This window comes from Fibrella aquatilis (assembly GCF_017353255.1).
Lineage (GTDB): Bacteria > Bacteroidota > Bacteroidia > Cytophagales > Spirosomataceae > Fibrella > Fibrella aquatilis.
On record NZ_JAFMYU010000016.1, the window covers coordinates 1 to 115343 of the forward strand.

The 115343-nt window shown below is 56.2% G+C and carries 82 protein-coding genes and 1 CRISPR repeat array (1 of these 83 running past the window's edge); of the genes, 46 read left to right on the top strand and 36 right to left on the bottom strand.

What is annotated here, in order from left to right:
- Positions 1–64: 64 nt before the first annotated feature.
- From J2I48_RS18270 to J2I48_RS18295, 6 genes are all read right to left on the bottom strand, one after another.
- Positions 65–661 carry a LutC/YkgG family protein gene (locus tag J2I48_RS18270; protein ID WP_207336927.1) on the bottom strand — a complete coding sequence of 199 codons (597 nt, stop codon included), beginning with the start codon at positions 659–661 and terminating at the stop codon, positions 65–67.
- Complete coding sequence (locus J2I48_RS18275; RefSeq protein WP_207336928.1) at positions 654–2057, bottom strand: lactate utilization protein B; 1404 nt, start codon at positions 2055–2057, stop codon at positions 654–656. Before J2I48_RS18275 ends, J2I48_RS18270 begins: the two co-directional genes overlap by 8 nt.
- Positions 2054–2812 carry a (Fe-S)-binding protein gene (locus J2I48_RS18280; RefSeq protein ID WP_207336929.1) on the bottom strand — a complete coding sequence of 253 codons (759 nt, stop codon included), beginning with the start codon at positions 2810–2812 and terminating at the stop codon, positions 2054–2056. The genes J2I48_RS18275 and J2I48_RS18280 overlap by 4 nt, the downstream gene beginning before the upstream one ends.
- Entirely contained in the window at positions 2809–4197 is a 1389-nt protein-coding gene (locus J2I48_RS18285; RefSeq protein ID WP_207336930.1) for an FGGY-family carbohydrate kinase, read from the bottom strand. The genes J2I48_RS18280 and J2I48_RS18285 overlap by 4 nt, the downstream gene beginning before the upstream one ends.
- A gap of 105 nt (positions 4198–4302) precedes the next feature.
- Positions 4303–5580: a sugar isomerase gene (locus tag J2I48_RS18290; RefSeq protein ID WP_207336931.1), complete on the bottom strand. Its 1278-nt coding sequence runs from the start codon at positions 5578–5580 to the stop codon at positions 4303–4305.
- Between the two features lie 116 nt (positions 5581–5696).
- Positions 5697–7880, bottom strand: coding sequence for a bifunctional aldolase/short-chain dehydrogenase (locus J2I48_RS18295; RefSeq protein ID WP_207336932.1), 2184 nt, complete (start codon positions 7878–7880; stop codon positions 5697–5699).
- Between the two features lie 95 nt (positions 7881–7975).
- Between J2I48_RS18295 and J2I48_RS18300 the strand changes: the two genes are divergently transcribed.
- A complete protein-coding gene (locus tag J2I48_RS18300) occupies positions 7976–8992 on the top strand; it encodes a GntR family transcriptional regulator (protein WP_207336933.1) in 1017 nt (338 codons plus the stop codon).
- Between the two features lie 102 nt (positions 8993–9094).
- A complete protein-coding gene (locus J2I48_RS18305) occupies positions 9095–10618 on the top strand; it encodes a glycoside hydrolase family 32 protein (protein ID WP_207336934.1) in 1524 nt (507 codons plus the stop codon).
- A gap of 143 nt (positions 10619–10761) precedes the next feature.
- On the opposite strand, the gene J2I48_RS18310 is transcribed toward J2I48_RS18305, so the two are convergent.
- The 6 genes from J2I48_RS18310 to J2I48_RS18335 form a co-directional block, all read right to left on the bottom strand.
- On the bottom strand, positions 10762–12855 hold the full coding sequence (locus J2I48_RS18310) for a carboxy terminal-processing peptidase (RefSeq protein ID WP_207336935.1): 2094 nt from the start codon (positions 12853–12855) through the stop codon (positions 10762–10764).
- A gap of 102 nt (positions 12856–12957) precedes the next feature.
- On the bottom strand, positions 12958–13734 hold the full coding sequence (bamJ, locus tag J2I48_RS18315) for a BamJ family beta-barrel-assembly machinery protein (protein WP_207336936.1): 777 nt from the start codon (positions 13732–13734) through the stop codon (positions 12958–12960).
- Positions 13735–13949: 215 nt separating this feature from the next.
- Entirely contained in the window at positions 13950–14180 is a 231-nt protein-coding gene (locus tag J2I48_RS18320) for a DUF4834 domain-containing protein (RefSeq protein WP_207336937.1), read from the bottom strand.
- A 76-nt stretch (positions 14181–14256) separates the two neighbouring features.
- Positions 14257–15810, bottom strand: a complete 1554-nt coding sequence (locus J2I48_RS18325) for a M28 family peptidase (RefSeq protein ID WP_207336938.1) — start codon at positions 15808–15810, stop codon at positions 14257–14259.
- A gap of 32 nt (positions 15811–15842) precedes the next feature.
- Positions 15843–16106, bottom strand: coding sequence for a hypothetical protein (locus J2I48_RS18330; protein ID WP_207336939.1), 264 nt, complete (start codon positions 16104–16106; stop codon positions 15843–15845).
- Positions 16081–16680: an RNA polymerase sigma factor gene (locus J2I48_RS18335; RefSeq protein WP_207336940.1), complete on the bottom strand. Its 600-nt coding sequence runs from the start codon at positions 16678–16680 to the stop codon at positions 16081–16083. Before J2I48_RS18335 ends, J2I48_RS18330 begins: the two co-directional genes overlap by 26 nt.
- 311 nt (positions 16681–16991) lie before the next feature.
- Between J2I48_RS18335 and J2I48_RS18340 the strand changes: the two genes are divergently transcribed.
- From J2I48_RS18340 to J2I48_RS18350, 3 genes are all read left to right on the top strand, one after another.
- The gene (locus tag J2I48_RS18340) at positions 16992–17297 is read left to right on the top strand and encodes a (2Fe-2S) ferredoxin domain-containing protein (protein ID WP_207336941.1); all 306 of its coding nucleotides are present in this window, start codon (positions 16992–16994) and stop codon (positions 17295–17297) included.
- A gap of 107 nt (positions 17298–17404) precedes the next feature.
- Positions 17405–18094, top strand: coding sequence for a YjjG family noncanonical pyrimidine nucleotidase (locus J2I48_RS18345; RefSeq protein ID WP_207336942.1), 690 nt, complete (start codon positions 17405–17407; stop codon positions 18092–18094).
- Between the two features lie 14 nt (positions 18095–18108).
- A complete protein-coding gene (locus tag J2I48_RS18350) occupies positions 18109–20163 on the top strand; it encodes an FAD-dependent oxidoreductase (protein ID WP_207336943.1) in 2055 nt (684 codons plus the stop codon).
- 2 nt (positions 20164–20165) lie between these two features.
- Here J2I48_RS18350 and J2I48_RS18355 read toward each other — a convergent pair whose 3' ends face one another.
- Genes J2I48_RS18355 through J2I48_RS18365 form a run of 3 tightly spaced genes read right to left on the bottom strand, consistent with a single transcriptional unit; the run spans position 20166 to position 25091 of the window.
- On the bottom strand, positions 20166–23210 hold the full coding sequence (locus J2I48_RS18355; RefSeq protein WP_207336944.1) for a lantibiotic dehydratase: 3045 nt from the start codon (positions 23208–23210) through the stop codon (positions 20166–20168).
- Positions 23211–23257: 47 nt separating this feature from the next.
- Positions 23258–23989, bottom strand: a complete 732-nt coding sequence (locus tag J2I48_RS18360; protein ID WP_207336945.1) for a LytR/AlgR family response regulator transcription factor — start codon at positions 23987–23989, stop codon at positions 23258–23260.
- Positions 23990–24020: 31 nt separating this feature from the next.
- Positions 24021–25091, bottom strand: a complete 1071-nt coding sequence (locus J2I48_RS18365) for a sensor histidine kinase (RefSeq protein ID WP_207336946.1) — start codon at positions 25089–25091, stop codon at positions 24021–24023.
- A gap of 155 nt (positions 25092–25246) precedes the next feature.
- Here J2I48_RS18365 and J2I48_RS28490 point away from each other — a divergent pair, with 155 nt between their 5' ends.
- From J2I48_RS28490 to J2I48_RS18435, 15 genes are all read left to right on the top strand, one after another.
- Positions 25247–25372, top strand: coding sequence for a hypothetical protein (locus tag J2I48_RS28490; protein WP_262899099.1), 126 nt, complete (start codon positions 25247–25249; stop codon positions 25370–25372).
- A gap of 118 nt (positions 25373–25490) precedes the next feature.
- On the top strand, positions 25491–26588 hold the full coding sequence (locus J2I48_RS18370) for a hypothetical protein (RefSeq protein WP_207336947.1): 1098 nt from the start codon (positions 25491–25493) through the stop codon (positions 26586–26588).
- Positions 26589–26615: 27 nt separating this feature from the next.
- Entirely contained in the window at positions 26616–27107 is a 492-nt protein-coding gene (locus J2I48_RS18375) for a 3-hydroxyacyl-ACP dehydratase FabZ family protein (protein WP_207336948.1), read from the top strand.
- Between the two features lie 12 nt (positions 27108–27119).
- Positions 27120–28382 carry a beta-ketoacyl-[acyl-carrier-protein] synthase family protein gene (locus J2I48_RS18380; RefSeq protein WP_207336949.1) on the top strand — a complete coding sequence of 421 codons (1263 nt, stop codon included), beginning with the start codon at positions 27120–27122 and terminating at the stop codon, positions 28380–28382.
- A gap of 12 nt (positions 28383–28394) precedes the next feature.
- Positions 28395–28658: an acyl carrier protein gene (locus J2I48_RS18385; protein WP_207336950.1), complete on the top strand. Its 264-nt coding sequence runs from the start codon at positions 28395–28397 to the stop codon at positions 28656–28658.
- Entirely contained in the window at positions 28645–29322 is a 678-nt protein-coding gene (locus J2I48_RS18390; RefSeq protein WP_207336951.1) for a 4'-phosphopantetheinyl transferase family protein, read from the top strand. Before J2I48_RS18385 ends, J2I48_RS18390 begins: the two co-directional genes overlap by 14 nt.
- Positions 29273–30634 (top strand): TCR/Tet family MFS transporter, encoded by a 1362-nt coding sequence (locus tag J2I48_RS18395; RefSeq protein WP_207336952.1) that lies wholly within the window; start codon positions 29273–29275, stop codon positions 30632–30634. The genes J2I48_RS18390 and J2I48_RS18395 overlap by 50 nt, the downstream gene beginning before the upstream one ends.
- 41 nt (positions 30635–30675) lie before the next feature.
- Positions 30676–32031 carry a TolC family protein gene (locus J2I48_RS18400; RefSeq protein WP_207336953.1) on the top strand — a complete coding sequence of 452 codons (1356 nt, stop codon included), beginning with the start codon at positions 30676–30678 and terminating at the stop codon, positions 32029–32031.
- A 143-nt stretch (positions 32032–32174) separates the two neighbouring features.
- The gene (locus J2I48_RS18405; protein ID WP_207336954.1) at positions 32175–33212 is read left to right on the top strand and encodes an efflux RND transporter periplasmic adaptor subunit; all 1038 of its coding nucleotides are present in this window, start codon (positions 32175–32177) and stop codon (positions 33210–33212) included.
- Positions 33213–33224: 12 nt separating this feature from the next.
- The gene (locus tag J2I48_RS18410; protein WP_207336955.1) at positions 33225–36341 is read left to right on the top strand and encodes an efflux RND transporter permease subunit; all 3117 of its coding nucleotides are present in this window, start codon (positions 33225–33227) and stop codon (positions 36339–36341) included.
- 30 nt (positions 36342–36371) lie between these two features.
- Positions 36372–45521 (top strand): non-ribosomal peptide synthetase, encoded by a 9150-nt coding sequence (locus J2I48_RS18415; RefSeq protein WP_207336956.1) that lies wholly within the window; start codon positions 36372–36374, stop codon positions 45519–45521.
- Between the two features lie 12 nt (positions 45522–45533).
- Positions 45534–51080, top strand: coding sequence for a non-ribosomal peptide synthetase (locus tag J2I48_RS18420; protein WP_207336957.1), 5547 nt, complete (start codon positions 45534–45536; stop codon positions 51078–51080).
- A gap of 12 nt (positions 51081–51092) precedes the next feature.
- Positions 51093–51818 (top strand): thioesterase II family protein, encoded by a 726-nt coding sequence (locus tag J2I48_RS18425; protein WP_207336958.1) that lies wholly within the window; start codon positions 51093–51095, stop codon positions 51816–51818.
- The gene (locus tag J2I48_RS18430; protein ID WP_207336959.1) at positions 51815–54169 is read left to right on the top strand and encodes a TonB-dependent receptor; all 2355 of its coding nucleotides are present in this window, start codon (positions 51815–51817) and stop codon (positions 54167–54169) included. Before J2I48_RS18425 ends, J2I48_RS18430 begins: the two co-directional genes overlap by 4 nt.
- 24 nt (positions 54170–54193) lie before the next feature.
- The gene (locus J2I48_RS18435; protein ID WP_207336960.1) at positions 54194–54610 is read left to right on the top strand and encodes a DUF2147 domain-containing protein; all 417 of its coding nucleotides are present in this window, start codon (positions 54194–54196) and stop codon (positions 54608–54610) included.
- Between the two features lie 8 nt (positions 54611–54618).
- Here the strand turns inward: J2I48_RS18435 and J2I48_RS18440 are convergent, their stop codons facing one another.
- A complete protein-coding gene (locus J2I48_RS18440; RefSeq protein ID WP_207336961.1) occupies positions 54619–56742 on the bottom strand; it encodes a S46 family peptidase in 2124 nt (707 codons plus the stop codon).
- 204 nt (positions 56743–56946) lie between these two features.
- Between J2I48_RS18440 and J2I48_RS18445 the strand changes: the two genes are divergently transcribed.
- The gene (locus tag J2I48_RS18445; RefSeq protein ID WP_207336962.1) at positions 56947–57462 is read left to right on the top strand and encodes a hypothetical protein; all 516 of its coding nucleotides are present in this window, start codon (positions 56947–56949) and stop codon (positions 57460–57462) included.
- Positions 57463–57531: 69 nt separating this feature from the next.
- Here the strand turns inward: J2I48_RS18445 and J2I48_RS18450 are convergent, their stop codons facing one another.
- Together J2I48_RS18450 and J2I48_RS18455 are read right to left on the bottom strand one after the other, a co-directional pair.
- Positions 57532–58887 carry an NAD(P)/FAD-dependent oxidoreductase gene (locus J2I48_RS18450; protein ID WP_207336963.1) on the bottom strand — a complete coding sequence of 452 codons (1356 nt, stop codon included), beginning with the start codon at positions 58885–58887 and terminating at the stop codon, positions 57532–57534.
- 173 nt (positions 58888–59060) lie between these two features.
- On the bottom strand, positions 59061–60761 hold the full coding sequence (locus tag J2I48_RS18455; protein ID WP_207336964.1) for a S41 family peptidase: 1701 nt from the start codon (positions 60759–60761) through the stop codon (positions 59061–59063).
- A gap of 263 nt (positions 60762–61024) precedes the next feature.
- On the opposite strand from J2I48_RS18455, the gene J2I48_RS18460 reads away from it, so the two are divergent.
- Positions 61025–61930 (top strand): NAD-dependent epimerase/dehydratase family protein, encoded by a 906-nt coding sequence (locus J2I48_RS18460; RefSeq protein WP_207336965.1) that lies wholly within the window; start codon positions 61025–61027, stop codon positions 61928–61930.
- Positions 61931–62035: 105 nt separating this feature from the next.
- On the opposite strand, the gene J2I48_RS18465 is transcribed toward J2I48_RS18460, so the two are convergent.
- From J2I48_RS18465 to J2I48_RS18505, 9 genes are all read right to left on the bottom strand, one after another.
- Positions 62036–66247 (bottom strand): cellulose binding domain-containing protein, encoded by a 4212-nt coding sequence (locus J2I48_RS18465; RefSeq protein ID WP_207336966.1) that lies wholly within the window; start codon positions 66245–66247, stop codon positions 62036–62038.
- 209 nt (positions 66248–66456) lie between these two features.
- Positions 66457–72919: direct repeats of the CRISPR family, unit length 29 nt; unit sequence CTTTCAATACCCGCAGGTCCGATTGAGGC.
- 218 nt (positions 72920–73137) lie between these two features.
- Complete coding sequence (gene cas2 / locus J2I48_RS18470; protein ID WP_207336967.1) at positions 73138–73401, bottom strand: CRISPR-associated endonuclease Cas2; 264 nt, start codon at positions 73399–73401, stop codon at positions 73138–73140.
- 28 nt (positions 73402–73429) lie between these two features.
- Complete coding sequence (cas1b, locus tag J2I48_RS18475) at positions 73430–74530, bottom strand: type I-B CRISPR-associated endonuclease Cas1b (protein ID WP_207336968.1); 1101 nt, start codon at positions 74528–74530, stop codon at positions 73430–73432.
- Between the two features lie 2 nt (positions 74531–74532).
- Complete coding sequence (locus tag J2I48_RS18480; RefSeq protein ID WP_207336969.1) at positions 74533–75078, bottom strand: CRISPR-associated protein Cas4; 546 nt, start codon at positions 75076–75078, stop codon at positions 74533–74535.
- The gene (locus J2I48_RS18485; RefSeq protein ID WP_207336970.1) at positions 75075–76148 is read right to left on the bottom strand and encodes a DevR family CRISPR-associated autoregulator; all 1074 of its coding nucleotides are present in this window, start codon (positions 76146–76148) and stop codon (positions 75075–75077) included. Before J2I48_RS18485 ends, J2I48_RS18480 begins: the two co-directional genes overlap by 4 nt.
- A gap of 18 nt (positions 76149–76166) precedes the next feature.
- Complete coding sequence (locus J2I48_RS18490; protein WP_207336971.1) at positions 76167–77900, bottom strand: hypothetical protein; 1734 nt, start codon at positions 77898–77900, stop codon at positions 76167–76169.
- Positions 77897–78535, bottom strand: coding sequence for a hypothetical protein (locus tag J2I48_RS18495; protein WP_207336972.1), 639 nt, complete (start codon positions 78533–78535; stop codon positions 77897–77899). The genes J2I48_RS18490 and J2I48_RS18495 overlap by 4 nt, the downstream gene beginning before the upstream one ends.
- Positions 78532–80784, bottom strand: coding sequence for a CRISPR-associated helicase Cas3' (cas3, locus tag J2I48_RS18500; protein ID WP_207336973.1), 2253 nt, complete (start codon positions 80782–80784; stop codon positions 78532–78534). Before cas3 ends, J2I48_RS18495 begins: the two co-directional genes overlap by 4 nt.
- Positions 80785–80804: 20 nt before the next feature.
- Positions 80805–81476, bottom strand: coding sequence for a CRISPR-associated endoribonuclease Cas6 (locus tag J2I48_RS18505; protein ID WP_207336974.1), 672 nt, complete (start codon positions 81474–81476; stop codon positions 80805–80807).
- A gap of 667 nt (positions 81477–82143) precedes the next feature.
- Here J2I48_RS18505 and J2I48_RS18510 point away from each other — a divergent pair.
- The gene (locus J2I48_RS18510) at positions 82144–82314 is read left to right on the top strand and encodes a hypothetical protein (RefSeq protein ID WP_207336975.1); all 171 of its coding nucleotides are present in this window, start codon (positions 82144–82146) and stop codon (positions 82312–82314) included.
- 25 nt (positions 82315–82339) lie between these two features.
- Here J2I48_RS18510 and J2I48_RS18515 read toward each other — a convergent pair whose 3' ends face one another.
- Positions 82340–83257: a helix-turn-helix transcriptional regulator gene (locus J2I48_RS18515; protein WP_207336976.1), complete on the bottom strand. Its 918-nt coding sequence runs from the start codon at positions 83255–83257 to the stop codon at positions 82340–82342.
- A 467-nt stretch (positions 83258–83724) separates the two neighbouring features.
- On the opposite strand from J2I48_RS18515, the gene J2I48_RS18520 reads away from it, so the two are divergent.
- The gene (locus J2I48_RS18520) at positions 83725–84252 is read left to right on the top strand and encodes an RbsD/FucU domain-containing protein (protein WP_207336977.1); all 528 of its coding nucleotides are present in this window, start codon (positions 83725–83727) and stop codon (positions 84250–84252) included.
- Positions 84253–84283: 31 nt separating this feature from the next.
- Complete coding sequence (locus J2I48_RS18525) at positions 84284–86902, top strand: GH116 family glycosyl-hydrolase (protein ID WP_207336978.1); 2619 nt, start codon at positions 84284–84286, stop codon at positions 86900–86902.
- 31 nt (positions 86903–86933) lie between these two features.
- On the opposite strand, the gene J2I48_RS18530 is transcribed toward J2I48_RS18525, so the two are convergent.
- Complete coding sequence (locus J2I48_RS18530; RefSeq protein ID WP_207336979.1) at positions 86934–87107, bottom strand: hypothetical protein; 174 nt, start codon at positions 87105–87107, stop codon at positions 86934–86936.
- 198 nt (positions 87108–87305) lie between these two features.
- On the opposite strand from J2I48_RS18530, the gene J2I48_RS18535 reads away from it, so the two are divergent.
- The 15 genes from J2I48_RS18535 to J2I48_RS18605 all read left to right on the top strand — a co-directional run bounded on the left by J2I48_RS18535 (position 87306) and on the right by J2I48_RS18605 (position 101150).
- Complete coding sequence (locus J2I48_RS18535; protein WP_207336980.1) at positions 87306–87536, top strand: hypothetical protein; 231 nt, start codon at positions 87306–87308, stop codon at positions 87534–87536.
- A 66-nt stretch (positions 87537–87602) separates the two neighbouring features.
- The gene (locus tag J2I48_RS18540) at positions 87603–88166 is read left to right on the top strand and encodes a hypothetical protein (RefSeq protein WP_207336981.1); all 564 of its coding nucleotides are present in this window, start codon (positions 87603–87605) and stop codon (positions 88164–88166) included.
- Positions 88167–88173: 7 nt separating this feature from the next.
- Entirely contained in the window at positions 88174–89106 is a 933-nt protein-coding gene (locus J2I48_RS18545; RefSeq protein WP_207336982.1) for an alpha/beta hydrolase, read from the top strand.
- A gap of 32 nt (positions 89107–89138) precedes the next feature.
- A complete protein-coding gene (locus J2I48_RS18550) occupies positions 89139–89909 on the top strand; it encodes a hypothetical protein (protein WP_207336983.1) in 771 nt (256 codons plus the stop codon).
- A 63-nt stretch (positions 89910–89972) separates the two neighbouring features.
- Positions 89973–91013 carry an alpha/beta fold hydrolase gene (locus tag J2I48_RS18555; RefSeq protein ID WP_207336984.1) on the top strand — a complete coding sequence of 347 codons (1041 nt, stop codon included), beginning with the start codon at positions 89973–89975 and terminating at the stop codon, positions 91011–91013.
- 107 nt (positions 91014–91120) lie between these two features.
- Complete coding sequence (locus J2I48_RS18560) at positions 91121–94060, top strand: ATP-binding protein (RefSeq protein WP_207336985.1); 2940 nt, start codon at positions 91121–91123, stop codon at positions 94058–94060.
- 84 nt (positions 94061–94144) lie between these two features.
- Positions 94145–94687 carry a nuclear transport factor 2 family protein gene (locus tag J2I48_RS18565; protein ID WP_207336986.1) on the top strand — a complete coding sequence of 181 codons (543 nt, stop codon included), beginning with the start codon at positions 94145–94147 and terminating at the stop codon, positions 94685–94687.
- A gap of 106 nt (positions 94688–94793) precedes the next feature.
- Positions 94794–95621: a helix-turn-helix domain-containing protein gene (locus tag J2I48_RS18570; protein WP_374758165.1), complete on the top strand. Its 828-nt coding sequence runs from the start codon at positions 94794–94796 to the stop codon at positions 95619–95621.
- A 162-nt stretch (positions 95622–95783) separates the two neighbouring features.
- Positions 95784–97343 carry a DUF8189 domain-containing protein gene (locus J2I48_RS18575; RefSeq protein WP_207336988.1) on the top strand — a complete coding sequence of 520 codons (1560 nt, stop codon included), beginning with the start codon at positions 95784–95786 and terminating at the stop codon, positions 97341–97343.
- A gap of 61 nt (positions 97344–97404) precedes the next feature.
- Positions 97405–98169 (top strand): hypothetical protein, encoded by a 765-nt coding sequence (locus J2I48_RS18580; RefSeq protein WP_207336989.1) that lies wholly within the window; start codon positions 97405–97407, stop codon positions 98167–98169.
- Between the two features lie 34 nt (positions 98170–98203).
- Positions 98204–98359, top strand: coding sequence for a hypothetical protein (locus tag J2I48_RS18585; protein ID WP_207336990.1), 156 nt, complete (start codon positions 98204–98206; stop codon positions 98357–98359).
- Between the two features lie 118 nt (positions 98360–98477).
- Complete coding sequence (locus J2I48_RS18590; RefSeq protein WP_207336991.1) at positions 98478–99476, top strand: hypothetical protein; 999 nt, start codon at positions 98478–98480, stop codon at positions 99474–99476.
- Between the two features lie 319 nt (positions 99477–99795).
- Positions 99796–100065 (top strand): hypothetical protein, encoded by a 270-nt coding sequence (locus tag J2I48_RS18595; protein ID WP_207336992.1) that lies wholly within the window; start codon positions 99796–99798, stop codon positions 100063–100065.
- Positions 100066–100193: 128 nt separating this feature from the next.
- Complete coding sequence (locus J2I48_RS18600; protein ID WP_207336993.1) at positions 100194–100700, top strand: cytochrome-c peroxidase; 507 nt, start codon at positions 100194–100196, stop codon at positions 100698–100700.
- A gap of 3 nt (positions 100701–100703) precedes the next feature.
- Positions 100704–101150, top strand: a complete 447-nt coding sequence (locus J2I48_RS18605; RefSeq protein ID WP_207336994.1) for a cytochrome-c peroxidase — start codon at positions 100704–100706, stop codon at positions 101148–101150.
- A gap of 22 nt (positions 101151–101172) precedes the next feature.
- Here the strand turns inward: J2I48_RS18605 and J2I48_RS18610 are convergent, their stop codons facing one another.
- From J2I48_RS18610 to J2I48_RS18620, 3 genes are all read right to left on the bottom strand, one after another.
- Entirely contained in the window at positions 101173–103152 is a 1980-nt protein-coding gene (locus J2I48_RS18610) for an acetoacetate--CoA ligase (protein WP_207336995.1), read from the bottom strand.
- Positions 103153–103231: 79 nt separating this feature from the next.
- A complete protein-coding gene (locus J2I48_RS18615; protein ID WP_207336996.1) occupies positions 103232–103837 on the bottom strand; it encodes a YcxB family protein in 606 nt (201 codons plus the stop codon).
- A 42-nt stretch (positions 103838–103879) separates the two neighbouring features.
- Positions 103880–104320: a DUF4783 domain-containing protein gene (locus J2I48_RS18620; protein WP_229376479.1), complete on the bottom strand. Its 441-nt coding sequence runs from the start codon at positions 104318–104320 to the stop codon at positions 103880–103882.
- Positions 104321–104448: 128 nt separating this feature from the next.
- Between J2I48_RS18620 and J2I48_RS18625 the strand changes: the two genes are divergently transcribed.
- Positions 104449–104949, top strand: coding sequence for a phosphoribosyltransferase family protein (locus J2I48_RS18625; RefSeq protein ID WP_207336997.1), 501 nt, complete (start codon positions 104449–104451; stop codon positions 104947–104949).
- A gap of 110 nt (positions 104950–105059) precedes the next feature.
- On the opposite strand, the gene J2I48_RS18630 is transcribed toward J2I48_RS18625, so the two are convergent.
- Positions 105060–105362 carry a DUF4286 family protein gene (locus J2I48_RS18630; RefSeq protein ID WP_207336998.1) on the bottom strand — a complete coding sequence of 101 codons (303 nt, stop codon included), beginning with the start codon at positions 105360–105362 and terminating at the stop codon, positions 105060–105062.
- 60 nt (positions 105363–105422) lie between these two features.
- Here J2I48_RS18630 and J2I48_RS18635 point away from each other — a divergent pair, with 60 nt between their 5' ends.
- The 4 genes from J2I48_RS18635 (at position 105423) to J2I48_RS18650 (ending at position 109816) form a co-directional block, all read left to right on the top strand.
- Positions 105423–105854 (top strand): cytochrome B, encoded by a 432-nt coding sequence (locus tag J2I48_RS18635; RefSeq protein ID WP_207336999.1) that lies wholly within the window; start codon positions 105423–105425, stop codon positions 105852–105854.
- A gap of 120 nt (positions 105855–105974) precedes the next feature.
- Entirely contained in the window at positions 105975–106583 is a 609-nt protein-coding gene (locus J2I48_RS18640; protein ID WP_207337000.1) for a hypothetical protein, read from the top strand.
- A gap of 175 nt (positions 106584–106758) precedes the next feature.
- A complete protein-coding gene (locus J2I48_RS18645) occupies positions 106759–108327 on the top strand; it encodes an immunoglobulin domain-containing protein (RefSeq protein WP_207337001.1) in 1569 nt (522 codons plus the stop codon).
- Positions 108328–108556: 229 nt separating this feature from the next.
- Positions 108557–109816, top strand: coding sequence for a lytic transglycosylase domain-containing protein (locus J2I48_RS18650; protein ID WP_207337002.1), 1260 nt, complete (start codon positions 108557–108559; stop codon positions 109814–109816).
- A 100-nt stretch (positions 109817–109916) separates the two neighbouring features.
- On the opposite strand, the gene J2I48_RS18655 is transcribed toward J2I48_RS18650, so the two are convergent.
- Positions 109917–110960 (bottom strand): hypothetical protein, encoded by a 1044-nt coding sequence (locus J2I48_RS18655; RefSeq protein WP_207337003.1) that lies wholly within the window; start codon positions 110958–110960, stop codon positions 109917–109919.
- Positions 110961–111196: 236 nt separating this feature from the next.
- Here J2I48_RS18655 and J2I48_RS18660 point away from each other — a divergent pair, with 236 nt between their 5' ends.
- Positions 111197–112381 (top strand): lytic transglycosylase domain-containing protein, encoded by a 1185-nt coding sequence (locus J2I48_RS18660; protein ID WP_229376481.1) that lies wholly within the window; start codon positions 111197–111199, stop codon positions 112379–112381.
- Between the two features lie 104 nt (positions 112382–112485).
- Here the strand turns inward: J2I48_RS18660 and J2I48_RS18665 are convergent, their stop codons facing one another.
- Both J2I48_RS18665 and J2I48_RS18670 read right to left on the bottom strand, forming a co-directional pair.
- Entirely contained in the window at positions 112486–113922 is a 1437-nt protein-coding gene (locus J2I48_RS18665; protein WP_207337004.1) for a SusD/RagB family nutrient-binding outer membrane lipoprotein, read from the bottom strand.
- Between the two features lie 59 nt (positions 113923–113981).
- Positions 113982–115343, bottom strand: the final stretch of a protein-coding gene (locus J2I48_RS18670) for a SusC/RagA family TonB-linked outer membrane protein (RefSeq protein ID WP_207337005.1). Its footprint extends 1776 nt past the window's final position; the window shows 1362 of its 3138 coding nt (coding positions 1777–3138); its start codon lies beyond the right edge, outside the window — the gene reads right to left on this strand; it ends in the stop codon at positions 113982–113984.

Genomic DNA, 115343 nt, shown 5'->3' on the forward strand with positions numbered 1-115343 from the left:
GAAGGTCCATTTCCTTACGGAAATGGGCCTTTTTGTTTATTGTGATATAGGTTTGGGGCCGTTATCAGTATTTGTCGGGAATGATATATACAGCCAGACTTCTGGCACCGTGTGCACCAATGACCAGGCTTTGCTCAATATCGGCCGTCTTCGATGGACCAGCTATGAACGTGCCAAAGCCGGTTTCATTAACACGGATGCGTTTATAGGCATCGTGCATATTAGCCACAATGCTTGACTGCTGAATTACAATAGCCAGAAACTGAGTAATCATCGGCAACGCCCGGTGTGGCAACTGACGCTCATCGACCCAGATAGACCCGTTTTCGGCTACTGCCCATTGTCCTTCAATGATCGCGAGGTTCACGCTGGCCAACTCGTGTGGCTCTAATACATGCACCAGTGACACATCGGCAATATGGGCCAGCTCCGGAATTGTTGTCACTACATCGAGTATATCGGGAAAATGCCCCTGTAGGTGCGTTTCAATGGCAGCATAGTTGGGTATTTCAATGGCTACTCCTCCAATAGAAGTCAGCACAGCCGCAAATTGAGCTACATTGTCGGGATACTCAGTATGAAAGATGTAGTCTGTTGGCGAGGGGAGCAACGCAGGCTGATTGGCCTGAATAGCTGCCAGCATACGGTCGCGGCTACTCATGTTTCGGCTGTTTAACATACCAGTCTCGGAATGATTCGGCGGGAGCGGTGGGCATTTCGCGCTGTGTGTACCAAGGATTTAAACCATTTTCGATCAGAGCGGGGGTGAATCGTAATACGCCGCGCCCTACGCTGCCTGCCATGCGATAAAGCCGGGGTGATTCGAGGACGGTGGCCATCGTTTTCATCGCTACTGTTTTAGTGGCTGGGCCATGTCCATCCCGCATAAGTACCTGTCGCCACTTATAGAGCTGTTCGTGAATATCGATTTTGACGGGGCAAACATTGGTGCAGGAACCGCAAAGCGTGGAAGCAAATGGCAGGTCGGCGTTCTGTCGCATATCCAGATTTGGAGCCAGAATAGAGCCAATAGGACCGGCAATAGCACTGTGATAGCTGTGTCCGCCGCTGCGCCGATAAACGGGGCAGGTGTTTAAGCAAGCCGCACAACGAATGCACTTGAGCGAATTTCGGAAGTCAGCCCGACCCAATTGACGGCTACGGCCATTGTCGACAATGACGAGGTGGATCTGCTGATCGGGTCGGCCACTCCGGCTTTTGCGGGGTTTATGAAAATGGCTCGAAAACGTGGTGATGGGCTGACCGGTGGCACTTCGGGCCAGCAACCGCAGGAAAACGCCCAGATGTTCAGCCTTAGGAATAATCTTTTCAAAGCCCATACTGGCGATGTGTACGTCGGCCAGGTGTACGCCCATGTCGGCGTTGCCTTCGTTGGTGCAGACCACAAATCCGCCTGTTTCGGCAATGGCAAAGTTGACGCCGGTGAGCGCTACTGTTCGGGTCAGAAACGTTTCGCGAAGGTGCTGCCGGGCGGCTTCGGTTAGGTACTGCGGGTCGGTAGCGCCCGCCGTGGTGCCCAGATGTTTGTGGAACGTATCACCAACGTCCGACTTTTTGAGGTGAATGGCAGGCAACACAATATGCGACGGTTTCTCGCCCCGCATCTGCACAATCCGTTCGCCCAAATCACTGTCAATCACCTCAATACCATGCTCGACTAGGTATTCGTTCAGGCCACATTCTTCCGTCAGCATCGACTTCGACTTGACCATCTGCTTGGTCTTGGCTGCTTGCAAAATGCTGAGTATGATTTTGTTATGTTCGGCAGCATCGGCTGCCCAATGCACTGTAATGCCGTTCTGAATGGCCTTTGTTTCAAACTCCGTCAGCAGATCGTGCATGTTGGAGAGCACATGGTTTTTGATCTGCGAAGCGGCTTCGCGCAGGCTCTCCCACTCCGGAATTTGGGCGGCGGCACGGTCGCGCTTGGACCGAACGAACCAGAGCGTTTCATCGTGCCAGTCTACGCGGGCTTCGTCTTTGTTAAACACCGCCGCCGCTTCGGGGTGGTCGAGTCGATTTTGTGGATGGCTCATAACGTATTGGTCAATAGTTCGGCGATGTGTTTCACTTTAACGGATGAACCGGTTCTTTTCAGAATCCCTTCCATATGCATCAGGCACGACACATCGACGCCGGTGATGCAGTCAACGCCCTGCCGGAGGTGGTCGGCTACGCGGTCTTTACCCATTTTGGCCGACACTGCTTCTTCCGTAACGCAAAATGTGCCACCAAAGCCACAACACTCGTCGGGGCGGTCTAGTGTCACCAGGTCGATGCCCTCGATTTGTTTTAGCAACTGAACGGGTTTCGAGAAGGGCGGGGCCATCAGTTCTGACATTTGCGATAGGTGTAATCCCCGCTGTCCGTGGCAGCTTTGGTGCAGTCCTACCCGGATCGGGGCTGTTCGTTTTGGCATCAGCGTACCCAGGTCGGTTACTTTCACCACATCGGTCAGGAACTCGGTCAGTTCATACACCCGCGATCTGATGGCCGTTGCTGCGGTTTCGTGCGTAGCGTTTTCGCCGTGTAAATGCTGCTTGATATGCAACGTACAACTACCCGACGGTGAGACAATGTACTCGTAATCAGCAAAGTTGCGTATGAAATTTTCGTCGCAGCCACCCGTCAGGTGTGCATAACCCGAGTTGGCCATGGGTTGTCCGCAACAGGTTTGGTTTAACGGATAACGCACGGTGCAACCTACCGCTTCGAGCACCCGGAGCGTGGCGATGGCTACGTGTGGATAGAACTGATCAACGTAACAGGGGATAAAGAGACCTACGTTCATTGTGTTGAGTACAGTTTCAGATCAATGCTGTTGGTTGGCATTGGCTGCTTGTTCCAGTGGTCATGAATGGCCAACGCCGCCCCCAGGGCCGATGCCTGCGCCACCGAAGCGGCATAGACTTCGATGTCGGGGAAAGCTCTGGCCAGCAGGTGCATATAGATCGGGTTTTTGCCGAAACCACCATCGACAAAGAGGCGCTTTACAGGCGAACTTGTTATGACTAAGTTAGTGGAGATCAACTGTTGCGCCATGATATCGAGCATCAACTGGTGATAGGCTAACTCATAAGTGGCGAAGGTGCTCAGGTCGCGGCTGTTGAAGATAGAGCCAGTCATGGAAATCATCGGCTCTTTCCGGCCAAACTCAACGGACTTACTTTCAGAAACACGCTGCTGTAAGGTTTCGATAAGTGCCGGGTTGTAGGCCACGGTAGTATATGTATCTACGGCTGCCTGAAAATGTCTGGCGAGGCGCTTTATCTGCTGCTCATGTTCATAACCTGCAAACAGGCGCGATGCCTTCACGGGCTGCCCGCCGTAATGCAGGTAATTCAGGCAGTCGTATTGCAGTTCTTCGGCGGTGAGTGGTTGCCGGTTGAAGGGGTTCATACTCACGCACCACGTACCTGTAGAGAGCAGCACAAACGGTTCTTTGAAGGCACTGAGGTAGGGAATCAACGCCGCCGATGAGTCGTGCAGGCCCACGCCAACCTGCACCGAACGACCATTGACTGGTACTTCCACAGCATGGTTAGACGGCGTAATGGGGCCAAGTATGTCAGTAAGCGCCTCTTTTTCAACCCAATCGGCGTAGTCCTGTTTCTTGAAATCCCAGAGCATGGTGTGGCAACCAAGGCTGGTGCAATCGGTGACGGGCTGGCCGGTGAACAAAAAACTAATGAACTGCGGCAGGTGCAGGGCATACAGAATCTGCTCGAACAGGGCCGGTTTGTCGTGCTTGATTCGATAGAGCATCAAGCCCGAATTGAGGCTATCCAGGCAGGGTGACGCCGTTTGCAAGGATAGCGTGGCAGGATCGCCATAGGTGTTATAAAACCGTTCTCGCAGATCGGACGGAAAAGGCTTGAGGTAATTGTAAAGCTGGCCAACCGATTGATAATCAGCATCTACATAGGCAAAACTGGCTCCGTAGGTAGAGAAATTAAGCGCTTTCACCTCAAATTCCGGCAATTGCTGCGCCTTCGCCAACCCCTTTTGTACCCAGTTGCTCAGCCGGGCTACGTCTTCGCAGGGATCACCGTCTTCATCGGCGATATCTGTAAACGACTCGGCCTGTTCCCACACAATGCGGTACTGCTCGTCGAAGAGGAACAGCTTCTTGTTGGTCTTGCCAATATCGAAAACAGCGATGACGGGAAGGGGCATGGGTGAAAGAATGAAAGGGCAAAAGAGTGAAAGAGCGAAAGAATGAAAGAGTGTCTACGGCTGGAGCCAAGCGACAATGGCACTCTTTCACCATTCACTCTTTCACTATAATCCCGTAGCTACGGTTTTTAGGCCGCGTTCGCTGATGAGCTGCTGGCGGACGTTTTGTTGGCGGAAGAGCGCAAGTGGGTTGAGGGCACCCCCGGCGCGGCGGTTGGCTTCGGCTACGAGCGGGCGAACGTCGGTGCGGAAGGCGTCCTGCAAAATCTCCTGCGCCCGGACCACATCGTTAGTTTCGCGGGCTTCTTCCAGCGCCGTACGGTCGACGAGCAGAGCCTGCGCATAGGCCATCTGAATGGCATCGACCGATTGCAGCAGGTCTTCGAGCGGGTCTTTTACGTTATGGCTTGCGTCGATCATCCAGCCCAAGCCGGTGGCGTGGTTCATATTGCGGGCATCCATGCCATCGACTAACTCATTGAATATCAGAAACAATTGGTATGGTTTGATGCTGCCCGCCGTGAGGTCGTCGTCGCCGTATTTCGAGTCGTTGAAATGGAAACCACCGAGCTTGCCTTCGTGCAACAGGATGGCCACGATCTGCTCGATGTTGGCGTTGGGCAGGTGGTGGCCGAGGTCAACAAGGGTGTAGGCTTTGGGGCCGAGCTTGGTGGCGTAGAGCAGGCTGCTGCCCCAGTCGCCGACGGTCATGGAATAGAAGTTGGGTTCGAAGGCTTTGTATTCCACGAACATTTTCCAGGCATCGGGCAGGGCGGCATAGATCTGTTGCAGGCTGTCGAGGGTACGGTCGAAAGCTTTACGGAAATTAAGCTGCCCCGGAAAGCACGAACCGTCTGATAACCAGACCGTCAGCGAGTCGGAACCCAGCGCCACGCCGTGCCGGATGACCTCGATATTGTGTTCGATGGCCTGCCGCCGCACGGCTGCGTCGGTATGTTGCAGCGACCCGAATTTGTAGCTGTGTTCCTGCCCGGTGGGCTGATCCTGGAAGGTGTTGGAGTTGACCGCATCGAAGCGCAGGCCGTACTGCGCCGCCAGTTGTTTGGTGGCCTCCGGGTCGGTGGGGATGTCCCACGGAATATGGAGCGAAATGGCCCCACTACTGCGGTTCAGGGCATGAAGCAGCCCCACGTCAGCGATTTTCTCGTCGAGGTTACGCGGTTCGCCCCCGCCGCCAAACCGCCCAAACCTGGTGCCGCCCGTACCCAACGCCCAGGACGGAATGGCAATCTGGAAGGCAATCAGCTTCTCGATAATTGTTTCGGCAGCACCTACTTCGTCGGTCCAGTACGCCAGTTTGCGGCGATGATTGTCAAGGTGTTGCCCGTTAAAATCGGCGATGGTGTCGGGGGAGAGGGTCATGGGAAGGATTTTTTAATGTACAATGCACAATGAATAATGTACAATGAGCTTCGCGCCACAGCAACCTAGAGCGCGAAGCTCATTGTACATTATTCATTGTGCATTGTACATTCATTTTAACGAACAAACGCCATAGCTACACCACCATCTACGTTCAGGACGTTGCCGGTTGATTTGGCCAGGAGGCCACCTACGAAGGCAAAGCAGGCATTGGCGATGTCGTCGGGGAGGATTACTTCGTTCAACAGGGTGCGTTTGGCGTAGTAGGCGGGCAGTTCGGCTACGGTGACGCCGTAGGCTTTGGCGCGCCCTTCGGCCCAGGCACCGGCCCAGATTTTCGAGTCGGAGATAACGGCGTCGGGGTTAACCACGTTCACGCGAATATGGTCTTTGCCCAGCTCGGCAGCGTTGAGGCGGCTCAGGTGCAGTTGCGCAGCTTTCGCCGAGCCGTAGCCCGCATTATTGGGGCCCGATACCAGCGCGTTTTTCGAGACTATATTCAGTACGTCGCCGCCCAGATTTTGCTTGCGCATGGTGTTGACCCCCGCCTGCGTGACCATAAACTGGCCTTTCACCAGAATGTCGTAGAGGGCGTCCCAGTCGGCTTCGGTATGGTCTTCCAGTGGTTTCGAGATGCTGATGCCCGCGCAGTTCACCACAATATCGACCCCGCCAAAGGCCACCGCCGCCACGTCGAATGCGGCTTCGATGCTGTCTTTTTTGGTCACGTCGAGGTTGGCAATGGCGTGGGTATCGCGGCCATAGGTGGCTTTGAAGGCTTCGTCGGCACCGGCGAGGCGGTCGGTGTCGAAATCGTTGATAATGACGCAGGCCCCTTCGTCGGCGAATTTCCGGGCAATGGCTTTGCCGATGCCACCCGCGCTGCCCGTTACGAGCGCAATTTTGCCCGAAAGCGCCTTCGGTTTGGGCATCCGTTGCAGTTTGGCTTCTTCCAGTAACCAGTATTCAATGTCGAACGCTTCCTGCCGGGGTAGCGAGGTGTATTCCGAAATAGCCTCCGCGCCCTTCATTACGTTGATGGCGTTGGTGTAAAATTCCGCCGCCACCCGCGCCGTTTGCTTGTCTTTGGCAAAAGTGAACATACCAATCTGTGGCCAGAGAATAACCACGGGGTTGGCATCCCGCATGGCTGGGCTATTGGGGTGTTTGTGGGCCTCATAGTACGACTGGTAATCAGCACGGTATTTATCAAACTGTGGGGCTAACGATTCTACGATCTCCCGGTTTTCGGCATGTTCAACATCAAAATCTGATGGGATATTTCGGAGCACCAACGGGCTGATTTTGGTCCGCAGAAAATGGTCTGGGCAGGACGTACCCATTGGGGCCAGCCGGTCAAGGTCCTTCGAGTTAATAAATTCCAGTACTCGCTCATCGTCAGTGAAATGGCCAATCATGGGGCCGCTTCGGTGCACCGATTCGCTGCTACATAGACCGCGTAAGATGGGCATAATCGCTGCGGCTTGGCGCAAGCGTATGTCAGGCAGTTCAACATTGCGCCAGACACCGCCAAAAACAGGGCGGTTTTTGCCCATGTGGTTTTGGATGTACTCCGCGCAGGTTTCGACTACTTCCAGCGTGTTGACATAGCTTTCGTAGGCGGTGTTGCCCCAGGTAAACAGCCCGTGCGAACCGAGCATAATGCCTCGGATACCCGGATTATCGGCCAGACACTGCGCCAGTTCCAGACCCAATTCGAAACCCGGCCGCCGCCAGTCTACCCAGCCAATCTGCCCGTTGAACAGCTCCTGCGTGATGCGTTTGCCATCTTTGGCTGCGGCAATGGCAATGGCCGCGTCGGGGTGGAGGTGGTCGATGTGGGCAAAGGGCAGAAACCCGTGCAGCGGGGTGTCGATAGACGGCGCTTTCGAGGCCAGGTCGTAGATAGAATGGTTGAAGAGTTCCACCATTTCGTCTTCATGTTCCAACCCACGATAGACGTTTTTCAAGCTCAGTAGCCGGTCTACGTAAAGCGCGGCCAAACCACTGCGTTTCAGCGTGCCAATGTCGCCGCCTGAGCCTTTGATCCACATCACTTCCGTTGGCCTACCGGTGAGGGGGTCGGGGGCCATGGCTTTGCAGGAGGTATTGCCGCCGCCGTAGTTGGTGAGGCGCAGATCGGCCCCCAGCAGGTTGGAGCGATAGAGGAGCAGGGCCACCTCGCGGTCGTAGTCAGTAGATGCGGGGAGTGCCGCCGCCACGGCGTCGTCCCAGAGGTAGCTGACGTGCTTGAATGACCGGGGGTCTACAGCAGGATTGGAGGCATTTACAGATTGCATAAGGTTGATTGGCCGGTCAGTTTCGGGCCTTATATACGTTGATGCAAAAGTATGGAAAGGCCCGGTTGGGCTTTCCCATACTGTCCTATTGACCTATGCTCTATCATATTAAAATCAACGATTACTCGAACACGCCCAAATACCAGCAGATCTACAATTCCATTGTGGAGGGCATCGAGAATCACGACATTTTGCCCGGCGACAAACTCCCGTCGATCCACGAGGTATGCGCTGAATTCGACGTGGCCAAAGGCACGGTTGAACGGGCCTATGAACTGCTGAAAGAGAAAGAAATTGTAGGGGCCGTGAAGGGAAAAGGCTTCTATATCAATTACACGAAGACGGGTAAAAACCTAAAAATCTTTCTGTTATTCAATAAGTTAAGTGCCCACAAGAAGCTGATCTACGATGCGTTTGTAGAAGCGCTTGGGCCGGGCATCAGCATCGACTTTTTCATTTACAACAACGACTTCCGCCTCTTCCGCGACCTGATTCAGACCCACGCTCGCAACCATACGCACTTCGTCATCATCGCCCATTTTTTCGAAGGGGGCGACAAGGCCTACGAGTTGATCAACAGCCTGCCGAAACACAAACTGGTGCTGATGGACAAGATCTTGGAAGGGGTGACGGGGCAGTACGCCGCCGTATTCCAGAACTTCGAGAAAGACCTTTACCAGTCCCTCACCGATGCCCTGCCGCTACTACGCAAATACACCACGCTAAACCTGTTGTTTCCAGCCTATACCTACCACCCACGGGGTATTTTGAACGGCTTTTACAAGTTCTGCTCCGAGCATCAGTTTACGGCCAACCTTGTCCGCGACATTCAGCAGGAGGTGATTCAACCCAAACATGCCTACATCAATTTGATGGAAGAAGACCTGGTTGAGCTGATCAAACAGATCAAGGCTACGCCCTACGTGCTGGGTGAGGAGGTGGGTATTTTGTCGTATAATGATACGCCCCTGAAGGAGTTTTTGCTAGAGGGGATCACCGTCCTCTCCACCGATTTTGCCCAAATGGGCCGCACCGCCGCCCAACTGGTCCTGACCGACAGCCGCGAACACATCGAAAACCCGTTCCGGCTCATTGTGCGGAAATCGCTTTGAGTTGGGGGGAAATATGTGATGAAGGTTGTTTTTGTATAGGCGAGTCTTACCTCGCTTATACAAAAACGACCTTCATCATACAATACCAAAGAACTACCTTCTATGAAACCCATAACCCTAAAAACCGTCCTGCTACTCACCACGGCCCATTTCTCACTCGCCCAACCTACCCTGAAGCCGGAAGAATACCGGCCCCGGTACCACTTTACGCCGCCCAAAAACTGGATCAACGACCCCAATGGCACGATCTATTTTAACGGGGAGTATCACCTGTTCTATCAGCATAATCCTTTTGGCAACGAATGGGGGCATATGAGCTGGGGTCATGCTACCAGTAAAGACTTGCTCCGCTGGCAGCACCTGCCGCTGGCTATTCCTGAGTTCACCAGCGCCGATGGCAAATCGCAGACGGCCATTTTTTCGGGCAGTACGGTGATCGATAAAACTAACCAGAGTGGTCTTTGTCCGGCGGGAACGAAAGACTGTATGGTGGCCATCTACACGGGCAACGTGACGGCAGGCGATAAACAAACGGCGCAGTACCAAAATCTGGCCTACAGTGCCGACAAGGGCCGTACCTGGACCCAATACGCTAAAAATCCGGTGCTGGATTTGGGCACAAAAGAATTTCGCGATCCCAACGTGTTCTGGTACGCTCCCGGCAAAAAATGGCTGATGGCGGTGATCAAACCCACTGATCACCAAGCGGTGTTTTATGAATCCCAAAACCTGAAAGACTGGAAACTGCTAAGCCTGTTTGGCCCCATGGGCGACACGACTCGCGTCTGGGAATGTCCGGCTCTGTTTGCCGTACCGGTGGAAGGGTCGTCGGCGAAAAAATGGGTGCTGACCGTGTCGAGTGGGCACCGGCAGAAGAACTACCTGGCCATGCAGTATTTCGTGGGCGATTTTGATGGCAAGACGTTTACGGCCCAGAAGCAGGATGAGGTCCTATATGTCGACGAGGGCAAGGACTTTTACGCCGGCATTCCGTTCAACGACCGCCCTGCCAACCAGGTGAAGCCGATTATGATTGGCTGGCTCAATGACTGGGAATATGCCAATAAAATCCCCACTATGCCCTTCAAAGGGGCCATGTCGGTGCCGCGCGAACTGAGTTTGCGGAATACCCCGCAGGGTTACCGACTGGTGCAGACGCCCGTTTCGCTCCAGGCTATCCGCAGGAAAGTGACAACCATGACCAATGTATCGGTTAGCAAAGCGACGCCAGTTAGCTACGCCGGAGAATCCTACGAACTGGAAGCCGACATCACGCTGGGATCGGCCCAAAAAGTGGGCATCCGGCTGTTGAAAAGCGGGGCTGAAGAAAGCGTTCTAACCTATGACATACCCACCCAAACGCTGGCCTTCGACCGGACCCATTCAGGCAATGTGTCTTTCAGCGACCGCTTTTCGAGTATCGAATCGGTGAAGGTTGCCCCCCAGAACGGCTATCTGAGACTTCACCTGCTGGTTGATAAATCCATCGTCGAAATCTTCGCCAACGGCGGTCAGCAGGTCATGACGGATTTGGTTTTTCCCACCAAACACGACGGTAAAATCGAACTGTTTTCCGAAGGTGGCGCAACCGTTTTCAGCGCATTGACGGTGTGGGAAGTGAAGTAAGTGGCAGTGGGCAGTAGGCAGGGCCTAAGGCGCGAAGCTACTCCCGCGAAGCCCTGCCTACTCCCGCTGCACTTACTTCACCCCCTAAACCAAAAAGAGCGCCGCATTGTGCGGCGCTCTTTTTGGTTGTAATAAACTGATTATCAGTTATTCATGGCGGTTTTAACCTTGCCCTGCATACCAATCATGTCAGACAGGATACGACCTGTTTCAATCAGGTAGGTATCTTTTTTCTTTTTGGCTTTGGCCGTGCTAGGCGTTTCAGGCGTCTCTGAGTCGGTTGCGCCTGATTTATCAAGGGCCGCCAATTTCTTGTCGGCATCGTCCTTCTCTTTCTTGCGCTTGCTTTCCAGCAACGAGACCGTCGTGTTCTCTTTTGCCTTCTTAAAGTCAACCACAGCCTGGGCTTCACGCTTCAGATCGACGTCGGTTTTCAGACGTTGCTCGTATTTCTCACGGAGCCGGGTGGTCAACTTTTCGTTAATAAAGCTCGTCACGTCGAAGCGCGTCGAGGCGATCTGGTCCCAGGGTAGGGCGCTGGCCTGTGCACTTTCACCGTACTCTTCGGCCGAGAAGCGAGAGGGCAACAGGATATCAGGCGTTACGCCTTTGTGCTGGGTGCTGCTGCCGTTGATCCGGTAAAACTTCTGCACCGTCATCTTCACCTGACCCACTTTGTCCTGCTCTTTAGGTAGCATGTTGTTCAGGTCTACCAGCGTTTGCACGGTGCCTTTGCCGAAGGTCTGTCCACCCACAATAATACCGCGCTTGTAGTCCTGAATAGCTGCTGCGAAAATTTCAGAAGCAGACGCGCTAAATCGGTCTACCAGAATAGCCAGGGGACCATCATAGGTAACGGATGGGTCGTTGTCAGCCATCACTTCGGTGTCACCGCCAGAGTCACGCACCTGCACCACGGGGCCTTTCTGGATAAACAGACCCGTCAGGTTGATGGCTTCTATCAGTGAGCCGCCACCATTGCCACGTAGATCGAGCACTACGCCATCTACCTTCTGTAATTTCAACGAATCGATCAGGCGCTTCACGTCCGTAGTCGTGCTGGCCACGTCACTTTCGCGGCGGCGGGCGGCATCAAAATCGCGGTAGAACAGGGGTACCGTCACTACGCCCAGCTTATAGGTGCGGCCATCTTCGTTGATGTCAATGACCTCTTTATGCGCACGTTGCTCCTCCAGTTTAATCTTTTCGCGCACAATACGAATCTCCTTGGGTACGTCGGCAGCCAGGGCCGTAGCGGGCCGAATCTGTAAGCGCACCACTGTGCCTTTGGGGCCTTTTATGAGTTTCACGGCGTCGTCTACTTGGAAACCGACGATGCTCACCATGGGGCCATTGTCACCCTGCGCTACGCCAATGATCCGGTCGCCTTTGGTAAACTGCTTACTGCGGAAAGCGGGTCCGCCCGGCACCAGGTCCGAGATTTTGGTATACTCGCCATCTTCCTGCAACAACGCACCGATGCCTTCCAGCGACTGGCTCATTTCCTGATTGAACAGGTCGGCGGTGCGGGGTGCAAAGTAGTTGGTGTGCGGATCGAGGGCTTCACCAAAGGCGTTCATGTACATCTGGAACACGTCTTCGCTCTTGATCCGGTTTTGCCGACGCTCCAAGCTTTTGTAGCGAGTGCTCATCAGGCTCATCACGGCAGTGTCGGCCTTGCCAGTCAGCTTCAGCTCCAGGGCCTGGTTCTTTAGCATCTTGCGCCAGAGGTCGTTTTGCTCTTCCAGGTTTTTAGGCCACGCAGATTTCTCCCGATCTGTATTGTACGACTCGTCGGCCGAAAAGCTAAACGGTTTGCTCAGCGTCTGCTTCACAAACTCCGACCGTTCGGCTAGCCGCTTGCGAAACACGTTGAACATGTCGAACGCCGCCGTCAGATCGCCGTTCACCAGTGCATCGTCGATCTGGAGTTTATATTTCTCAAACGACGCCACGTCCGATGCCAGTAGGTATACTTTGCTGGCATCCATTTCTTTCAGGTAGTTGTCCCAAACCACCGCCGAGAGCGAATCGCTCAACCGCACTTTGCGGTAGTGGTGGCGGGTCAGCAACTGCGTAACAACCTGCTCCACATGCTCCTGCGTCATCGTCGGCTTCAGATCGTCGGCGGCGGGAGCCTTGGCAGTAACGGGCGGCACAGGTGCCGACGAAGAGCGTGAGTCGGGCTGAAGACTCAGCATCAGCACAGGAATCAGCGTGATCAGGTATTTTCTCATAAACAATGAGCGAATCAATGTGAGAGCGAAAGAATGAAAGCTGCCTTTGATTGAATACATCCATACGAGCAACGTTCACTCTTTCGCTCTTTCACTCATTCACTAATTAGATTTTACAATGTCTAACAACTCAATGTCAAAAACCAGCGTAGCGCCGGGGCCGATGTCGTGACCCTGACCCTGATCGCCGTAAGCAATATCTGATGGGATAAACACTTTCCACTTCGAGCCAACGGGCATCAGTTGTAACACTTCTGTCCAGCCCTTAATCACTTGCGTCACACCAAACACGGCTGGCTGGCCCCGCCGCACTGAACTATCAAATTCTTTGCCATCCAGCAGCGTACCTACATAATGCACCTTAACCTGATCGGAGAGGGTTGGTTTGGCGCCTGTTCCCTCCTTCTCAATGATATACTGCAAACCACTGGCTGTGGTTTGAACCCCAGGCTTAGTTTTATTTTCTGCCAGAAAAGCTGCCCCTGCTTTCTTGTTAGGTTCAGCCAATTTGTTTTGTTCTGCCATGCGCGCCATCTGCTGCTTTTGCATATAGCCCATCATGATCTGTTGCATCTGGGGTTCGGCGAGGGCCAGCTTTTGCCCTTTCAGTGCGTCATTGAGGGCCTGTCCAATCACCGTCGTATTCACGTTGGTCAGCCCCTGCTGCTTCATGCTCTGGGCAATGCTGTAGCCAATACTGTAGCTCAGCGAATCGTTGCTATTGGCCAGCATTGATTTGGCTGTCGACATGCCAGCGGCGTTTGCCGAGGGACGAGCCTGAGCGGGCCGGGCGGGACCTTTCTTTACTTGTGATACGGCCTGATGTGCAGTGAAAAGCGCCGACAAGGTGCCGACAAGTGCAAGGGAAGAAAACTTCATGTGATGGATTTTGTGCAGGCCGTCCGGCCATCTACTGATTAAAGAGAAAACGTGAAAATCAGCCTAATTAGTTTGGTTTACGCGCTGGCTGCCCCCATAAATTAACAACTGCGCGTTCTATTGTCCAAATTAGTTGCGCCTTTACTAGTAAACGCAGTAGCCCACAAAAAAAGCCCGCACTGGCTGGCACGGGCTTCGTTAATAAAGCTTAAAAGCTACTTCACTTCTTCGTAATCAACGTATTCGCCCCCCTTAAACGTAGTACCTCCCTTGCCGGTGGGTTTGGTCACGCGGGTTTCGCCCTCACGCGGTGATGCGGTGCGCTCATGCTGACGGCGCTGTTCCTTCACCAGTTGCCGCCCTACCAGCAGGTAAAACACAAACCGACGCACCGGCGGCACAAACGTAATAAGCAGTACGACTATGAATAAGACCTTCAGAATCATGAGAGGAATGAGTTCAAGGTGAGGGGGTGAAGTTTAAACCGTCTCCCTACTAAACGCCCTGCCACCAGGTTTAGTTTTACTGTCCATACAAGGCTTTTCCGGCGGCTTCATACTTGTCGCCGGCCGTCCAGAATGGGCGTGTAGCCCGGTTGGCAATGAGCCGGGCGGCGCGGGCGTAGGCCTGGCAGAACCGCAGCAGGTAATCGTAATCAATCGTATCGGGGTTATCGGTCACGCTGTGGTAGTTCTTCATCAGCTCCTCGTCAAACGTTTTGAACCCCTCCGACAGGGTAGGAGCGGGTACACCCTTGGCCGCCAGACTCACATTATCCGACCGGTCGAACAAGCCCTGTTCGGGGGCGGGTTCGGCAAAAACACCGAGGCCGAAATCGCGCGCGGCCTGCTCAATTTCGGCTTTGGCACCGGTGCGCTCCAGGCCAATAACCGAGATGATGGACGTGTCGTTGTAGCCCGCGCCGTCGATGTTGAAATCGAAAATAGTATGTTTCAGGGGCACCAGGGGGTGTTCGGCGTAGTAGCGGCTACCCAACAGGCCCACTTCCTCGCCTGTGAGTGCCACCACAATCACCGACCGCTTGGCGGGTTGCTGCGCCAGTGCCTTTGCCGCCGCCAGCAGGCCCACCGTACCCATGCCGTTGTCACGGGCACCGTTGAAAATAGAGTCTGCCGCCGTGTAGGGCGCGCCACCCTGTTTGCCCACGCCAATATGGTCGAAGTGGGCGGTGAGCAGGACATATTCGTTTTTCAGGACCGGGTCGGTACCCTCAACAACACCGGCCACGTTTACCGCCTGTATGGGGTTTACAGACCGTCCGCTCATCTGAATCGTGACGGCTTTGCTGTCTTTGAGCGAAGCGCCCTGCCCTTTGCCATTGTCTACCCAAACGTGCAGCAACTGGGGTTTGCCCATCTCGCCAGCGGGCGTCAGGGCCAGTTGTTCGCTGTTGAAAAACCGGTTTACCATACCCCAGGGGGCGGTTTGTACGGCAAACAGTTCAATAATGCCTAACGCGCCCCGTTCTGAAGCCAGCGCCCGCTTGGTGGTCATGGCCCCAATCAGTTCGCGCGGGGTCTTGGCCTCCGCCGACCCTACCTGCGTTACCACCCATTTGCTTTTCACGTCTTTGCCCGCGTAATCGTCGGCGGTGAGGCCGTAGCCTACGTAGACCGACTCGGCGGTTTGGCTCGTGGCGGGACCGGCCATCACCACAAACTGCTTGCCCACGGTCAGGGTATCGTTGCCTACACGGATGGTGCCAGTCGTAACGGGCTTGCTCAGTTGCAGTTCCACGCGCTGGTAGTAGCTGTTACCGTCAGCAGCGGGTTTTAAACCAATCATTCTGAATTGCTCGGCCAGATAGCGGGCGGCCACCATGTTGCCCGTTGACCCCGTGCGGCGGCCCTGCAACTCGTCGGAGGCGATGAAGCGGAGGTGACTTTCCAGTTCAGCCTTCGTGAGTTGCGCCTCTGGCGAAGGTGCGGTGGTGGGTGCCGAAACGGCCATAGGAGCACGTTTGGGGGCTTTTTGGGCTACTACTGGCGTATGCAAGGCCAATAAAGCCAGAGCGGCTGCCCCATAATGAGGCAGCCGATTTGGTAAGGTCGACATGTGTAGGATGTTGTGAAAACAAAAAAGCTCAGCTACACCATGCCCCGGTGCGTGCGGGGGCGGCGTAGCTGAGCCGTAAAATGATTGGCCGAATACGACAGGATCGATTCGACGGTTGAAGGGCGGGGCTGACGTTCGATCTTGTTCAGCAGCGACCGTAGCTCGAGGGTATCCAGGAAGAAAGCCATCAATGGCTGTTCGGCCATGAGCGCTTCTTCAATTAGCAGATTCTCCTCTTCAGAAGTTTCTTCGTAGACGTACCGGATTACGTCATCTTGGGTAAACGTTTTTGTCATAGCTAACTGGGCGTTTGCTTAACTGCTTGCGCAGGTTTATGAGTGCATAACGCATACGTCCCAAAGCTGTGTTAATACTGACGCCGGTCGCATCGGCAATCTCCTGGAAACTCATTTCCTCGTAGTGCCGCATGATCAATACCTGGCGCTGTTGTTCCGGCAATCGCTGAATCAACTCACGCAGGTGCTCATGTGTTTCACGCCGAATTTGCACCGTCTCGACTGAGTCTTCGGCAAATTCTAACGTGTTAAACACGCTGCTTCCGTCTTCAAACACCACATTGGGGTAGCGTTTATCTCGCCGGAAATAGTCGATGGCCAGATTGTGAGCGATGCGGACGATCCAGGGCAGAAATTTGCCTTCTTCGTTATAGCGGCCCGATTTAATGGTGTCGACAGCCTTGATGAAGGTGTCCTGCATTAAATCTTCTGCGATATACTGGTCTTTAACGATCAGGTAGATCGTTGTGAAGACCTTGTTCTTATGCCGCTGAACTAACTTTTCAAAGGCTTTCTCACTACCACGGATATACAACGAAATTAGCTCACTGTCGTTAACCTGGGCTTTTTCCATTTCAGAAAGACAATTAGGTAACGTAGAGCTTTTATTCGATAGTGTGTGTTCCGTGTTAAGATTTGAGTGAGCGGAGAAGAATTGTTATCAAAATAACAAACTCTACCTAAAAGATACAAGGGTTGTACCCAAAAATTTATAAAACCTGGTCATTCCAAGGTGTTTCTAGCCATAATCATACCAACATACGAAGAAGAAGCTGAGCCAGATGCAATAACGAGCCGGGAGTTAGACAGCACGTTGGCTTGTCCGTTTAATTGGCGGGTGGGGGCTACCTTTGCCCAACAGGAATAGTTTAGATCAATACACGCATGAAGTTTACCAAACACGTTTTCGTTTGTACTAATCAGAAAGAAGCACCCAAAAAAAGCTGTGGTGCTGAACACGGTGCCGCCCTACTCGACGCCTTTAAACAGGAACTAACCCAACGCGGGCTACAGAAAGAAATCCGGGCGCAGCGAGCTGGTTGCCTGGATGCCTGCGCCTTTGGCCCCGCGCTGGTGGTGTATCCAGAGGGTACCTACTATGGCAACGTACAGGTAGCCGACGTGGCCGAGATCGTAGAAAAACACTTAGTCAATAATGAGGTGGTAGAGCGACTGAAACTGGACTTTTAAAGTAGTTCAATGTTTAAGGTCTAACGTCTAACGTTGCTTCGCGTGCTCATAGCCGTACGCGAAGCAACGTTAGACGTTAGACCTTAAACATTGAACCTTGTTCCCCCATGTACAAACATCTTTTCTTCGATCTGGATCATACGCTTTGGGATTTCGACCGGAACTCGGCGGAGTCGATTGCGGAGATCTATGCCACGCACCGGCTGGCCGACCGGGGTATACCGTCGGCGGCGGCATTTTCGGAGGCGTTTATCCGGATCAACCGGAAGCTCTGGGCCGATTATGACCGGAACCTGGTGGCGCATGACTACATCCGCGAACACCGGTTCCCGCTGGTGCTCAATGCATTAGGCTTGACCGATACGGCGGGTTGTGCCGAGCTGAACACCGACTACCTGCGCCTCTTGCCCAGCAAAGCCCACCTGACCGAGTCGGCCCGCGAGATACTGGATCATCTGCACGGCCGCTACCGGATGCACATCATCACCAATGGTTTTGCCGAAATTCAGGCTGTGAAAATGGCCTCGGCCGACATAGCCCACTATTTCGAGCATGTAGTAACAACCCAGTCAGCTGATGCCAAAAAGCCCGATCCCCGTATTTTCGAGTATGCATTAGAGGCCAGTGGTGCCGCCGTGCCGGAGAGCCTGATGCTGGGCGATAATTACGAAGCCGATATTTTGGGTGCTCAGGCCGTTGGTCTCGATACTGTTTTCTATAACCCCAGCAACGAACAGGTTGCCCAGCCAGCAACGTATACGATACAGCATTGGCGCGAGCTTAAGGCAATTTTGTAGTACCCCTCAACCCCATGAAAACGTACTTTTTCCTTCTCTCCCTCCTCCTTTCTTCTTTTTCTCCTTCCTCCTTTCCTCCCTCTTTCCCCGCTCCCGTGGTTGATGTCTGCGTGTATGGCGGCACGTCGGCGGGGGTGATGGCGGCAGTGGCGGCCAAACGGGCGGGCAAATCGGTAGTGCTCATTGAACCCGGAAAGCACCTCGGCGGGCTGACGGCTGGCGGGCTGGGTGCCACCGACATTGGTAATAAAGTGGCCGTAACGGGCCTGTCGAGGGATTTTTATCGCCGTATTGGTCAGCACTACGGGCACCTGGAACAGTGGACGTTTGAGCCGCACGTGGCCGAAAACCTGTTTGCTGCTTACCTGCGCGAAGCTGGCATTACACCGGTTATGAATCGTCGGTTACGGTCGGTGCAAAAATCGGGCAACCAGCTAGTAGCCCTTGTACTGGAGCCGTCGTTGACCGTGCCCGTTGTACAACGTCGGGGACCGGGCCAAACGCAGACCATTGCGGCGAAGCAATTTATCGACTGTTCCTACGAAGGCGATCTGATGGCTATGGCGGGCGTGGCCTTCACCGTAGGGCGCGAAGCTAATAGCCAATACGGCGAAACATGGAACGGGGTGCAACTACTCGATAAACACCAGTTTCCGGAGGGTGTTGATCCTTATCGCATTCCTGGAAAACCCGAAAGTGGGTTGCTATACGGTGTCAGCATGGCCAAACTGCTTCCCAACGGCAGCGGCGACCAGACTATTCAGGCTTACAATTACCGCATGTGCCTCACCGACGACCCCACCAACCGCCTGCCCATTACAAAGCCCGCCGGGTACGATTCGACAAAGTACGAATTGCTGCTGCGGCAGATTCAGAAAAAGGTACCCAACGAACTGACCTGGAACTTGATGCACTTTGTGATGATGCCCAACCACAAGACCGACATCAACAACTGCGGCGGACTATCAACAGATATGATTGGTGCGAATCATGATTACCCCAACGCCAGCTATGCCCGCCGCGCCGAGATCATCCGCGACCACGAACTGTATACAAAAGGCTTTTTCTATTTCATCGGTCACGACCCGCGTATGCCTAAACACCTGCGCGACGAGATGTTGCAATGGGGCTATCCGAAAGATGAATATGCTGATAATGAGCACTTTTCGCACCAGCTCTACATCCGCGAAGCACGCCGAATGGTGGGCGACTACATAATGACGCAGGCTAATTGCGAGGGCAAAGCCACCGTGACCGACGGCATCGGCATGGCCGCCTACACTATGGATTCGCACAATTGCCAGCGGCTGGTAGTGGAAAAGGCCGGCGTGGCGATGGTGCGTAACGAAGGCGACGTGCAGGTGGGTGGCTTTGGGCCGTACCCGATCAGCTACCGTGCCCTGCTGCCAAAACCCGCCGACTGTACGAATTTGATTGTGCCCGTTTGCCTCTCGGCCAGCCACATTGCCTATGGGTCGATCAGGATGGAGCCGGTGTTTATGGTGCTGGGCCAAACCGCCGGGGTAGCCGCCGTGCAGGCTATTGACCAAGGCAGGACCGTGCAACAAATCGATGTGGCCCGCCTGCAACGCACCCTCCGCGACAACCCGCTATTGGACGGCAGTAGCCCCGAACTGCTCATCGACAACGACGATTCGGCGCGGGTGGTACGGCGGGGCAACTGGCAGCGCATTACGAAAGGCAGTAAATACGGCACCTCGGCGCTGGTTAGTGCCGACGGCCAACCGGCAACGGTGCGCTTCTCGGCCAGGGACCTAAAGCCGGGGCGGTACCGAATCTATATGTACAACCCCACGCGGGCAGGCGGCGGTGGCAACCCCGATCAGGTGGCCTTGCAGTCAGACAAGGCTGACCGGGTTCAGATACGAATTTTCAATGGAAAGGTAGATAAAGCGTTGATAGTCAACCAACAACGGCAGAATAACGACTGGATTACTCTCGGCGAACACATGGTGGTAGCTGGTCAGGTACCTTACGTAGAACTAGCCACGGCTGGCTCAGCCCAACCCACGGTGGCCGATGCGGTGCTGTTTTTGCCCGTGAAGTAAGGCTACACTCCGGGTTGCGGTGGTTTTGAGAAGTGCCACTGTTTCAACAGCTTATGCAGAAAATAGTACACCACCAGCTCATGCCGACGCTGATCGTCGGGGAAGAGGCGGTTGATGAGCATGTGAGTCAGGTGGGGGAGGAGGGCCTCGGTAACGGAAGGGTCGGTCAGGGTCTGGTGCTGCGCCCGGAACGCCGCTGCCTGCCGGGTATAGTGGTCCAGTATCTGGACTAAATCAATTTCGTGGATGGAGTCTGGAAGCGTCAATTGGGGCTTTTGCTGCCTGAACAGGTCGTTCAGGCTGTCGCGGAGGGGTTTGTCGGCGTTGAATTCGTGCAGAAACAACTCCCGCCATTCTTCCACCAGTGCAATTTGTTCGGGTAGTGTTTTTTGCCAGGCCGTGAGCAGGGCATACACCGCCAGGCAACCCATGCGCAGGCGCTCCCACTCCGACTGGCTTTGGTTGGCCAGGGTCATCAGCCGCAGCACCCCCGCCGAATCATGCCCGAACCAGGCCTCACAAGCAGCCATGGTCACGGTGCCATAGCGTTCCAGTTCGCGTTCGTAGGTGTCGAACTGCACCCGATAAATGCGCTGGTCAACTTCGGTTTGCCGGGCTGCCCATTGATTAATGAGCTTGACAGCCGCCCCAATCTTGGCCGGAAAACAACGAAACCGCAGCCGTAGGTGGGTTTCGGGGTCGGCATAGCGTACAAAAAACCACCCGTCGATGAGCTGTTTTCGCTGGAGTGTGTCCACCAGCGTAGTCACGTTTCCGTCTAGCAGGAGGGTATCCAGCACTGCCGCCCCGGCATATAGTTTCAGGTAGACCCATTCGCTGCCGGGCAAAAAACGACGGGCTACCACTGCCGGTGTCGTGCTGATGGCAGGGTTTGGTACTGGGGTAACACGGGTGGCCTGAATGGGAATCAGCAGTTCTCGGCTCCACTGAGGCGCGTGGGTAAACTGGGTGGCATCGAGCCACTCTACCAGCGTCAAGTGCCCCGCCTGCTTCATGCTATGCCTGAGTTGCGCCAGCCCAAGCGGAGACAAGGTGTTGATGGCCAGTTCGTTATCATCCTCACCCAGCATCACAAAATGCGGCAGGCGGTAGGTCTGCCGCCATTGTTCCCAGTGGGCATCGGTATCTATGTCGCCCGGTTTTAGCTGCCACCTCGCCCGGCACAGGACTAACTGGCCGCACTGGATTCGGGGTAAAAAGGGTAGTTCGGCCAGCGGCCCCCACTGCCAGATGACCCGGATGTTTTCGGTCTGGTGTTGCAGATCGTGCAGGAACCGGTAGTGTACCAGGCTGCCAGCGTGTACGTTATGGGCCGTTGACAACCGGGGCAGCACAGGCAGGTGTAGAGGCCGGGCGTGTAGGGTAATATGCTGCCCATGCGTTACCGAAATGGATAAGTCGCTGAGGGCAAACTGGTTAGCCAGGGGTAGGGTAGAGGTAGTCAGGACCGGAATCTCGTAGGGGCGCAACTGGGGCCGCCGCAGCAGATTGCCGGTTTTACTTTCGGGCAGGTGAACGAGTTCGGCTAGTACGGCATCGGGGTAGGCCTGTTGTTCGCGCTGAGCCAGGTCAACCAAACCAGCCGTTAGCTGGGGGTCGAGGTGGGCAAAACGCCCGATCAGGTTTGCCGCCGAGGGACCCGCCATGGCTTTCAGCAACACCAGCGGATCGGCCCCGTTGGCCTGCTCTACCAGCGACACCATCAGGTAGGCATGGTAGGGTAGGGCGGCTGGTGGGGCGGGCAGCAGGGCTTCGAGCTGCGCCCGGCTCAAGCTGACCACCTGTTCCTGCCGGTGCATGGCCGTGGCATAGAGCCGATACAGTTCCTGGGTGGGCAGCGTTGGTGGCGGCATGGCCGGGGCTTCCGCGCTGGGCCAGGGTGGTTGGGTAAGCCAGGGGGCAGGAATAGCCTGCTCGTGACCGTAACCAATGCCGCTGTCGGGGTCGAGGGCCAGCAACAAGGGTACCTGCTGGTCGCCAAACCGCTCATAAAATCGGGTCCGAAACGCCTGGAGCAAGGGTATCTCTTTGGGTAGCGCCAGTCTGGTCAGTAGTGGTAAGAGCTTGTTTATCTGATGGTTAAGTGCCAGTGGGAGTGCCTGCTGCGGACCCTGAAACAGCAGGTCGCACTGCACCACCACCGGGCTGGTGAGGCCCAGCGGTTGCAGCAGGGTATCAATCTGGGTATACGTGTCGGGCTGGTGGCTGGCCAGGATTTGCTGCACCGCCTGCAATTTCGCCACAATCTCCTGGCACCCATTCAGGGCGGTCAGGTCGGCCATGAGGGTGTCGAGCGGGTCGTTGCCGGTGAGGGGCACCCCCAGCGTAGGTACCAGCAGGTAGTTGTCGATCAGCGCGGTTACGTAGTCCTCGGCTTCGGGCTGGGTGCTGCCCAGTTGGGTAACCACCCCGGCCAGTTGTGCTATGGAAGCCCCCGGCCGGGCTATCTCCAGCAGCTGGGTCAGCACCGGGTGGGTGGGCGTTTCCTGTTGGTAATACGTCAGTTGGCCGTCGTCTTCGGTATAACCCACGTAGCGGTAGGCCCCGCCGCTTTGCCAGAGCGTGGCGTTGGGGCGGTAGACTAACTGCGCCCTGATGTGGGGCAGTTGCGTGAGGGTGGCTACCAGGTGGCAGAGGTAGTCGGTAGAGAGGCGCGCTACCGGGCGGAGGTGAGTGGCCGTACTGTCGTTGGCGGGCGGGTTGGCCAGCCACTGCCCGTGCATGACGCCTGCAAACAGGCCAAACGGCGTGGCACGGGTGGCCATTCGCACAAAATACCGGTAGAGTGTAAGCAGAAAATCGGGCGATACGCTCAGCTTATTACTCATCCAGCCCTCCAATTGCTGGTGCAGCGCGGGCGAGGCATAGTAAATGGCGTGGCGGCAGTGGGGGGCGCTGTAGACCGTCCGAAGGATACTGTCGAGGGGATGGCCCGCCTGGAGCTGGTCCTGAACGCTGATATAGTCATTGATCGACAGCAGCGGCCGACGCAGCAAAAAGAAGTCGGCGGGAAGGGCTTCGTACATAAACCGAACGTGGGGTGGCGGGGCACTGAGCAGGCACCTGCTTCGGTTTATTTGTTCTGTAAAATTGATTTCTGGAGCACCGCCATCAGGTCGTCTTTGTACTTGCCGGAGGTAGGTATACGGGGGGCATTTTTCATGAACAACTCATTGCCGTCGATGGCGTTGATCATGCGCAGGGCCACGATGTAGGACCGGTGTACGCGGGCGAAAAGGTGCGTGGGCAACCGTTCTTCAATTTCGGCCATGCCGCTGTAGGTCACAATGGGTTCTTTCTCGGTATGAATAGAGACGTAATTTTTCAGCCCTTCGATGTAGATAATCTCGTCGAACGAAATTTTGCGGAGCTTGCCTTTATGCTCTGTTTTTACCAGAATATAGTCATTTTCAGGCAGTTGCACCGTGCCGCTGATGGCCGGAATCTGGCGGTTGAAGAAGTCGAAGGCTTTTTCCGAGGCCTTCAAAAACCGGTCGAACGGAATAGGTTTGAGCAGGTAGTCGAGGGCGTTATGCTCGAAGCCATCAATGGCGTAATTGCTGTAGGCGGTGGTAAAAATGATCTGTAGTTTATCCTTATAGAGGCTGGCAAACTGAAGTCCGGTGAGCAGCGGCATCTGGATATCCAGAAACAGCAGTTCGGCCGGATGTTGCTGAAGCAGGTGAATGGCCTCTTTCACCGACGTAGTGCTGCCCACCAGGTTGAGATAGGGCGTATTGCCAATATACTGCGTCAAGACATCGATGGCGGCCTGCTCATCATCCAGAATAAAGCAATTGATCATGGTTGAGTGTAATGAGGAATAAAGGGCGAAACTAATGGGGCACCCGGATGCACAGATCAACGCGAAACACATCGTCGACGTTGGAACTTGTCAGCGTGGTTTGGCCCGGAAAGGCCAGCTTTAACTGCTTGTCGACATTACTTAACCCCAGTCCTGTTTGGGTGTAGGCGGGCGTATCCCGTTTCACATTGACTGAAGTAAAAGAAAGCTGGCTGGCAGAAATACCTACGTAAATATGGGCAGGTACGGTTTCATTGAAGATGTCTCCATACTTAAAAATATTTTCAACCAGTGATATGAGAATGAGGGGGGGTATCAGGAAGTGTGTGCCCAGGTCTTCGCCCTCCACGACAAAGGCTACCTGTAGCCGGTTGCTGAATCGGTACTCCTGTATTTTCAGGTAATGCCGGATGTAGGCTATCTCCTGCGCCACAGGCACCAGTTCATTCTGGCCTACTTCGGTAATGCTGCGCAGCATCTGCGAGAGGTTCATGATGGCGTCGGCCAGGCGGGGCGAGGTCTTGAGGGCATCGGCAAAAAAGAAGTTAAGGGTATTGAATAGAAAGTGGGGGTTGAGTTGGGTGCGCAGAAAGGCCAGTTCGGCGCGCTTGGTTTCCAGTTGCAGGTCCAGGATGCGGCGTTCGTCGTAGCGTTTCTGGCGTTGAAGGTCAATATTGGTCACCGCAAAATAGTAGCCATAGCTCACCAGCAAATACTGTACCGCCAGCCAGAGCGAGTCTGGCACAAAGCCTGCGTTTACTGTTTGATTGTTGCCATTGTACATGCTGGGCAGATCAAGCATGGGCAGTATGTTATAGAGCAGTGCATAGCGAAGATAAGTATACAGGGCCAGCAGCACCATGGTCGATACCACCAATTGGACGTAGGTGCCTCGTCGTATGTTAGGGGCTATTACTACGTAGATGTTTGTGTAGAATAGGATAGCCAGTAGGGCCAGTGTAAATGGTAGTTGCCCGGCCACCAGATAGCGCATATTGGTGAAATAAAGCAGGGCGCTATTGACCAGGTAATAGCCCACCCAAACCAGCAGGTGAACCAGAAACCGCTTGTTGCGAAAAAGACGCTGGAGAAGGGTACTCATTGAGGGGTGTAAGGTGGGTTTGGTATAGGGAAAAGTGGCATCAGTTGGGTTGGTATGGAGCAAAAGGCTCTTCGTATAAGATGTTATGCAGCCCGTTTTCAGGCCCCCACCTTTGACCTGTTCAAAAAGCAAAAAACACTAAACCATTCACGACAATGAAAACGATCGCCGCACGCCCACAGTCACTTGTTCTCTCGGTTCGCAAAGTAGCTAAACTCAACGGACAAGGCCACGGTACAACAAAAAATGGAGGCCGTTCCATGACCACTATCTGGTTCTAAGCCAGTTGTCGCCCTGTCAGCCGATTACTTCGTACTGACAAAAGGGCTATTGGTATAATCTTTTTTGATCGGCACGCCGCCATTCAGTGCTTCGCAGACACATTACCCACTCGTTCAGATGATCACCATGCACGACTTCGACACAGATACATCACCTGCCACCGTCCGGCAACTGGACGAGATGCTGGCGGTGCTGCTGACAACAAGCACCGACGGGCCACTACTGAGCGACGCTGATACCTGGCTGCACTCGGTACTGCTGAACGAACCCGCTTGGGCGGTGGCCTGGCGAGCCATGCCTACGCCTGCCAACGGCCCCTCGCCCGCTTTGCTGATTGGGTTGCTGCTGGTGAAACGAAATGCGCTGGCCAGCGCCGACAGCCAGCCGATGGTACACCAGGCCGACGACTACCTCTACGACTGGCTGATGCACTGGCTTACCAGCACACCCGCCGCTATGCCGTCGGGTTGTGCTCTGGCGGTGCATTACCTTATCATCTCGCTCTGTCAGCTGCCGGTTGCCGACGGCCGGATGGCCAAACTGCTGCGGTTGCTGCAACACCAGCACCCCGCCGGTAGCTGGAACCCCGGCCTGGACCTGACTACCGAAATTGGGGCCACGGGCTGGCTGCTAACGCTGTTGAAAGCCCGTAGCTACTGCCTGACAGCTGACCAGCGTATAGCCAGGGACGTTAGTGATCTTGATCCGTATCTGGAGGCCTATGTGCGGTTTCTCTACACCCACCAGATACCCGCCACGGGTGGCTTCGAGTTCTCGTCGCTGTTTCCGGTGTCGGTGCGGCACGAAGAGTGGAACCAGGCCGACGAGCAGTCGTGGAGTCAGGGCGACCTGGGGCATCTGTTATTGCTACACGAAGTGGCTGGCCTGCAACACCAGGATCAACTCACCGAGTGGGCCAACCGCATTGGGGGCTACCTGATGCACCAGCGCCAGCAGGGCAGACTGACCCAAAAACAACCCGGCCTGCTCAACGGTATGGCTGGACTAAGCTTGCTCTACCGGCGGCTGCATGGCCTGACCCAGCAGCAAGCTTACCTGGCCGAAGCGCACTACTGGCTCGGCGAAGTGATGCAGGCGTTGCAACAGGGAGCGCTGCCCGCCGACGGGTCGTTCCGGTCGGGGCGGCTGGGTATTATCTGCGCCCTGAAACACTGGCTAGGCCAGGAAGCAGGCCTCGATTTGCTGCATCTATAAGCTTAACTTCTTAATCACCAACTACTTATGAACACTAGCTATCTGGCTCCGGCTGCTTCTGGTCCCGTTCGGGCGGCTATCCTGACGAGCATTCCGCAGCAGCAACCGTTTCGGTTTGTCGATGCCATCACCTACCTCGACGATACGCGGGCCGAAGGGAATTACCTGCTCGACAGCGATGCGTTCTATTTCAAGGGTCATTTTCCCGGCTACCCGGTGGTGCCGGGGGTGATCCTGACGGAAATCATGGCCCAGATTGGCCTCATTCCGTTGGGCATTTACCTGCTCCAGGGACCCGATTCGGGGTTGGTGCCACTCAATGCCCTGCCCGTGCTGACGGCCTCGGCCATGCAGTTCTATAAGCAGGTGACGGGCGGGCAGCGGGTGTACGTAACGTCGGAAAAGATTTTGTTCCGGCATGGCAAGCTGCGCTGCAAAGTGCGTATGCACGACCAGCACCACACCCTCCTCTGCGAAGGTGAACTGGCCGGAATGGTGACGAATATTCCACATAATTAAGCGCTTAAAGCCATGAGACGTGTTGTTGTTACCGGCCTGGGGGTGGTTGCCCCCAATGGCGCCGACGTGCCCTCGTTTACCCAATCAATCCGGCAGGGGCAGTCGGGCATACGGGTTATTCCGCAGCTAATGGATTGGAATTTAGGCTGTTGGGTGGCCGGTTGGCCCCAACTGGAAGAGGGTGTGCTGTCGGCGTATTTCACCGAAAACACCCTGAAAGCCCTCAAAAGCACCAACGTAATCTACGGCTGCGTAGCGGCCACCCAGGCCTGGCTCGACGCGGGCCTGACCATAGACCCCGACACCGTAGACTGGGACACGGGCTGCGTGTTTGGCACTACCTCCTGCGACACCACCGTGATGCGCGAGGCTGTCAACACGATTGACCGGATGGAGTCGCGGCGGCTGGGTACGCGGTTTATCGAGCAAACCATGTTCAGCGGGGTGTGTGCCTACGTGGGCGGGTTGCTGGGCCTGGGCAACCAGGTGTCGGCCAATGCGTCGGCCTGCGCCACGGGTACCGAATCTATTTTGCTGGCCTATGACCGCATTCGGCATGGCTACGCCAACCGAATGGTGGCGGGTAGCGCCGAGTCGGCCAGTCCGCACATCTGGGCGGCCTCCGACGCCATGCGGATTATCACCCGGCGGTCGAACCCGACGCCCGAAACGGCTTCGCGGCCTATGAGTGCTACGGCGGCGGGTTTTGTGCCCAGTTCGGGTGCCGGGGCGCTCATTCTGGAAGAACGCGACATGGCCATTGCCCGTGGGGCACGTATTTATGCCGAAATAAAGGGGGGCTACACCAACAGTGGCGGCCAACGCGACGGCGGCACCATGACCGCCCCCAGCCCGGCGGGTGTGCGGCGCTGCATTGAGCGGGCCATGGAACTGAGCGATATCAAAGCCGCCGACGTGGACCTCATCTGCGGGCACCTTACCTCCACCTTCGCCGACAAAGTAGAGGTGCGCAGTTGGGCCACGGTGCTCGACCGGTGGGGGGCAGATTTTCCCTACATCAATTCGCTGAAGTCCATGATTGGGCATTGTCTGGGCGCGGCGGGGTCTATTGAGTCAGTGGCGGCCATCCTGCAACTCCATCACGGGTTTGTTCACCCCAGCATCAACTGCGAGGACCCTCACCCCGAGATCGAAGCGCTCATCAGCCCCAGCCGTATTCCGGCCCAGCTGATCGAGCAAGAGATCAACACGGTTATCAAAGCCAACTTCGGCTTTGGCGACGTCAATTCTTGCATCGTTTTCACCAAACCATAATCAATTACCACTATGTCACCTGACGTTCTACGCGAAAAATTCGTCGCCATCCTCACGCCCTATATCGCCGACAAAGCACTGCTGACGGGCCTCAACAACGATACCCACCTCACCAAAGACCTGCACATCAACTCGGCCCACGTGGTGGATGTGGTGATTGACACGGAGCTGGAATTCGACATCGAAATCGACAACGACTCGATTGACCAGATGACCACCGTGGGTAGCTGCGTGGACCTGATCCTGGAAAAAATGCTGGTCGATGTGGCTCGGTAACGACCTCGTCTGCCTCACGGCCCTCCGGCGGCACGATCCCGATCATGCCGCCCGGTTTCGGCAAAAGGTGCTCACCCCCCACGAACAGCAGTTGGTGGTGGGGGCACCCCAGCCCGACCGGTTGCTGTGGCTGCTCTGGTCGCTGAAAGAGGCGGCCTACAAATACTGCCAGCAACAGCAGCCCTCGCTCACGTTTGTTGCCACGCGCTTCGGGTTGCTCAGCAGCCCTACTGTACCTGCCCCGCTGCCCGCCACCCACTGGCGCGACCACGGATTTGACCACCTCCCGGCCACCACCACCTGCCTGCAAACGCCCCTGGGCATTGCTTATGGCCGCACAGTGGGCACCCCAACCTGCCTCATGAGCGTGGTGGCGGGGTCGCTGGCAGCCCTCGAAACCGTACACTGGGAAATACGGCGGGCTGGTTCGGCCCCCGCTCAGCAGTCGGCGCAGGTGCGGCAGGCCGCCGCCAACCGTTTCCGGGCCGAGTGGGGTTTGCTGCCCGGCGTTCGGCTCACGTTTGAAAAAAATAAGCACAGCGCCTGGGGATCAGGCGGGCCGGTGCTGCACCTGAACAACCAGCCGCAGCCCTGCGCCATCTCGTTTTCGCACGATGCTCAGTACGTCGCCTACGCCTTCGCCAACCACTACGTCATTCACTAAGCTCACCGCCATGCCTTCGCCCAAACACTACCGACTCCTGATTCTTTTTGCCGTTGTGGTTATCGACGTCATGGGCGCTGGCCTCATCATTCCTGTGCTGCCCGATCTGGTGCAGCACCACCTGGGGACCACCACCGCCAACGCGTCGGTCTACGGTGCGGCCCTGCTCATTGCCTATTCGGTGATGCAGTTTGTGTTTTCGCCTATTATTGGCCGCCTCAGTGACCGGTATGGCCGCCGCCCCGTGATCCTGGCGTCGCTGGCGGGTTTCAGCCTCGACTATGTGGTTATGGCTTTTGCGCCGTCTTATGCCTGGCTGTTTGTGGGCCGGTGCGTGGCGGGCATTACCGGGGCCAGCATGACCACCGCCTTTGCCTACGTGGCCGACATCAGCACCTCCGCCCACCGTGCCCGCAACTTCGGCGTCATTGGCGCGGCCATTGGGCTGGGCTTCATTCTGGGGCCGGTGCTGGGTGGTTTTCTGGGTCAAATCGATCTCCAATACCCGTTTCTGGCGGCGTCGGGGCTAGCCCTGGTCAACGCCGTAGCGGCCTATTTCTTCTTGCCCGAATCGCTGGTAACGCCCCTGCGCCAACCCAGTCGGCTGGCGCTCACCAACCCCCTGGGACCCCTGCTGCGCCCCGCGCTCATGGGCCTGGCGGCGGCGCTCTTCTGTATCCAAATGGCCGAACAAACCCTGCCCAGCACCTGGGTCTACTACACCAAGCTGGCGTTTGGGTGGGGACAGCAGCAGGTGGGCTGGTCGATGGGGTTTGCCGGGCTGCTGATTGTGGGCGTGCAGGGCGTGCTGGTGCGGGTGGTGGTGCCGCGCTGGGGCGAGTTGGCAGCCATTACCTGGGGCTGTCTGGCCTGGGCGGTGGCGGCGTTTGTGTTTCCGTTTGTGGTGCAGGTGGGCTGGGTATACGCCCTCATGCTGCCCTATGCTTTTGGGGGCATTGTCACGCCTTCGTTGCAGGCCCTGCTTTCGCAACGCACCGATGCCGCCCAGCAGGGCACGTTGCAGGGCAGTTTGTCGGCGCTCACCAGCCTCACGGCGGTGGTGGGTCCGCTGCTGGCCACGGGCCTGTTCAGCTACTTCGCCGCCCGGTCGGCCTATCACTTTCCGGGGGCACCGTTTGTGTCGGCGGGGGGGCTGGTGCTGGCGGGTGGTTTGCTGGCCTGGCATAGCCTGCGCCGCCATCAACCCTCGCCAATGGCCGCGCCGGTGGCTACCGCAACGGCCAACGCAACAGACACCACCAATCTGGCTACTGCCCCGCCCGCCGAGGCTGAACTTGACCTGGTGGCTTAACCGATTTTTCTCCCGTGCTGCTTCTTAAACCGTTGATAATCATGCGATACCTACTATTTATTCTTTTTCTTAGCTCACTGGGGCTGCTACCCGCCCGCCCGGCTCTGGCCCAGCAGACGGTGCTGTCGGGTTATGTGCAGCTGGGTCTTCAGGCCGATCTGAACTTGAAACAGCAGCAGTTTCAGTTGCAAAAAGCCCTGCTCATGCTCGACGAAACCAGGACCGCCTTTCGGCCCACGGTGCAGTTCAATACCACCTATTCCACGGCCGTGGGTGGTCGTCAGATTGCTTTTCCGGTGGGGTCGTTGCTGAACCCGGTCTACACCACGCTCAACAAACTGACCGAGACCAAGCAGTTTCCTCAGGTGGCCGACTACAAAGAAAATTTTTACCCCAAAGACTTCTACGACACCCGGTTTCATACCATGATGCCCCTCATCAACGCCGAGCTTCGGCTTCAGCGCAGCCTCCAGGGCGAACAGATCAACGCCCTCAAAGCCGAGCAGGACGTGTATCGGCGCGAGCTGACGAAGACCATCAAAATGGCCTATTTCCAGTACCTCAAAGCCGCCGAAGTGGTGGTGATCTGCGAAACGGGCCTGCGCCTGCTCACCGACACTGAGCGCTTCAATAAGTCGCTGGTGCAAAACGGCAAAGCCAACCCCACCGTGCTGGTCAGGATGCAGGGCGAACTGGGCAGCGCCCGCCTCCGCCTGGAAGAAGCCCGCAGCGATCAGCAGCAGGCCGCGCTCTACCTGAACCACCTGCTCAACCGCGCCCCCGCCGAACCGGTCCTGTTTGATTCGACCTACCGCGCCACCCGCCCGCAAGCCCCCCTGACCGACGGCAACCGCGAAGAACTGGCAGGCCTGAGATCGCTGATGTCGGCGCAACAGCTTCAGCTTCAGGTAAATAAGGTGAGCAACAAACCTAAGCTGGGCCTCTCGCTCGACGTGGGGTCGCAGGGGAACGTGGCCACGCTGGCGGGTGGTGATCAGAACTTTCTAACCCCCAACGGCTTCATCCTGGCCGGTATCTCGTTCGACCTGCCGATTTACACGGCGGGGCGGCGGCAGCTGAAAATGGCCCAGAACCGCGCCGACATTGCCGCTACTGAACTGCGCCTGACCCAGACCCTCAACGACCTGAACGCCCAGATGCAACAGGCCGAGCTGGCTTTCCAGGCTGCCCTCACCCGCTACGACCAGCAGAAAGAACAGCAGCCCTGGGCCGACCGCTACTACCGTGACCTGATGAAGCTCTACCGCGAAGGCATGGTGGGCTACGTAGAGCTGCTTGACGCCCAAAATCAGGTGATGAAACAACAGATTGAACAGACACTACGCCTCTACGACGCCTGGATTCGCCTGGCGCAGCTGGAGCGGGTGAAAGGGTAAATGGTGAAAGAGCGAATGGCGAAAGAGCGATCTACGCACCCAACGCTGTTCACTTATCCATCCTCACCATTTGCCATCACCCTCGCCATTCGTTCTCTCGCTATTCACTCTTTCGCTATTTCACTCTCTCGCTCTTTCACTATATGAAACCGATTTTCATACTCGCCCTGCTGGCCACCATCTGGAGCTGCCAGTCGCCTGCCCCCACTCAGAATAAGGCCAACACTGGCCCTGATGCCATCTCCGTGCGCCTGCAATCGGTAGAGCAGGTGAGTGCTGCCGAACCCGTGGTGGCCACCGGGCTGCTGTCGCCCCGGCAAGAGGTGCGGCTGTCGTTTAAGGTGGGCGGCGTGATCAGCAAGCTCTACGTTCGCGAAGGGCAGACGGTGCAGAAAGGCCAACTGCTGGCCACGCTCAACACCACCGAACTCGACGCCCAGGTGGCCCAGGCCGGGCAGCTGTTCAGCAAAGCCGAGCGCGACTGGCAACGGACCCAGCGGCTCTATCAGGATTCGGTAGCCACGCTGGAACAGGCTCAAAATCAGACTACTGCGCTCGAAACATCGCGCCAGACACTGGCTATGGCGCGGGCCAATCAGGGGTTGTCGAGGTTGTATGCTACGCTCTCCGGCGTGGTGCAGGCCCGGCCCGTCAACGAAGGCGAACTGGTGTCGCCGGGGGTGCCGGTGGTGCTGGTCACGGGCACGGGCGTGTCTGACTGGGTGCTGCGTGTGGGGGTGGCCGACAAAGCCTGGACACGCCTGCGGGCTGGTGATCGGGCCGACGTTCGGCTCGACGCATTTGGCGGTGAACTGCTCCCCGCGCAGGTGGTGGCCCTCTCGCAGGGGGCCGACCCCGCTTCGGGGCTATACCAGGCCGATTTGCTCATCCGGGCCAGCCGCAACCGGCTGGTGTCGGGGCTGTTTGGCAAAGCCACGATCTACCCCGCCGGGCGGCAGTCGCTGGTGGCCATCCCCGCCGACGCCATCGTGGAAGGCGACAACGAGCAGGCCTTCACGTTTGTGAACGAAGGCAACATAGCCCGCAAACGGCAACTGCGCGTGCTCTATGTACGGGGCAACAAGGCCTTTGTGAACCTCACCGGAAACACCATTGCCGCTGTCATCACCGACGGCTCGGCCTACCTCGAAGACGGCAGCCCCATCCGGGTGGTGCAATAACCCTACGCTACTATGAACATCATCAAGTTTTCGGTCAAAAATTACCAGTTCACGCTGATCGTGTTTCTGGCGGTGCTGAGCATTGGGTTATATGCGCTCTTCACCATGCCCCGGGGCGAAGACCCGGAGTTCGAGTCGCCCCAGTATCTGGTTACGGTGATCTATCCCGGTGCCACGCCTGAGGATATCGAAGAGTTGATTATCAATCCATTAGAGCAACGGATCAACGGCCTCAGCGCCCTGAAACGGACGGCATCGGCCAGTGTGGAAGGGGCGGGGGTGTGTCAGGTCGAGTTTTCGTATAGCGAAGATCCTGACGCCAAATACCAGGAGGTGATGCGCGAAGTGAACGCCCTTGCCACGGTCTGGCCCAGCGATATTATGGACGTGCGGGTGCAGAAGATCAGGCCCCACGACGTGAACATCTACCAGTTTGCGCTGGTGAGCAACAGCCTTTCCTACGCCAAGCTCCAGGCCCACGCCGAAGCCCTCCGCAACCAACTCCGTAAGGTAGGCTCCCTGGCCGACGTCTCGATCTGGGGCCTGCCCACGCGGCAGGTGTCGGTGCGGTTGAACACGGGCAAAATGGCCCAGGAACGGGTGTCGGTAAACCAGGTGCTGGGTGCGTTGCAGGCCGAAAACATCAACCTCCCCGGCGGCAGCGTCGATTTGCTCACCAAGCGGTTTTCGGTGAAAACCACCGGCGGCTACAAACACCCCGACGAGATCAAAAATACCATCGTCTACTCAGACGGGCGGCGCGTGGTGCACCTCAAAGACATCGCCGACGTGCGCATCGACTACGCCCCGCGCACCCACCAGACGGCCCTCAATGGCCACCGCTGCGTGTTTGTAACGGCCTGCCAGAAACCGGGGCAAAACATTACGGCGGTGGGCCACCAGGTTACGCCGCTGTTTGCGGCCTTTAAAGCCAAACTGCCCCCTACCGTCGATGCCGTCAACGTGTTCGATCAGGCCCGGTCGGTAGATAAACGGCTGGGACGGTTCGCCACCGACTTTGGGCTGGCCATTTTGCTGGTGCTCATCACGCTCATTCCGCTGGGGTTCCGGGCCAGCCTGGTCGTGATGGTGTCTATCCCGCTGTCGCTGGCCATTGGGCTGGCTATCCTCTACGCGGCTGGCTTCACCATCAACCAGTTAAGCATCGTAGGCATGATCGTGGCGCTGGGTATCCTGGTCGACGACAGCATTGTGGTGGTCGAAAATATTCAGCGGCAGCTGCGCGGCGGACAGTCGCGGCAGCAGGCGGCCATTGATGCCACTCGCCAGATTGCCCCCGCCGTGGTGGGCTGTACGGTGCTGTTGTGCCTGGCGTTTTTGCCCATTGCCAACCTGCCCGAAGCCGCCGGGGCGTTCATCCGCAACCTGCCCGTGGCCGTGATGGCCACCGTGGGTGCCTCCATGCTCGTGTCGCTCACCATTGTGCCGTTCCTGGCATCGGTGGTGCTGGCCAAAACACACCATGCCGAAGGAAATATGGTGCTGCGGGCCCTGAATCGGCTTATTCACGCTACCTACGGCCGGTCGGTCGACTGGTGTTTGACCCACGCCAAGCTGACCCTGGTGATGGCCATGCTGGTGTTTGGGTCGGTGCTTTGGGTAGCCATAGATGCCCTGCCGATGAGCTTATTCCCGTCGTCGGAGAAGCCCATGTTTCTGGTGAACGTGAAAACGCCCACCGGCTCGAACCTGGCCGTAACCGAGCGGATCGTGAAGCAGGTAGAACAGGTGGTGCTGCGCCATCCCGACATCCAGAACGTGGCTACCAATATTGGCCGCGACAACCCACGGGTGTATTACAACCTGTTGCAGGGGGCCGAAGCCGCCAATACCGGTCAGCTGCTGGTGATGCTCAACGACATGGACACGAAGCACAAAAAAGCCATGATCGACCAACTGCGGGCGCAACTGGGGCAGGTGGCCAACGCCCGTGTGGAGGTGAAAGATTTTGAGCAGGGGCCACCGCTGTCGGCCCCCATCAACTACAACCTCTTCGGCGATAACCTCGACACGCTACGCCGCGCCGCCCAACTGGTAGAGCAGACCCTGAAGCGCAACCCCGCCACGATCTACGTCGAAAATCCGCTCAATTTCCAGCCTACCGACCTGAAAGTGAGTGTAAACAAAGAAAAAGCCGGGCTGCTCAACATCAGCATTGCCGACATCAACCGGGCCATTCGGCTGGGGGTGGCCGGGCTGACCATCGGTAGTTTCAAGGGCGAAGACAGCCAGCATCCGTACCCCATCAACGTGTCGGCTGGCACCAACGCCCCCACTGATTTCGACTTCTTTGACCAGCTCTACGTGAACAATGCGCTGGGCACGGCCATTCCGCTACGGCAAGTGGCCGACCTGCACCTGAGTCCGTCGCAGACCCAGATTTACCACAACAACCGCGACCGCTTCGCTACGGTGTCGTCGTTTGTGCGGTCGGGCTATACGGCCTCGGTGGTGAACCGCGAGCTGGTGCAGGCGCTGAAATCCCTGCGGTTGCCCGAAGGAGTGACGCTGAAAGTGGCGGGCGAAGCCGAGAGTGTCGACAGTTCATTTGGGGGCATCGGGGTCATTGTGCTCGTCACACTCTTTGGCATGATTGCCGTGCTGGTGCTGGAATTTGGCAGCCTGAAATCGACCCTGATTGTGCTGTCGGTGGTGCCGTTGGGCATGGTAGGGGCCATTGCCGCCCTCATGCTGGCCCACGAAACGCTATCGTTTACGGCGGTGGTGGGTTTTCTGGCACTCATTGGCATTGAAGTGAAAAATTCACTGCTGCTCGTAGACCACACCAACCGGCTACGCGAGGCGGGCTGGGAACTGACGGCGGCCATTCGGCGGGCGGGCGAGGTACGGTTTGTGCCCATCCTGCTTACCTCACTCACGGCCATTGGCGGGCTGCTGCCACTCATCATCGAATACTCGGACCTGTATTCGCCGCTGGCGCTGGTGCTGGTGGGGGGCATCATCAGCTCTACGCTGCTGGCCCGGCTCGTTACGCCGGTGCTCTACCAGCTCATGCCCCCGGCCATTGCCCTGCCCGCCCAAAACGCCCCGGCCGACCCCGCCGCCAGTTTCATCCACGAAGACGAAGAATGGGCCGTACCGGCCTGATTACCACTATTCTAAACGCCCTGTAAAGCCATGAGCAATCCCGTTGCTACCCAAATCCGTTGCGAGTGGTTACCACTCCACCCTGCCCAGCAGGACGTCTATTACGACCAGCTCGTTAACCCCGCCAGTCCACATTACAACACGGGGGGCTACGTGGTCATCCGGGGTGAGCTAGACAAGGCCCTGTTGCAACAGGTGGTGGCTCAGGCACCGGCCACCTTCGACGCGCTCCGCCTGTCGTTCGACTACAGCCAGCCCACGCCCGCCTGCCGGTTTGCGCAGGAGTTTGAGCCACTGCCCCTGCCTTCCATCGATTTCCGGGGGTTCGACGACCCAGCCAGCGAAGCCCGCCACTGGATGCAGGCGCGCTTTGACCAACCCTTTGACCTACAGACCAATGTGCTCATGGAGCAGGCCCTGCTGGTGGTGGCCGATACCGAACACTGGTGGTTCAACCGCTACCATCACCTCATCACTGACGCGTCGGGCTTTGCCATCGGAGCTAACTTTGTGGCCCGGTCCTACACGGCCCTGAAACTGGGTACGCCCCTGCCCGCTGCCGACGACTACCCGCCCTACGAAGCCGAAATTGCCGCCAGTGCCAACTACCAGCAGTCGCCCGCCTACCCCCGTGACCGGGCCTACTGGAACACCAAATTCGCCGACGCCCCACCCGCCCTGCTCACCCGCAAACCCACGCCGACCAACGGGACCAACGAGGGCAGCGACAGCCTGGTGCTGGAAATTTCGGACGACCTGCGCCGCACCTTCGACCAGATTGCCGCCGAAACCGGTACCAGCCTGCAACAGCTGACCATTGGGGCGCTGATGCTCTATTTTGGCCGGCTAAACCCCCATACCGACCTGGTGCTGGGTATTCCGACCTATAACCGTCGCAAGCACCAGTGGAACGTGATGGGCATGTTTGCCGGGCTGATTCCCTTTCGCGGCCACTACCAGCCCAACCAGACCGTAGGCGAGCTGCTCCGCGACGTGCGCAACCAGCAGCTGACTGACTACCGCCACCAGAACTACCCCATCAGCCACCTCAACCGCGACCTGCACCTGCTGCAACAGGGCCGCAGCCAGCTCTTCGACGTGGTGGTGAACTACCTGCTGCTCAACTTCGACCTACAGTTTGGCCATGTGGCCGCCCGCACCCACGATTTGCTGAGCCACCAGGTAGAAAACCCACTCCAGTTTTGGTGGCGCGACTACGGTGCCCGCCAGCCGCTGGAACTGCGCGTTGACTTTCAATATGCCTATTTCACCAAAGAAGAAGCCCGCCAACTGGCCGACCGGCTGCTGTTTGTGATGGCCCAGTTTGCCAACCAGATCGACGTGCCCGTGGCAAAACTGGCCCTATTAGATTCGGGCGAAATAGCTCAATTACAGTCGTTTAACCCGCTGCCAACGCCGCGCCCGGTGGGGCAGACGTTGCTGAGTGAACTGAACCGGCAGGCCCTGAAAACGCCCACCCTGCCCGCTATTGAACTGGCCGGCAACACGCTCACCTACGCCCAGTTGCACCAGCAGGCCAACCAATTGGCCCACCGGCTGCGGCAGGCCGGAGCCGGGCCGGGCACCACCGTGGCCATTGGTCTGGAACGCACCCTGAACCTGTTTGTGGGCCTGCTGGCCGTGCTGAAAACGGGGGCTACCTACGTGGCCATTCCCCCCGATTACCCCACCGACCGCCAGCGGTTTATGCTCACCGACAGCGGGGCCACCCTCTGGCTTACCGAACTGACCGACGAACTGACCGACGCCCCAACCTGCCCGCGTATACACCCTGCCAGTAAGGACGAGGTCGGAAAGGATCAGGCGAATGTTAAACCTGATGTTAATCTCCTGGCTACCGACCCGGCCTACCTGATCTACACCTCCGGCTCGACGGGCCAACCCAAGGGTGTGGTGATTTCGCAGGGGGCGGTGCTGGATTATTGCCTCACCTTCGGGGCCTATTTTGAGCTGACTCAGGCCGACCGCGTGATTCAGCAGGCCTCCATTGCCTTCGATACCATGGTGGAAGAAATCTTCCCCGCCTGGCTATGCGGGGCGTGCGTGGTGCTGCTGAAAGAAGGTGGCCGCGACGTAGAAACATTGGCTAACGAACTAACCAACAATGGTATAACGATACTCAGTACTACCCCCTCGGTGATTCAGTGGCTCAACCGGCACGTGACCGACCTGGGCCAGCTCCGCTACCTCATCAGCGGTGGCGAAGTGCTGCACCCCGCCCACATCGACCGGCTGCTGGACAAAGTAGCCGTAGTGAATACCTACGGTCCCAGCGAGTCGACGGTGTGCGTGACCTATAACCGGATTGCCGATTTGGCCGAGGCCGCCCTTCTGGGTCAGCCCATTGCCAACCGCGACGTGGTGATCCTCAACGAAGCGGGCGACCTGCTGCCCCTGGGGGCCGTGGGCGAACTGTGCATTGGTGGCGCTGGCCTGATGACCGCCTATCACAACCAATCCGACGGCACCGCTGCCCGGCTGGTGGCCAACCCGTTCAACCCCGCCGCCAACCTCTACCGCTCTGGCGACTTGGCCCGGTGGCTGCCCAACGGCACGCTTGAGTACGTGGGTCGGCGCGATGACCAGGTGAAAATCAGGGGCTACCGGATCGAACTGGGCGAGGTAGAGGCCGCTTTGCAGGCCGTGGCAGGCGTTTGTCAGGCCGCTGTGGCCGTACACACAGGCACGGGGTCGCCCCGGCTGATGGGCTATGCCGTGGTGCTGGACGGCACGTCGGCGGTGGCTATCCTGGCTGAGCTGCGGCACGTCCTGCCCGACTACATGCTGCCTGCACAGGTGGTGTTGCTGACCGCGCTGCCCCTGCTGGCCAACGGTAAAGTAGACAGGAAAAACCTGCCTGCACCCCCTGCCGCCGACCTCGACGCGCCCGTGACAGCGGCTACCAATGACGTTGAATATCAGCTGGTTACAATCTGGCAAACCCTTTTCGACCGGATGCCCATTGGTATTCACGACAACTTTTTCGAACTGGGCGGCGATTCTATTCTGACCATTCAGGTGGTGAGCCGGATGCGGCAGGCGGGTTACTCCCTGCAACCCCGCCACCTGTTCGACTTTCCGACCATTGCCCAACTGGCCCCCCACGTGGGCCGCGATGAGTCTGTGACCGCCGAGACGGGCCTGCTGGTAGGGGAGGTGCCCCTGCTGCCTATTCAGCACCAGTTTTTGGCCGAAAGTCCCGCCGCCGAATCACACTACAACCAGACGGTGCTGCTGGCTGTGGACAAGACCGTGCCGATGGCGTGGCTGGAAAGGGCTTTTGCCCTGTTGCTGGCACAGCACGATGCCCTGCGGCTGGTGTTCGACCAGTCTGACGAGGGCATCTGGACGCAGCGCTACGCCGACAACGCCCCCAACCCCGTGGCCCAGGCAGACCTGCGCCACACCACCGACTGGACCGCCGCGCTGGCCGACGAAAGTGACCGGGCGCAGGCGTCGCTCAACATCCGCACGGGTCAGTTGCTGCGGTGCCTGTTGTTGCAAACCCCTGATCACGAACCCCAAAACCGGCTCCTGCTGGTGGTGCATCACCTGGCCGTAGACGGCGTGTCGTGGCGCATTCTGCTCGACGAACTGCTGCTACTCGTCAGGGCGCAGGCGGCCGGGCAACTCCTGGCGCTGGGGCGCAAAAGTGCCTCCTACCGCCAGTGGGCTGCGTACCTGACCGACATGGCCCAGCAGGAAAAAACGATGGCTACGCTGCCGTACTGGCAAAACCTGGTGGCCGACCAGCTGGCCTTACCCACTGATTATCCGGTGGTTACGGCCACCATGAGCCAGGTGAACACCCTGCGGCAGCAACTGCCCGCAGCCCTCACTACGGCCCTGCTCACTACCGCCCACCGCCCTTACCAAACCCAGATTGATGATCTGCTGCTGACGGCCCTGAGCCAGACCCTGACCCACTGGACAGGCTACGACCGGGTGGTGATTGGTCGTGAGGGTCACGGCCGCGACGATGCCGCCGATGCCCCTGACAGCAGCCAGACCGTGGGCTGGTTTACCCTGTACTACCCACTGGCGCTGGGTCACGACCGCGCCGCCTCTGACCGGCAGTGGATTCAGACCGTGAAAGAGCAGATTCGCACGGCCCCCCGCAATGGCCTTGGCTACGGTGCCCTGCGCTATCTCCACCCTGATGCCGACGTCCGCAACAGCCTGCACCACGCCACTGAGGTTACCTTCAGCTACCTCGGTCAGTTTGACCGGCACCCCGAACAAACCGACTGGTTTGCTGCGCCAGGCCAGCCCGCTGCCAGTAGCTCAGCAGCCGACAATCGGTTTGGGGCCAAGTTTGCCATCGCCTGTAGCGTTCAGGACGGGCAGTTGCTGGTTGACTGGCAGTATGCCACCACGCAGTATCAGGAGGCCACCGTGGCAACCCTGGTGAACACATTCATAGCCAACCTAACCCGGCTGACGTTGCATGGCAGTGCGCTTACGCAAACGCTGCCAACGCCCTCCGATTACCAGCTGGCCGGGTTGGCTTCGCAGGCGGAACTAGATGGTTTCTGGACAGAAAATAACCTTCCTGATACCGTAGAGGCTATTTATCGGCTTAGTCCACTTCAGGAAGGTATGCTATTTCACAGCCTCTACGACGCCACGTCAACGGATTATATCGACCAGATTCGGTGTACCGTCGAGGCCTTTCCAGACCCGGAACGCTTCCGGCAAAGCTGGGAGCAACTGGTGCGTGAACACACCATTCTCCGCACGGCTTTTCCGCACAGCGCTTTTGAAACACCCCTTCAGGCTGTTTACAGCCACGCCGACCTGCCTTTCCGGTTTATCGACTTGTCGGCGCTGTCAGCTACAGCCCTCACGGCCCGCGTGAATGAGCTAGCCGAAGCCGATTTGCAGGCTGGTTTTGATCTGGAAAAACCCCCGCTGCTCCGCGTAACGGTGCTGAAACGCACACCAACCACCTGCGAACTGATCTGGACCAACCACCACCTGCTCATCGACGGCTGGTCGCTGCCGGTGATGATGAAAAAACTCATTGACCGGTATGTAGCGCTCCTCCAGGGAGAGCAGCCCGTCAGCAAACCCGCTGACCGATATGAAGACTTCATTCGTTTGCTGGAAAACCGTCCGCAACAGGCCGAAGACTTGTTCTGGCGTCAGTACGTGGCCAATGTCGACCAGCCCACGCTGTTACCATTTGCGGCCAATCGGCAGGCGCGCAACAAGGGCAAAAGCGCTACCAGAAACGTAACCTGGACAGCCGATGCCGCCCTGACCGGGCAAATCAAGGCGTTTTTGCTCACCCAGCACCTTACCATCAACACGCTTTGTCAGGGCGTATGGGCTATGTTGCTGGGGCATTATACCCAGCGGCCCAACGTCACCTTTGGCGTTACTGTGTCGGGACGTATGGCAGAACTGGCCCAGGCCGAAGAGCGCATTGGCCTCTATATCAACACGTTGCCGCTCTGTGTTAGACTCAATAACGACACGCCGGTGACGCAGTGGCTGGCCGACCTGCAACAGCAGCAGGCTACCATGCGCGAATTCCAGCACAAATCCCTGCGGAGTATTCAGCAGTTGACCCAACTGTCCGGCGACTGGTTCGACAGTCTGATGGTGGTTGAAAACTACCCCATGGCCAGCCTGACCAACTACCACGCCGCGTTTCCAATTACCGAGGTGCGGCTCAAGGGCGAAACCAATTTCATGCTTACGCTGGTGGTGTATCCAGAACCTATGCTGGCCATTCAGTTTGGGTACCAGACCAGCTTGCTCGACGAGGAGGCTATGGAGCAGATCATCTCCCAGTTCGACCATACCCTGCGTCAGTTGGTGAGCCAGCCACAACAGCCCGTTGGGGCCGTAGCGGTGATCACGCCGGTTGAATGTGAATTTTTGAAAACAGTTGGTAGTCAGTTGGTTAATTACAAAAACGGCAGCTACACGGTGGTTGATCAGGTGGTCTGGCAGGCGCAACAAAAGCCGCAGCAAACGGCCCTGGTGTTTGGCCATGAGCAACTGACCTACCGCGCCCTGAACCGGCAGGCAAACCAACTGGCGCACTACCTCACCAGTCTGGGCGCTGGTCCCGGGCAGTTGATCGGGCTGTGCGTAGAGCGGTCGCCGTACCTGCTCGTCGGGCTGCTGGCTATCCTGAAAACCGGGGCCGCCTACATACCCATCGACCCGGCCACCCCTGCCGAACGGGTGCAACACATGCTCGACGATGCGGCGGCTACCCTGGTGCTCTGTCAGCAACAGACGCTGGCTAAGCTGGAAAACGAAGCGGGGCGGCGCTGCCTTTGTCTGGACCTGCCCGGTGGCTGGCTGAATCAACCCGATAGCAACCCGGTAACGCTACCCACGACGGACGATCTGGCCTACTGCCTCTACACGTCTGGCTCGACGGGTCGCCCCAAGGGGGTACGCATCAGCCATCGGAGCCTGACCAACTACCTGCTCACGTCGCAGGCCCACTACCTCGACGGGGCATTGCCCAACCAGACCGCCACGCTGATTCACCTCAACATTGCCTTCGATGCCTCGGTGACGGCGCTGCTGGCACCGCTCATGGCGGGCAAAGCCAGCCTGATTGCGCAGGGTGATGCCCTCAGCGTATTCAACGATCCTGCCCTCTGGCAGTATGCACCCTACGATTTCATCAAGCTTACGCCCGCCCAGCTGCCCCTGCTGGCCATGGCGCTGGAACTGAACCCCGACTGCCCGCCCCTGACCCGGCGGCTGGTGGTTGGTGGCGAAGCCCTGCTGCCGGTACAGTACCAGTTCTGGACAGAAAACCCCAGTCAGCCCGTTACGATCATCAACGAATATGGCCCCACCGAGGCCACCGTGGGCTGCTGCTGGTACGCCTTTCAACCGGGTAAGGGTGAGGTAGTTACGGCGGGCGGTGTGCTCATTGGTCGACCTATGCCCAACGTGCAGCTGTATGTGCTCGACCAGCAAGGACAGATGGTATCTCCGGGCGTAACCGGCGAACTCTATATTGGCGGTACGCAGGTGGCCGACGGCTACCAGAACCGGCCCGACCTCACGCAAGAACGTTTTGTGATGCACCCGCTGGGACGGCTCTACCGCACCGGCGACCTGGCCTACTGGACCGCCGACGGCGAACTGGCCTACTGTGGCCGGGCCGACGACCAGATAAAGCTCCGGGGCCATCGCATTGAAATTGGCGAAATAGACGTGGTCTTGCAGGCCGCGCCGGGGGTACTGGCGGTGACCGTGGTAGCCCAACGCGACGGGCAGACCGTGACCGGACTGGCGGGGTACGTGGTCCTGGCAGAAGACGGTTCGCTGGAGGCCGTACAGGCCTATGCCGCCGCCCACCTACCCGCCTACATGCTTCCTAAGTGGTTGGTGGTGGTTGACAAACTACCACTTACGGCCAACGGCAAAATAGACAAACGCGCACTGCCCCCGGTTAGCAGCGTGGCGCTGCCCAACACTCCCACTGGCCCAACGCGCCCCGCCACCGCCACCGAAGCCACGCTGACCGTGATCTGGCAACAGGTGCTTGGCTTGCCCACGGTGGGGCTGTTCGACAATTTCTTTGAATTGGGCGGCGACTCGATCCAGTCGATTCAGGTGGTTAGCCGCGCCCGGAAAGAGGGACTAACCTTATACCCGAAAGACCTGTTCGACCATCCCACCATTGCCCAGTTGGCGCTGGTGGTTGGCCAGAAAACGGTGCTGATGGCCGAACAGGGTATGTTGTCGGGTAGTGCCGACCTGATGCCCATGCAGCAGGCGTTTCTGCAAAACGACGGCCTGGTGCGGGATCACTTCAACCAGGCAATGCTGCTCAACGTGCCCAAACGCGTTAGTCCCGGCCAACTGGCCGAAGCCCTGCTGGCCCTGATGCACCACCACGATGCCCTGCGGTTTCGGTATGAACAGCACCAGGAGCAGTGGCAGCAACACTACACCCACGACCCCACCACGCTGCTGCTGGAAGACCTGACAACCACCCCCCTGGCCCACCTGTCTACTGCGCTTACCGCCGCCTGCCAGCGCCATCAGGAGTCGCTGAATATCGTGACGGGTCCGCTGCTGCGCTTTGTGTGGTTCAACACCCCCGACGCCCACAATCGGTTGCTGCTGGTCATGCATCACCTGGTTGTCGATAGCCACTCGTGGGCCATTTTTCTCCGTGATCTGGCCACTTGCCTAACGGCAGCAACGGCGCAAACAGCCCCCGACCTGGGCCAGAAAACAATGTCTTACCGGCAATGGCAGGCGGCGCTGGCTACCTACGCCACCACCGGGACCACCCACCAGCAGCTACCCTACTGGCAGGCCATCAGTGCCGAAGCCAAACCACTGCCCACCGATTTTCCGCTGGCCTACAGTGATGTCGATCAGGTAGTTACGCACGAATTCAGTCTCGATGCCCCTACTACCGCAGCGCTGCTCCACGAGGCTCACCAGGCCTACCATACCGACGTGCAGACGCTGTTGCTGGTGGCACTGGGGCAGACCGTAGCCAACTGGACCGGCCGCCAACAGCTTACGCTGGGGCTGCAAGGACATGGCCGCGACGCCATTGCCGACCAGATCGACGTGAGCCGAACCGTGGGCTGGTTTACAAACCAATACCCGGTGGCGCTTGCCATTGGTACCGACGATTCGCTGCCGTACCTGATCCGGTCGGTAAAGGAGCAACTCAAGCGCGTGCCGGATGCCGGTATTGGCTACGGTGCCCTGCGCTACCTACACCCCGATGCCGCCGTGCGGGAGTCGCTGAACAACGGGCACACTTTTACCCTGCGGATGAATTACGTGGCCCCGGATGAGCCAGTCGGCCCACCCACAACCGCCTGCTTTAGCACCGCCCATGAGTCGGTGGGGAGGTTGATAGCGGGCGACAGTGCCTTCGATAATCAGTTTGACCTTCATTTTTTCGTGGACGAAGGTCGCTTGCATGGCCACTGGCGGTATGCTACCAACCAGTACATGTCCCAGACGGTGAGCCGGTTGGCCACGCAGCTTTGCCACCACCTGACCACCGTTGTGCAGCATTGCCTTGGCCAGCACCAAACCCGCCTGTCGCCGTCAGACTATGGCCTTGGTGATACGCTTAACGTGCAGGAGCTGGACGCACTCCTTACGGCAATCGATTCGACCACCAGCGACGTACTCGTTTTCTAACTGCACTACCCCATGAAAACCAACGAATTTATTCAGTTACTCCAGGCTCAGCAACTGACTCTACTGGCCGATTCGGACCGGCTGCTGTTGAAAAGTGAACGCGGGCAGCTGAACCCGGCCACCATTGTCAACTATGCTGAACTGGTGGCGTATATCAAAACCCGGAAGGCCGATTTGCTGGCCCACCTGGCGCAGTCGCCCATGGTGGTCAATGCCCCGGTGTCTCCCGCCGTTAGTGCCGTTTATCCGCTTAGTCCTCTACAGGCAGGCCTGTTGTTTCATGCCCTCTACGACCAGCAGACGTCAGACTATATCGAGCAGTTTAGCTGCACCCTTACCGGCGCTATCGACGTCGACGTGTTTAGCCAGGCATGGGGCTGCGTGATGGCCCGGCATACTAGTTTCCGAACTAGTATGCACACCCAAAATCTGGCTACGCCCGTGCAATGTGTACACCGGGCGGTGGCCGTGCCCTTCCGGTTTGTCAACTACACAACCCTGCCGTTGGCTGAACAGGCCGATCGGTTAACCCGGTTCATGACTGAGGACTACCAGACCGGGTTCGACCTGGAGCGGCCACCGCTGATGCGCATCACCCTCATTAACCTGGGGGCCGGTTGCCACCGCCTGGTCTGGACCGTCCACCACCTCATCATCGACGGCTGGTCGGTGCCGGTTGTGTTGCAGGAACTGACGGCCACCTACCAATTACTGTTGCGAGGCCAGGCGCTGCCCACACTGGACGAAGACCGCTACGAAAGTTTCATTGCCCACATTCGTGCCCAGCCCGCCGCCAATGCAGAGTCGTTTTGGCGCACCTACCTGGCCAACGTAGAAACCCCCACTTACCTGCCGGGCTTACCACCCGCTACGGCTACGGCGGCAGACAGCCGGTGTAACGACCGGCGTTACCTGTCGCTGCCAGCCGCACAAACCGCTCGGCTCCAGGCCTATGTCCAGGCTAACCGGTTGACTGTCAATACGCTGCTACAGGGTGCCTGGGCCTTTACGCTGGCAGCGCACACCGGCCAGACAACCGTTACGTTTGGCGCAACGGTATCGGGGCGCCCTGCCGAGCTTGAGCACGTGGAGCAAAAAGTGGGACTGTTCATCAATACCATCCCGCTGTGCACCACGCTCCGCAGCGACCAGCTGCTTCAGGATTGGCTGGGCGCTATTCAGCAGGGCCATTCGGCCGCCCGCGAGTACCAGCACACCGCCCTTTCACAAATTCAGCACCTGGCGGGTATCCGGGAAAGTCTCTTCAATTCCATTCTGGTGATGGAAAATTTCCCCCTGCATGCCCTGGCAGCACAGGCGGACGGCCTCACGATCAGCGACGCACAGCTGCGCCAGCAAACCAACTTTCCGCTCACGCTCATTGCCGAAATGAACGAGACGCTGACCATTGAATTTAACTACAAGCCAGCCCTGTTCGACGGCCCCCTGATAGACCGGGTAATTGGGCACGTGCAGTGTTTGCTGGGCCAGTTCGCGGCGGCAGATCAGCACCTGACCATCCGTGACCTGAACCTCCTGACCGTCGAGGAGGAACAACAGGTGCGGCAGCTGGGCGAGCCACGGCCAACGCTGTATTCGCCCGGTACCCTGCTCGATGTGGTGGCGGAAGCTGGTCGGCTTTATGCCGCCAGACCGGCCGTGATCTGGCAGGACCAACGGGTTTCGTTTGCTGAACTGAACCAGCAGGTTGACCAGTTGGCGGCCTACTTGCTGGCCAAAGGCGTTGGCTCCGGTCAGGTGGTAGGCATTTGCCTGGAGCGGACACCACGGCTGCTGGTGGGTATGCTGGCCCTGCTAAAAACGGGTGCTGCCTACACCCCCATCGACCCCGAATATCCCGATGAGCGCATCGACTACATCCTCAACGATGCCAGCGTGAGCCTGTTTTTGTGTGAATCAGCCACGTACCGGCCGTCGTTTAACAGCCTGACTGCCCGTTGTTTATTGCTCGACACCCGCCTCGAACCCGTTGAGGCCGGTGGCCGGTTTCCCGTTATCGAGCCAGCCAGCCTGGCCTACATTCTGTACACGTCGGGGTCTACGGGGCGGCCCAAAGGGGTACGTATCAGCCATGGCGCACTAAACAACTATGTACGTACCACCCAGGTCTACGTCACCGACGAACGCCCCAACCAGGCGGGTACCTATTTCAACATGTCGGTCAGCTTCGACATGTCGATCACGATCCTGTTTACGCCGCTGCTGGTGGGCAAACCCATTGTAATGGGTACCGGTGACACGGTTTCGCTCTTCGAGGACCCCACTTTTCTGGCCCATGCTCCCTACGATTTTCTGACCATGACACCCACGCAGTTTACCGTGCTGGACGAATTTTTGGCCCAGCGTAACGACCCCTGGGTGGCTGATCGCTACGTGCTGGGTGGTGAGCCGCTGCTGCCGTCGCACTACCAGCGCATACGGGAAAAAGGCATCAGCGTGGCCATGACCAACCTCTACGGGCCTACCGAAACGACGGTGGCGTCCAACACGTATCATTTTAACACACAAGACGTTATTGAGCAAACGGCGGGGTGCGTCGTTATTGGCCGACCCTTGCCCAACGTAAACCTGTACGTGCTCGACGCGCACGGCAAACTGGCCTTACCCGGTGTGCCTGGCGAACTGTACATTGGCGGCATTCAGGTAGGGGCTGGCTACCAGAATAAACCCGCCATAACCCGGCAACGCTTTATTGACCATGCCCTGGGACGGCTCTACCGCACCGGCGACTTGGTGGCTTGGCAACCCAGCGGCAACCTTGGCTTTCTGGGTCGCAACGACGATCAGGTGAAACTGCGGGGCTACCGCATTGAACTGGGTGAGATAGAAGCCGTCTTGCGGCAGGCCCCCGGTGTGAAAAACGGGGTGGTTGGTACTCGGCTGCAAAACCAGACCGTAACCGGGCTAATTGGGTATGTAGAGCCAACCGAGACCTACAACCAGCGGGAGGTGATCGCTTTTTTGCGCAGCCGACTGGCGGTTTACATGGTACCGGCCACGCTGGTCGAGGTAGCTAAGATTCCGCAGACGGCCAGCGGCAAAGCCGATAAAAAAGCCCTGGCCTTGCTTGGCCAGACGACCAAAACCACACAACCAGTGGATATGGATGCCCTCACGCCCGTTGAACACCAACTGCTGCTTATCTGGCAGCAACTGTTACGGACCGACGCAATCACGGTTGACAGTGACTTTTTTGAACTGGGCGGCGACTCTATCGGGGTGCTTCAACTCGTCAACAGGGCCAGAACGGGTGGTCTCTACATAAAACCGCAGACCCTGCTGGCCCATCCTACCATTCGGGAATTGGCCCGGTGCATTGGTACGCCCGTAGCGGCTAGCGGTGAACAGGGGGTGCTCACGGGGCCGGTAGATCTAATGCCCATTCAGCAGTATTTTCTGGAAGAAGGCATGTCGGCGCACTACAACCAGGCCGGTCTGCTCAAACTAGATAAGCGAATCGACCAGCGTATGATGGCGGTGGTGGTGCAGCAGCTGGTGGCTCAGCATGATGCGCTACGGCTTGCCTATCGTGTGCTGCCAGGGGGTTACGAACAAGTATATACCGATGCGGCGGGGCAACTCACGGTCGAGGACCGGAGCGAGGTGGAACCACAGGAACTGAAGGCCGCAGTCACGGCTATCTGTGCGCATTACCAGCGGTCACTCGCACTCACCGATGGGCCTATATATCGCTTTGTCTGGATCAAGATGCCTGCGTCTGAATCGCACAACCGGTTGTTTATGGTGGTGCATCACCTGGCTATCGACGGGGTATCGTGGCGTGTGCTGCTCGACGACATGGACCAGTGCCTGACCGCCACAATGAGCGCTAAAGACGTTGTATTCGGTCCCAAAACACACGCCTACCGGCAGTGGGGCGTTGCCATGCGCCAGTTTGCCCTACAACCAGCGGTCGTGCAACAACGTGACTTCTGGCAGTCGGTGGTGGCTGATGCACAGCCATTGCCCGTTGATTATCAGCCCACGGAAACGGTCACGCACCAGTCTACCACAACCCTGTCGGCCAGTTTGCACAGTGCCCAGACGCAACAACTCCTGCAAACCACACTTCAGGCCTACGGGGTAGACATCAACGAGTTGCTGCTGACCGTTTTGTGGCAGTCGTTTACGGCCTGGAGCCAGCAACCTACCCTGGTGCTGGGACTGGAAGGACACGGCCGGGAACCCATCGATGCCGACACCGACGTAGCACAAACGGTAGGGTGGTTCACCAACCTCTACCCGGTACGGCTGTCGCTGGGCGATGCCGCTACCGCACCCGCTGCCCTGTTGGCCGCCGCCCGGCAGCAGCTGAGGCTTATTCCGGATAAAGGCATGGCCTACGGAGCGCTTCGTTACCTGCACACAGACCCAGCGGTACGCGCTTCGATGAAACAGCATACCGCCTGGAACGAACTGATTTTCAACTACCTGGGGCAGATGGATAACGTTATCCAGGAAAGCAAGTGGATGCAGCCTACCACTGAATCGGATGAGCCTATTGGTGATTCCATTGACCCTGCCCGGCCGCTTACTACTAAAATGACTATCGCCGCCTTTGTGCAAAACGGGCAGTTTACCATTTCGATAACGTATTCGGACAGGCAATACGCCGCCAACACCATCGGCGCATTAGCAACGTCGTTTATCGGGCATCTCCAGCAGTTTATTAGCCGGCAACCTACCTGGTCCCGTAGCCTGGAGCAGGCCGACGACATCACAAACCTACATGTGGTGTGCCTGCAACCAGATGGCACCGACCTGCCCGTGTTTATGGTGCCGGGTGGCTACGGACAGGCTGATTTCTATGCCGATTTAGCCAACGCCTTTGGCCCCAGTCAGCCCTTCTACGGCCTGCAAACGCTGGGTACGTTGCCCGGCGAAACGCCACAGGAGTCGGTAGAGGCCATTGCCCAACAAAACGTGGCCTGGTTACGGGCCACGCAACCGCAGGGTCCATACCGGCTGATGGGCCATTCGTTTGGTACGCGGGTGGCTTTTGAAATGGCCCTCCAGTTGGAGTCGGAGGGGGAAACGGTTGATTTTCTGGCCGTGATTGATGAGCCTGTAGCGAAGCCAGTGCTAGACCGAAGCCAGAAATACGAAAAGCTGATTGGCTACCTCGATAGCTACGTCACCCAAAATGCCCTGCCACTACCCACCGGCTGGCAGCAGGCACTCTACACCCAATTGCCGCTCAACACACTGCACGAAACCTGGGCTGCCTTCATAGCGCAGCTGGCCCACTTTGGCATCGACCAGACCTTTATTGCCCCGTTCGAACAAATGCTGAAAGTGGCCATTGCCGGCCTGAACGTCAGCTACATGCCCACTCGAAAGATCAACGCGCCGATTTGCCTACTCAAAGCCGACGATTCCAACTGGGACGGCCACAGCCCCGACCTGGGCTGGGCCACCTGCACCGATCACCTTCAGGTGGTATCGACCCCCGGCAACCACCTCACCCTGCTGATCGACGAACGCGCCGCTCAAACGGCCGCCGTGCTGCTACAACAGATGAACGCCGTACTGGCCTAACCCCCCCTTGCCATGTGTAGCTCAACCGACCCGCTGCTGATTCTGGCCCTGCCCTATGCCGGGGGGAGCCGCCACGCTTACCGCGCCATCGAACGGCTGTCGCCCAACGGGCTGACCTGGCGCACTCTGGAACTGCCCGGACGCGGCAACCGGCAGTGTGAGCCGTGCCTCCAGACCATTCCGACCATGGTAAACGATTTGCTCGCTCAGGCCAGCCGCTACATCGATACGCAGCCTTATCTGTTGTTTGGGCATAGTTTGGGGGCCCTGCTGGTGTATGAGTTGGCCCGGCAAATCAGTCGCGAAGCCCGGCTGCCCATGCCCCTTGGCCTGGTCATCACGGGCCGGGCGGCCCCCACGGTGGGGTATAAGCGAGGGTTGGGACAGCTAAGCAGCCCGGCTTTCTGGGCCACGCTGGACGGCTACGGGGGCCTGCCCGCCGAACTGGCCACCTGCCCTGACTTGCAGGCCTTCTACGAACCCACCATGCGGGCCGACATTCAGGCCCTGGAAAGCTACCAGCACCAGCCCACCGCCCCGCTCACCATTCCCCTGCTGGTGCGGGCGGGCGACACCGAGGGCATCAGCCGCACCGACCTGGTGGCTTGGCAAACCGAAACCACCTGTCCGCTCGACGCGGGCTTTATGCCGGGCAATCACTTCTTTATTCTCAACCACCCCGCCGAACTGCTGCACCAATGCCGTCGGCTGGCCATGTCAACCTATGCTGTCGCATGAAAACGCTGCTACGCTTGCTGTGTTGGGCTACTATAGCCCTGTTGCCCCTGCTGGCTTCGGCGCAGACCGTCACCCAGACGTTGCGGGGGCGGGCGCTGGACCGTGCTGCCAAAACGCCGTTGGTGGGAGTCAACGTGGTGGTGCAGGCGCAACCCATGTTGGTGGGTGTGAGTGATGCCGACGGCTATTTCCGGATCGAGCGTATTCCGGTGGGGCGCTACGAGGTGCTGTGTTCGCTGGTAGGGTACGAACCGCAGCAGCTGCCCAACGTGCTCCTTACGTCGGGTAAAGAGGCGGAGCTGACCGTCGACCTGGCCGAACAACTCAACACCCTCCAGGCGGTGGTGGTGCGGGCTTCGGGGGCGCGCTCTGTGGTCGAAAAGGGCTTCAGCAACGTCAGCGGACAGGTTTTCGACGTGGAACAGACGCGCCGTTTTGCCGGTAGCCGCAATGACCCCGCCCGTATGGTGGCCTCGCTGGCGGGGGTGCAAGGCAACAACGACACCCGCAACGACATCATTGTGCGGGGCAATTCGCCTACGGGCGTACTGTGGCGACTGGAAGGGGTCGATATTTTCAACCCCAGCCACTTCGGCGAACTGGGGGCCACGGGCGGCCCAGTGAGCATGATCAACAACAGTTTGCTGGCCAAATCGTCGTTTCTGACGGGTGCCTTTCCGGCCCTATACGGCAACGCCACGGCCGGGGTGTTCGACCTGCAACTACGGGCGGGCAATTCGGCCAAACACGAATACATGGCGCAGGTGGGCATCAATGGCCTCGAGCTGGGGCTGGAAGGCCCTTTTTCGCCGCAAAGCCGGGCCTCATACGTGGTCAACTACCGCTACTCGGCCCTGGCGCTGGCCAGTAAACTGGGTGTGTCTTTTGGTACGGGGTCGGGCATACCGGCCTACCAGGACCTATCCGGTAAAATCACGCTGCCAACTCGTGGCGCGGGCACGTTCTCGCTGTTCTGGCTGGGGGGCAGCAGCGCCATTCAGTTCCGTAACGACCAAACCGGCAATGCCTACAACGGGGCCGACCAGAACCTCGACTACGCCACCAGCATGGGGGTGGTGGGCCTCTCGAACACCCACACGTTCGGCCCGGCTACCACGGGTCGGCTCACGCTGGCGGTGTCGGAAGCCACGGCCCGCATGGAAGCCGACAACGTGCGCCGCACCGCCGACGGGCTGGTGCAGGTGCTGCCCAACTACCGCGACAATTCACGCCAGAGCCGGGCCACGATGTCGTATACGCTGAACCACAAGCGCAGTGCCCGGACGGCGTTGGTGGCGGGTGTTACCCTCAACCAACTGGGCGTTCGGTATCAGGACAGCCTGGCCACCAACGGGCAGTTTCGGCCCGTGCGGTCGGTCGTGGGGGAGGCCTCGCTGCTACAAGGCTACGGCCACTGGCACCACCGCCCCACCAACCGCCTCACGCTGAACGCAGGCCTGTTTGGGCAGTATTTTTTCCTGAACAATACCGCCGCTCTGGAACCCCGTGTGGGCCTGAGCTACCAACTGGCTGGTCACCAGACCCTCAGCCTGGGGGCGGGTCGCCACAGCCAGTTGCAAAGCCTGCCGGTGTATTTCAGCGCCCCGCAACCCACCGATCAGCAGGCCAACCGGAGCCTCGATTTTACCCGCTCTGAGCAGTTGGTGCTGGGCTACGGGCGGCAGCTGGGCGGGCAAACAACCCTACGTATCGAGGCCTATTACCAATACCTCCACGGGGTACCGGTAGGCTACGTAAGCTCTTCGTACTCAGCCATTAACCTGGGGGCGGCTTATGAAGTGAGCACCCAAACCAACCTCGTCAATGCCGGTACGGCGACCAACCGGGGCGTAGAACTAACCCTGGAACGGACCTACGCCAACCGGTTTTATTACCTCCTCACGGCCTCGCTCTACGACAGCCGCTACCGGGGTAGCGACCAGCAGGAACGCCCCACGGCCTTTGCCGGTCGGTATGCGGCTACGTGGCTGGCGGGCCGCGAATTTCCGCTGGGGGCCAGCTATGTGCTGGCCGTCGACGGGCGCGTGGCCCTGGCGGGTGGCCGCCGCTACACACCCATCGACGGGGTGGCTTCGGCCAGTGCGGGCAAAGAGGTGCTGGTAGAAGCCGACGCCTATTCGCGCCAGAACCCCGACTACCTGCGGATTGATACAAAAGTGTCGCTGCGCCGAAACGGCAAGCGTTTCATGCACGAGTTGACCCTCGACGTGCAGAACATTACCGACCACCAGAACCTGTTTCGGCAGTCGTATGACCCCGGCACCAAACAGGTCAACGCCATTTACCAGCTGGGGCGCTACCCACTGCTGAACTACCGACTTCAATTTTAACGCAAACCAAACCACCAGATTACCATGAAAAAGCTCCTGTTTTGCCTCCTCCTGTTTTGTCTCGTACCTGAGACGTATGCCCAAAAAGCCGATGCCATTGTGGGCGAATGGATCTCTGAACATAAAGACGGCCGCATCCAGGTGTACCGCAAAGGCGACGAGTATTTCGGTAAGCTGATCTGGATACAGGACCAGACCGTGCTCGATGCGTATAACCCCGACCCCGCCCTCCGTAGCCGCCCGCTGATGGGTAGCGTGATCCTGTCGAATATTAAATTCGTTAAAAACAGCTGGGAAGATGGCCGTATTTATGACCCGCAGAGTGGCAAATCTTACTCGTGTAATATGCAGCTGGCTAATGATAAAACGTTGAAAATCAGAGGATATATCGGTATTTCACTACTGGGTCGCACCTCTGTCTGGAGCAAAGCTACGTTGTAAGTGGTTAGTCATTTCCCCAGCAATTCCGTCAACAGGCGGTCGGCTTTGTAGATGTAGCGCAGGGCGGCGGCAATGCCCCCGGCATGGACCGAAATGGCCCGGTTGGCGTCGGGCACGAAGATGAATGCACCGGGCAGGCTCTCCATGTTGCCGTCGAAGACCAGGCCCACCGCCTCGCGGTTTTTGTTAATCATCGGGCTGCCCGAATTCCCGCCGATGATGTCGTTGGTGGAGATAAAGCACATGGGCTGTTTCAGCAACTCGGCGGGTGGGTTGGCCCAGCGGGCGGGCAGGTTCCAGGGTGCTTTGCCGCCGAATGAATAGCTGCGGTCATACAAGCCCGCGAAGGTAGTGATAACCGGTGCCACGGTGCCATTATAGGGGTAGCCTTTCACCACGCCGTCGTTGATACGCAACGAAAACGTGGCGTCGGGCGGAATGGCGGTACCGTAGGTAGCAAACAGCAACCGCCCCAGTTGGCTCCGCAATACCTCCTGCCGGGCGGTGCTTTGGCGCACCTGCTCGTTGGCAATCAGAAACCGGCGGCCGCCAATCCGGCCTAGTACCAGCAGCGGGTCGGTGGATGCCGTGAGCGCGTCTACGCCTTTGGCAATGAGTCCTTCCTGCACCATCCGGCTCCCGATTTTCGAGTTGGCCAGCAGATAAGCAGCGGCTTCGCGGGGGGTGCGTACTTGCCCATTGGGGCCAGTGAGGGCTGTTTTTACGTACGGGTCATCGTTGCCCAAAGCCGCCTGCGCCTCGGTCAGGTGCGCTGCCAGGTAGGCCTCTTCCAGCGCCCGGCTTTTGGGTTTGGGGATGTCGCCCAGCATGGCCGAAGCCTGTTGCAGCACACGGGCGTTTTGCGTGGCTGCTTCGGTGAGGAGGCCCAGCGTAAGGGCGGCGGTCATGGTCTCGCCCGTGGCCAGGGGGTTGGGTGTGAAGTAGGTATAGTCGTTGAAGGTGGCCTGTTGCTGACTCACGGTAGTGGCGATGTCGGTCCAGAGCGTCGCGTTGCCGCCTTTCTTCTGCACGTCGGCCTTAAACTGTTTTTCAAAAGCGGCTTTGCGGGCCAGCAGATACGGGTCGCGGAGGCCGTCGAGTTGGCCTTTGTAGGCTTTGATGCTATTTTCCAAACCGAAGATTTCGTTCAGCACCGAGTCGTTTTTGGCGGTAGCGTTGTAGGCCTGCAAGGCATTGGACCGGCTGCGCAACAGACTCAGCAGTTGGGGCATCCGGAGGTCGCGGTCAAACTCCAGTTCGGCTACAGTTTTCAGGCGCTCGGTGCTGCCGGGGTTGCCCGTTACAAAGGTGGGTTCGCCCTCGCGGATGCCGTTGGGATTGAACTTGAAAAAGTGACTGGTGGTCAGCGGTTTGCCTTTGTCGTAGACCCGAAAAAATGAGCAGTCGAGCGCGTAGCGGGGGTAGGTGAAGTTGTCCCAATCGCCGCCGAAAAAGCCGAGTTGCAGTTCGGGCATAAACACCAGCCGCACGTCGGTATAGCGTTTGAAGCCGTAGAGGGCATATTTGCCGCCGTTGTAGAACGTGATCGTTTGTAGTTCCAGCCCCTGCCAGCCGGGCTTGTTGGCATAGTCGATCTTGATGGTGCCGAAGATTTTTTCGCGGGCTTCCACCTGCGCGGCATCGTCGGCCCCGGCGGCGGTCACGGCGGCCTGCACCTGGGTAGTGATGTCTTCCAGCTTCACGAGTTGATCCACAAACAGCCCGGCCACGGGGCGCTCTTCGGCGGGGGTTTTGGCAAAGAAACCGGTGGCGTTGAGGTCTTCCCCCTTCCTCGCCACGCCCGTCCCCGACTCGCGGGCGCAGTGGTGGTTGGTCATCACCAGCCCATTGGCCGACACAAACGACGCCGAGCAATAGTCGGCAAAGCGCAGCGATGCCAGCCGGGCTTCCTCAAACCACTTGGCGTCGGGGGCAAAGCCGTAGGTTTTCTTGAAATAGTCCGTCGGCGGGTTGTCGAAGGTCCACATCTTGCCCATGTCATACGGCCCTGCCTGCACGGTATCGGCAGGTGTAGGGCGGGGGGCAGGTTGCGCCTGAATGGCCAGGTGGGTAACGAGGCTAAGCAACAGCCAACTGGTGGCGCGGGCAAGCAAACGGGGTAGGGCAGGCATGGATCAGGTGAGCTAGATTGAGCTGGTAAAGTACTTTATTTTATGATGCGACTGGCAGGGCATCATAGGCAATCGGGTTGCTTTCGCCTGGGAACAACTGTGTTATCCACCCGTGTTTTCCAAAATTCAGTATCTTGTCTATGGAATAATTGCTGTTTCATTATCCAGCATAAAACGGCGTTTTTCATTCAGACAGATACCGCTATGAAAACCCTTACCAATCAGGAACTTGACCACCTGCGCAGCCGACTTTATCGGTCGGGCGCTACCCCGTCGCAGGCCACGGCGCTGCTGCCTCTGATGGCCCAGGAGGTGGAACACTACATGTGGATTGGCCTTCCGTTTGCGTCGGCGGTAGACAAAGTAGAGCTAGAGGCCAACGATAGCCCCGTTCGCTACCTTCGCGAAAAACACTACAATACGCTGGTGATGGACAATGAAGATCCCTCGCAACAGACTGATTTGGATGATATTGTTTTTGCCCACCGCAACCGTGACTACGGTGCCTACGACCTCCGCAAAACCTACAATTCGGCGCTTATCAACGCCATCATCATGACCGTTGGTCTGGTGCTGCTGCTGTTGGCTGCCTTAGACGCTTTTCAGCGCGGTGAATGGGTATACCTAAGCTGGGCTGGTTTGGCTTGGGTGGTTGGTATTCACCTAGTCGGCTTCGCCAGCTTCCGGTTCTATATAGCACAGGTAGACAGTATGCAGTGAAGAACAGTATGCAGTATTGCTTACGCTAGCGTATAGTGCTCTGGCGTAAGCAACACTGCATACTGTTCTTCACTGCATACTGTCTACCTCGCCCGTATTGCTCAGGGCAAAGTCCTGGCCGGGTTTGTCGTCTTTGCGGACGTAGGGGCGGATGATGAGGCGGGTGCCGCGGTCATAGGTGAAGAGGCGGTAGATCCAGTTGCTCATCACAACCAGCTTGCTGCGGAAGCCCACTAGGTACCAGATGTGCACGAAGAGCCAGGCCATCCAGGCGATGAACCCGCTGAGGTGCAGATTTTTGGGCAGGTCGGCCACAGCGCGGGCACGGCCTACAATGGCCAGCGAACCTTTGTCGAAATACGAGAACGGGCGTAGTTCGCCGCCCCGGTGCAGGAGCGTGAGGTTGGTGGCCAGGTGTTCGCCCTGCTGAATGGCCGGTTGCGCCACGCCGGGATGCCCCTTCGGCCATTCTTCCGATGCCATAAAGGCAATGTCGCCGATGGCATAGATTTCGTCGGTGCCTTTTACGCGGTTAAACAGATCGACAATGTAACGGCCCCGGTCAACTGATTCGGCAGGCATCCCGTCGATAGTGGCGCCAGTGACGCCAGCCGCCCAGATGAGGGTTTGGGTTTTGATCTGTTCGCCTGACTTAAGCGTAACTACCTCACCATCATACGAGTCGACCAGCGTTTTTACCTTCGTAATCACGCCTAGTTTATCAAGATACCCCTGCGTTGAGGCGGCCGATTCGGGCGACATGGGAGGTAGCACCCGGTCCATGCCTTCCACGAGGTAGATGTTCATTTTGCTAAAATCCAGGCCGGGGTAATCATTGGGCAGCACGTGTTTGCGCATCTCGGCCAGCGAACCGGCCAGTTCTACGCCCGTAGGTCCGCCGCCTACAATCACGAAGTTGAGCAGGCTCTGCCGCACCTCCGGGTCTTTGATGATGCTGGCCTGTTCAAACGACTGCAACAGTTGGCTGCGCAGGTTGAGGGCATCGGGAATGCCCTTCAGCGGAAACGAGTTGTTCTTGATCTGGTCGTTGCCAAAATAATTCGACTTCGACCCCGTAGCAATGACGAGGTGGTCGTAGGTGATTTCGCCGATGAGCGTTTTCACCACCTTCCGGGTTGGGTCGACGCCGGTGACGCGCACAAGCCGGAAATGAAAGTCGTCGTACTCGTCGAATAGTTTGCGGAGCGGTTCGGCAATAGCGTCGGGTTCGAGGCCCGCCGTGGCCACCTGGTATAGGAGCGGCCAAAAGCCGTGGTAGTTCTGTTTGTCGAACATAACGACCTGAAACCCTTTGCCTTTCAGGCCTTTAACCAGGTTGACCCCCCCAAACCCCCCGCCAATAACCACCACACGGGGCTTGTCGGTATCGGGTATATTCAGCGATAATTTATCGAATTGCAGCATGTCCGGTTCGCGTTGAGTGCGTACTACGGTATCTACTGAATGTGAGGGGGTAATGTTTAAAGTGATTTACGATGTACGATGTACGAATTACGATTTTTGCTGACGCGTCTGAGCCAAAGCAAGCGTACTCCTGCGTCAGCAAAAATCGTAAATCGTAATTCGTACATCGTAAATCACTTTTTCATTCCCACTTCCTTCGGGCCGAACTCCAGCTGCCGGGCTTTGTCGAAGAGGGCCAGGGCTTTGGTGTAGGTGGCGTCGGAGGTGTTGGCGATTTTGTAGAACTCGTTGTTCTGCCCGGCCTTGTTGCTCTTCTGGAAAATGTAGCGGGCAATGAGCGCCTTGGTCTGCGTGCGGATATACTCTTTCGAGCGGCCAAACTCGGCGGCGTTGAACGTAACGCCCTCAGCTGTAGCCTGTTTAGTCATGGTGCTCAGTTGATCGTCAGTCAGGTTCACGGACTTGTCGAACTCGGCGAAGGGCAGTTTTTCCAGGCGCTTGCGGTTGTCGTTGGCGTATTCCAGGGCGTACTCGCGGATGATATTTTTCGAGTACAGCTTGCCCAGATACGCCGTCTGCCAGCTCGAATCGCGGGGTACGAAATAGTCGGGCGTGATGCCGCCACCGCCGTAGACCGTGCGGCCCTTGTCGGTTTTAAACACCTTCTTGGGGTCGTTTTTAATGCTGTCGGCAATGTAGTATTCACCCCGTTTCGAGCGCAGATCCAGCTCTTTTTCATAGTCGCCTTCCTGCCCCGGCACGTAGGGTTTCTGGATGCTGCGACCAGCGGGCGTGTAGTAGCGAGAGATCGTCAACCGCAGTTCCGAGCCGTCGGAAAGCTGCACGGGCATCTGTACCAGGCCTTTACCAAACGAACGCCGCCCCACAATATAGCCCCGGTCGTGGTCCTGCAACGCCCCCGCCAGAATCTCTGACGCCGACGCGCTGCCCTCGTCGATGAGCACGATGAGGGCACCGTCTTCAAACTGCCCCGCCGTTTTGGCGAAGTACTTGCGGTCGTAGCGGTCGTCTTTGCCGTCGGTGTAGACCAGCAGTTTGTTGCCGTCGATGAACTCGTCGGCCATGTTGGTAGCCCGGTCGAGGTAGCCGCCGGGGTTGTTGCGCAAGTCGAGCACGAGTTGCTTCATGCCCTGCTGTTTCAGCGATGCCAGCGCCGTGCGAAACTCTTCAAAAGCTGAGTCGGAGAAGCGGTTTACCTTCAGGTAACCCGTCTGATCGTCAGCCATATAGGCCGCGTCTACGGCGTAGGTCGGAATGCGGTCGCGGGTGAGGGTGATCTGCCGGGGTTGCTGTTGGCCTTTCGACAAAATCGTGAGCCGCACGTCGGTGCCGCGCTTGCCGCGCATGGCTTTATAAACCGCCGTGTTGTCGATGCTCTTGCCCGTCAGCGGTGTTTCGTCGACTTTCAGAATCTTGTCGCCACTCTGAATACCAGCTGTTTCGGAGGGGCCACCGGCCAGGGGCGTCACCACATAGACGGTGTCTTTGTAGATGTTGAATTCCACCCCGATGCCGTCGAAGCCACCCTCCAGTTGTGACCGCGCCGCCACAGCATCGGTGGGGTTGAGGTAGGCCGTGTGCGGGTCGAGTTTCTCCAGCATTTTAGTGATTGAAAAGTCAACCAGCTCGTCGGTGTCGACCGAGTCAACGTAGTTATTTTCAATCAGTTGCAAGATTTCCTTGTACTTCGAGTAGCCCCTGCCAATGGTGTTGAGGCCTTTGGTGCCGCCAAAAAACGACGCGCCCAGCAGCACCCCGCCCGCCAGGGTCAGGCCCAGCAGCATCGGTAGCCGAATGGTGGTCCGGTCGTTGTGAATGTGTTCTTTTTCCGGTTGTATCTGCTTGTTTTCCATACGTATTACCTGGTAAGCTGCTGTCTTGTAGGCGTAACACAATTTCTGTAGAATATTGTTTGGAAAGGTCCTGAGAGGGCATGCTTTTTTGTAGGTTGTCCATACCCATGCCGCTACGGCGTAATGTCAGCCAACAAAACACAAAGGGCGCTTGTACTCTTATACCCCAAACGAGTGGTTAGCGGTCGGTGTTGCCTGTTCGCTAGCCAGATAGCAGCAGCAGTATACCATGGCCAATCAACTTATATCAATCAGCAGAACGCATGACTAAACAGCGAATATGTTTTACAGGGGGGTCGGGGAAAGCGGGCAGGCACGTGGTGCCTTACCTGCTCGATCAGGGGCATCGGGTGCTGAATGTAGATCTGACACCGCTGGACCACCCGGGCGTAGACAACCTGGTGGCCGACATCACAGATTCGGGACAGGTGTTTAATGCCATGAGTTCGTACGCCGGGCTGGACGAACTGGAACCCGGCCACGGCGCCCCCAAATTCGATGCCGTAGTTCATTTTGCCGCCGTGCCCCGGATCTTGCTTAAACCCGATAACGAAACGTTTCGGGTCAACGCCATCGGTACGTACAACGTGATCGAAGCGGCCGTTAAACTGGGCATCCGCAAGATCATTATTGCCTCGTCGGAGACCACCTACGGTATCTGCTTTTCAGATGGCCAAACCGACCCGCACGTGTTGCCGCTGGAAGAGGATTACGACGTCGACCCGATGGATAGCTACGGCTTATCGAAGGTGGTGAATGAAAAAACGGCCCGCAGCTTTCAGCGGCGGTCGGGGGCTGATATTTATGCCCTGCGCATCGGCAATGTGATTGAACCGCACGAATACGCAGAACTGTTTCCCCATTATTTCGCCCACCCCGAGGTGAGACGCCGGAATGCATTCTGCTACATCGATGCGCGTGACCTGGGTCAGATCGTGGATCTGTGCCTGCAAAAAGATGGACTTGGTTTCCAGATTTTCAATGCGGGCAATGACCAGAACGGGGCCGTTATTCCCACCAAAGAACTGGCCACCAGGTTCTTCCCCAATGTGCCCATCACCCGCGAGTTAGGGGAGCATGAGGCCCTGTTTTCCAACCGAAAAATCCGGGAGGTGCTGGGTTTCAAAGAGCAACATAACTGGCAGAAATACGTGACCTGGCCTTCGTGAGGTAAGCGTGGATATTTGGTCCTTTACACAAAAAGCCGCCCTCAGCTTAACTGGGGCGGCTTTTCGATGAACAGACAGGCTGAACAGGTTTGATCAACCTGTTTCCTACTCCGCTTTCAGTACGCGCAGCGTGCGGGTTTGGGTGGGGGTGCTCACTTGCAGGAGCACGATACCCGGCCCCTGACCTGCCAGCGAGAGCGTATGCTGTTCTACGGCTTGCGGCGTGGCTATCTGCTGTTGGGTAATGACTTTGCCTTGGGCACTGACCAACTGCAACCGCAGGGGTTGACCGCCAGCACCTTTGATCTGCACCGACACAGCATCGCCCCGTACCGGGTTGCCCAGCACCGTTACGTCTAACTCACTGCCCGGCTCAGCCGAAGCGCGGCGGCCCGAAGCACCCGGCTCCTGACCCCATACCCGCTCATTGCCTACATAGACCACCACCCGGTTGTTGGGGCTGAACTCGGCAGGCTGTTCCTGATAGGAGTAGTCGTTGGTCTGGTCGAAGCGGGCACCCTGCGGGCTGTAAATGCTGTACCACAGCGTACCCAGTTGGCTCGACGGCATCAGCTGACCCGTGAACGTAGGCCGGATCTCCAGGTACGTGTCGGCGTTGGCCAGGGGTGGGTTGAGGCTCACCAACTGGCCTTGCAGGGCACCTTCATACATAAAGTTTGAATAGAACGTCAGCCCCTGCTGGTTGTCGGCGGTGAAGTAGTAGCGGATGCGCAGATCGGCGTAGTTCACGGGCAGGTTGCCCTCGTTGCGGAGGATCAGGTTGGTGGTGATGGCCGTGGCCGAGGGGCCGTTCTTGCTTTCGGTGAGTACCCGTAGCTGACGCAGCGGCGTAACCAGGGCTGGCTCCTGCCCCCATACCAGTATGCCGTTGTAATAGGCCGTGATGCGGGGGTTGGCCAGCAACTGATCGCGCACGGGGTTGTACGAATAGTCATCCGGCTCATACAGTCCGCTGTAGTCGCTCTTGGCAAAGTAGCTCTGGATTGGTCCCGAATCGGCGTTGGCGGCCAGTTGACCTGCTTCCGGCGTAAAGCTGTACTCCACGTAGCCGAAGGCACCCTGGCGGGGAGCATCCAGCGGCACGTAGCGTAGTTTCACGTTTGAGGCACCTATTTGGGCGTAGAAGGTGAATAGGTTGCTGAGCGGCACGAAATTCTCCACCGTCAGGTAATAGCGCAGGGTCAGGGCCGACAGGGTCAGGGCCTCGCTGCCCTGATTTTGCAGGATCAATACCGGCTGCACCGAGTTGTTGTCGGCGTAGTTGTCTACGTCGCGGTGCAGCACATGTAGTTGAATGGCCGTCACCGTCACGCTCACCGTAGTCGAAATCGTCTGGCTGCGGGGCGTGGTGGCGTCACCGGCAATGATCGTGAACGTCTGCACACCCGCCGGAATGCCCGACACCGTGGCCGTGTTGCCGTTGGGCGTAATCGTGCCAGGGCCAACAAACGTATAGCTATAGGGCCCCGTGCCACCTGATACCGTAGCTGACAGCGTGGTGGTACCCGTGGTCAGCAGTTGCGCGGGGGTAGCGTAGGCTGTGAGCGAGAGCGAAGTGGCCAGCGTGAACCGGGCCACGCTTGGGTCGTGGTCACTGTCGGGGTTGGTGAATTCAGCGTTGATATGCACCACGTCATACTGGTCCAGCTTGCTCCGCAGGGCGTTGCTCACCAGAATGTGGTCAATCGTCTGTGAGTTGCCTTCGAAGACATACGTGTAGCGCTCGTTGGCAGGCAGCGTTTCGATCAGCGCATTCAGCGGCGCACCTTTCAGGATGTTGACCGGGGCCGAAAACTCGAAGTCGTTCAGGTCGCCCAATACCACCACATTGGCGTTGGGGTCGATAGCCAGAACGCTCTGCACAAAGTTGCGGACCACCGTAGCCTGATCGCGGCGTTGGGCTTCGCTGAAGAGCGTGGCGGGCTGGTTGACGCCAAACAGAATGTCGTCCGGGATTTTCGAGCTGAAGTGATTTCCGACAATAAACACCTTTTGGCCGTTGAACAGAAACTCACCCGCCAGTGGTTTGCGGCTGTTGCTGGCCGGGCCCGAGCCGTCGTTGTTGGCAAAAGCCGGGTTGGTGGGGTCAACGCGACCGGGGTTGAACGACAGCTGTGGCGTACCGTTCACGTTGTTGACGGTCGTAGCAGCCGTTGAGGTGCCACCGGGGCGGTCAACAAACGAAACGCGGGCTGGGTTGAACAAAAAGCCCACCCGGATATTACCCCCCGGCTGCCCACCATCCTGGTCATCGACGGGGTTAATCTGGCGGTACTGGTAGGTTGGGCCACCCGCGCTGGTGATGGCGTTGATGAGCAGACCGAACGTCACGTTGGCATCCACTACGGCATCATTGGTGGCACCGTTGTTGTCCTGAATTTCTTCCAGCAACAGAATGTCGGGCGCTTTCAGGTTCGTAACAATCCGGTTAGCCAGGTTCGTAAACTTGCTGCTGGGGTCGCTGGGGGCCAGGTTTTCTACGTTGAAAGTCGACACCGTCAGCTGACTGGCCGTGGCTCCTAGGGCAGTTACTTCTTTGGTCAGGCCGTTGGAGATCACCGTTGGCACCGACGTAAGCAGCACCTCGTAGTTACCGGCTGTCCAGTTCACAATGCCCGTAGCCGTGCTCAGTTGGGCACCCACGTTAACGGATGGGGTCAGGAAACCGCCGCTGGGTGGGTTCAGCACGGTATCGTCGAGCTGAATACGCTCAGGGTTGAAATCATTGGCACTGACAATGACACCACCCCGCGCCGACTTGATCGTGGCGTTGGCCCCGTTGTCGGCCACCACCCACAACTCACCGGCGGCGGCTCCCGACTGGGTGGTTGGGCTAACCGCCAGCGGGTTGTTGATCTGCACCAGCATGGCTTCCAGGCTTTCGTAAAAATCGATGCCATCGGTAGCCGGATCGAACGTCAGACCACCGGTTTCTACGTTACCGGTCTGGTCTTCAATGATCGTGTTAGGAATCGTACGACCACCGTTGCCCAGCAGTGTAGCCGGAGGCAATGCATTACCCGTTGACAGCGTAGCTACCGTGGGGGTCTGAATCTGGGTAACCGTCAGGTTGTTGGTGCCCGCGCTACCCCCCGACCGAAACTCGGCCACGGTGCCACTCACCAGCACCGACGTACCGACCGCCACCGTGGGGGCCGTGCTGGTGAAGACGAAAATTCCTTCCGACGTGCGGTCGTCGGTATCGGGCGTGGGGTCCTGCATGTAGAAGCCGTTGGTGCGCAGCCCCGTCACGACGCCGGGGACGTTGTTGACCGTTTGGCCCAGCAGGGGCGATATGTGCGCCGCGCCCTGAATGTCGTGAATACGCTGACCAGGCGTTACTTCATTGTCCGTAATCGTACCCGTTGCCGTTGCCGAACCAATGGTGTAGGCGGCGTTGGCGGTAATGGTCAGGATAATGGTTTCGTTGGCATCAACCACCGCGTCATCTACCGGCGCGAGCGTCAGCGTAACCGACGACTGGCCAACGGGGATGGTGGCCACGCCGCTCAGCGCAGGCGTGTAGTCGGTGCCGTTGGTAGCCGTGCCGCCAACCGTGTAGTTGACGGTGAGCGCCGCCGTTGTCCCGCCCGACCGTGACACTGTAAACACGATGGGGTCGGACCCCGTTTCGGCCCCGTTGGCGTCGGTAGCCACAATAGACACGGAGGGCAGCGTGGGCGTGCCGCCACAGTTGGTGCTGTGTGTACCCAGCCCGTCGAAGGTGTCGATAGCGAAACCGTCCCATTCAACACTCGGGACGAATGCATCGCTGGCGTTTACGTCGCCGGTGCAGGATGACGCTTTCCGGCGCAGGGTGTTATCGGCGGTGGAGGCCAGCCCTGTGCCCCATTCGGTGCCGGGGTCGAATCCCACCTGGCCAATGGCATCCACAATGGTGCCCGCCGCCCCGCCTTTGCGTAGTACGATGGCGTCGTTTCCGTTATAAAATGCCGAGCCGCTTGTCTGGTTGGCTTTGGTCAGAATTGTGGCATTGGCGGATGTGGGAGCTACTACGTAGGTGCCTCCTGGAGCAATGGTGCCGGTAAGATTAATAGTAGTGCTGGCCGTAATACCGCCGTTGAAGTACATCTGGATAATGTACTGCCCGGTAGCCAGATTGATGGCCGAACCGGTGCCGTTGTAAAGCTCGAGGGCTTTGTTGTTGCTGCTGCCCTCAATGTATTCCGAGAAGAACAGATCGGTCGGTGCTTGTGCCCGTACCCGTGTTGGCATCATGCAGAGCATGAATAGCCCAAGCCAAGCATAGAAAGCTCGCTGTAGAGATGAAGTCATGAAAAGATGGTATAAGTTTTTCAACCACAAAGCTACAGTATCTATTAGCCATATAGTGTTAGCAGATTGTTAAGTATGCCGTCGCCGCAAAGCCTGAGGGGGTCTTTATGGCAGGATGTAAGGGGGGCGTGGTCAGAAACGGTGCCAGAACAGGCTCAGCCCAATCATCAGCACCAGCCCTATCTGTTTATCAACAAAATATCAAATCACTTTCAATACCCGCAGGTCCGATTGAAGCCCGAGGGGTCGTGGCCAAAGACAGAGGTGTCTTCCCAATTTCAATACCCGCAGGTCCGATTGAAGCTGTGTTGGCGTTGCTTCCGTTGGGTTGTCCGTTCGCCTTTCAATACCCGCAGGTCCGATTGAAGCCAGGCGTTTGTTTCAGCTTGGCAATTTCCCGGTTGATCTTCCTTTCAATACCCGCAGGTCCGATTGAGGCTGGCCCAGGGGGGTATCGACGCCAACGTGGCCCGCTAATTTCAATACCCGCAGGTCCGATTGAAGCCAGGGCCGAAAACCCCACTTCATTCTTGCCCCAGATTTCAATACCCGCAGTTCCGATTGAAGCCGACATCCAGCGCGTTCGGGCTGAACACATCATTGAATTTCAATACCCGCAGGTCCGATTGAAGCAGTTCGGCATCCGTAGCCCCCAGCAGACACAGTTTAATTTCAATACCCGCAGGTCCGATTGAGGCTCGGGATCAGTCACCTCGCCCAGGCCCGAGAGCATCATTTCAATACCCGCAGGTCCGATTGAGGCGATGCTGCCGTAGTTGGCCCCTTTGATGGTGGCATCCAATTTCAATACCCGCAGGTCCGATTGAGGCGTATGCTACGTTTTGCCTGCTGGCTGCGTTCATTCAATTTCAATACCCGCAGGTCCGATTGAGGCCATGGAAGGGGATCTGGGGATGTATCTGCCACTCTAATTTCAATACCCGCAGGTCCGATTGAGGCGGATGGTAAACTGCGTCACGTCGAACAGGCTCCCTGATTTCAATACCCGCAGGTCCGATTGAGGCCTGTTGCTATGTTGTTACAGTACAGGGTGCAATCTGCATTTCAATACCCGCAGGTCCGATTGAGGCGAGGCGGTTTCCTCTTCGTGGTGGGCTACTCGCTATTTCAATACCCGCAGGTCCGATTGAGGCTCGCGCCCGAAGATGCCCTCGAACTGGTGTCGTCCCAATTTCAATACCCGCAGGTCCGATTGAGGCACCACTACGAACGACCGCGTACCCCTCCGCATTGCTACTTTCAATACCCGCAGGTCCGATTGAGGCCGGGGTTGTTCACGCGGGCGGGCGTCGACTGCCAATCTTTCAATACCCGCAGGTCCGATTGAGGCTTCTCATCTGTCATTTTACGCGAAATATAATTCAGCTTTCAATACCCGCAGGTCCGATTGAGGCACACGCCAACAGCGCCAATCGGAATTACGATTAAGCCCTTTCAATACCCGCAGGTCCGATTGAGGCGCCGTATGGCAATGATATTGCAGATTCAAACCAGACCCTTTCAATACCCGCAGGTCCGATTGAGGCTCCCAGGTGGCCCTGGTGGCCAACCCACTTCGCGAGCTTTCAATACCCGCAGGTCCGATTGAGGCGCCTACCACCGCCGTCAGGTTCTGGGGGTTGATGAGCCTTTCAATACCCGCAGGTCCGATTGAGGCTGAGGGAAATAGCCGTGCTTGTCGTAGAAGACCTTCCTTTCAATACCCGCAGGTCCGATTGAGGCCGACGATCAGCATTCCTTCTACCTCAAGAATCCTGACTTTCAATACCCGCAGGTCCGATTGAGGCGGAAAGCCCAGATCCTTTCCAAACGCAACCAGGGCGCTTTCAATACCCGCAGGTCCGATTGAGGCGCCAGGCTTCGAGCTGGTTGTAGGCCGTGACCTGGTCTTTCAATACCCGCAGGTCCGATTGAGGCCCACCGAATCCCGTCGGTACGCTCTTGGCTGCGCTTTCTTTCAATACCCGCAGGTCCGATTGAGGCCATTGGTTGCCACAAGGGAGGCAGACACGGTTACGTCTTTCAATACCCGCAGGTCCGATTGAGGCGTGATCGCCGTTCTGGGGGCGATCTACCTCAGCAAGCTTTCAATACCCGCAGGTCCGATTGAGGCGGTTGGTGCGCCTGTCGAAAGTCCAGTACACCTCGCCTTTCAATACCCGCAGGTCCGATTGAGGCGCTCGATACGTGCGGGTTGCTGCGGGCCGAGACCATCCTTTCAATACCCGCAGGTCCGATTGAGGCGCCATTGAGCACCGACTGGTCGCCCCCCGCCGCGCTTACTTTCAATACCCGCAGGTCCGATTGAGGCTCCTCTTTGATATGCGCACCATCACGGGTAGCCTCCTTTCAATACCCGCAGGTCCGATTGAGGCCCCGCCACCATTGCCTCGTACTGCCCCATCGCCAGCTTTCAATACCCGCAGGTCCGATTGAGGCCTGGTGATCGAGACGCCAATGCCGTGGACCAGACCCTCTTTCAATACCCGCAGGTCCGATTGAGGCACGGCCGGTGGCGTGGCGAGTGTAACGACGACCACTCCTTTCAATACCCGCAGGTCCGATTGAGGCTTGGTGAGGTCGACCATCGAACCGAGCCGGATGGCCTGCCTTTCAATACCCGCAGGTCCGATTGAGGCCAGAACGCCGAGGCTGACAACCTGCGGCGGCAGCAGCGTCTTTCAATACCCGCAGGTCCGATTGAGGCGCCGTCTTCTTCGAGGTACTGGTACTGTACCCCCTCTTTCAATACCCGCAGGTCCGATTGAGGCAGGGCATACCCGTCGCCAACACCGACGTCGCCTCGGCTTTCAATACCCGCAGGTCCGATTGAGGCTGGCGGCGATGTTGGGTACGTTGACCGGCACGCTCACTTTCAATACCCGCAGGTCCGATTGAGGCTCGAAGGTTGGAAGTACTATATCCCCCACCTTGGCCCCCTTTCAATACCCGCAGGTCCGATTGAGGCCGCCGGTAGCCAACGCGGCCAAGGTAGATCGCCTGCAACTTTCAATACCCGCAGGTCCGATTGAGGCGCTCTCACCCGTCCCAATGCAGCCCAGCACGTCATCTTTCAATACCCGCAGGTCCGATTGAGGCCTCAAAGTCGTCAAGCCGCAGCAGGTTGCCGGCCTCGCTTTCAATACCCGCAGGTCCGATTGAGGCTCAGCCCTTTGATCGCCACGTCGGTGACGATGACACCCTTTCAATACCCGCAGGTCCGATTGAGGCGTCCATCGCGGCGACTCAGCACCTGACCTTCGTACTTCTTTCAATACCCGCAGGTCCGATTGAGGCCCAGAGTGTGCCCGCCTGCCCCGGCTGGGCCTGAATCACTTTCAATACCCGCAGGTCCGATTGAGGCCACTGAACACGATTTGGCCAGATTGTACCAGCTTCGCTTTCAATACCCGCAGGTCCGATTGAGGCCCCCTTAGCGATGGGTCAATACGAACATATGTTGGCTTTCAATACCCGCAGGTCCGATTGAGGCTTTCTGGTAATGCAAAGAGCCGAAGGATATTATCCTTCTTTCAATACCCGCAGGTCCGATTGAGGCAACGCAGAATACAGACGGTCCGACATAGGAATTACACTTTCAATACCCGCAGGTCCGATTGAGGCCGTGCAGGCCGATGTCTTCCACAAAGAGAACGCCGACTTTCAATACCCGCAGGTCCGATTGAGGCTCTTTTGTCTTGCTCTCGCCTGGGCCTAAACAACCTTCTTTCAATACCCGCAGGTCCGATTGAGGCGCGTCAGCCCACCCGCCGCCACTGCCGACTGCGGCACTTTCAATACCCGCAGGTCCGATTGAGGCCGGGCCAAATGGAGCAATCATTCTTACCTATTACGACTTTCAATACCCGCAGGTCCGATTGAGGCTATGAACGTGAGCCGGGGCAACCTATCCAAAACGCCTTTCAATACCCGCAGGTCCGATTGAGGCCGATCCTGCGGCTGCTGGCACCCATGACGACGCAGAAACCTTTCAATACCCGCAGGTCCGATTGAGGCCGGCCTGGGCGCACTTGGTTTGTAGCTCCTGAAGACCTTTCAATACCCGCAGGTCCGATTGAGGCCGACCACTCTGCCTTAATGCACCTCTACCGCCTCATCTTTCAATACCCGCAGGTCCGATTGAGGCTTGCCCCGTTAATGGCCGTCGCCTGCGCCGTCGAAACTTTCAATACCCGCAGGTCCGATTGAGGCACTTTAGCCGCCCTGGCTGCTGCCGCCCGCGCCCTGGCTTTCAATACCCGCAGGTCCGATTGAGGCCTCACGGTCGAACAAATGTTCCAGTACGGCCAGGCCCTTTCAATACCCGCAGGTCCGATTGAGGCAGTTTGTGGCCCAACAGGTAGTCGACACCACCACCGAACTTTCAATACCCGCAGGTCCGATTGAGGCAGAGCGCACGGTCATCCTTGTTGCCCTTTCGTTTTCCTTTCAATACCCGCAGGTCCGATTGAGGCGGAGAGGGGCTTGATCTTACCCCCGTCGAACTGCCCGTCTTTCAATACCCGCAGGTCCGATTGAGGCAAGCAGGAAAAGGCATACCGTTCTGTATTAAAGCGAACTTTCAATACCCGCAGGTCCGATTGAGGCTGCACCCCACGCACGGGAACAGCTTGCCGGAGCTTGCCTTTCAATACCCGCAGGTCCGATTGAGGCGTTGATCACCCCTTCGTTGCCCTCTAACTCAACCGTCCTTTCAATACCCGCAGGTCCGATTGAGGCTATAGGGTGGTGGTTCGCGCGGTCGCTGCCCGGTTTCTTTCAATACCCGCAGGTCCGATTGAGGCTCTTTTGCGCCCTTGTTGGTGTAGTAACCAATGATCTTTCAATACCCGCAGGTCCGATTGAGGCCCAGTTGCCGGGTGTCGAAAACCAGCGTTGCAACGCCTTTCAATACCCGCAGGTCCGATTGAGGCCAGCCCCTTAGATGATTGACACATTACACCCCACCGAACTTTCAATACCCGCAGGTCCGATTGAGGCAGGTAGCGGGCAAAGTCCACCACTGGCCCCGTAATGCCCTTTCAATACCCGCAGGTCCGATTGAGGCTTAACGCCCGTGCTGGTTGTGCCCACAATGAGCCGCCCTTTCAATACCCGCAGGTCCGATTGAGGCGCCGCCGCCCATTTTGCTCCTGCATGAGCCAGACAATCTTTCAATACCCGCAGGTCCGATTGAGGCTCCGCTACATCAGCGACTATGGCGAGCAGCGTACCTACTTTCAATACCCGCAGGTCCGATTGAGGCTACGTCATCGAACAGGCCTACATGGCTCAACTCACATCCTTTCAATACCCGCAGGTCCGATTGAGGCGTTGGAAATTTGGTGGTGAGCTGGTCGAGTAGTTTGTCTTTCAATACCCGCAGGTCCGATTGAGGCCGCCTGACGGATTTCGGTCTGTAGGTCCGTAATGCGACTTTCAATACCCGCAGGTCCGATTGAGGCCCTATCTACAATGAGTACGCCCATCGCACCCGCCTGACTTTCAATACCCGCAGGTCCGATTGAGGCTGCACACGATCTGGCTACCCGACAGCCTCAAACAACTTTCAATACCCGCAGGTCCGATTGAGGCACTGTACCGCTACATTGGTCAGGACGTTGAAATCAACTTTCAATACCCGCAGGTCCGATTGAGGCCACGGGTACCCCCGCCGACCCCTACCGGGTGCGCATCACTTTCAATACCCGCAGGTCCGATTGAGGCGAGCGCCACTTGCCGGGCATGGTGGCGGGGGATTCGCCTTTCAATACCCGCAGGTCCGATTGAGGCGGTATTGGTTGGCAGTGATGATGCTGACAAGTAATACTTTCAATACCCGCAGGTCCGATTGAGGCGCAGTTCGGGGCTACCTACACGCTCAACAAACTGCCCACTTTCAATACCCGCAGGTCCGATTGAGGCTCATGGGGTACGGTGACAGCGTGGGGTGGGACTACTCTTTCAATACCCGCAGGTCCGATTGAGGCGGACATGGAAATGGAGATGGAACGGGTAGCAAGGCTACTTTCAATACCCGCAGGTCCGATTGAGGCGTGGCCCAGCCCGTTTCCGACGGGGCGGGGGGCTACACCTTTCAATACCCGCAGGTCCGATTGAGGCTCCGCGCCGCCGACCTAACCGATTACCTCGACCAAATCTTTCAATACCCGCAGGTCCGATTGAGGCTCCGCGCCGCCGACCTAACCGATTACCTCGACCAAATCTTTCAATACCCGCAGGTCCGATTGAGGCTGGCCGGCAATACCGTCTGGAAAAAGCTCAAGGAAATGCTTTCAATACCCGCAGGTCCGATTGAGGCCCACCACGGCCAATAATCTGACCCTAACGCAGGTGGCCCTTTCAATACCCGCAGGTCCGATTGAGGCAGTACGGGCAGGCCAGCTTCCGTACCTACCTCGCCACCTTTCAATACCCGCAGGTCCGATTGAGGCGTCACCAGAATCAGGGGGGTAAAATGAAATATAAGGCCTTTCAATACCCGCAGGTCCGATTGAGGCTCCCGCCGGGGGGGCAGGCGGGTCGGGGGTGGTCACTTTCAATACCCGCAGGTCCGATTGAGGCGACGCTGATGGGCATTGACATCGTGAGTCACCTGCTGCTTTCAATACCCGCAGGTCCGATTGAGGCCCCGCCGAAAACAGGCGGAGAAATGCTGTTTTTGAGTCGTAGAGCCAGTTTGTTAGCACAAGAATACGCAAAAAAAGTCGTCGGCTTGCGGTGGTGCTAAAACCCCCGTAGGCCGACGACTCGTAAAAAAGCCCCTCATTCGCTGCAATCAGCCAATGCCACGGGCCAACCCCGCCAAAACCCCACCACCGGCCCCGCCAACCCCACCGGCCGACGACTTACAGAAACCGGCTTCGCTCGGCTTTATCAACCCCCAGGGCCGTTCGTTCCGAGTAACGCTCGTCGCGAAGCTGGTAGAAAATAACCCCATCGGCCTCGGCCATGATGGCCTCCGCCTCCTGCTGCAATTGCCGGAGTTGTGCCCCCGTCAGATCTCCCTCGAATACCGAATTCTGCACCCACGTCAGGTACCGCCTGAACAGTTTCAGCATCTTGCCTACGCGCTTTTGCCCCACGTCGTAGACCGCAATAATGTATGGCATGATGTCAAAGAACGGGTTAACGAGTTGATTACCACCACATATGAAATCCCTGATACGGTTCGCCTACGGGGTCGCAGAGATGCCGCACCAGCTTGTAACACTCCAGCCTGATGAGTCGCTCATACGACACCCGCTTCTTCAGGCCCCGGTGTTCAACCGTCTGGCTCAGCCGCTCGTCCCAGTGCGTCACCACAATCTTGCGGCCCGCCTCGGTCAGGTAGCAGCCGCCCAAGTGCGCCGAAAAATGCTTGGGCTGAATCTCGCCCGTTTTCAGCAGCCGGAAAATCATCCGGTCAACCAACAGCGGCTTAAATACCTCCGCCAGATCGAGCGACAGCGAAAATCGCCGGTCGCCGGGTTCGTGCAGAAACGCAATCGTGGGGTCGAGGGCCGTGCGGTAAATCTGCCGCAGCACTGCGGTGTAACACAGCGAGTTACCAAATGAAATCAACGCATTCAACTCGTTAGACGGCGGTTGCCGTTCGCGCTTCGTAAACGGAAACCGCGCCGACACCTCCGGCCCCAGGAAGTAGGGCCAAAGTTGGTAATACCGGCTCCGAATACGTCCCTCCACCGCCATCAGCGTCAGAATGTCGGTCGTGAGCGGCAGCGCATCGCGGTCACGGGTCAGGTCGGCAAGGGTAATTCCCACGGCAGCTTTGGCGTCGCCCTCTAGCCGGGGCTGGTAGTATTTGATCACCCGCTCGATGTTGAACAACGCCGATTCCACAAAAGCCCGCGCCAACAGCAACCGCCGTTTGGGGCTGAGGTAGTGCCGGGCCTGATCGATGTGCAGCCGCCCCGACAGTTGCGCCTCGCGGGGATAAAGCGTGGCCGTGTAGTAGCCATAATAGTCGAAAAAGAACGCCGGAATGCCCTGCTGACCCAAAAACGTAATCAGCTTGGTGTTGATGTCTACCTCGCCGAAGACATACAGACTATCTACGGTCTCCACGGCAAAGGGCACCTTTTTACCATCGGCCGCCACCGTGGGTAGGCCATCGTTGGTGGCCTCCGGGCCGTCGTCGGGCAGATCGGGGGTGGGTTCTTCCGTGGCGCGTTGTAGCATCAGCGTGTTATGCTGTCGTTGCAACCGTCCGCTCGAGAACAGGTAGTGTGGTTTTTTCATCGTCAGCCGTAGCAGAGTTCATCGAAGGCGCATTTAATACAAAACGCCCGTTTGGTCAGGCGGGCCGGGGGCGTTTCCTGACGGGCCAGTTCCCGCACCGCCGCCACCGTCGCGGCCAGCTGGGTTTCGTGTTCGGGGGCCAGCAACACGGTCTCGGTCCGGCGCAGCAGGGGATAATCCAGCTGCCCCCGGAAGGGCGACCCATCGGGCCGGGTCACGCCGTTGCGGAGCAGGAGCCAGAGGTAGAACCGGACTTGCCAGAGGTGCGCCTCCTCACAGGAACGGCCCTTTTTGGTCTCGTGAAGCACCCCATTGCGCAAATTGGCCCGGTCTATTTTCCCCACCAGGGCTGTCCCGTCAGGGGCTTCGGCGTCGATGGTAAGGTGTTTTTCCGACCGATCATAGCTATGCTGATCGAGCAGCCTGCCTAGGGCCACCGCGTCCGATTCCTGCTCCATCCAGATCCCCCGCAACGACAGCCACGCCTTGCGGGGGCACACCAGGTAGTACCCCACCAGCATCCCCCCAATGCGAATGTTAGGGTTCATGCAACTTGCTTATCTCCGTGAGCAATCTGAGTTAATTTGCTTACCGTTTCATTAATGCCAGATACCTTATGAAAAGAGAGGGCTTGGTTGCCGTTCATTTGATTGATGTTTCCCACTAACCCCTCGAGCGTTTTTTGATAGCCATTCATCAAGGGACTGACCGTTGGTGCAGGGCAACGGCTTGTAGACAAGACTATCGCTCCCTGGAAATCCATCACATGTGGAAATTGCTGGCTGGTATTTGCGCCGGGCTGATGCATGAGCGTGTAACTCATGGCATCAATGACCGCTTGCTTACGTTTGGTCCGTTCGGCCTCGTCGGAGACTGCGTAAGCATTAGCCGCATCGTCCCAGCCAAGACCGGCCAAATCAATCACGCTCACGAACGCGAAAACAGCACTTGACGCAGGGCGGGTAAAAATGTTCTGTCCTTCGTTCGATGCATTTTCGCGGGCCTGAACACCGGATCGTGCCGAAACGAATTTGGCGTGGAAATAATGTTGAATATGACTGATTTCAGGAATACCTGCCATGATGCCAAACTGAACCCGGCCTGTTCTGGGCACCGCAACCGAAGCTTTGAATCCAGTCGGCTTTTCTTTCGTCCCGCCTGTGTTATCGACCTCGGTGAGCAAAAGGCCATGTGCATCGGTGACGACACACTCCGAAGCCAGAAGACTGTACAACGCGTTTTCAAGAGATCGTTTGTCTGCTGAATTTTCTTTCCCTTTCATGTCGCCACTCCATTTGGCCGCTTCGGGAAAGCGTTTGATTAGCCAGTCCCGGTCTGATAATTCCCCTTTGAGCCGGTTGGGATTCATGTAACGCCCTTCTGCGTAGGTGCATAATGGCAGTTTCCGTTCCTGAGCAATGGTTGCTAAGTGCTGCGCGTGCCAATGCTTTACCATATCGCCCGAAATAGCGGGTACGGTATAAAGTTTTTTGTCGCGAACCACAACGGCAGTGCGGGGTTGAGTAGCCGAGCCTTCAGTTCCTTCGTTATTCAGACTTGCCAAGTTGATGGTCAACTCGCCAACAATGGACAAGTGCTTGATTTCTTTAATATTCATGTGAATTATAGTGAAGATTTAGTCTTCGTTTTCGTCAATCAATGTGGTTTCCAATTCTTTTTCCGCGTCTTCCTCACCTTCGACCTGCTCATAAGCCCGTTTTGAGAGAGCGAAGGACAGAATTAGGTTTGCCAAAAGTTTGGGCGAATAGCCTTCTTTGCTCTCAGCTAATTCAATGAGTTTGCGCAAAGAGGGTTCGTATGGGTTGATCCAATACTTTGTTTTGCTGCTGTCGTTGTTGGCCGTTGCGATTTTGGAAACACCTCGCTCAATGGCTATCTCTGTAATAGCCTTAATGAAATCGTCAACGTTTTGCACTTCGCGCAGGCTCCGAATCATTTGGTAATTCGGCTGCGTCTTGTCGCGGCCCTTCGGCGGAAATGCTGCGCCGTAAGTTTCCTGACGAACAAGGTCAATGAACGGCTTAATCTCGCTGCCAAGTAGTTGGTCCAAAAGGGTTTGATATTTGTAGGCCATAATTTCTTCAAAGAGTTTTTGCGTTAAAAAATAAAAACTGCCATTCTTCGGGCCATTTAGGCCAACGTCGAAAACATAGTCTAAATAGCCCGATGTAGTTTCGGCGGGGTCGCTGTATTCAAAACCTCGCATAAGTTTTGCGACTGCTGCGCGGTCAATAGAAACTGTTTTGTTCTGACCAGCTTGATTAACAGCTCTCCATTTTCTCAGCAAATTTTGCAGTCGGTCAACCGACCCGATTGTGTAGTGGTGTTTTGGTACCACCAACTGCCACGAACTACTTGGGGAAGAGCTATTTCCCAATGGAATGAAATTAGCCCCTGCTATGCTGAATAGACTTGATTCTTCATTAGAAAGACCAATATCTTCCTTGTAAATGAGCAGTTGCTTGATGAAGCTCAGGTAGTTGTCATAGCTGAAGAAAAAACCTCCATTGGTCAATCGTCGGCGATTGCCGTCCGAAATCCGTTTGACCGTCTCTAAACGCAGCACTTTCGGTACGGGTATAGCAAATCCCTGTACTGCTTTTTGCGGACTTTGGCCTTTGGCGGCTATAATGAAGCCCGCTACCGCAAGGCAAGTATATCGGCTCAACGATGTTGAGATGGTATCAGCCAGACTAGTGTTACCAATAGAGAAACTGTTGGAGCCAGATGCTCCTTTTGATGCCTGTGGCAATACAACGCTATTTAATGGCACACTCTTCTCACTGAAACTGCCATTTATGAGTTCCTGCCCCCGCATTCGACAAGCAAAAACGCACAGGTTAAACCATTCGGGCGATCCCAACTTATTAGCTACTCCGTAGAGTTGACGCATAGGTTCCGTTACCAAAATGGTACCTTCTCCCAGAGGTATCGTTATTTGAGGATCTTGAGAAACATCTATTTCGGCCCCATCGGTGTTTATCAATTCGGCGCCGTCCCAACCTCTTGCTTTTTTAGTGTGATTATCGTGAGCTTTCCATTTGTCCTTATCTCCCTTTCTCCAAGCACCCGCTACTGAGTACCGAAGCCAGCCCAAATCAGGAACCGCTCGTTCCGGCTTGTTGGCATAACTAACCATAAAGCCATTGGGAGTCCATTCAATCAATGGTGAGTCAGCTTCATCAATGTCAAGGTACGAATGCACAACTGCGGCAAAACCAATAGCTGCAAGCGCGTCGAAATAGCCCCCATCGCAGATCGGTAAGAGTTCCTGTTTATAGTCTCCCGGTAGTTTTTCTCCTGCATCGAGATTATTGAACAGTGAGTACTGGTCTGGGTTGCTTTTCATTGGTCGGGTTGGTCAAAACGATAATATTTATGCGTGTTCCCGGCACTAATGAGTTTGGCCCGCACACTCAGCCATGCGTTCGTGTCTCTCGGTTTCGCCGTTACGCCGCCAAAGTTTGAGACCTTATCCCAGGTAGCGTCTTTCTTCATGTCGCTTGCTGCTATGTGCATAGTGGCTTCCGGCACTTCGGCTTCTTCCACCGATTGTAGCGAGAAAAAGCCGCCCTGTTTGCCGAAGCAGTTGACATAGGGCAAAGCAGGTAGCAACCACTCCCGTGCTTCCACCGGAAAATAGACGTCTACCCCGCCCTCGAAATAGACAAACTCCCGAAATATAACTGTCGGACTCAGGTGCGTAGCCGGGTACTTCCAGGCACTATCGGAGTGTGGTATCTCCCAATGCTTGACTAAGTGCGTATTAATAACCCCTTCGCCCCACGGGTGCGGAATCAGCGTAACAGCCCGGATTTGTTTCGTAAATTCTTCGGGTACGATACTGGCCCGAATAGCCCCAACCGTAAACGCAACCTTAACGGCATAGGGTGTTGGGCATAAATAAGTAAGAGCCAGTTTAGTTGTAGCCCGCTCCTGCCGGTGGCTGAATGGCGTTGAACTCAGATACCTTGCTCTGATCATATCATGTTGGTTTTTAAGGGTTTGGAGGCGCTTTCTTCGGTTGTAGAACTGCTCACTTCGGCAGTAGCCAATTGATCGCTACGCCGGAGAATGTAGCTCAACATATAGTAGATTTCTACGTCATCTGAGGTTCTCAATCGCTCTTTTTCCATCTGACTATAAATACCATCCAACTCATTTTCGCAAACTTTCAGAGTTAGTATGGAGCTATTCCATCCGTTGTCATTCCATAGAGCAGTGTCCTGCATCGCATCTAAATGATCTAGGAATGACAACTGATAAGGCATCATAATCGAACGCTGTACCTCTAACTTATAGCCATGATGGTCGGCAATGGCCCAAAAAACAGGGCGGGCTATTCTGCTATTTTTTTCGCCTTTTAATAAGGTTTTCCAAAGAAATTTGGAAACAGCCCAAGCACTAATCCATGCGTGAGATGGCGGCTGTTTAATACGAGGAAAATCTTTACCCGAATGCCCTATTGGAATGCCATTTGGCGAAACGCCATGCGCGGCCTGCCATGCTACATCCAATTTTCCTAAGTCATGCGCCCATACCACAAAGTCAGCTAAGTAGGTCGCTTTTTTGATACCACCAACGGATGCTGCTAAACGGTTCACGATCCACTGCGATACCGGACGGTACTTTTGAAGCCGCTCGATATGCTCCCGATACAACTCGGCTTTTTCGTTATCGTAACTGAAAGATTCCCGTCTCGATACCGAGTGATTAATAAAATGCTCCTCTCCTGATAAGTTGCTCTCAGTCAGGCCATAGCCAGATTCGTACCCAATTTCGTCAGGGTTGAGGAGGACAAAATCGGCCGTACGGATGCTATTGGCAGAACGTACAATTTTTTTGCGCTCACGTCGATCATAATCAACTGAAACTGGGATGATTGAAAGATGAGCATAGGGGCCTTTCCCGTAGAATTTCCCGGGCGAAATACTGAGGAAATTATAAGACCCGTCCAGCGCGGTACCAATGGCAACATTGATGTTGTTAATGTCCCGAATGTGCTCAGCATAGGCCTCATACTTACGTAGTACCCGGGCCTCGTTTATCCAGCTACCTGTTTCTTTTCTAAACTGTTCAATGGCAAACTGGTCGCGTTTGCTAGATAAATTGATAATGAACCGTTCCGTTTCAGGTGTTAGTTGACTGACTGTATCGAGATAATCCTCGAGTTGGGCTATTTCGTCAGCAGCGTATCCGTAAGGATTATTACTCTCAACAGGGTGCCAGAAAACCTGGCTTTCTTCATTCTCATACCGGGCCGAACGGCCAATTCGCTGAATAAACGAAGCAGGCGGACACAGGTCAATGTGCAGAACGTCGCAAGTAATATCTATACCGGCTTCAACCACCTGTGTGGCTACCAACACAGCCGGGCCATTCCCGCTTTTGCCGAAAACGTATCGTACTTCCCGCTCAATACTGAGTCTGTCGTTTGGCAATAATTCGGAGTGCAACAAATAAACCTCACCCAATACACACGGGTCATCGCGTAGAAGTGCAGCCGTTTGTTTAGCCCTATCAATCTGATTACAAATGATGATTGTGCGATTGCCTAACTCAATCTTCTGACTATCATTAAGTCCATTTCCTTTTAGAATCGTTTTTTGGTTGATGAATGGTCTTGCCCCTTCAATCAACTCAACGCCTTGCGGTGTCTTGCTCAGCGTCTCGACTAAAAAGTCGACCATCACGTCGCTGAGTGTAGCGGTCAGAATAATACCGTTTTGTTTACTACGAATGAGCGCGAGTAGAGCGGTTTTCCAACTCTTTTCTGCATCAAATAGATGAAACTCATCAAATACCAGGTGGCTCGAATCGAACACGGCGGGCAGGATGTTGCCCTGTCTCATGCTGACTCCAACTGGAATCCCCAGAAAGGCACTCAATGACTGATCAAGCGTTGTGAATACGCATTCGACAGGATTTTTGACATCATCTCCCCGATCAAGAAGGGCGTGTTCTCGCCTTGCCCCATGTTGCGCTTTGACACGCCTGATCTTCCATTCGTCTGCTTCCTCGGCCAGTGAATCAACCAAAACGCGCAAGGGAAGCGAATAGAGTGCATGACCTTCCCCCAAAGCTGCCATCACTGCAAAGGTTTTACCCCAACCTGTTGGTGCTCGAAGAATAACGTGTTTGCCCGCCCTAAATGCATTAAACACAGCTCGTTGGCCATCTCGCTCTATCGCGAATCCAGCCAATTGTAATGCCTCGTCAAATCGTTGAACCATTATCTTAGTAAGTAAAAGGGTTAACGAAGTCCTCCAAAACCACTGCCAGTCAAATCGCCAATGCCAACTAACCAGGCGAAACGTACAGCCTCCGGGGTTCCTTCAACCAGCACTGGACACTCGCTTCCTTTATGTTCCGTGGTTTTAACCTTAATTTTCTTTGTCCGGGCTTCGCTATAGCTCCGGTCGAAAGATACCCGCACAGACAAGTCATCTCCTGCATAGCCAGCTTTGATTAATTTCTGCTTTAAAAGACCTGTAATGGCCTCATCGGCTGCCGGGTCATCCCAGAGCAGATAAGCGCGAGAGCCGTCCGCGCGTTTGGAACGAGCGACTACTGACGAACCATCTGTTTTAAATAGATAAGACTCTCCAAAATTTGGTGTGGGTATATCACTCGTAGCAATTACCCTCATGCCATACATAACGTCAGGTTGCTTTAGTAGCCCTTTTATTAATTGCCGGGTAACTGTGTCATCAAAAAACGAAATATTCCAGGTGGCTCCTTTGGGAAAAGTAAGCCCTTCCTTCCTGCCTTGCCCCCCTCTCAACCAACCGAAGCTGTATAAGCTTAAGCCATCATGTATGTCGTTTTCAGGTCCGAGCCATTTGTGAATAGCCCCAGTCAAGAAGTGAATGTGATTAAAGGGTACGAGCTGGGTATTGGGTGTGAGTTGTAGCTGAAGCCGCATAGGGTTGGCTGGTTTGATAAGTCAAAGCAAAGGAGAGCGAGCACGCAAAACGTGAGGGACTAAATACTTTTTTTGCAGGTTTTGCAGCTATATCCGCCAATGACGAAAAAGGTAAGGGAGTGAAAAGAAAATACCCGCAGGTGCGATTAAAACATGAGCCAACGATCATTCACTACATCCCAAATTATCTTTCAATACCCGATGGTGCGATTGAGGGGTGTTTGTCGTGCTATAGCGTTGTTATGGAGTAAAGACATCAACTTGGCTTAAACTACCTCCTATATTATCGGTAATAAGTTTGCTCATCTGAATAAATGCCTGATATTTGACCTCTTCGTTAGCACTGCGACCAAACCAGTTATACTATAACTTCCTGCCTATTAGCACTTTAATCCTATGTCTGAAGACTACTCCCCCCAAGAACCAACAGATGATTTTCGTCATTTACCCTTTGATGAAATAAGGGCTATAAAGACCAATTATAGAGAAATCAAGAGTATAACCCATCAGAACAACTTAGCACGTTGGTACAATCAGGCAGGCTTTCCACTGCGGGAAACCTATTATCTGGTGGTAGGCCTCAGTTGTGATTGTCGGGCTTTACTAATAGTTTTGAATTACGACGCTGAACACGACAGCTACGTGTATCATCATATCAGGTTAGCCGATGGAAACCAATTCAAACAATTCTGGTGCAGTTAAGAACAGCATCACGAACAAGACCATCCGCGAGATGACATGGCCTGAACTGCTTTCGCTGGCAGGCAAGCCCATGACACCGACAGAGGCCATGCGCCAGATGAAAGCAACGCGGGCTGGTCAAAAGAAAGACAAGTAAAACCAGTTGTTAGAAAGGATCGAGTCTAGTCACCATACCGCGCGGCCATAGCCTGTGCTCGCCCAGATATTTTTTCGCGGAGGGAGGCGGGTTCGAGTACCGTTACGTGTTCGCCGAAGCTGAGAATGGCAATTTCCAGCTCCGGGTTTATGATCACAGACAGCGCCAGGGTTAGCTGCGTGGCCGATTCGGTAAGAATGACCTGACTACCATGCAATGGCAACGACTTGACGTACTCGATCTGAGCCTGCTCAACGCGCAGCACCACCCGCTCCACCTCGCTCTCTGGTGGGGCCGTCACACCAATCACATGTCGGCGGGCGGCCCGGTAGTCGATCCCCCGCTTGGGCTGAATGCGCTGGGTTGTTAGTTCAAGCTGCGTTATGCGGTCCAGCCCAAAGGTGCGGTGCCCTTTGCCAGCCTCCACGTCGAAGCCATCTACATACCACCGGTTTCGATACTCAAACAGCAGTCCCGGCTCAATTCGGCGGGGGCGCGCGGCGGGTTCGGTGTAGTTCTGGTACATAAACGTCACGACTAGCCCCCGTTGCAGGGCGTTCCAGAGAGGAGCCAGCCAGTCGAGACCCCGGAAACCGTCCTGCTGTTCCAGTTGCAGGTAATGACCCACCAACCGGCCCGACCGGGTTAGGGTTTCAAGGCGCTCGCGGCGTTCCAGTAACCGCACATACCCCCTGAAATCGTCCACATCTTCGTCGGCGGGCAGAGCCAGGTAGTAACCGCGTTTTCGGTAATCATACTGGATAGGCACACCGTATTCACCCCGAATTTCTTTCAGATCGCGTTCCAGCGTGGCCTTCGAGGTCTGCTCCAGATCGTAGTCGCACAGATGCTGCTGTAAATCGCTGGTACTGGGGTAGGTGTAAGGCTTGTCGGTGAGCTGGATAATGTGCAGGTGGCGGCGCAGCTTGGCAGAATCTTTCACAGAGAGGCTTAGAGTTGTCACTATAGAAAGAACAATAAACCTCTTTTTCAATTTATTCTACCAGAATTATACACAACTAATTAATTGAGATAGTCTTATGATGGTGTAGGGCACTTCGGCCATCTGATGGGTGCTGTCAGACACAAGGCATTAGCCACTCGGTTTAGCGATGCAATAACTATTCCTCTGCTACCGACGTAGATTTCGGGCTTATTCACCTTACTAGATCACCAATGAAAACGGGTGAACGCTGATTTATTAAGCGCTATTCACATTTTTCTGTACGGCATCCTGACGGGAAATTATTTTCTGTCTGAACAGACACGGGCCAGTGTCAGGCCTCCATTCGGTAGTAACAAGCCTAGTCTATTTAGTAACCATCTAAAAGTAGGTCCTCCATTGTGAACAAGGTTAGTCTTCTGTGTCCGACTTTGCGTGTTGCCATCAGCCTGGCTTGCCTGAGCACCATGCTATCAAACTGCCAGCAACAGACGCCATCCAATAACTCGGCCACAAGGCCGACAGCGTGGGTTGATACGTTTCAGCAACAGCTTGCCATGATGGGCCACCGCAACTGGATCGTCATTGCCGACGCTGCTTATCCGCTGCAAAACGCACCAGGCATCCAGACCCTCGACACGGGAAGCGACCAGACGGTAGTACTGACCGAAGTTCTGGCACGGCTAAAAGCGAGTCGGCATGTGACACCTATTATCTACCAGGACCGGGAGTTTGATTACCTGCCTGCCACGCTACCTGGCTTAGGCGCATACCGCCAGCAACGGCAACCCCTGCTGGCGGGCAGGGTAGTGCAGACGATGCCTCACGATTCAGTATTTGGTCGGTTGGCCGAAGCGTCCAGAACTTTTGGCATATTGATCCTAAAAACAACATCGACTATCCCGTATTCGACTATCTTCCTCCAGCTCGACTGCGCCTACTGGAATGCGGCAGCGGAGAAAAAGTTACGGAATGCGATGAAAGCAACTCGTTAATATATAGTCTGTTAACCCAACGTTTACCTGAATGAACACGTCCTCTCATCGCCTGCTTGGTCTGTTTATCCCGTTTGTTATAGCCCAGTCGGTATTGGCTCAAACAGCCATCTGGCAACCTGCTCAATGGCCCGTTTTGACCCGTTATGATCCACAACATGTGGCTAAAATTGCCCTGCCGCTAGGCGGCATCGGCACGGGGACGGTCTCGCTGGGTGGGCGAGGGCAGTTGCAGGATTGGGAGATTATGAACCAGGCGGGTAAAGGCTACAGTACCGTTACGCCCGGTAACATGGCCCCGTTCTTTGCCCTCTTCGCCCGTGATGCCAGCAACAAGACGTATACCAAAGCCCTGCTGGGACCACTCGAAGCCCACGAGTATCAGCACATGGAAGGCCGCCCGGTTGACCACCACGGCCTGCCCCGCTTTGCTCAGGCCACTTTCGAGGCGGCTTACCCGTTTGGTCAGGTGAACCTGAGTGATTCGACTATGCCGGTGCGGGTACGGATCAAGGGATTCAACCCCCTGATCCCCGGCGATATCAACGCCAGTAGTATCCCGGTGGCTGTGCTCAGTTATGAGGTAACCAACACCACCAACGGCCCGCTGACTGTGTCGGTTGGCGGCAACATCCGCAACTTCATCGGACGCGACGGCAGCAAAACCGCCCCCAACTGGAAGGGCGAATACGAACCTATCGGGGCGAGTCACAACCGCAACACATTCCGGCAGGGGGCGGGTCTACGCGGCATTTATTTTACGTCCGATAGCGTACCCAAACTCGACCCCGCCTGGGGCACCATGGCCCTGGTGACGGAAGAAACCGCCGGGGTTACGTACCGCACCTCGTCGGTGGGTAATGCCTGGGAAAACGGCCTGCTTGATTTATGGGATGACTTCAGCACCGACGGACAACTCACGGAGAAGACAACCCCCGCCGACAATGACCCGCTGGCTTCACTGGCCGTGCAAAAAACCATTGGAGTCGGACAAACGCAGGTGTTCACATTTATATTCACCTGGCACTTCCCTAACCGCCGGGCCTGGCGCAACTGGTCGCTGGTAGACAGCCCCGACCGGGTGGGCAATTATTACACAACCCGCTACGCTGACGCCTGGGCGGTGGCCGAACAAACCGTGCCCCGTTTGCCCGATCTCGAAGCCCGCACGGACCAGTTTGTGCGGGCGTTTCTGGCTAGTCCCTATCCGCACGAGGTAAAAGAAGCCGCGCTTTTCAACGTCAGCACACTCCGTTCGCAAACGGTGTTCCGCCTTGACGATGGGCATCTGATGGGCTGGGAAGGCATCATGGACCGCACCGGCTCGTGCCAGGGGTCGTGCACCCACGTCTGGAACTACGAGCAAACCACCGCTTTTCTCTTCGGTGATTTAGCCCGCTCCATGCGCGATGTCGAATTTGCCTACGCTACCGATTCTGTGGGGCTAATGAGCTTCCGGGTGAACCTGCCCCTGAGTAAAGGCAATACCTACGGCAATGCCGCCGCCGACGGGCAGATGGGCACGATACTGAAATTCTACCGCGACTGGCAACTATCCGGCGATGCCCAGTTTCTGCGTAAGCACTGGCCGCAGATTCGCCGGGCACTGGCCTACAGTTGGCTTAAAGGGGGCTGGGATGCCAACCGCGATGGGGTGATGGAAGGGGTGCAGCATAATACTATGGACGTGGATTATGTAGGTCCTAACCCGCAGATGCAACTCTGGTATTTGGGTGCGCTTAAAGCTGGTGCCCAGATGGCCCGGTTCATGAACGACAAGCTCTTTGCTGCCGACTGCGACCGCCTATTCCAGCAGGGGAGTGCCTGGACAGACCAACACCTCTTCAACGGAGAGTATTACGAGCAGCAGGTGCAGCCCCCAGCCCAGTTGGCCGACATTGCCAAGGGTACTCGCAACACACTTACGGCCAGTCAGTTGGCTAATCCACCCTATCAGTTGGCGAAGGGTTGTCTGGTCGATCAGTTGGTGGGACAATACATGGCCCACGTCGTGGGGCTGGGCTACTTAGTCGATTCGGCCCATGTGCGCACCACACTACGGTCGATTATGCGCTACAATTACCGTCCCAGCATGGCTGACCATTTCAATAACATGCGATCCTATGCAATGGGTAATGAATCAGCCCTGTTGATGGCTAGTTGGCCAAAGGGCCGCCCCACCGTACCGTTTCCGTACTTCAACGAGGTGATGACGGGCTTTGAGTACACGGCGGCCATTGGTATGCTCTACGAAGGGCAAACCCGACCGGGGCTGCTGTGCATTCGTAACGTCCGCGACCGCTACGACGGGCTGAAACGCAACCCCTTCGACGAGGCCGAATGCGGTCATCACTACGCCCGGGCCATGGCTGCATGGGCCGCTACGCTGGCCCTGAGCGGGTTTGGCTATTCGGGTGTGAGCCAGACATTGAGCGTCAACGCCGAGCCAGGTACGTTCTTCTGGTCGAATGGGTATGCCTGGGGGACGATTACCAAGACAAAGGCCGCTGACGGATTGCACGTGTCGTTGAGCGTACTAAGCGGTGAACTACCCTGCATGTGGGTGAAGATAGCGGGCTATGCGCCGGGCAAACTACGGGCGGGTGGGGTGCTGTCGGCGGGTGCCGTGCGGCAACTGGTAGTCAAGTAACCCACGGCCAAGATACTTATAGCGCGCACACCTACACCTCAAACGCCTGAAAAGCCTTCAGCGAGTCGGGGTTGCGCATGGTGTCGGGGGAGGCGACGCGGTCGGGTTGTTGGCCCATCAGAATTTTTTTGACCGGCGTTCCCATCTTCTTGCCGCTGATAGTGTAGGGTACTTCGGCAATCTGATGGATGCGGCGGTAATTCAACTGACGCTGGAGAAATACGTGATCTGATAGGAAAAATCACGTACTGAACGTTATATCTGACACAGAATAAGTAATTGATAGTCAGCGTATTATATAAAGTAAGTTCGATTCTTACAAAAGTTATCACACATTTATGTGACTGATAGTCAAGTCATTAAGCTATAGGTTCGTCTACTTTTATACATACACCAACCATCTATGCCGGTAACGCATCACCAACAGGCCCCAGCCAGCGCGCTGACTCCTTACATCCGTTGCTACTGGGCGTACAAACACCTGTTGCCACCCGGTGTCAGCATCGACGTACCCAGTGGTTGCTTTGGGTATTCCCAACTGATCTTTTCTCTGCCCGCCTACCTGGTAACTAACGGCTGCAACAAAATCAAAGGCATTCGGCAGCTACGCAAACGAGCCAGTGGAATACCTTGACTTGCTTTGCTGCGCTACTGCCAGGACAACCTACTAAACGGGCTTCACCCGCATCACCTCCACACCATGAACATACACTTGTTGACCACGCTATGGCTCTTCTTGGGCATAGCCACAACGGCAGTCGGGCAACCGCGCCCGGCGCAGGCTGTCGGCCCTACGCTCGACGTTGGTATCCGGCTTCAGAAAAGCATTGGCCTGTATGCCGAAAATGGCATTCTAATCCAGTACACCAGCCCGAAACTGGCCCGGCAACGGCTCTACGTTGGCATTAGCTACGTCACGTCCCGGCTGGGCACGGCCCTAGGTACCAATGCCATCAGGCAGGATAACTACCTGGTGTCGGCAGCCTGGTATGCTAAACCGCACTGGGTTATCCGGCCATTGGCCAGGCTCAACGTGGGCTACTTCAAAGCCGACTACAGCAGCGAGATTTTCAACGAACTGCCCCGCACCTCAGTGCTGGCCCAGCCGGAGGTGGGGCTGTGCTACTGCCCCCGGTTTCCGCTCAAGGTGGGTGCTTCTGTGGGTTATAACCTACTGACGGGCAACGGGTTGGCCGGTCCAGGCACGTTGTGCCCCGTTTTTGTGCAGACAAGCATTACCTGGAACGTACTCAAAAAACCGTAGCCCTGCCATGAAAACTATCCTGAGCCTGCTGGTTGCCGCGGCCATGACCGTAGCCTGCTCGAAAGAACCGGCCATCACGAAAGATATGCTCGATGGCGGCACCCTGTTCGACCCGTCTATCTACAAACCTGACCTATATCTGGTATCGAAGGCCAAACCAGCCCCTACGCCCGAACAGGCCCGAACACCCGTTATCATTGCCTGCCACGGGTACTCGGCCACCACCTTCGAGTGGGACGAGTTGCGTACCTGGCTGGGCAACCGCACCGACGTATACCTCTCGCAGGTGTTGCTGGGTGGCCATGGCCGGAGTTATGCCGACTTCAAAAAATCGACCTGGCATGACTGGCAGGGGGCCATCATGGCCGAATACGACGCGCTGGTGAAGGCCGGATACACCAACATCAGTCTGCTGGGGTCATCTACCAGTGGCCCTTTGGTGCTGGACCTGGTTGCTTCGGGCTATTTCGCCAGCCGGACGGTGCCGCGCAACCTATTGCTGGTTGACCCGATCATTATTCCGTCCGACAAAACGCTGTCGCTGATCGGGGTGGTTGGCCCCATGCTGGGCTACGTAGCGGCCGATCAGCCCGCGGCGGAGGACAAGGTATTTTATCACTTTCGGCCCCAGGAAACGCTTCAGCAACTACAAGCGCTGCTCACCATCGTTCGGCAGGCACTGGAGCGAGGGGTAACGCTGCCTACGGCCTGTAGCCTAAAAGTGTATAAATCGAAAAAGGACCCGTCGGCTGATCCGGTCAGTGCGGTGTTGATTTACCAGGGCGTTAAAACCGCCGATGGAAAGCCCATTGCCGTCGAACTGATCGACTCGGAACTGCACGTCTATACCCGGCTGGCCCTACGGGAGCAGGTAACGGCTAATGATAAACAGAATCAACTGGCCACTTTCACCGACATCGTGGCGCGGGTAGTCCGATAGCATCATAGGCACTTTAACAAGCTAACCATACCATGCGATTTATCAGCCGATGGGCTAACCGGCACAGACACTTGGCCATCCTGCTGTTGATCGGCTGCGAAGTGGCGAATGCGGTCAATGGCCTACTGCTGGGGGCCAACATCCTGGCTAACTCGCCGGGCGGACTACTATTGCTACTGACACTGGTGCTGCTTGGTTTCGGTATTTGGGTGCGGTGGTGGGCGGAGAATAACCCACCCCGGAGCTACGCGGCCAGTCGCTGGCAACTGGCCGGGGCGTTTGGCAGCACCTACCTGCTGTTTGTGCTGCTGGGTGGACAGTGGGGGCAGTCGGTAAGTCATCCAACCGGCGGTCAGGGCCAGGCAGGACTACGATCAGTCGCGTTTGGCAGTAGTGAGCGGGTGGTGGCAGGCGATACGCTCATCAGGCCGGGCGCACCTACAGCCGGGTTGTCAGCTACCGGGGTTGTTCAGGCTGACCCGGCACCTGCCAGCCAGGCGGGTACGCGGTTCGGTTACGTCATGCTGTTATTGCTGGGGCTGGTGCTTCTGTTTTTCTCGTTTGGCCTGGCGTGCGGCCTTGCCTGTTCACGGCAGGGTTTTCTGGCCCTGCTGGCCTTGATGGGGGGCCTGGGCGCGGGGGCCGGGGGTATCTTTTTCGCTGCGCGCAGTAAGGATAGGCCCATCAAACGGTGGCGGGATATGCCCAGCTCAGACCGGAAGCGGGTGATGCGCCGGTTCTGGCGGGGAATACTGATACTGTTCGGCATCATAGGCTTATATATGCTGCTTGGCAGGATTTGATAACCGTCACTTTTTAACCCCAGTATTCATAACCACTAAATTTTTTGTCGGGGTTGTCATCCTATGAAGACTAAGCTGACTACACTCTTGCTGGCAACCGCGTTCGGTACGGCTTATACGCAATCGGCGGCGGACTCCGTCGTGGCCCGAGGGAATCGTTCCCTGAAGAAGCCTATTTTTCTGCTGGTGGTCCTGGCCACGATGCACCTCGCCACGGCCCAAACCACGCCCTACAAAACCGACTCGCTGGTGCTGGATAACGCCGTGTTGTATTACCACACCTACGGCACCGGCGCGCCCATCGTGATCCTGAGTGGCAGGCCTGGCATCGGTGCCTTTCAGGAATCGGACGTGGCCGAGAACCTGGGCAAGACGTACCGGGCCATCCTCTTCGAGCAGCGCGGTACGGGCCGCTCGTGGACCAAACCCGTAGACGGTTCGACTATCAACGTACGCACGGCGGTCGAGGACCTGGAGCGGCTGCGCACCCGGCTGGGCGTCGACAAACTGAATCTGTATGGCCACTCGTGGGGCGCGGTGCTGGCGTCGGCGTACACCGCCCAACACCCCGACCGGGTGGGTACGCTGATCCTGAGTGGTAGTGGAGAGATCAACCTGCAACGTTATTTTATTTACACAGCGAATATGACCCAACGGCGGTTGCTTTTCGCCGACAGCCTGCGCTACTGGTCCGATTCGGTCATCGTCCGGCGCGACCGGCAGCGGGCGTTTCTGGAACGCCGTCGGCTCAATCGCTCCGCCTACGTGTACGATCCGAAAAAACTGCCTCAATACGAAGTGCAGATCAACAAAGGCCTCATAAACGAAGAGGTAAGCAACCTGATGTGGACCGATATGTTTCGGAGTCGCCTCAACCTTGATACTACTTTACCGGCCTTCAAAGGTCCGACGCTAATCGTCTTCGGCTGGCAGGACCCCATCGGCACGGCTACCTTTTACCCGCTCAAACAATCGCTGCCCCAGGCCGAGGTGCAGGGCATTAACTTCTGTAGTCACCTGGCCAGCATCGAACAGCCGGAGAAATTCTTTGGTATTGTCAACGATTTTTTGAGTCGTCATCTGGCCTCGCCGAAGTCCCGTTGACGGTTCTCCTCCGTATAAACGTACCCACCAAGCCGTGCACCTGCGGGTAGGTGGCAGGGCGATACGCTGGCTATGCAACTGGCCCGGTTGCGGTAAAAACACAGCTTATGAAACGTCTGCTAGCTCTGTTACTGCTTTTACTAGTTGCTTTTTCAGGCGTTTGGGCCAGGCCAAAACCCCTGCGTCTGACACTTGACAGCCTGCAACGAGACTTTACGGGCTATGCCTTAGCTCCGCAACCCTGGCAGTTCCGGGCGGGCGACGACCCGCGTTGGGCCAGCCCCACCACCGACGACCGGGATTGGTTGCCCTATCGCACGGGGTTTAGCCGGGACGAGGCTCCGCCCGGCTGGAAGGGCATCGGCTGGTTCCGGTTGCATGTCACGATTGACTCGCTGCCTGCCGATAGCCTGCTCTCGCTCCGTCTTGACCATCTGGGTGCATCGGAGGTGTTTCTGGACGGGCAAAAGATCGGGGGCTTCGGCAAAATCGGCTCATCGTCCGCGACGGGAATCGATCACTACCCCAATTACGAGCCGATCACGTTTCGGCTTAGCCGGGCTGGATCGCACCTGCTGGCCGTTCGGATGGCTACGCGTCGCCCTTACGTGAGCCGGTGGGCACAATATCCCCAGGGATTTTTAAGCTGGCTGGCCCCCACCAGGCACATGACGACCTACGTCGTTCAGATGACCCGAATATGGGGCATCAACGTAGCCTTGGTGTTCGTACCGGGCTTGTTTGGCCTGCTGCACTTATTCCTGTTTCTGTTCTACCCCGCCCGCCGGTCCAACCTGTATTACAGTCTATGGCTGGCGACGCATGTGATTGGGTCAGTCTGTGTGTATTGCGACCGGCAGGCTACCAGTCCCCTGGCCATTCAGTACTTTGCCTACTGCTTTTGGCTAAGCAACATTGGCACGGCTCTCGCGTCGGTGGTGTTTATTTATTCCATTCGATCCCCCAAAGCGCCCCGGCAGCTAAGGATTTTTTACGCCCTTGCCCTGTTGCTGGTTGGCATAGTGCTGTTGGTGCGCTGGATCAATCCTGTACCTGTCGTGTTTGGTTTCATATTGCTTTGCCTGCTCGAAGTGATTCGGGTTGTGGGGTGGGCAATGCTGCGTCGGCAACCGGGCGTTTGGCTTATTGGCCTTGGTTTGCTGGCGGTGGGCGTTGCCATATTTATCGGAGCCAGTGATGTGCTGGGCATCTGGTCTACTAATCCATTAGGCCAAAACCTGTTTCTGACCTTCTTTTTTCTGACCCTGCCCTTGTGCACGTCGCTGTACTTAGCGCAAGATTTTGCTCAAACCAGCCGAAACCTCGAACATCAACTCCGGCAGGTAGAAGAGCTCTCAGCCCAAACGCGGGAACAGGAAGCTGAGAAACTCCGCATAGTGGCCGGGCAAAACGAGCAATTGGAACAGACCGTGCTGGAACGTACCGACCAGCTACAGCGGCAGGCCGATCAACTTCGGGAAATGGACCGCGTTAAATCCCGCTTCTTTACCAACCTGACCCACGAGTTCCGCACGCCGCTGACCCTGATGCTGGGTCCCGCCGAGCAGATCCTGACCCAGACGCAGGAACCCGGCACCCGGAAGCAGGCCGGTCTGTTGCACCGCAATGCCGAGCGGCTGTTGCGGCTTATCAACCAGTTGCTCGACCTGAGCAAACTGGAAGCGGGCAAGCTGGCCCTGACCACCGCGCCGGGTGATCTGGTGGCCCTGGTGCGGGGCACGTTCGGCTCGTTCGATTCACTGGCGCAGCAAAGGGGCATCACGCTTCGGTTCGAGACCGGGCCGGAGTGCCTGATGATAGACCTTGACCGGGATAAACTGGAAAAAATCCTGACGAATTTGTTCAGTAACGCCCTCAAATTTACGTCTGCTGGCGGCACCGTCTCCGTTGGCCTGAGCCTCCCCGAAGCCGACTGGGTTGAACTGACCGTTCAGGATACGGGCGTGGGCATACCCACTGCGAAATTGCCCTATGTCTACGACCGGTTCTATCAGGTCGATGCCTCGGACACCCGCGAGCAGGAGGGAACCGGCATCGGGCTGGCTCTCACCAAAGAACTGGTGGACCTGCACGGCGGCACCATCCACATCAGCAGTGAAGAAGGTGTTGGCACCACTGTTATGGTCCGGCTGCCTACCACCGCTGTAGAGACCGGTCCCCAACAAAATACCCTGCCCGATCCCACTGGTTTGTCAGCAGAACGACAGGACTTTGCCAGCTTACCCAACCTGGTGGAGGCTGCGGCGAAGGCTTCCGCAGAGGACCCGCTGATATTGCTGGTGGAAGATAATGACGATGTACGCCTATTCATTCGCTCGTCGCTGGATAACCATTATCACGTCATCGAAGCGGCGGACGGCGAAGAAGGCGTTCGGCTGGCCCGGCAGCACGTACCTGACCTGGTTATTACCGACCTGATGATGCCGAAACTGAATGGTTACGAGGTTTGTGCCACGCTGAAAGCCGACGAACGCACCAGCCATATTCCGGTGCTGATGCTCACGGCCAAAGCCGACCTGGACAGCAAACTCGAAGGGCTGAAAACCGGGGCCGACAGCTACCTGGCCAAGCCCTTTAACGGGCGGGAACTGCTGGCGCAACTGGCCAGCCTGATTCAGAACCGCCGCCAACTGCGCGACTATTACACGCGGACCGGCAACGGCCTGTGGCCCACCGAAGCCACCACCCTGCCCTCGATGGAACAGGTTTTCCTCAACCGGGTACGGGCGGCCATTGAAACCCACCTCGCCGACGAACAGTACAGCCTCGACCGGCTGAGCGACGACGTGGGTATGAGCCGCACGCAGCTTCACCGCAAGCTGAAAGCCCTCACCAACCAGTCGCCCGGCGATCTGCTCCGGCTGGCCCGGCTGCAACACGCCCACGACTTACTGCGCGCTAACGTGGGGACAGTGGCCGAAGTAGCCTATCAGGTCGGTTTCGGCAACCCGGCCAACTTCGCCACCAGCTTCTCCCGCCACTTCGGCTACGCGCCGAGTGAGGTAAAAAAGCGGATTGCAACGTAATCAAACGCAGTTGCAACAAGCGCAAATGCTCGTTTTTGCTAAATCAGCGTGGTTTGTTTCCTCAAACCAAACACCAAACATGCCATGAAACGAATTTCTGCACCCGCTTGTCGATTCCTGACCCTGCTGACGGGGCTTACCTTAGCCAGCGTACTGACACTGGCTCAATACGTACCCATGACCAACAACCCCAATGGCGGGCGGGACATACAGGTAGCTAGTGAGTACGTAACGGCGATTACGGTCACTGGCGATTTTGACAAAGCACGGGGCTTGGTAAGCTCCGCCTACATAGCGCACGGTCCCGGCGGGGCTGATTCGGCCACTATCGAGAAGACAGTGAAACTCCACCAAACGTTTCATCAATACCAGACGAACCGGAAAAACGAGTTCTCGGCTCAAAGCTTTCGCATCCCATCGGGCAACATGAAAGGGGATTGGGTATCGCTGTGGGGATACTACACGTATACCGACATGCGTGGGGGAAAAGCCGTCACGTTCCCCTACCAATACACTGCTAAGGTAACTAACGGCAAAATTGAGACGGATCGACTCTACTACGATGAGCTATCGATTTTGAAGCAGTTCGGGTTCAAACTGATTCCACCAGGCGTACCGGCTAAGTAACGTACCTGACTGATTTCTCTTGGCTTGTCACCCTTTTATGGGATGGCGGTCCGCCGACAAGGCTAATACATTGGGGGTTGTGTATCACCTATAACGGTTATGTCTTATGCAAGTCAGTCAGCATACTCCTTGCCGGGCACTGTTGCCATACATTCATACATGTTGGGAAATAAAACACGACTTACCGCCCGGTGCAACCCTGGCTGTACCGTTCAGTTGTTTGGGCCGGTCGCAATTTATATTCAGCCTGGAAAACCCATATCACTGTTATAAGCCAGGCGTAGGGCCGATGGAAATAAGTGAAAGCACGGTCTTCGTTCAGAACGCGTTGCCGTACACCAAATACTTTAGCGGCCCGTCAATGGCAATCGGTTTTGAATGTACCCCTACGGGTTTGCAAACGTTGTGGCAACTGCCGGTGGGTGAACTAAGCGAACAGAGTCTGGACGTAACGGCGGTGGCAAATAGGGGTGTTCGGGAGCTAACGGACCGGCTGCGTGAAGCCCGTTCGACGGCGCAACGGTTTGCTTTATTAGAGCAGTTTCTGCTTCGTCAACTAGCGCGCGCCAACTGGTCGAAGCATCTGGCTACCGATGGCCGTATCGAAGCCGCCGTTGCCGCCATTCAGCATGATCCTGCTCAAATCAATTTACAACAGTTAGCACATTACCTGAACACGTCTGAACGAACGCTTCGTCGGCGGTTTGCGGAGGTCGTGGGGGTTTCGCCGAAGTATTACGTTCGGATGCAACGGTTCATCCTGGCCCGGCACTGGCTGGCTCGGCAACCCCAACCCAACTGGCAGGATATTTTAACCCTGACCGGCCATTACGATCAGGCCCATCTGATCAACGAGTTTCGGTACTTCATCGGCACATCGCCTGGCCAATTTACCAGCCAACCGGCAGGGATGCATGATTTTATTTATCAATAGCCATTGAGCAAACGGTCAATAATGGCCGATTTTTCCAATACCAAAGTTACAGCAGCACTTAATTTTGTTAAAGTAAAACTTAGTCAATGTACTATTGAAAAATTGTCTGTTGACCGGTTTGTGCAGTCACATTTTATTTTCACTATTAATTTCTGAATAGCCATGCCAAAACTAACGTGGGATAACTGGTATCGCAGCGATGGCTGCCGTCATTGGATGGATGTGACAAAATTCGCCGGAACTTCATTTACAGACATTTTCTGGCGAGGGATGCGTCTTGTTTTTCTAGACGAAAAAGGTAATAAAGGATTATTGTACAACGGCGAAGTGTATGCCGAAGCGCAAAAGATCATCAATGTCAATGGAAAGATGCTGGGCTTTACACAGTCAGACGTAAAAAAGTATCTACTGAATGGGTCTTTCAAATATTATGATAAAATCCTTAATCCTATTCCTGTTCATACACCTAAGCTTCGTTTTGAAGGACCGGATAAAGATGATTTGCAAAACCCCTGGCAGTATGCTGAAGGAGAAGTGAGTGGTAGCGAAATACATGTTCATTTTTACAATATGATCCGTCATGCTGAACAGGGAATAGGTGCCTTTCAAACTACTGGACCATTGCCTCAGAATGCTGAAGGCATTAATCAACTGGCTTACTTTGCGGCGGCTGTTGTACTGCACGAAATAATGCATAATCATGGTTTTCAACATCCATACGCGGTAGACTGGTCACCAGGCAGTGATTACGCATCAACCCTGCCGCAAGTAGCACTACAGGCGGTTCTTAATGCAGCAAAGAACAACCTGGCATCATCAGCCTCTCCGATAGCCAGCATATTTGGAAATGTGTTTCCGCCACCGCCCCATTGGTATAATTGGGAAGATTTGGGTGGAAAAATTATTGGTGACGTAGGCGCACTTGCCATACGAGAACTTGGTGTTATTGATTTATATACACGGGACTCAGATCTTCACTTAAGTCAAAAATATTTCGTGAAAGGTAAATGGACAGATTGGATGGTGATTGATGGCGAAACAAAGATTTATTCGTCACCTGCTGTTGTTTCAATCAATCAAAATCATCGAGGTGTTTATTCAACGGGCGTGAATGGTAATGTGCTGCATAGACGGTATTGGGATGGAAAATGGTATAATTGGGAAGATTTAGGTGGCAAGATAAAAGGTGACGTAGGGGCCGTTACCCCAGGTGGTGATGTTACGGACCTTTATGTTAGAGGTACGGATGATGCGCTATGGCAGAAATACTATGCAGACGGGAAATGGACCGACTGGTTTTTGCTGGATAATAGTTTGAAGCTGGCATCTTCGCCAGTTGTTATTTCTGCAAACCCTGATCATCGCGCTATCTTCGTCAGGGGAACCGATAAAAATATATACCATAAATACTGGGATGGACAGTGGCACCCCTGGCAGAATTTGAAAAAACCTTTTGAGAAAGGAATAGACAATACGCCGATAACCGATGTAGGGGCTTTGATTTCGTCTGAAGATACATCAACTTTATTCTTACGCGGACAGGATTTCAGGCTGTGGCAGAATAATTTCGACGGTAAAAAGTGGATAGGTTGGTTTAGAGCCGAAGCTCCAGACTTTCAATTTCAATCTGCCCCTTCTGCTATCTCATTTGGTCTTTGGAATAAGGAAATATTTGTCAGAGGTTGGGACGGAAAAGTTTACAACATTAGTTGGAGCATGTAGCGAGTGTTGGTTCTACACTGGTTATTGCTTGAAAATAACCACTATCCAAACTAAATACACCATGAAAACAGTAAGCATTTTTATTGTTTCGGCAATTTCTGTATTTGCTTTCGATATTGTCGCATCAGGAACCGCACAAGCACAGAGTCGGTCTAAACGAACTCTCACATACTCATGTTGCGCTGATTACCCATTTAAACTGACTATTGCAGCTCAGGGTATGATGGACATGTTTAGCAAATTAGTGGCTAAGTCGGGTGTTGAGCAATGCGGTGAGAATAACAAAGTTGTCAATAGTTTGACCTCAGCTATGCCTCTTGAGTACGTACAGAATAGCAAAAAGAAGGGCATTATAACCTACGCCGTGTTTTTTAAAACTGCTCCCCCTTACGATGAAACTGAAGGCTCTGATCGAGTGCGGGCTGCATGGGCATCACGTGCCGGGGCCTACGAGTATTACGGCGCGTGCATACCCGAGCCTATTGTTTATCCTGATACGACTGTAAGCCCGAACGAAGTATACGGAATAAAATTCGTTCCAATTGCTAGATATAATGTTCTGAAAGTCAAAGATGACATAAACAAAATAAATGGCTTTCCAATAGCGCAGATCCGCAATATTGTGAATGTATATATAGAAGCGCGAAACGGCTATATAGCAACTCAAGAGAAAGGCAGTTATACTGATGCGAAATCGTCAAAGGGTGTAGTCGCTGTGATAGAATCAATCAGTGGTCAGTTGATTAAATGCTATGTGCTCAATAATTACGATGGAGTCGGTGGTCAATTAGTCTGGAAGCAAATCAACAACTGTTCCGGCCTATAAATGAGATTTTTGACTCCTTCACTTCTGCCACACCATGAAAACGTACCTGCGTCTGCTGCCCCTGGTAGCGAGGCTATCTATTGGCTGTACACCAGGCGACAACAGCCCGATTGAACCTGAACGTAGCCTCAGCTTATCCGCTACGAACCCGACGGTCACAGCCCTTCCTAAAAAGGGCAATTTGGAATAGTACAGGAAAACCAGCCAACGTTGCTTGCCTCCTGCAAACTGGTTATTCCATCAGGATTCGTTAACTGAACCAGCAATCAATCCACTCCATAACGGCGGCTATCAGACCGCTAAAAAACATGACCAGACAATTCGCCATCGCGGGGCTGTTGCTGTTGATCGGCTGTACGCGACAGAACAACGATACGCCGATTACGCCCCAGTTGGTGCTACCGAGCTGTATTATGGCCGCTTTCGACCTGACCACGACGATTCAGGGGCAGGGGGCAATCAAAGACACGTACCTGAACACGTTCGATGCGAACGGATTGCTAACCACGGCTACGGTTCAATACAACACGCAGGGGCCGGGCGGGTCGTATGACAGTCGAGAGGCCATTACGTATCAGTACGACAGCGGCGGTTTCCTTCAGGAATCCGTTGAAAAGTCCACAACTACGGGGACATACAGTGGCGGCGCGCCCACGACGAGCGCTTACCTCACGACCAATCGGTTCACCTACGAGGCGGGTCGGCTCAGTTTGGTCGTTCGGCGAACCACCGGAGCCTACCGCAGCATGAACACACAGACGTACCAGTATGATGGAGCGGGCCGCCTTAGTCAGTACACCTCGACCGACTCGGCCAGCAAAGCCGTTACCAGCTACACATATATGGCGGGGGTTATCAGCCGGGTTACGCAGAATGGGAAAGACCAGTATACCATCAACGGCGGGCGGCTGACAGCCTCGGCAGGTGGCTACCACTATGACTATGACACGCAGGGGCGGCTGGCTGGCATCCGCGGCACCACGTCGGGCAGCACATCGACCGAATACGAATACGAACCGACGGGAAAGCCGATTTTGATGACCCAGCCGCAGTTGCGCTTCAAAGGCATCCCGTTCGACGCGCTGCTGCAAGTGCTGGGTGGGGCGGAACAGTATGGGCTGCTTCGCCGCGAGACCGAGTACCGGGACGTCAACGGCAAGTGCGAAACGATCAGCGAGTCGGTGCATACGTACCAACTGAACGCAAACGGCTACCCAACGGGGCAGACCACCACGCGCACGAGTAGCAGCCCTACGTCGCCCGGCACGGAGAAGACAACCGCAACCTATGCCTACCGGGGCTGCTGACAGCGTATCCACACCCTATACTTCACCAAGCATGAAATCGCTTTTGCTTCTGATTCCTCTCCTGATGGGGTTGGGTAGCGGCTGTAAACAGGACGACAGCCAGCTAATCCAACCTGACAAGGCTAACCAGCCATTGGCTACTGGCCAGACAGTCCAACGTACCCGACAGACTGCTACATCGAGTCTATACACGAACCATCGCCCGCCGACACCTTTTTCCTGCACCCTGGTTGCTCCGTCTGAACCGATGACGAACAACGTGGTAAAGCCGATGCTGGCCCGGCGCGTCAAATGACTATGAAACTAACGCTTATCGATCATGAAAACTCGCATGACCCAGTTGCTGTTGTTCGCCCACCTTTTTGGCTTCCTCGCCACGTTCGCCCAAAATGCCCCGCCCACTGCTGAACCATCCCCTTCGCTCGTAGGTCGCTGGCAAAACCGATCACCGAAAGGGGTTGTGGGGATGGCCGTATTTCGGGCCGACAGCTCCTGTAGTGGTTTTGTCAACGGGAAGCAATTCGTCAGTGGAACTTATTACGTCCGGCAGGACACTTTTCACATTCAAGATGGCGCTTGCGGTGCCTAGTACGGGACCTACAAACTCACCTTCGTTACGAGCGATTCGATCCACTTCGCGGCCATTCAGGACCGGTGCCAGGGACGACGGCAGGGGAGCGACGGGTTGACGCTTGGGCGGATAAAGCCAGCCAAACCATGAAACCTACCTGGGTAGTGCTGACCTTGTTGGGTATAGCCGGGCTGGGCGGTTCGGCCTTCGTTACCGACGAACCCAACCAGGTGGCAGTTCTCGGCGAACGCCTGTTTTCGGACCCGATCCTGTCACGTACCCGCACCATTAGCTGCGCCACCTGCCACCGGCCCGACTACGCCTTTGCCGATACGTCGGCGGTGAGTGTGGGCGTGCGGGGGCAGCGGGGCAAACGGAATACGCCCTCGGCCATGAATGTGTTGCTACAAGCCAATTTCTTCTGGGACGGGCGGGCCGCTACCCTGGAAGAGCAAGTCCTGGCCCCCATCGAAAATCCCGACGAGATGGACTTGCCCATTGCCGAAGCCGTGAACCGCCTCAACAGGAGCAAGACCTACGTCGCGCAGTTCGGGCGGGTGTTTGGCGAGCTACCAAGCCGGACGAATCTGGCGAAAGCGTTGGCCGAGTTTCAGCGGACGCTCGAAACCGCCGACTCTCCTTTCGACGACTAGCGCATGAATGATAACGAAGCTGCCGTCAGCGAGTCGGCCAAACGCGGGTTTGCGCTCTTCAACGGCAGGGCCAACTGCGTTCAGTGCCATTTTGGAGCCAATTTCAACAACTCCGATTTTCGGAACATCGGCCTCTTTGACGGCAAGACGCTAACCGACAGCGGGCGGGCGGCGGTAACGAAGCAAGCCGGTGATCTGGGTAAATTCAAAATCGGTCCACTGCGCAATGTGGCCCTCACGGCTCCCTACATGCACAACGGTATGTTCAAAACGCTGCACGAGGTGGTCGACTACTATGACGACCCCGACAAGGTAGTACCCGACGCCATTAATCGCGACCCACTGCTGGCCAAACCACTGGGGCTAACAGCACAGGAAAAACAGGATTTAGTGAGTTTTTTGCAATCATTGACCGACAACCGGTTTTCGAGAATGACAGCAAAGCCATGATGCCCACCCGCAGTAAAAAAGCCTACACCTCGAAGGCCTGGAACGCTTTGAGCGAACCGGGGTTGCGCATGGTGTCGGGGCTGGCCACGCGGTCGGGTTGTTGGCCCATGAGGATTTTTTTGACGGGCGTTTCCATCTTCTTGCCACTAATGGTATAGGGTACTTCGGCAATCTGATGGATGCTGTCGGGTACGTGGCGGGGGCTGTATTGGCTGCGCAGGGCCTGCTTAATACGCGTTTTCAGGTCGTCGCTGAGGGTTTGGCCATCGCGGAGGGCTACGAACAGTGGCATCTGGTAGGCACCGTCTTCGTGCTCGATACCCACCACCAGGCTGTCGGCAATTTCGGGGAGGCTCTCCACGGCACTGTATATTTCGGCGGTGCCAATGCGGACCCCGTCGCGGTTGAGGGTGGCGTCGGAACGTCCGTAGATGATAACGGTGCCCCGGTCGGTGATTTTGATCCAGTCACCATGCCGCCATACGTTGGGGTTCTGCTCGAAGTAGGAGGCCCGGTAGCGTTCGTTGTTGTGGGCGGGGTTGTCGCTTCTGTCGCCCCAGAAATAAATGGGCATAGACGGCATCGGCTCCAGAATCATCATCTCGCCCAGGGCCTCGCGCACGGGTTGGCCGTCCTCGTCAAACGCCTCGACATGGCAACCCAGCAGTCGACATTGGATCTCGCCCGCCACCACGGCATCAAGCGGATTGCCGCCCACAAAGCCACTACACACGTCGGTGCCACCGCTGAGCGAGATGAGCCAGACGTCGCTTTTCACGTTCTCGTAAATCCACCGGAAACCTTCGGGCGGCAGGGGTGAGCCGGTCGAGCCAATGGTTCGTAATGACTTAAATGCCAACGTATTAGTTGGCCTCAGCCCCTGCCTCATGCAGGAGAGGTAATACGCCGCCCCGCCCCCGAAATGGTTCACCTGCGCCTGCTCGGCCAGGAGCCAGAGGCGGCTCAGGTCGGGGTAAGCGGGTGAGCCTTCATACAGCACCAGCGTAGCCCCCACTAGCATAGAGGCCAGCGAAAAATTCCACATCATCCAGCCCGTGGTGGTATACCAGAAGTAGCGTTCGCCGGGGCGCACGTCCTGGTGCAGGGCCAGGGCCTTGAGGTGTTCCAGCAAACAGCCGCCCACGCTGTGGGTAATGGCCTTGGGCTTGCCCGTGGTGCCCGACGAAAACAGGATCCAGAGGGGGCTGTCGAACGGGACGGGTTCAAACGTCAGCGCTGCAAAGGGAGTGTCGAGCACGTCGGCCCAGGCGGTGGTGCCGGCAGGCGAAGTGGCATCATTATTTAGAAACGGCACCCAGACAGTGGCCTTCAGCGAGGGCAGGCCCCGCTGCAACTGAACCAGGTCGTCCTGTTTATCAATGGCCTTGCCGTTGTAGGTGTAGCCGTCGGCAATTAGCAGTACGGTAGGGGCTATTTGCCGAAACCGGTCGAGCACACTGGCCGTGCCAAAATCGGGCGAACAACTCGACCAGACGGCCCCCAGCGATTGCGTGGCCAGAAAGCCTACCACGGCTTCGGGGATGTTGGGCAGCAAGGCCACCACGCGGTCGCCCACGCCCACGCCCTGCTGCCGCAGAAACTCGGCCAGGGCACCCACCTGCTTTGCCAGTTCGGGCCACGACATAGCCCGGAGCCGGTTGCGTTCCGAGGCGTAGAGCAGGGCCGGGTAGGTGTGGTTGGCGTTGCGAAAAATGTGTTCGGCGTAGTTGACGGTGGCCCCCGTAAACCACTGCGTACCGATCATGCCCTGCCGGGGTCGTTCGAGCACGCTTCGGTAGGGGGCGTGAAATTTCACCTCGAAATAAGTAGCAATGACTTCCCAGAAATCATCGACGTTGGCCACCGACCAGTGCCATAAATCGTCGTAATGACGCAGATAAAGGCCTTTTTTAACAAACAGGTAGTCGATAAAGTGTTTCATCCGCGACTGCTGTTTGGAGCGGGCGTCGGGTGTCCAGAGCGGGGTAGGGGTGGGGGTCATGGGCAAAAAAAGAGCGGGATTCGGCGTTACTGACTGATGTAGTAACGCCGAATCCCGCCCGCTTCGCGTACCGTTCGCGCTATTTGGCTGTCGTAGTTGCTTTGGCTGGGGTGGTGCTTTCGGCTTCTGGCAGCAGGCCTTTCCGGCGCAGGAGCAACTCCATAAATTTCTGGTCGTTTTCGCTCGTGAAGATCGAAAAGGGGAGGTATAAAAACTGCGCCCGGGCCATTTGCTTAGCCAGGTAGCCCATGAAGAAATTCATGGCTGGCATACCCTTTGCGTCGAGGCCGTTACCCAGTTGCAACACGTAGGCGTCCTTGGTTTTAACGCCGCTCTTAATCATGTCCCACTTCAACATGCCGCCTTCTTTGGCGTTGAGCTTCATGAGAATATGGCGGCTGTCGATCTCGTAGACGTACTTTTCAAACATCGGCTTGAACTGCTCCGACTGCGACACGCCCGTAAACTGAACGGCCCAAAACAGCACATAGATGACCGTGAGCAGGATTACCACCACGTAGATCCAGTAGTTGGGATACACGTGCGTCAGGTTCAGGATGGCGTTAATCAGGATAAGGGCCAGCGGTATGCCGCTCCACAGCCAGTTGTCGCGCACCCACTGCCGAAACGCTAAGCTGATGTAGGTTTTTTGGTCTAAGGCGTACTTTTTGGTTTTGATTGTCATGACGTACCCGCACGGAAAATGAAGGTGCAAAGATACGAACAATCAGGCTTTGCGGAATTGCAGCGAGTGAATCACCACCCGCTTGTCGGCGCGGCGGTGCATGAGCACATAGACCTGGTAGTGGTCTTCGCCGGTGTAATAAGAGCCGGTACGGTACAGTAAATTACCCGATCCGCCTTTGTAAATATACTCAAAACGATAGGGTGGGTATTTTCTGAAGAAAGTACCTAAAATAAGCTCGGCTTGCCGGGCGCTCACGGTGGTATAGTCTACCTGAAGCGCGTCTATCTTTAGTTCAATCTGCTTGTCGAAATAAGTAGCCAGTGGAGCGGCTTTACCGGCTTTTACAGAGCTGATAATCAGAACATTAATGTCATTGTCGAGAGTGAGAGATGGAAGCGTAATCAGCAGCATTATGGCCAGAAGAAAGCGTCTGATGGGGCGTTGGATGGGGAGAAAGAGGTTGGTAGTTACGTGTAGCATGGGGTATAGAAACTACCCATAGTGCGGGTGGCTTTCTCATCTATTGGCGAAAACTGTGCCAAGTCCGGCTCCATTGGCTCAAAGTTTTTTTGCCAACTTTACAACGTGCATCCACCGGGCTATCCTGTATGACAACCACCCAGATTTTGACTGCCGACCAGATTCAGCAGAAAATACGCCGTATTGCCTTCCAGGTCTATGAAACCAATTTCGCCGAAGCCCACGTGCTACTGGCGGGCGTGGCAGGCGAGGGGTTTGTGCTGGCCCAGCGCCTGGCCGACGAGCTTAGTCAGATTGCTCCCTTCCGGGTCACGCTGGTGAAAATCGACATCGACAAGTCGCAGCCCGCTCAACCCGACATTCCGCTGCCCACCCTGCCCGCCCATTACGCCGGGGTGGTGGTCCTCGTCGACGACGTGCTGAATTCGGGCCGGACGCTGGCGTTTAGTTTGCAGCCGTTTCTGCACGTGCCCGTCAGCAAGATTCAGATTGCCGTGCTCGTAAATCGCAACCACCCCCGCTACCCCATCGCCGCCAGCTTCATCGGCTACGAACTGGCCACTACCCTCAACGAACACGTAGAAGTGGTACTGAGTGATGCTGCCAGGGAGGGGGTGTATTTGAGGTGAAGGGATTTACGAATTACGCTGACGCACGAGTACGCTTGCTTTAGCCGACTGGCGTAAGCAAGCGTACTCATGCGTCAGCGTAATTCGTAAATCGTACATCGTAAATCCCTTCACGCTTCCTCCAGCAACGTTCTGAACGACACGTACTTGCCGGTGTAGCGGTCGGCTACGTCTTGCTGGAGGGCGGCTTGGTGGAGGCTTTGGTAGGTGACGAAATCTTCCATGGCCCGAAACCAATACTGAAACGTATAAGTGATGCCGCCGTTGTCTACTTCGGTGAGCAGCTTGAGCACGTTTTTCTGGATGGGCAGCCCTGTGGCCATTACGGCGGGCATGTGTTCGTCTTTCATCCACCGCAGAAACTCACGCTCGATGGCGGGTTCGATGCTCATCGTAATGTTATACAGAATCATAGGCTGGGTACGGGTTTGTCCGTTTCTTTGCGGGTGCAATTTTTTTGATAAACCTACACGATGTATACTGGATTAGTTCATGCCCACTCCGGGCTTCGCTGGTTGGCGCTGGTGCTGCTGCTGGCCGCCGTTTTTGTGTCGATCAGCCGCTGGCAGGGTAATAAACCCTTCACCGATGGCAACCGCAAGCTTTACCTGTTCACGCTCATTTCGGTACACCTGCAACTAGTGCTGGGCCTGATTCTGTACTTCATCAGCCCCAAAGTCAACTTCGACGCCCTGGCCAATCGGGTTATCCGGTTCTACACTGTAGAACACATCACGATCATGCTGCTGGCCATTGCCCTCATCACGGTGGGTTATTCGCGCGGCAAACGCGCCACCTCCGACGTGCAAAAGCACCGCCTTGTGGGCATCTTCTACGCCCTTGGCCTCGCCCTCATCCTAGCCGGCATCCCCTGGGCGTTCCGGGGTTTAGGCGCGGGGAATTGAGTTTAAAGTCTAAAGTCCAAGGTTCAACGTCCAAAGTTGGCTGACGCGTCAGTATCCAGTTGCGTCAGCCAACTTTGGACGTTAGACCTTGGACTTTAAACGTTGAACCCCCTATCTCCCATGAAATCAACCCTTTCCCTTCCCTGCTTCCTGCTTATGGCGGGTAGCGTAGTGGCCCAAACGCCTGCTGTGCCTTCGGCTGAGATGCAAATTAAAACCGCCGTGCTGGCTGCGCCGACCGACAAGCAGGCGGGGGCTACGGTGTATGGGTATTCTGACAAAAGCGAGTTTGTGCTACTCCGCAAAGGCACCAACGAACTCGTTTGCCTGGCCGATGATCCCGCTCAGAAAGGCCTTAGCGTGTCGTGTTACCACCAGGACCTGGAACCGTTTATGAAACGAGGGCGCGAGTTGAAGCAGGCGGGTAAAAAGCCCGCCGACGTGCTGGAAGCCCGCGAGCAGGAGGTAAAGGCCGGTAAGTTGAAAATGCCCGCTCAGCCCACCACGCTCTATGCCTACAGCGCCAAACCCGAAAATTACGACCCCGCCACCGGTGCCGTGAAAGATGGTTACCTACGCTACGTGGTCTACATTCCTTACGCCACCGCCGAAAGCACGGGCCTGCCCCTGAAGCCCGAAGCACCAGGTATGCCCTGGATCATGGACCCCGGTACGCATCGCGCCCATATTATGATCAACCCGCCTGTATCGACCACCGCTGCCAAATAGCCTGTGTAGTTGGTACGCCATACCTTGGCGTAATGATGCCACTTGTTCTTTTTATAATACAATAAAAAGGCAACAAATTGGCCGTTTCCCTCAAAAAAGTAGTATTCGGTTCGTTCGCCTGTACGGAGAGCCGTAGTTTTGCGTTCTAGGTTTTACAATTCCCGGACGCATTCACATGACCAACGGCACTTTCCTGGCGCTGTTACTGATGGGGTGGCTTTGCTGCTTTACCAGCCATGCGCAGGACCCCAAATCGCTTCAACTTTCGCTGCCCCAAACCGCCGACTGGAACGTGGTGTCGGAAGGACAGTCCATCCGGTTCGACCTGAAAACCACCGGTGCTGCGCCCACCGACACGCTGACATACGCTATTGCGCAGGGCATGATGGATGGTATGAGCTTCGACTCGTTGGGGCGCTTTAGCTGGACACCCGGCTTCGACGTGGTAGAGCGACTGAAAGCCAGCCGGACCGTGCCCGTTATTTTTGAGGTGCACAACCGGCATGGTCAATCGGCTACGCAACTGGCTGATATCAAGGTACTTCCTGTAAACCGCCCGCCTGCGGTAGAAGACCTGGCGCCGTTCTACGTGCGGTTCCAAACCCAGAACGTCTATAAATTCGACCCCAAGCAGGTCTATGATGCCGACGGCGACCCTATTGCTTTTATCCCCATCCCCGATCAGATGCCCGAAGGCAGTAAGCTGAATGCCCAGGGTGAACTGACCTGGACGCTGTCGCGGAATCAATTTAGCCAACTGCGCACAAAGCCCCTCTACCTGGAATTTTGGGTGGAAGATCAACCGCTGAAAGCACGGACCAAAGGCCGCCTCAAGATTGATGCCACGCAGATGGATTTGCCGCCTATTATTTCGGTGGTGCCGAAAGACCTTACTTATCGTATCCGCGAAAACGCAGCTATCAACCTAAAATTCTACCTCTCTGACCCCAACGGCGACGAAGACATCAACACCTTCGACTTCCTGAGCACCAATCAGACCGTGCCGAAGTCGGCGCTGGTGCGCAATACAAACAACCAATACGAATTTATCTGGACGCCCGGCTATGAGTTTGTGCGTGACCCCTATGACACGGTGCGGGTAGACCTGACGTTTTTTGTGCTCGACAAAGCCCAGAACCGCGACGAAAAAACGATCTCGATCACGGTGCTTAACACGGTGAATGAAGACGCCAAAGACCGCTACAACTTTGCCCTCTACCGGCAGGTATTGGTGCAGGCTTGGAACCTGGTCGAGCAGTTGGACGAGAAGGAGCAGGAACTGAAAAAAGACTATAAACGGGCTAAGGGCGGCAAGCGAAACCGGTCTATGGCCAACGCGTCGCTAGGAGCCATCACGGGCATTTCGCCCACCATAAAAGACCCTGGTAATCAGCGCCTTATATCGGCAATTGGCGGCACGGCCGTGCTCACGATGGGTACGCTGGAGGCTACCGAAGTAATTGGTAAGCCCATGAAAGACCTGCTGGACCGGTACAACTACGTGCTGGGTAAAAAGACCGAACTCCAGAACAAAGGCGACGTGTTTGCCCGTGAGTTTGCCCTTAAATCGGCCCGCCGCACCAATGATTTCATCAAGCGCCTCGATGACTTTCGGAACACCATGAGCCTCAGCGGCCTGGTGGCCCTGGAACTGGATGCCAACTGGCAAAACAAAAAAGAAGCCACCGACAAGGCCATCAAGCGCACCTTCAAGGATTATACCCCGCTGGAGGAAGCGCAATAAGGGTTAATGTACAATGTACAATGAATAATGTACAATGGCTCCGCATTCGGACTACTCTTGCGGAGCCATTGTACATTATTCATTGTACATTAACCCTTCCTTTTTGGCCTATTTTTTGCTCTATAGGATTGATTGATTTTATTATTGAATGGCCTACCGTGACCGTTCGTATAGTGGGTCGTCTATAGGGAAGCAGCCAGTACCGAAGTATCAATCTCCGTAACGTATAATGAAGAAGTGGGCGTTTTTTCTGCCTGTTGCTGCGCTGCTTTTTGGGGCATGTCGGGCAGCGGGTGCATCGCTGCCAACGGGCGCGATTACTGCCCCAACGGCTGCTCGTAGTTGCTTATCAGCGCCTTACGACCTGGCGTTTAGTCCCAACCTGGACCGCCCCCTGCCTCCCGTTTATTTTTGTGGTGAAGCCGTACCCCTGCACGAAGAAGCCGTAGCCCGTCGGCTGATAGCCGCGTTGGCCCGGAACAACACCCAAACGGCGGCTTTGTTCAGGATGCGGCAGCGGGCGGCTTCGTTTTTCCCCGTTATTGAACCCATTCTGGCACGGTACCATATTCCCGCCGATTTTAAGTTTCTGCCCCTGGTGGAGAGTTCACTGATGGGCCGGGCGGTGTCGCCGAAAGGCGCGGCGGGCTATTGGCAATTTATGCCTGCTACGGCTCGTGAACTGGGTTTGGCAGTTGGTAATGGTGTCGACGAGCGGCTGGACCTCGACAAATCGACCCATGCTGCCTGTCGGTATTTGCAATATCTGCACCGGCAGTTGGGGTCGTGGACACTGGCGGCAGCGGCCTACAATAACGGCATCGGTAACCTGCTGGGTAGTATCCGTCGGCAGCAGCACCGCAACTATTACTACCTCCGGCTCAACGCCGAAACGGGCAAATACCTCTACCGGATTCTGGCCTTCAAAGAACTGTTCAACAACTACCAGCAGTACGGCAACCAACTGCCGCAACAGTTATTGGCCAGCCTGCGCAAGCCCGTGGAGCAGGAAGCCCTCTCCCAGGCCGAGAACGTACTGTTCGACGAAGGCCTGATGGTGAGTCTGGAAAAGCAGGCAATTCTGGCCGCGCCTAACCCAAAGGCTGATTTCTCAACACCCGACGAGCGCCCTGACGATCTGCCCCTGCCCAACGCCGCCGACGTGTTTAGGGGTGGCATTAAAGCTAAACTGGTAGAAGCCGGTGCCTTGCAGCGCGGTGGGGTGTGGGTGTTCAACCTCACCCGCAACGGCATAGCCAACGACGTGGCCGTTACCGAAGGTGACCGCCTCTACGCCATTGTAGAAGACATTGATACCCAAACGGGCCGCATATATTTCCGTGCCGACAAGCTCTACACGGCCGGTAGTCAGCAGACGATGGTGCTGCCACTGGCGGCAGTCGATGCCTCGACGGGGCGCATGGGCATCAAGATTCCTGACGTAGACCAGATGAAAGCCGGGTGGACATTGACCTGGAAAGCTTTGTAAACAACCTTACTACAGCCCAGCTAAGGCCCGTTCCGATGGTTTCTGCATCCTGGAACGGGCCTTTCTGTTTTGGGGCGCTAAGGATCTCGACTAAGAAGGCTTAATGCGTCCGTATCCATTCGAAATAATCACGCTCTACAGCTACACCGTTGTACTCTTTACTAACTACTTTACCGTCAGTTCCATATGTCAGTTTGTAGTACACATGATCGTGGTCTATGTAAGGTTTTACAGTCAGATTGGTTTTACCACGCCGGGCAAATTCAAGCGGTAGGATGTCGTTGGAAGTAGCCCCGATGTCAGCAGTACCGTAGATGATGAGGATAGGTATTTTGAGCGACAGCAAATAGTTGAGGTTGTTATTATGCGAAAAAGAATAAGTGGTTCTGTAAGGATCGCCGCCCTGAATGGTGGTGTTGAGTGAATCACGGCAGATAGCAGACCAAGTTTGTTGCAGTTCTTCAATATTTCGCTGTGTCTCTGCCGGGCTATCTTCACGTGTAAATCCACGCATTCTGGCCTCACGAATCTGCCCGTTCATACGCCCTTCCAAGTGACCCGAAAAAGCAATCAAATGAGTTACTACGGAGTTGGTATAAGCTGTTTTAATCGCTACGTGGTAGCCTTCTGAGCCACCAGCTATCACTACCCGCCGAGAATCGGCCCACGGTTGCTTCAATACGAACGCCAGTACGGCATTGGTTTGACGAACATAATAGTCGAGGTAGTTGTGTTGCAGGTAGCGCGGCGGATACATGCTAGGTATGGGGTTGTTGCGGGTGTTGAAAAGTGAATCCAAATAACTACCATGCACTAACAGCGGCACCCCTGGTTTGGCAATTATAATGCTGTATTGATCGGCTTGGTGGTCATCGCAAGTAGCAGGCAATTCAGTTAGCAGCGGGCGCTTGCTTTTTGGTTTCAATTCAAACAACGGAATGGGTAATGACCCTTGCCGAAATAGGAAGATAGGTTTTTTCCTAATTAGCTCTCCCTTACCCGCGACCACCGCAAATGTGATGGAGTCACTCTCAAAAGGTATTGTGAAGGTAGTGTAGGTGCCAACATACCGGACCGTGTGCTGGCCGTAGATAGCGTTGGTAACAACCATAAAGAATAGTGTTAACAGGGGAACTTGTTTCATGGCTAACATGAGATTAAGTGTCGCAAAAGTGCTGCAATAGCCTGTATTTGCCCTGTTAACCTTTCTTAAATTCTAGCCACTTCTCTTACCTATTAGTTTTAGCTTCACCGCATGCTCAATGCCATATACGAACCAAACCAGGCCTGCGTTGTGTTCTTTGGAAGCACCAGCTAAAAATTGCCTTGAAATCAGAATCACGCATATGTAATTCGTTCATTTTAAGCAGTTTACTGCTTTTGTCTGTTGTACAATTCTCCGTTGCACAGTCAAAGGCCAAGCCGAAAAAAGCGGCTCATCAGGTTGTTGCCAAGACCAAATTACCCTCGCCGCAACCCATCCAGCGCACCAACTTCGCTGGTGAACTCGTGCCTACCGAGCAGGGCGACGTGGCTACCAAACTGGCCGTGGCGCTCATGAATACGTCGGGCTATGCCAAGCGGGTGCAACTGTTGCATCAGCGGTCGGCACCGTATTTCGCGGTGATCGAACCCATTCTGGCCCGCCACAAAGTCCCCAACGATTTCAAGTATATGCCGCTAATCGAGAGCAACTGGCAGGCCACGGCGGTGTCGTCGGCGGGGGCGGTGGGGTACTGGCAGTTTATGGACGAAACGGCCAAAGACATGGGTATGCGCATCGAGGCGGGCAACGACGACCGCACCGATCTGGTGAAATCGACGGAGGCGGCGTGCCGGTATCTGAAATCGCTCTACAAACGCCTCGGTTCCTGGACACTGGCGGCAGCAGCTTATAACGGCGGCATGGGCATGATTGAAAAGAAGATGGTGCGGCAAAGTACGCGCAGCTACTACGACATGACGCTCAACCCCGAAACCGGCTACTATCTATATAGAATGCTGGCCATGAAGGAGTTACTGGTCAACCCCGGCAAATACGCCAATATGAGTTCGGGCCTGATGGCGTATCTGGATGATCCCTACGCCCGCGAACAGCAGCAGGCCCGCAAGATGGGCTGGCTCGTGGATGAAGACCCCGAACTGACGGGCACCCCCATTGACTCGCCCGCCCGGGGTAGCGAAGCCGCCGTGATGGATAGTGTGTTGAACAACCTGCTGGCGCAACGACCCAAAACGCCCGCCATCTTCACCGGCGAAGTAGAAGCCAAATTACAGAAAGCCGGTAAAGCCGCCCTTGGCCAAAGCTGGGCTTTTACTGTAACGCAGGAGGCTCAGGTAGGTGATGTAGAACTCAAACCCGGCGACGCGCTCTATGCCGTCGTAGACGAAATAGACAGCCGGGGACAGATTTTCCTCCGTGCCACCCGCGTCATCTCTGCCGAAACCAGGGAGTCAACCCCCCTGACCCTCTCGGCCATGAACCCCGCCACCGGCCTGCTGGGAATTCCTCTCCCCAAGCACATTCAAACCGGATGGACGGTGCAGTGGAAGACGGAGTTTTAGGATTTACGATGTATGAATTACGAATTACGATTTATTGCTTACGCCAGAATAGTCTTGCTTCAGCGTAAGCAATAAATCGTAATTCGTCAATCGTACATCGTAAATCACTTCCTCCACCACAGCTTTGTTTTCATCGTGTTGCTACCACCCATGCTGGTGAGGGCGGCTTTGAAATTGTCGGTGTTGAGGTTCTCCTCGTTAGATGGGTAGGGGAGGCGTTGGGGCAGCACACCGTCGTTGTAGTTGGTGGGTGGAATTTTCAGGGCCGGAATACCCGTCCGGCGAACTTCCGTCCAGGCCTCTACGCTTTGCCCGAATAAGGCCAGCCATTTCTGCTCTATCACCTGCGTTAGCGCCGCTGTGCCGGTGCTCAACTTGTTCAGTGTGAGGTAGTCGGCTGGTAACGTCAGGCTGTATTGCGTCATCGAAGCGCGGATACCTTCTTCATACGCTTTGGCCGCATCACCCGCCGCAGTAATGCCGTTCAGGGCCGCTTCGGCTTTGATGAAGTTCAGTTCGGCATAGGATACCAGCACGCCCGGCGTAGCGCCCCGCACAAAATAATCGCCGATTTTCGAGGTCTTCGTCAGGCCCAGTGCCGAGGCGTCGGCGTTGGGCAGGCCGTTGGGAACGCCCGCGTATGTGCCGCCTCCGGCAGGCAGGGCGGCGTATACGGCCAGCCGGGGGTCTTTGAGGGCCGTCAGCTTGTCGATCAGCGTTTTGCTTACCCGATGGTCGTCGCGCGTTTTGCGGTTCTGATTGGTCGGGTTGTTGTTGGGCGCGTCGGCCAGGTACGTTAGCTGAATATTGTCGGCGTTACTTGTCAGCACGGGGTACTTCGTGGGGTCGCTCAGGATACGCGTCATCTCGGCTTTTGTATCGATGGGCGAATCCGATTTACCCACCATCCGGTTCAGAAGGCGCAGGCTCAGCGAGTTGGCAAATTTCTTCCAACCCGTCATGTTACCCGCCAGCAGAATGTCGGCGGTCTTGTCAACGGCCTTGGTGTTGATGAGGTCGCTGGCCGTTTTCAGGTCGGCCACCAGTCCGGCGTATACCGTTTTCTGCGTATCGTATTTCGGCAACACATTGCCTTTGGTGCCCAGCAGGGCCTCTTTATACGGAATATCGCCATAGACGTCGGTCAGTTGCGAGAACACATACGACCGCATAATCAGCCCGATGGCCTGGTAGTTCTCGTTGCTCGTCGACTTACCGAGATCGATGATTTTCTGGAAATCGGCGTTGGCTTCGATGTACAAATCGCGCCAGGGCGTGTCCTGAACGTCGGTAGTGAAATTGTACTGATCCACCTCCGTATACTGAATCCGGGCCAGGTGCTGTGCCCACAGCGGTCCCACATCGAGACCCAATGACCCGCCCTGTACCGAGTTAACGGCCAGCTTAATACCGTGGGGCAGCAGCAACTCCGGCGGCACGCTCGTGGGGTCGTTCGGGTTGGCGTTGATGGTATCAAAATTTTTCTCGCAGGAAGAGAGAACGAGTGAAAGAGCGAGAGAGAGAACGAGTATCTTTTTCATAGTTATACTACCTCACCCCCAGCCCCTCTCCTGCTGAGAGGGGCTGGGGGTGAGGTATTTTACAAGTTGAATCCTAGATTAAAACCAATGCTGCGGGCCGAGGGCAGGTTGCCGTTTTCGAAACCCTGTACGTTGCCGTCGCCGTAATAGCTGGTTTCGGGGTCGACATGCGGCACTTTCGAGTAGAGTAGGGCCAGATTCCGGCCTACTACCGACAGCGTGACACCCCGGAACGGCGTACGGCCAAACCACTTGTTGGGCAGCGCCACCGAGAAACGAGCCTCGCGCCATTTCACATAATCGGCGTCGAACATGTAAGCTTCGTTGTTATTCCGGTTGTAGAAATTGTGGTAATAATCTTCCGGCAGGGCTACCCGCGTGGTGTTGGGCTGGTAGCTGAAAGTGCCGTCGGCGTTCTTGATTTCCACCACGCCTTCGCCCACAATACCCCCCTCACGACCGGGTAGGGTTTCGGCCAGAACGCCCGTGTAGCGGCCAATGTTGACCGAGTGCGCAAACAATTGTCCACCCACGCGCATGTCAAACAACGTACTGAACGTCAAGAACTTGTAGGTGAACGAATTCTGAATACCGCCCGTCCATTTCGGCATAATGTTGCCAATCACTTTCCGGTCCGACGACATGACGGGGTAACCCTTGCTGTCGAAAATCAGGTTGCCCGATGGGTCGCGGCGGTAGTAGGTGCCGTAGAAATTCCCGTAGGCATAGCCGGGCCGGGCCTCTAGAATCACGTTGCGCAATAGCGCACCCGTGTTGATCTGGTAATTAGGCAATCCGCCCAGATCTACCACCTCCGACCGGTTGCGGGCGTAGTTGACGGTCACGTCCCAGCGGAAGGCCCCCGTCTTCACCGGCGAGCCGCTTAGCTCCACTTCCCACCCCGAATTGCGGATTTCGCCCGCGTTGATGATCGTGTTGAAATAGCCCGAACTCTGGGGTACGTTGGCCCGCAAAATCTGGTCGAACGTGGTTTTGGTATAATACGTCACCTCCAGGTTTACGCGGTTGCCAAACAGCCGGGCTTCAATACCAGCCTCGGTAGCCCGCGTGATTTCGGGGCGGAGGTTGGGGTTGTAGATCAGGTTGTTTTCCGAGAACGTCGTGGTAGCGCCCCAGGGGTCTTCGGCGTTGTATACCTGTGCCGTGCTATAGGGGTCGGTGTCGTTACCCACCTGCGCCCACGAGGCCCGCACTTTCAGATACGGCAGCGTAGATGACTGAAAACCAAGCGCGTCGGTCAGGACCGCGCTACCCGAAAACGACGGATAGAAGTAGCTCCGGTTGCCAGCGGGCAGGGTAGAGGACCAGTCGTTGCGGGCCGTTACGTCCAGAAACAGATAATCGCGGAAAGAGAACGTACCCGCCGCGTAGAGGCTGTTCACGCTCTTTTCGGTCAGCCG

Bases quoted from the DNA above. Each gene is read 5' to 3' on its own strand.
- J2I48_RS18365 (WP_207336946.1), bottom strand. From the start codon at position 25,091: ATGAGTACCCTTCTCCAGCGTCTTTTTCGCAACAAGCGGTTTCTGGTT.
- J2I48_RS18655 (WP_207337003.1), bottom strand. From the start codon at position 110,960: ATGAAACAAGTTCCCCTGTTAACACTATTCTTTATGGTTGTTACCAAC.
- J2I48_RS18460 (WP_207336965.1), top strand. From the start codon at position 61,025: ATGACTAAACAGCGAATATGTTTTACAGGGGGGTCGGGGAAAGCGGGC.
- J2I48_RS18390 (WP_207336951.1), top strand. From the start codon at position 28,645: ATGTGGCTCGGTAACGACCTCGTCTGCCTCACGGCCCTCCGGCGGCAC.
- J2I48_RS18395 (WP_207336952.1), top strand. From the start codon at position 29,273: ATGCTCAGTACGTCGCCTACGCCTTCGCCAACCACTACGTCATTCACT.
- J2I48_RS18355 (WP_207336944.1), bottom strand. From the start codon at position 23,210: ATGTACGAAGCCCTTCCCGCCGACTTCTTTTTGCTGCGTCGGCCGCTG.
- J2I48_RS18520 (WP_207336977.1), top strand. From the start codon at position 83,725: ATGCTATCAAACTGCCAGCAACAGACGCCATCCAATAACTCGGCCACA.
- J2I48_RS18455 (WP_207336964.1), bottom strand. From the start codon at position 60,761: ATGGAAAACAAGCAGATACAACCGGAAAAAGAACACATTCACAACGAC.
- J2I48_RS18645 (WP_207337001.1), top strand. From the start codon at position 106,759: ATGACCAACGGCACTTTCCTGGCGCTGTTACTGATGGGGTGGCTTTGC.
- J2I48_RS18405 (WP_207336954.1), top strand. From the start codon at position 32,175: ATGAAACCGATTTTCATACTCGCCCTGCTGGCCACCATCTGGAGCTGC.
- J2I48_RS18605 (WP_207336994.1), top strand. From the start codon at position 100,704: ATGAATGATAACGAAGCTGCCGTCAGCGAGTCGGCCAAACGCGGGTTT.
- J2I48_RS18480 (WP_207336969.1), bottom strand. From the start codon at position 75,078: ATGAACCCTAACATTCGCATTGGGGGGATGCTGGTGGGGTACTACCTG.
- J2I48_RS18610 (WP_207336995.1), bottom strand. From the start codon at position 103,152: ATGACCCCCACCCCTACCCCGCTCTGGACACCCGACGCCCGCTCCAAA.
- bamJ (WP_207336936.1), bottom strand. From the start codon at position 13,734: ATGAAGTTTTCTTCCCTTGCACTTGTCGGCACCTTGTCGGCGCTTTTC.
- J2I48_RS18545 (WP_207336982.1), top strand. From the start codon at position 88,174: ATGAAAACTATCCTGAGCCTGCTGGTTGCCGCGGCCATGACCGTAGCC.
- J2I48_RS18595 (WP_207336992.1), top strand. From the start codon at position 99,796: ATGAAAACTCGCATGACCCAGTTGCTGTTGTTCGCCCACCTTTTTGGC.
- J2I48_RS18350 (WP_207336943.1), top strand. From the start codon at position 18,109: ATGAAAACGTACTTTTTCCTTCTCTCCCTCCTCCTTTCTTCTTTTTCT.
- J2I48_RS18400 (WP_207336953.1), top strand. From the start codon at position 30,676: ATGCGATACCTACTATTTATTCTTTTTCTTAGCTCACTGGGGCTGCTA.
- J2I48_RS18435 (WP_207336960.1), top strand. From the start codon at position 54,194: ATGAAAAAGCTCCTGTTTTGCCTCCTCCTGTTTTGTCTCGTACCTGAG.
- J2I48_RS18525 (WP_207336978.1), top strand. From the start codon at position 84,284: ATGAACACGTCCTCTCATCGCCTGCTTGGTCTGTTTATCCCGTTTGTT.
- J2I48_RS18310 (WP_207336935.1), bottom strand. From the start codon at position 12,855: ATGAGAAAATACCTGATCACGCTGATTCCTGTGCTGATGCTGAGTCTT.
- J2I48_RS18630 (WP_207336998.1), bottom strand. From the start codon at position 105,362: ATGATTCTGTATAACATTACGATGAGCATCGAACCCGCCATCGAGCGT.
- J2I48_RS18505 (WP_207336974.1), bottom strand. From the start codon at position 81,476: ATGCGGCTTCAGCTACAACTCACACCCAATACCCAGCTCGTACCCTTT.
- J2I48_RS18320 (WP_207336937.1), bottom strand. From the start codon at position 14,180: ATGATTCTGAAGGTCTTATTCATAGTCGTACTGCTTATTACGTTTGTG.
- J2I48_RS18540 (WP_207336981.1), top strand. From the start codon at position 87,603: ATGAACATACACTTGTTGACCACGCTATGGCTCTTCTTGGGCATAGCC.
- cas2 (WP_207336967.1), bottom strand. From the start codon at position 73,401: ATGCCATACATTATTGCGGTCTACGACGTGGGGCAAAAGCGCGTAGGC.
- J2I48_RS18620 (WP_229376479.1), bottom strand. From the start codon at position 104,320: ATGCTACACGTAACTACCAACCTCTTTCTCCCCATCCAACGCCCCATC.
- J2I48_RS18495 (WP_207336972.1), bottom strand. From the start codon at position 78,535: ATGATCAGAGCAAGGTATCTGAGTTCAACGCCATTCAGCCACCGGCAG.
- J2I48_RS18600 (WP_207336993.1), top strand. From the start codon at position 100,194: ATGAAACCTACCTGGGTAGTGCTGACCTTGTTGGGTATAGCCGGGCTG.
- J2I48_RS28490 (WP_262899099.1), top strand. From the start codon at position 25,247: ATGAAAACGATCGCCGCACGCCCACAGTCACTTGTTCTCTCGGTTCGC.
- J2I48_RS18485 (WP_207336970.1), bottom strand. From the start codon at position 76,148: ATGAATATTAAAGAAATCAAGCACTTGTCCATTGTTGGCGAGTTGACC.
- J2I48_RS18330 (WP_207336939.1), bottom strand. From the start codon at position 16,106: ATGACAAAAACGTTTACCCAAGATGACGTAATCCGGTACGTCTACGAA.
- J2I48_RS18340 (WP_207336941.1), top strand. From the start codon at position 16,992: ATGAAGTTTACCAAACACGTTTTCGTTTGTACTAATCAGAAAGAAGCA.
- J2I48_RS18300 (WP_207336933.1), top strand. From the start codon at position 7,976: ATGCTCTATCATATTAAAATCAACGATTACTCGAACACGCCCAAATAC.
- J2I48_RS18560 (WP_207336985.1), top strand. From the start codon at position 91,121: ATGAAACGTCTGCTAGCTCTGTTACTGCTTTTACTAGTTGCTTTTTCA.
- J2I48_RS18635 (WP_207336999.1), top strand. From the start codon at position 105,423: ATGTATACTGGATTAGTTCATGCCCACTCCGGGCTTCGCTGGTTGGCG.
- J2I48_RS18550 (WP_207336983.1), top strand. From the start codon at position 89,139: ATGCGATTTATCAGCCGATGGGCTAACCGGCACAGACACTTGGCCATC.
- cas3 (WP_207336973.1), bottom strand. From the start codon at position 80,784: ATGGTTCAACGATTTGACGAGGCATTACAATTGGCTGGATTCGCGATA.
- J2I48_RS18410 (WP_207336955.1), top strand. From the start codon at position 33,225: ATGAACATCATCAAGTTTTCGGTCAAAAATTACCAGTTCACGCTGATC.
- J2I48_RS18280 (WP_207336929.1), bottom strand. From the start codon at position 2,812: ATGAACGTAGGTCTCTTTATCCCCTGTTACGTTGATCAGTTCTATCCA.
- J2I48_RS18465 (WP_207336966.1), bottom strand. From the start codon at position 66,247: ATGACTTCATCTCTACAGCGAGCTTTCTATGCTTGGCTTGGGCTATTC.
- cas1b (WP_207336968.1), bottom strand. From the start codon at position 74,530: ATGAAAAAACCACACTACCTGTTCTCGAGCGGACGGTTGCAACGACAG.
- J2I48_RS18275 (WP_207336928.1), bottom strand. From the start codon at position 2,057: ATGAGCCATCCACAAAATCGACTCGACCACCCCGAAGCGGCGGCGGTG.
- J2I48_RS18285 (WP_207336930.1), bottom strand. From the start codon at position 4,197: ATGCCCCTTCCCGTCATCGCTGTTTTCGATATTGGCAAGACCAACAAG.
- J2I48_RS18565 (WP_207336986.1), top strand. From the start codon at position 94,145: ATGAAACGAATTTCTGCACCCGCTTGTCGATTCCTGACCCTGCTGACG.
- J2I48_RS18425 (WP_207336958.1), top strand. From the start codon at position 51,093: ATGTGTAGCTCAACCGACCCGCTGCTGATTCTGGCCCTGCCCTATGCC.
- J2I48_RS18570 (WP_374758165.1), top strand. From the start codon at position 94,794: ATGCAAGTCAGTCAGCATACTCCTTGCCGGGCACTGTTGCCATACATT.
- J2I48_RS18585 (WP_207336990.1), top strand. From the start codon at position 98,204: ATGAAAACGTACCTGCGTCTGCTGCCCCTGGTAGCGAGGCTATCTATT.
- J2I48_RS18380 (WP_207336949.1), top strand. From the start codon at position 27,120: ATGAGACGTGTTGTTGTTACCGGCCTGGGGGTGGTTGCCCCCAATGGC.
- J2I48_RS18580 (WP_207336989.1), top strand. From the start codon at position 97,405: ATGAAAACAGTAAGCATTTTTATTGTTTCGGCAATTTCTGTATTTGCT.
- J2I48_RS18415 (WP_207336956.1), top strand. From the start codon at position 36,372: ATGAGCAATCCCGTTGCTACCCAAATCCGTTGCGAGTGGTTACCACTC.
- J2I48_RS18305 (WP_207336934.1), top strand. From the start codon at position 9,095: ATGAAACCCATAACCCTAAAAACCGTCCTGCTACTCACCACGGCCCAT.
- J2I48_RS18445 (WP_207336962.1), top strand. From the start codon at position 56,947: ATGAAAACCCTTACCAATCAGGAACTTGACCACCTGCGCAGCCGACTT.
- J2I48_RS18385 (WP_207336950.1), top strand. From the start codon at position 28,395: ATGTCACCTGACGTTCTACGCGAAAAATTCGTCGCCATCCTCACGCCC.
- J2I48_RS18450 (WP_207336963.1), bottom strand. From the start codon at position 58,887: ATGCTGCAATTCGATAAATTATCGCTGAATATACCCGATACCGACAAG.
- J2I48_RS18420 (WP_207336957.1), top strand. From the start codon at position 45,534: ATGAAAACCAACGAATTTATTCAGTTACTCCAGGCTCAGCAACTGACT.
- J2I48_RS18360 (WP_207336945.1), bottom strand. From the start codon at position 23,989: ATGATCAATTGCTTTATTCTGGATGATGAGCAGGCCGCCATCGATGTC.
- J2I48_RS18575 (WP_207336988.1), top strand. From the start codon at position 95,784: ATGCCAAAACTAACGTGGGATAACTGGTATCGCAGCGATGGCTGCCGT.
- J2I48_RS18625 (WP_207336997.1), top strand. From the start codon at position 104,449: ATGACAACCACCCAGATTTTGACTGCCGACCAGATTCAGCAGAAAATA.
- J2I48_RS18370 (WP_207336947.1), top strand. From the start codon at position 25,491: ATGATCACCATGCACGACTTCGACACAGATACATCACCTGCCACCGTC.
- J2I48_RS18270 (WP_207336927.1), bottom strand. From the start codon at position 661: ATGAGTAGCCGCGACCGTATGCTGGCAGCTATTCAGGCCAATCAGCCT.
- J2I48_RS18640 (WP_207337000.1), top strand. From the start codon at position 105,975: ATGAAATCAACCCTTTCCCTTCCCTGCTTCCTGCTTATGGCGGGTAGC.
- J2I48_RS18325 (WP_207336938.1), bottom strand. From the start codon at position 15,810: ATGTCGACCTTACCAAATCGGCTGCCTCATTATGGGGCAGCCGCTCTG.
- J2I48_RS18375 (WP_207336948.1), top strand. From the start codon at position 26,616: ATGAACACTAGCTATCTGGCTCCGGCTGCTTCTGGTCCCGTTCGGGCG.
- J2I48_RS18490 (WP_207336971.1), bottom strand. From the start codon at position 77,900: ATGAAAAGCAACCCAGACCAGTACTCACTGTTCAATAATCTCGATGCA.
- J2I48_RS18430 (WP_207336959.1), top strand. From the start codon at position 51,815: ATGAAAACGCTGCTACGCTTGCTGTGTTGGGCTACTATAGCCCTGTTG.
- J2I48_RS18345 (WP_207336942.1), top strand. From the start codon at position 17,405: ATGTACAAACATCTTTTCTTCGATCTGGATCATACGCTTTGGGATTTC.
- J2I48_RS18295 (WP_207336932.1), bottom strand. From the start codon at position 7,880: ATGCAATCTGTAAATGCCTCCAATCCTGCTGTAGACCCCCGGTCATTC.
- J2I48_RS18650 (WP_207337002.1), top strand. From the start codon at position 108,557: ATGAAGAAGTGGGCGTTTTTTCTGCCTGTTGCTGCGCTGCTTTTTGGG.
- J2I48_RS18440 (WP_207336961.1), bottom strand. From the start codon at position 56,742: ATGCCTGCCCTACCCCGTTTGCTTGCCCGCGCCACCAGTTGGCTGTTG.
- J2I48_RS18665 (WP_207337004.1), bottom strand. From the start codon at position 113,922: ATGAAAAAGATACTCGTTCTCTCTCTCGCTCTTTCACTCGTTCTCTCT.
- J2I48_RS18590 (WP_207336991.1), top strand. From the start codon at position 98,478: ATGACCAGACAATTCGCCATCGCGGGGCTGTTGCTGTTGATCGGCTGT.
- J2I48_RS18290 (WP_207336931.1), bottom strand. From the start codon at position 5,580: ATGACCCTCTCCCCCGACACCATCGCCGATTTTAACGGGCAACACCTT.
- J2I48_RS18510 (WP_207336975.1), top strand. From the start codon at position 82,144: ATGGAAACCAATTCAAACAATTCTGGTGCAGTTAAGAACAGCATCACG.
- J2I48_RS18555 (WP_207336984.1), top strand. From the start codon at position 89,973: ATGAAGACTAAGCTGACTACACTCTTGCTGGCAACCGCGTTCGGTACG.
- J2I48_RS18335 (WP_207336940.1), bottom strand. From the start codon at position 16,680: ATGGAAAAAGCCCAGGTTAACGACAGTGAGCTAATTTCGTTGTATATC.
- J2I48_RS18615 (WP_207336996.1), bottom strand. From the start codon at position 103,837: ATGACAATCAAAACCAAAAAGTACGCCTTAGACCAAAAAACCTACATC.
- J2I48_RS18535 (WP_207336980.1), top strand. From the start codon at position 87,306: ATGCCGGTAACGCATCACCAACAGGCCCCAGCCAGCGCGCTGACTCCT.